Raw genomic sequence first — 98162 nt, 5'->3', positions numbered from 1 at the left:
AATTCCAGAACCCCTGTTTGCTGACGCAGACAGGGGTTTTGTTTATGTAGAAGTCCATGAATTTCACCGGGACGTTGTTAACACAACGGGCTGGTATACAGAATTTCTTGACGACCATAGAGCATTGGAACCACCTGATCCCATCCCGAACTCAGCAGTGAAACGATGCATCGCCGATGGTAGTGTGGGGTTTCCCCATGTGAGAGTAGGTCATCGTCAAGATTGAATTCCGAAACCCCTGTCTGCTAACGCAGACAGGGGTTTTGTCGTTTAAGGACGCGAATTGTCCAAGCCCTTAAACGACGAGGGCAGCCCCCAATCGGCAAACACAAAAAAGCCAGCATCTGAAATCAGACGCTGGCTTTTTAGTCACTCATGGTTCAGAACTGATAGCTTACCGTCGCACTCACATTACGTTCCTCGCCCAGGTAACAGAAGTTCAGGCTCGCACACGAAGCAACATAGGTCTCGTTAGTCAGGTTATTGGCATTGAGCCGCACATCCACACCTTTCAACCCTACCTTACTCAAGTCATAACCCACCGAAGCATCAAACAACGTATAGGCAGGCACCTTCATGGTGTTTTCTGCATCCGCCCAACTGTATCCGACGTACCGCACCCCACCCCCAAGGCGCAAGCCATCCAAGGCGCCGCTATTGAACTTATAGTCGGCCCAAACCGAGGCCATGTGACGAGGTGCTTGGGTCGGCGAGTTGCCCTTGTTCTCAATCAGATTGTCAGCCGTGCTCAACGTACTCACCATCGACTTGGAGTACTTGATATCCGTAAAGGTATAGCTGCCCAAAAGCTTCAGGTTATCGGTCAGTTGCATATGAGCCTCCAACTCAAGCCCCTGGGAGCGAACAGCGCCTACAGCCCGATAGAAGTTCTCCTGCGGCAGTTTGGTTGCCAGGTTCTCCTGGTCGATGCGAAACCAGGACGCCGTAAACAGGTTATCCGTGCCTGGCGGTTGGTACTTCAAACCGGCCTCCCACTGCGTCCCATCTGTCGGAGCCAAGGGGTTACCGGCGCTATCGGAATAGGAGTTCGGGTTGAAGGACTCTGAATAGCTGACATAGGGCGCCAAGCCGTTATCAAACAGATACAGCGCCCCTGCACGCCCCGTGAGTTTGGTCCGTTTGTCACTGATCTCAGTACCCACAGGGCGGTTTGCTTCTGCGATGCGGTTTTCATCCGACGTCTGCACCCAATCCTGGCGCAGCCCGAGAGAGAAGCGCCATTTGTCCATTTCGATCAGATCTTGCAGGTAGACGCCAGTCTGTTCCAGCCGCCGTAGGTAGCTGGTTGGGCTGTAGTAGCTGATAGCGGAATTGCCGTAGACCGGATTAAACGCATTGATCGGCTGCAGCGACCCACTGGTCCAGTCCACCACGGTCTTGCGGCGTTGATAATCCGCCCCCATCAGCAGGGTATGCTTAGTCGCACCGGTAAAAAATTCTGCCTGCAGCATGTTGTCGATGATGAACGCATGCAGCTTTTCATCACCTCCCGAGTAATAGCGGTTCAGCTCATTACTGGTCGGCGTGGTCCAGCCGTAGGCGTACACCTGATCCAGCTGCACCTTGGAATCCAGGTAGCGGAAATTCTGTCGGGCGGTAAATACATCGTTGAAGCGATGTTCAAACTGATAACCAAACGATTGCTGGTCACGTTTATAGCCATCGACCCCTGGCTCACCTTCAAAAAAGTGGCTGGAAATCCGCTGCCCATTGCGTTGATGCAATGCGCCATCCGCCGGCATCCCACCGTGATAACCGCCATCAGGGTCATGTTGCAGGTATGCCTGGAGCGTCAGCGAAGTGTCCTCAGTGAAATCGATACTCAGCGTAGGCGCCAACGCAAAGCGTTTTTCCTTGGCATGGTCGAATTGAGTGTCGGACTTGTCCGCTAACCCGGTAAGTCGGTAGGCAACACGCTTGTCGTCATCTACCGGCCCGCTGAAATCAAAACCCATGCCTCGTTGCCCGCGGCTACCGACTGTCGCCTGAACCTGATGATAAGACTCGAACAGTGGTTTCTTGCTGGTCAGCGCCACCAGGCCACCCGGTGAGCTGCGCCCGTACAGCACGGACGACGGTCCTTTAAGAATGTCGACCCGTTCGAGAAAATACGGATCCACCTGCATCGTACTGTAGGTGCCGCTGTCTCCCATGGACTTCAAGCCATCCAGGTAAATGTTGTCGACCGATCCGTCATTGAAACCGCGCATGGCCACGTAGTCATAACGATGGGTTGCGCCATAAGGGTTGGTCAGCACGCCAGGCGTATAACGCATGGCTTGCGCGACGGTTTGGGAGCCTTGGTCGTCCATCTGTTCACGCGTCACCACTGAAACGGTTTGAGAGGTTTCAAGCAGCGCGGTGCTGGTCTTGGTTGCGATTTGGCTATGGGTCGCGTTGTAACCGTCCATGCTGCCCAAGGCATTACCCAGGGCGAAGCCTCTGATGTCCGTGGTAGGCAACGTCAGCGTGCTACTTTCCGGCTGCGCCTGCAGAACAAAGCTGACACCGTCCTGTGAATCTGCCTGCAACCCCGAGCCAATAAGCACGTGATTCAAACCTTGCTCGGCCGAATAGTCACCCTGTAGGCCGCTCGATTGTTTGCCCTGAGTCTGTAACGGCGTGCTGGATAGGGTAATACCCGCCTCACGGGCAAACTGATTAAGTACCTCACTCAAAGGACCGGCAGGAATGTCGTAGTGCCGGTTGATCTGCTCGGTACCTGGTTGCGCGGCGAAGCCGACAGTCGGCAGCGTACCCATACCCAACGCCGTCGAAAACAAAGCGGCGCGGATGGCTTTGGCTAGCAAAGGGTGGGGAAAGACAAAGGAGTCGTTTTGAAAACGTACAGTCATGTTCAAGGTCCGTAGAGGCCGGTGAGGGCAGTTTGAGAGGCTTACTGTCTAAGCCGGACTCACGGAAAAAAACCGCCAAAAAAACTGGATGCAGCCCATAACAATTCAGACCGCCCGTTCCAGGCTCACCCACCAACGTGTGCGATAGCGCACCTGAACCGGCAGCGTCTTCGGCAATATCGCCAGCAGCTGGTCGGTGTCTTCCAGGCGGAATACGCCCGACAGCCTTAAATCGGCAATATCGGCCGAACAACCCAGATGCCCCGGTCGGTAACGACTCACTTCTGCCAGGAAATCCTCAAGCCGCATGCCTCGTGTGATGATCAGCCCGTCAGCCCATGCCCCTGCATCCAAGTCCAGAGGTGGAGCAACGACGACTTGCGTCTGGTTCACAAGGTAGTCCTGCCCTGAGTGGGCCTGGGTGGATAACCCATCGACCGTGTGCGGAGAGTGAATGGCGACGTTTCCACTGACCACACTCAGCCGTGTGCAGTCGCGCTCCTGGCGCAGGGTAAAGCGCCCGTCGATACCTTCGAACAGGCCGTGGCGGGTTTTCACCAACAAAGGCGTTGGCGCTGCTGCGCCGCAGTTGACCAGGATTTCCCCGCGCAAGAGTGTGATCAGGCGTTGCTGAGGGTCAAAGCTCAGGTCCACCGCACTGTCGGTATTGAGTTGCAGACGCGTGCCATCCGGCAATTGAATACTGCGCCGTTCACCCGTGGCGGTGGCGAAGTCGGCCGTCCAGCGTTGCCAACCCACCAGGTCTCTGCTGATCCAGCCTGCCGAACCCACCAATACAATGCCGGACAACACCTTCAGCGCCTGCCGGCGATCGAGCCCCTGCGCGCTGTTTTCCAACGCCACATGTGCGCCGGGGATCGCCGTCAGTCGACTGTTCAATTCCTGCTGCAGCGCCTGCACCCGTTGCCAGGCCAACTCGTGATCAGTATGGGCCTCACGCCAGTGTTCACATTGCGCACGCAGGCGCACATTGGCGCGATTGTTACGCAGGCGCAGCGCCCAGTTGATGGCTTGTTTGACGACCTGGGAGTCAGGGTCGTGCCGGGAAGCATTCATGCGCCATACCGCAGGACGTAACAGTGATAGAGCCCTTGCGCGACATAGCGCTCCACGGATCGCAGCGATACGCCCATTTGCTGCGCAATTTGTGCATACGCCAACCCATCGCACTGAGCCAATAGAAACGCCTTACGCACTTTAGGCTTCAGACCTTCCAGAAGCAGGGCGATTTCCTCCAGCAACTCCAGCACCAGCGCACGGGCTTCAGCGCTCGGTGCCAATGCCTCCGGTAGATGTGCGATGGACTCAAGATAAGCACGTTCTATTTCTTCACGGCGCCAGTGATCAATCACCAAGCCCCGGGCGATGGTGCGTAGAAATGCGCGAGGTGCCTTCAGTTCGAAGCGTTCGGTTTTCTGCAGCAGGCGCACAAAGGTGTCCTGCGCCAGGTCTGCGGCATCGGCGGCATTTCCCAGGCGGCTGCGCAACCAGGTGTTGAGCCAATTGTGGTGGGTGCTGTACAGCGTCTGCACAACACTTTCACACGGGATGTATTCAGAAGACGGCATTCACGCAGGCCCGGCCAAACGTCACAAATGATAATTAGTCGCATTGTCTGGAAGGCTGAAAGATTTTGCAATCTCTGAAGCGTGCAGCGCTACCGCTTGTCGGTTTCCTACGCCAAAAGAGGATGCCTCTCACAAATTTCTAAGATTTGCCGACGCTTGGCCGAAAGCCTGATGAGCCATGCGTGCACCGAAATAGAGCGGCCCGAGAGTCCGCCTATACCGTTACATGGAATGTTCCACTCGGCACGCTCACCCCCCTTTGGCAAAAGAAGTCGATGAAATGAATCTCAAGTTCAGTCATAAAATTCTGTTGGCCGCGTCAGGCGTCGTGGTTCTAGCCTTCGCGTTATTCACGCTCTACAACGACTACCTGCAACGCAGCACCATCAAGCAAAACCTGGAATCGTCCATCCAGCAATCCGGTGAACTCACCGCCAGCAGCGTGCAGAACTGGCTCAGCGGCCGGATCCTTGTGCTCGAAAGCCTGGCGCAGAACGTTGCCCACCAAGGCAGTGGTGCTGACCTCCCCGGGTTGGTCGATCAGCCTGCATTTACCTCGAACTTCCAGTTCACCTACGTCGGTCAAACCAATGGCGTGTTCACACAGCGCCCTGACGCCAAGATGCCCGATGGTTACGACCCTCGTCAGCGCCCCTGGTACAAACAAGCCGTAGCGGCTGATAAAACCATGCTCACTCCGCCTTACATGGCCGCAGTGGGCGGGCAGATCGTCACCATCGCCATGCCGGTGAAAAAGAACGGTGAATTGTTGGGTGTGGTGGGTGGCGACCTCAGCCTGCAGACCTTGGTGAAGATCATCAACTCGGTCGACTTCGGTGGTATCGGCCATGCGTTCCTGGTCAGCGCGGACGGCCAAGTCATCGTCAGCCCTGACCAGGATCAGGTGATGAAAAATCTCAAGGACATCTACCCGGGCACCAGCCTGCGAATCGAGAAGGTCAACCAGGACGTCGTCCTCAACGGCCAGGATCGCATCCTGTCGTTCACCCCCATCAGCGGTTTGCCGGGTGCAGATTGGTACATCGGTCTGTCGATCGACAAAGACAAAGCCTACGCGCCACTAGGCAAATTCCGTACTTCTGCATTGATTGCCATGTTGATCGCTGTGGTGGTGATTGCCGTGCTCTTGAGCCTGCTGATTCAAGTGTTGCTGCGGCCGTTGACCACTATGGGCGTGGCCATGCAAGACATTGCCCAGGGCGAAGGCGACCTCACCCGCCGCCTGGATGTCACCAGCAAGGACGAGTTCGGCGAAGTGGGCAGTGCGTTCAACCAATTCGTCGAGCGTATTCACGCCTCCATCTCTGAAGTGTCCTCGGCAACCCGTCAAGTGCACGACCTGTCCCAGCGCGTCATGGCTTCGTCCAATGCCTCGATCATTGGCTCCGACGAGCAGAGTGCGCGTACCAACAGCGTGGCTGCGGCCATCAACGAGCTGGGTGCAGCCACCCAGGAGATCGCCCGCAACGCCGCCGATGCTTCCCAGCATGCCAGCGGTGCCAGCGAACAGGCTGACGATGGGCGCAAAGTCGTCGAGCAAACCATCCTGGCGATGTCGGAACTGTCGCAGAAGATCAGTCTGTCCTGCACTCAGATCGAAACACTCAATGCCAGCACCGATAACATCGGCCACATCCTGGATGTGATCAAAGGCATTTCCCAGCAAACCAACTTGCTGGCCCTGAACGCGGCGATCGAAGCGGCCCGCGCCGGTGAGGCCGGGCGTGGTTTTGCCGTGGTGGCTGACGAAGTGCGCAACCTGGCTCACCGTACCCAGGAGTCTGCCGAGGAGATCCACAAAATGATCACCTCGCTGCAAGTGGGCTCACGTGAAGCGGTGACCACCATGAACGCCAGCCAGTCTTCCAGCGAAGAAAGCGTAGAAGTGGCCAACCAGGCCGGTGCCCGCCTGGTCAGCGTGACGCAGCGAATCGTCGAGATCGACGGCATGAACCAATCGGTGGCCGCCGCGACCGAGGAGCAGACTGCGGTGGTGGAGACCCTCAACGTCGACATCAACCAGATCAACCTGCTGAACCAGCAGGGCGTGGCCAACCTCAACGAGACCCTGAAAGATTGCGATGCACTGTCGCAACAGGCGAGCCGCCTGAAGCAACTGGTCGACAGCTTCAAGATCTGACGCATTGATTGAACGGGTAGGAGCGAGCGGCCTCGCTCCTACTGTTCAGCTGAATAACCGGCGCACATTCTCCAGGGCGCTGTCGGCAAACTCCTGCACAAATTGCTCAAAGCCCGCCTGTGCGGTCTCGACGGGCTCGGCAATAATCGTCCACACGACCTTCGAGCATTCAGCGCCCGCGGCTTGAACGCTGATCGCGGCCCAGAGCCTGGCGATCCCAAGGGTGTTGTAAAGGGTGGTCCAGGTCATGTGCATGGCATGCTCATCCCGGCTATTGAGTTGCTCCACGACGCAATGGCCGTCCTTGAAAAACTTCGTTCGCAGTGCACCCACGCCGGCGCCTGTCATTTCGATGCGGGTCAGCGCTGGGATGAACCTGTCAAAGCGCGCGAATTGGCCCACCATGCCCCAAACGTGGTTGGCATTGCTGGCGACAACGACAGAGGCCACTATCGGTCGCCCTCGTGGGTTGCGAATTAATGTATCGGGTTGCAGCGGTTTCATGAGGTTGTCCTGAATCTATTTACAAAAAGCCTATGGCTCTGAGGTAGTTGCACCCTCTGCTCAGCAGCGACGGGTCTTTTTCCGGGTACTGTTCGCCCATCCGATGAACACCTCGTCGTGCATTGTCATGGCGAATCATCGACGTGTCGCTGATGTCCTCTTCCAGGTTATCCAGGTAGAACCCAAGCACGCCGAATAACGCGTTGTCCTGGCTCACCTTTCGCAACGCATGTTGCCAATCTGCAAGGCTGACGCGCTCGAACATGCAACCCATGCGGCCGAATGCGTCCAGGTAGTGTGCCCAGCTCAACGGTTGTGGGTTATGCAGGTTGAATACGTTGGCTGCCGCGTGAAATTCGCCACTGTGGAAGGCAATGAAACGGGCGAAGAAATCAACGGGCACCAAGTCAAAGTTCATGTCCAACTCAGGCACCAGGCCCAGTTGCAGCGAGCCCTTGAGCATCAGCATCAGGCGGTTTTTATGGGGTTGGCAGACGCCGTTAGAGGCGTTGAAGCTGATGTTGCCGGGGCGATGGATGTTCACCCATGCGCCTTGCTCGACCGCCCGGCGCAACTGCCGCTCGGCCACCCATTTGGACAGGTTGTAACCATTTTTGATGAACACTGGCAGAGTGGGCTCGGCGTGTGCTTCGAGTACGTATCCCTGCACGTCGAGGCTGCTGGAGGCGGACAGTGTCGAGACAAAATTGAAGACTTTCTTGCAGTGGGTTTCGCATAGCCGCAAACACTCGGCTATCGGCGCGACGTTATCCCGGGCCAGGGAGGCGTAGTCCATCACATGGTTGACGTGCGCGGCGTTGTGCACCAACACCCCGTAATCCTGTGCAAGGCCGTTGTATTGCGCGTAGGTCAGGCCCAACCGAGGCAAGCTGACATCGGCGGCGTACACCTGAACCCGGCTGATGTCCAAGTGGTCCAGCTGGTATTCGCGCAACGCGTCGGCAAACCGTGCGGCAGCCGTTCGATCGGGCGACTCACGTACAAGACATGCAACTTTTTCAGCGCCACCTGCCAACAGTGCCTGGACAACATGCACGCCGACAAAGCTGTTGGCGCCCGTGACGATGACGTGGCGCGGGTTACCGGCACGCTCGCCGGGCAGTGCGTCAACAGCCCATTCCCGTTGAGCATCACATGCCGCTTGGCCTGTCAGTACGTCGGGTGCCGAGCCGTTCTCCATGAGCGCCGCAAGCGTACGAATCGTCGGGACTTCAATGAAGTGGCTCAGGGAAAAGCTGCGGCCAAAATGCTCGCGGGCCCGCAGCAGCAGAGTCGACAGCAACAGGGAGTGGCCCCCCAAGTTGAAGAAACTCTCATCGACAGACAGCGCCTTGGCAGGCAGCCCCAGCAACTCGCCCCACAGGTCAGCCAGGCGCACCTGAAGCGGCGTCTGTGCGGGGGTGGAAGTGGCATTTACGCGGCGAGCAACGGGCGATGCGAGCAACGCCTTGCGATCGATTTTGCCGCTGTCGGAACAGGGCAGGCAGGGCAGCTCGGTCCACTCCTGGGGGCGCATATGGTCGGGCAACCATTGCTGCGCGTACTCGGCCAGGCAAGCGACCGTGACTCCCGTTTCGGGCTGGGCGGCAAACCCCAGGATCCTGTGATCGCCATCAATCACCACGGCCACTTGGCGATACAGGCGGCTGTTTCGCAAGCACTGCTCAATCTCTTGGGGTTCCACTCTAAAGCCGCGGATTTTTACCTGGTCATCGCGACGTCCACCCAGCTCGATGCCCTCTGCTGTCCATTTCGCCAGATCGCCGCTGCGGTAGGCGCGAAGGGGTTGTGTGCCGAACACTTGCAGCTCGACGAACGGGCTGTCTGACTGTTGAGGCAGGCCCACATAGCCCAGGCTTACACCTGGGCCGGCGATATACAGTTCGCCCATGACGTTTTCATCCACTGGCTGCAGGTCGTCATCCAGTATCAGCACCTGGCTGTTGGCGATGGGGCGGCCCAGGCTTCGATTACCGTCACCGGGGCGCAGTGTTCGGTGGGTGACGAGCACTGCGGTTTCGGTGGGGCCGTAGAGATTGTGCAATTGGCACTGTGCCGCCAATCGATCGATCACATAGGGCTCGCAGGCCTCACCCCCCGTATACAGGTGTGCCAGGCCCAGTGGTTGATCCAATGGCAGGATGCTGAGCAACGCCGGTGGCAGGAAGGCGTGAGTGACGTGCTGTTGGCGAATCAGATCGAGTAATTGTTGTGGGTCACGGTGTTGGTGTTCGCTTGGGACGATCAGTGTGGCGCCGGCGATCAGGCTGGGGAAAATATCGATCAGCGAGGAATCAAAACTCAATGGCGAAAACTGCAGGACCTGGCTCTTTTCGTTGACCGCCATGCAGCGACCAAACCACGCGCAGAAGTGCGCCAGGTTACCCTGGCTCAACAGCACGCCCTTGGGTTGGCCGGTCGTCCCTGACGTATAGAGCACCATGCACGGCATCGCCGCCGAAGGGCGCACGAGCATCAGCGACGGCATTGCCATTGCATCGAGTTGGCTGACTGCGCTGACATCCAGAGACGCCACCTCACTGCGTAGTGGATGCGTACCTCCGTGCAGCAACAGGCAGGCCCCTGCGTTTTCCAACATCACCCGTTGGCGGCGAGCAGGTTGGTCGGGTGCCAGTGGCAGGTAAACGGCGCCGCAGCCCATTACGGCCAGGATGCTGGCGTACAGATCAACGGACTTTCTCAGGCAGACCCCAATCACCGGTAACGTTCCCGCGGTCTCCAACATCGGGCGCAGTTGCAGTTGGATCGCCAGGGCGCGCGCCTGCAGTTGGCGATAGGTCACCGTGCTACCTGCAACCTTCAGGGCCGTTCGCGAGGCAAATACTTGGAGACTGGCTTGCAGCTGTTCGATCACCGGGGTTCCGGCCTGGTGCAGCAGCGCTGGGTCGGCCGTGCGATTGAAACGATGCACGAAGGCCAGCGCTTCCAATGCCTGCAAACCTTCTTCAGGCCAATCATTGGCCTGCGCTTCTGCGCGAAAATACGCGGGGTCGCGTGAAAAACCGCTGACTTGCAATGCCACCCATTCGGTCAATGCAAGCGTCGTTTGTTGGCGCAGACGCTGGCCGTTGCCGCTGGGTTCCTCAACCGGTCCTAACGTCGAGAGCAGGCGTTGGGTACGGTCATAGCAACGCAGCTGCACGGCAGGCAACCCGCACTCAGTCACGGGGCTGATGCCCAGGCGCAGGCTTATCCCCATCACTTCGCCGTCGTGTGTGGACAAGGGCTGGGTACCGTCCTCGATCAAGAGGTCGACCGCCTCGCTACCGGTCACATGCCCGTATTGCTCCAGCTCCCGCCGCACCGCTTCCAGCGCCTTGCTGATGCCAACGTAGGTGATGGTCAGGCGCCTCATGCTGGCCTCCCCTCCACCGGCAGGTAGTCACAGAGCGCCTGCGCCACAGAGGGTGTTTGCAGCAGTCCGCTGTGGTGCAGAAAGCCCATGATATTGCCAAGCAACGGGTGCTGGCGCGTGATGGGGAAATCCATCGCCGCCACCTCAGCCCGCAGTGCAGTGCGCACGTGAGCGCTGACATCGATGTGGTCGATCAACTGCAGGTTGAACTGCTTCTGCAGGTCGTTGGTCAGGTAATGCGACAGAAAGGCCGGCAGGACCTGAGCGATACCCTCGCGATGATCCGGACTGGCCGCCTGCCAATACCGGCGCACAAGGTGCGTCCAGAACCGCGCATGACGGCCTTCATCAAACAGGTGGTCGGCCATCAGCCCGCGCACGGACGCCTTGAGGCTGGTGTCCTTGGAAAACGCCGCCACGTCGTGGGTCACGGTGTTCTCGGCAATCGCCACACAGACCAACTCCACGGCGTCGCGCAGGTGTGCAGGCACCTGCGCCTGGGCTGCCGGCAAGGCGCGGCTCAGCTCGATCTGCTCGGGCATGTCGATGGGCGCAATACCGGTCAACGCCACGGTCTGTTGGAGGAAGTCCAGTGCGACCAATGCGTGATAGTCCTCGTCGACAACGACGGTCATCGCGTCGTATCGACAGGCGAGGGGGAAGGGCTGCGGGAAACGGTTCTTGGCAATGCTGCGGGCGGTCTTGTCGACGATCTCGGTCTCGAAAATCACCACGTCGTTGAGGAACTTGTAGAAACTCTGCACCAGCACAAAATCGCGCCACTGTGGGCAGTGCTCCAGAAATGTCGCGCAGAGCACCAAAGGCTGTCGACACAGCGGGTAGATCAGTTTGTCATCGTCTTCCAACAACCGGCGAGGGCGGGTGCGAATGGTTGCGCGGCGCTCCCAGTCATCGGCGATGGAGCGGTAGTCGTCGATGTTCATGGTTGCACCTCATGCAGCGAGGTGCGCACTGCGTCCCAGAGCATGATGCGGCTTTCTACGGCGGCGAGCGCCATTTCATCGGCTTGCCGACGGTCGTTCGGATTGGCCGCCACCAGGCGTTCCAGCATCTGTGCTGCGGCGGGCCCGTGGTCATGGGCGTCCAGCTCGATATGCCGCTCAAGGTAGTTGCGCAGAGCGGGCGCTTGGCCAGGGAGGAGCGCTTGCTGTTGCAAGAGGCGTTCAAACATCCCGGGAATGACACACTCACGCCCATGAAAGAAGACCGCTGCCACACAATGGGGCGGCGCGTTCAAGGCGAGGTGCAGTGTGCTGCCGACGAAACCCGCAAGCTCGGGAAGCACGCCGATCATGGTCAGGGCAGCGCTGGCGTCCGTGCCTTGACGTTGTAGTGCGATAAAGCGATGGATATTCGACGTGTCGGCACCCACCTCGGCCATTGCCTCCAGGTAAAGCTCGAAGTGGCTGCAATGGCCACGGGTTGGGTGGGTGTCGGATTCTTCGCCCAATACGATTTCATTGATCAGGCGAGCAGACTGCGGGTCGGTTGGGGGAAGCCAGGGCAATCGTACGCACGTGAGGTCTCGTTGCAGGCGTTTGGCGAGCGTCATGAAATCCCAAACGGCGAATACATGGTTTTCCATGAACCGTTGCAACTTTGGGCGGGAGGTTATTTCAATAAAGAGCGGGTGGTTGCACAGATGGATTTTTTTTTGTTCAAGTAAAGATTGATACATGGTTGATGCCTATAAGTTGCTGCGCTCGCTGTGAGAACAGCGGTTGGCTTTAAGGGCCGAATATTAGGTAGGGCAGGCCAGGCCTTGCGCACTTTGTTGTGCGAGGTAGTAGAAGTGTCTGGCCTGGTAAGAAAAGATGATAAGCCGGTTAGTTACGGCTCTGTGCATACGAATTTATTAGAAGTTTTTCTAAATGATTTGATTTGTAAGTTGCGCTGTAACTACGGGTGGGAAGTTTCTTGGAACCGAGCGGGATCCATTATCGTAAGTTGTTTAAGTTGGAATCGCTGTTTGAGAAGTTATTTCTTTCGGGGGTCTTTCTGCGTGAAAGAACCCCACTATGGCTTACTTGCCGGCGGCTTCCAGGCCTTTGAGATAAGTCGTGATCACCTCCATCCCGCGCATCAAGTGGTTGCGCAGCGTCAGGATGCTTTCTTCGGTTTTCTTCTGTGCCACCAGGTTCAGCAGCTCGCGGTGGTCTTCCTGGGACGTCTCACCCAGGCCCATCGCTTCCAGGTTGAAACGCAGAAAACGTTCCTCCTCGTTCAAGCCGTGTTCCACCAATTTGAGCAGTCGCTGGTTCGGTGCCTTACCGTACAGGGCCATGTGAAACAATCGATTCAGACGCCCGATTTCTGTGTAGTCCTTTTCTTGCTCCAAAGCGATGATGCAGGCGTCTGCTTCGGCGATATCGTCGGCTGTCAGCAGCGGGATCGACAGGCGCAGCGCCTCGGACTCCAGCAACATGCGCAGGGCGTAGGTTTCCGCCGAGTTGTCTTCGATCAATGGCGCAACTACGGCACCCTTGTGTGTCACCACGTGCAGCAATGACTGTGCTTCAAGCTGGCGCAAGGCTTCCCGCACGGGCATGCGGCTGACGCCGAACAGGCTGGCCAGTTCCTGTTGGCGCATGGCCGTGCCACAGGGCAAACGGCCATCGAGGATGGCATTGCGCAGGGTTTCTTCAATCACGGCGCGAGCAAGGTGCGCGGGAATAGGCCCGCTGATCTTGATGCTGTTCAAAGGGTTCGGCTTCTGCGTCACGGTTACGCTATCCTCCTTTTTCAAAAGGGTGTGGCTAATTGGATCCAAAGCACACTAGAGACTGCCCCTAAGCTTGTCAAACAGGCACGGTTTCGGCTTGTAAGCGGTTCAACACGCCGCTCCGCACGCCCACATCAAGCCTTTATCGTGTCTTACGTTGCCAGGCTCAACCGGCGTCCTGCTAAGTGTTTACAGCCATTTTTTGCCTTATAAGTGTTAAACGTTTCGCCGCAGCCGTTTATTCCCTCATGGCCGAGCGCCCAGTGCTTTTGCCAGCACATTCCCGTCTATAGATATTCACTAACGGTATTTAAATTGCTGTTCTTATATCTATAAAGTCAGCCTCCTGTCTGATCGGGAGTGAACTCATGTCCGCCGCCTCTACTGTTCCAACAGCGAACCCATCCACCCAAACCTTCGAGATTCTCCCACTGGCCGGCAGTGTCGGCGCCGAGGTCATCGGCCTGGATTTGTCCCGACCGGTCAACGACCAGGATTTCGCCCGCATCCACCGTGCGCACCTGGACCATCACGTCGTCGTTTTCCGTGACCAACGCATCACCCCCGAACAACAGATCGCTTTCAGCCGCCGCTTCGGTGTGCTGCAGATCCACGTGCTCAAACAGTTCCTGCTGGCCAACCATCCGGAGATCCTGATCGTCTCCAACATCATCGAAAACGGCCAATCCATCGGCTTGGGTGATGCAGGAAAATTCTGGCATTCGGACCTCTCCTATAAGGAACTACCAAGCTTGGGCTCGATGCTGCACGCCCAGGAACTGCCTTCCGAGGGCGGCGACACCTTGTTTGCCGACATGCACAAGGCCTGGGACCAATTGCCCGAGCACCTGCGCACAGCGGTCGAAGGCCGAAGCGCCGCGCACTCCTACACCGCGCGCTACAGCGAGACCAAATTCGAAGGCAACTGGCGCCCGACCCTCACTCCGGAACAGCTTGCCCAAGTCGCCGAAGTGGTGCACCCGATCGTGCGCACCCACCCGGAAAACGGGCGTAAGGCGCTCTTTGTGAGTGAAGGTTTCACCACCCGTATTGTCGGCCTGCCGGAGGACGAAAGCCGCGACCTCCTCGCCCAGCTCTACGCCCACAGCGTGTTGCCAGAAAACATCTACCGCCATCAGTGGCAGCCCCACGACATGGTGTTCTGGGACAACCGCTCGCTGATCCATCTGGCGGCCGGCTGCCCGAGCCACCTGCGACGCAAGCTGTTTCGCACCACCATCCAGGGCGACGCGCCTTTCTGATCCCCACTTCCCGGCTAGAGAGTTGAAATGAACGCGCCCCTGCAAGGCCACGCGGCCAGCACGTTGAATACCCCCCAGCCTTTGTTGGCGGTGGACAAAGTCAGCCTTGAATACCGCACCCCCGAGCGCGTGGTGCGAGCCACTCACCAAGTCAGTTTCGAGATCGACCCGGCCGACCGCTATGTGCTCCTCGGCCCCTCGGGTTGCGGCAAATCCACACTGCTCAAATCCATCGCCGGCTTTATCAAACCGTGCGAAGGCGAGATCCGCTTGCAGGGGCAAAAAGTCGAACAGCCGGGCCCTGACCGCATCGTGGTGTTCCAGGAATTCGACCAGTTGCCGCCTTGGAAGACCGTCAAGCAGAACGTGATGTTTCCGTTGCTGGCGTCCAAGACCCTCAAGCGCCGCGAGGCCGAAGAGCGCGCCCTGCACTACCTCGACAAGGTCGGCCTCAGCGCCTTCGCCGACGCGTACCCCCATACTCTTTCTGGTGGCATGAAAGCCCGCGTCGCCATCGCCCGCGCGTTGGCCATGCAACCGAAAATCCTGTTGATGGACGAGCCCTTCGCCGCCCTCGACGCCCTGACCCGACGCAAGATGCAAGAAGAGTTGCTGCTGCTCTGGGAAGAGGTGCGTTTCACCCTGCTGTTCGTCACCCACTCCATCGAAGAGGCGTTGGTGGTGGGCAATCGTATCCTGTTGCTGTCGCCCCACCCGGGCCGGGTGCGTGCGGAAATCCACAGCCATCAGTACGACCTGCACAGCCTCGGCGGCGTTGAGTTCCAGGCCTCGGCGCGGCGCATCCATCGCCTGCTGTTCGACGAAGCGCCCGAGGCCGAGCAAGAGCTGGGTTTTGCTGATATCCGCATCGCTTATTGAAGGGGCCGCTCATGCGCCAGGAATACGAAATCACCCTCGAACCGCTGCTCAGCGTTCCCGTTGAACGCGAGTTGCCCCTGCGCCAGCGCCTGTGGCAACAAGGCTGGCTGCGCAAGGGCTTGATCCTGATCGTGCTGGCCATCCTGTGGGAAGCCGTCGCGCGGTATCAGAACAACGACCTGCTGCTGCCGAGCTTTTTGCAGACGTCCCAGGCGCTGTTCGACGGCCTGCTCAGCGGCGAATTGCTCAGCAAGGTGAGCATCTCGCTGGCGGTGCTGATCAAGGGTTACTTGATTGGCATCGTGCTGGCGTTTGCCCTCACCACGCTGGCGGTCTCGACCCAGTTGGGCCGCGACCTGCTCAGTACCCTGACCTCGATGTTCAACCCGTTGCCGGCCATTGCGCTGCTACCGTTGGCCCTGCTGTGGTTCGGCCTGGGGCAGAACAGCCTGATCTTCGTACTGGTGCATTCGGTGTTGTGGGCGCTCGCGCTCAATACCTATTCGGGGTTCCTCGGCGTGTCCGAAACCCTGCGCATGGCCGGCCGCAACTATGGCCTCAAAGGCATGCGCTTCGTGCTGTTCATCCTGATCCCGGCCGCGCTGCCGTCGATTCTTTCGGGTCTCAAGATCGGCTGGGCATTTGCCTGGCGCACGCTGATCGCTGCCGAGTTGGTGTTCGGCGCCACCAGCGGTAAGGGCGGGCTGGGCTGGTACATCTTCCAGAACCGCAACGAGCTGTACACCGACAAGGTGTTTGCCGGTTTGGCCGTGGTGATCCTGATCGGCCTGCTCGTGGAAAACCTGGTGTTTGACACCTTCGAGCGGCTCACCGTAAAGCGCTGGGGCATGCAGCGTTAAATAGGAATGATTGCTCTTTGCCAGGCGTGCGCCCGATAATGCCGGCCGAACCTGACGTCGTCTTGACGTCAGGCATACCCGGTAGAAGGATTTGCGGCGATGCGGTGTTTTGTCTTGGCGGCGGCTTTGTTTTTGTCCACTTCGGTGTTTGCCCAGTTCACGCCGCAAGCGGTATCCATGCCCAAGCCGCTCTACCCCTCAACCCAGGCTGGCACCCAGGGGCATGCACGCATCAGCCTGAAGATTCACAACGACGGCACGGTCAGCGACGTCAAGGCGCTCACCGCCACACAGCCTGATTTCGGCGAGGCGGCGGTGAACGCGGCCAGGCAATGGCGCTTCAAACCTTGGGCGGCGAGTGCCGACCAACCCGCAGTGGTCGAGGCGCAGAACGACATGATCTTCACGCCCACTGCGCCCAGCAAAGAATCCGTCCAACTGACCTTCACGCAAACCACCTATCAACCTTGCAGCGCGTTGAACGAAGAGGTCAGCCAGTTCCGGCGTGAACATCCCACTCGCCCGTTGATTGCCATGAAGAGCTTCGCCATTACCCGCGTCGCGGTGATGTTTCCGGCATTAAGCGGCAAAAGCGATTACAACGATGGCCTGTCCCGGTCTGATGAGCTGGAAAACGCCCTGCCGGAAATCGTGCGTCAGTGCCAGGCTCACCCCCAAGCGGCTTTTGCCGATTACCTGCCGCGTGCTTTCAAGCGCTACCTGTAAAGCCTGCTAGGATTGCGTACGCTGTAACCCCCACTGAAAACGAGTGCTTGGCATGCAACTACCGGACATGAACCTGCTGGTCGCCCTCGACGCCTTGCTCGACGAAGGCAGTGTGGTGGGCGCGGCGCGGCGGATGAACCTGAGCCCTGCGGCCATGAGCCGAACCCTCACGCGCATTCGCGAAGCGGTGGGCGACCCGATCCTGGTACGGGCCGGGCGCGGCCTGGTGCCGACACCCAAGGCGCTGCAGTTGCAAGGCCAGGTGCGCAATGTGGTGGAGCAGGCGGCGGTGCTGTTTCGTTCCGCCGAGCAGGTCGACTTGAGCACGTTGCGCCGCCGCTTCAGTGTGCGGGCCAATGACTTTTTTATCGGGGTGTATGGCGGTCGTCTGTTTGACACCATGGAGCGTGTCGCCCCGCTGTGCGAGCTGTGCTTCGTGCCCGAAGGCGATACCGACGATGATGCCCTGCGTGAAGGGCGCCTGGACTTGCGAGTGAGCAATACCCTGCCAGCCAGCCCCGAAGTGAAAGTGCAGAACCTGTTTTCCACCACCTTTGTCGGCCTCGCCCGCGAAGATCACCCGTTGTTTGACGAAGAGATCACCGCCGCACGCTTCGCCAGTTATTCGCACATCAGTATCTCGCGGCGTGGCAAGGCCCGCGGGCCGATCGACACCGCGCTGAATGCCCAGGGCCTGGAGCGTCGTGTCGCGATGATCGCTCCAGGCTTCCACGGTGCGATGTTCATGCTGCCCGACTCCGATCTGCTCCTGCCGGTGCCCAAGGAAGCGTTGCTGAGCGCCAATCGCCTGAAACTGCCGCTGCGCGCCTTCCCGCTGCCGATCTCCTTGCCCACCCTGGTCCTGGCCCAATCCTGGCACCCGCGCTTCGACAAAGACCCGGCCCACAAATGGCTGCGCGAAACCATGCGCGAGAGCTGCCACGCCACCTGGCTCGAAGCCCAACCCGCCTGACACAAACCTCATCTCACACCCCACACCCCTCGTAGGAGCCCGGCTTGCCGGCGATGGCGATCTTGAATACGCCATCGCCGGCAAGCCGGGCTCTTACGAGGGGTGTGTGCAGATCAATGGATTGCGTTTCACGCACTTATAAGCTTCCGATAAGTAACTTTTTGTCATGTATGGGGCTGATTAAACTGCTCGGGTATTTTTAATGTCGAGCTCTCCGTTCATGACTTCCCTCGCTGCCCCCACCCTCGCGGCCGCAGCCAAACCCACCGCGATGAGCCCACCCGTGTTCGGCCCGCGCATCATCATCGGCCTGGTCGGCGTGTTGCTGGCGGTGCTGATCTCCGGCCTCAACGAGACGGTCACCAAAGTGGCCCTCGCGGATATCCGTGGTGCGCTGTACATCGGTTTTGACGAAGGCACCTGGCTGGTCGCGGCCTACACCGCCACGTCAGTCGCGGCCATGGCTTTCGCGCCCTGGTGTTCGGTGACGTTTTCCCTGCGCCGCTTCACCCTGTGCGCGATCGGCCTGTTCACCGTGCTGGGCATCCTGTGCCCGTTTGCGCCGAACTACGAAAGCCTGTTGGTACTGCGCACCGTGCAAGGCCTGGCGGGTGGGGCGCTGCCGCCGATGCTGATGACCGTGGCGCTGCGTTTCCTGCCCGCCAACGTCAAGCTGTATGGCCTGGCCGGCTACGCGCTGACCGCCACTTTCGGCCCGAGCCTCGGCACGCCGCTGGCGGCGCTGTGGACCGAATACGTCGGCTGGCAGTGGGCGTTCTGGCAGATCGTCGCGCCTTGCTTGCTGGCGATGGCCGCCGTCGCCTACGGCCTGCCCCAAGACCCGTTGCGCCTGGAACGCTTCAAGCAATTCAACTGGCGCGGCCTGCTGCTGGGGTTCCCGGCGATCTGCATGTTGGTGATCGGCCTGCTGCAAGGCAATCGCCTGGACTGGTTCGAGTCGGGCCTGATCACCTGCTTGCTGTGCGGCGGCACGCTGTTGCTGGTGCTGTTCATGCTCAACGAATGGTCGCAACCGATCCCGTTTTTCAAGTTGCAGATGCTCGGCCTGCGCAACCTGTCGTTTGCATTGATCGTGTTGGCCGGTGTGCTGATGGTGCTGACCTCGGTGATCCTCATCCCGTCGAGCTTCCTCGCGCAGGTCCAGGGTTATCGCCCGCTGCAAACCGCGCCGGTGATGTTGCTGATGGCGGTGCCGCAGCTCATCGCACTGCCGTTGGTGGCGGCGTTGTGCAACCTGCGCTGGGTTGATTGCCGCTGGGTGCTGGGCATTGGCCTGGGCATGTTGGTGCTGTGCTGCGTGGGCAGTGCACACCTGACCTCGGCGTGGATCCGCGACGACTTCTATGGCCTGTACCTGCTGCAAATCTTCGGTCAGCCCATGGCCGTGCTGCCGCTGCTGATGCTGTCCACCGGCAGCATCCAACCGATGGATGGGCCGTTCGCCTCGGCCTGGTTCAACACCATCAAAGGCCTGGCCGCCGTGATCGCGACCGCCGTGCTGGATGTGCTGACCACTCGGCGCCTGCACTTCCACTCGAACATGTTGGTGGACGGCCTGGGCAACGCCCCACTGGCCGACGCCGATGCGCCGGGCCTTGCGCACCGCCTGCACGAACAGGCTGTGGTGCTCACGTCGTCGGATCTTTATTACGTCATGGCCGCCGTCGCGGTGGCGTTGATTCTGCTGATTTTCTGGATGCCGACGCGGATTTTTCCACCGCGCGCACCGACCTAGCCAAAAGGATTGCTCATGAAACGCAAAGACAAAATTGCCGTCTCCGTTATCGCGGTGTTCGCCGTGGGCGTGCTGGTATACCTGGTTGCGCCGGCCGTGCTGGGCAGCAAGCGCCAAACCACCAACGACGCCTTCGTCGCCGCCGACTTCACCCTGGTTGCGCCGCGTGTGGCGGGCTTCATCAAAGAAGTGCTGGTGGAAGACAACCAGCGGGTCAAGGCCGGCCAGTTGCTGGCGCTGATTGACGACCGCGATTTTCGCGCCGCCGCCCAGGCGGCTGACGCCGATACCCTCGTCGCCCAGGCCCAACTGAAAAACGCCACGGCCACCCTGGAGCGGCAAAGCTCGGTCATCGCCCAGGCCCAGGCCACCGTCGCGGCAGACCGCGCCGAAATGGCCTTTGCCGAGCACGAACTGAACCGCTACAACCACCTCGCGGGCGTAGGCGCGGGCACCGTGCAAAATGCTCAGCAAGCCAAGACGCGCATCGACCAAGCCACCGCACGCCTGGCCAATGCCACTGCCGTACTCGCGGCCGAACGCAAGCAGGTAGAGATCCTCACCGCCCGGCGTGATGCGGCCGAAGGCGGGCTCAAACGTGCCCAGGCGGCCTTGGAACTGGCCAGTTTTCAGCTGTCCTACACGCGCATTGTGGCGCCGGTGGACGGCATGGTCGGCGAGCGTGCCGTGCGCGTCGGTGCCTACGTGACACCGGGCAGCAAGATCCTCGCCGTGGTGCCGTTGGCCGATGCCTACGTGGTGGCCAATTTCCAGGAAACCCAACTGTCCCACATGCACGCGGGCCAGGCGGTTCAGGTGCGTGTCGACAGCCTGGATGGCGAGCTGCTCAACGGCCATCTCGAAAGCCTGGCGCCAGCCACCGGGGTGACGTTCGCGTCGGTCAAACCAGATAACGCCACCGGCAATTTCACCAAGGTGGTGCAGCGCATTCCGGTGAAGATCGTGCTGGAGCCTGGCCAGGCCCACGCCGAGCGCCTGCGGGTTGGTATGTCGGTGGAAGCCAGCGTCGATACCCAGCCGGTGGCAAAAAACCGTGAGGTGGCCCAGCAATGAAGCACATCGCCTGGCTCACCCTGAGCCTCGTCAGCCTGAGCGCCTGCACGGTCGGCCCGGATTTCCACACGCCGCAAAGCCCGCAAGTGACGCAATGGAGTGAACCCCAGGGCCGCCAGGCCGACAGCCGGTCGACCAGCGACCCCCTACAAGAACGCTGGTGGGACGTGTTCCACGATGAGCAACTCTCAGCCCTCACGCGTCGCGCGCTCACCGACAACCTCGACCTGAAACTCGCCAGTAGCCGCCTGCAACAGAGCCGTGCCGTGCGCCAGGTGACCACCGCCGAGCGTTACCCCAACGTCAACGCCACCGGTGACTACCTGCGCCAGCGCAACAGCGCCAAGGGCTTGAGCGACCCGTCCGGCGAAAATGGCCGGTCGGCCTACAACCAGTGGGACATGGGCTTCTCCGCCGCGTGGGAGCTGGATTTCTGGGGCCGGGTCAAACGCGAAACCGAAGCCGCCGACGCCACCCTGCAAGTGGCCGAGAATGACCGTCGCGCCGTGCTGCTGTCAGTGCTCGCCGAGACCGCTCAGGACTACATCCAACTGCGCGGCGTACAAAATACCCGCGCCGTCACCGAGCAGAACCTCGACGTCGCCCGCCACAGCCTCAAGCTCTCGCAACTGCGCCTGGCCGACGGCGTGGCCACCGATCTGGACGTTGCCGAAGCCGCTGCCCAAGTGGCGGCCATCGAAGCGCGCCTGCCGGATTTGCAGCAACGCCAGGACCAGTTGATCAACGCCCTGAGCCTGTTGATGGGCGAGCCGCCACAAGCCCTGCATGCGCAGTTGTCCAAGGACGCCGCCGTGCCACAAACCCAGCGCCAGGTCGCCATCGGCCTGCCTTCGGAGCTGGCCGAGCGTCGCCCGGATATCCGCCAGGCCGAAGCGCGGTTGCATGCCGCCACCGCCAACATCGGCGTGGCCAAGGGTGACTTCTACCCGCGTATCACGCTGTCCGGCAGCCTTGGCTCCCAGGCGATGCAGCTGTCGGACTTTGGCTCATGGGGCTCGCGCGCCTTTGCCTTCGGCCCGCAGTTCAGCCTGCCGCTGTTCAATGGCGGGCGCCTGCAGGGCATGTTGAACCTGCGCGAAGCCCAGCAGCAGGAAGCGGCGCTGGCCTACCAGCAAACCGTGTTGCGCGCCTGGCATGAGATCGACGACCAACTGACTCGCTACAACGCCAGCCAACTGCGCCGCGACAGCCTTGCCGAAGCCGTGCGCCAGAACCAGATCGCCCTGGCCACCGCGCAGCACCAATACGTGGAAGGCGTGGTGGATTTCGTCAACGTGCTCACCGTGCAAAGCGCGCTGCTGGCCACCCAGGAGCAGTGGGTGGAAAGCTCCACGGGTGTTTCGCTGGCGATGGTCGGGTTGTACAAGGCGTTGGGTGGCGGCTGGGAATCGGTGTACCCACTGCAAACGGCTGCACGCTGATCTGCAAAGAGTTTTTGTCAGTCGCGAAATAAGGTGTAATGATAATTGCTCTCAATAATGTATCTGAGCTTTTCATGGACACCGCGACTGACGGCCAGCAACAGCTTCATCTCCTGTACCGCGACCATCACGGCTGGCTGCAAGGCTGGTTGCGCCAACGCCTGGGCGATCGCGAGCACGCTGCCGATGTGGCGCAGGACACGTTCCTGCGCCTGCTGGTGTCCGGGCGTTTTCCCGGCGACAAGGAAAGCCGCAGCTACCTGGCGCAGATCGCTCGCAACCTGGTGATCGACCAATGGCGGCGCTTGCGCATCGAACGCGCCTACCTGGAAAGCATCGCGCACTTACCGGAACCGGAATCACCGTCCCTGGAAACCCGTGCGCTGATCCTCGAAACCCTGATGCAGATCGATGCCATGCTCGACCGCATGCCCGACAACGTGCGCCGCGCATTCCTGCTGTCGCAGTTCGAAGGCCTGAGCTACGCGCAGATTGCCGAACGCCTGGGCGTCACCGTCAGCTCGGTGCAGAAGTACATGACCCGCGCCATTGTCGCCTGCTACCAGGTGGCCTACGCCGAATGAAACACGATGCGCCCATCGCCCCGGCCATTGTCGAGCAGGCCAGCGAGTGGCTGATGCTGCAATGGGGCGATGAACTGCGTGATGAACAGCGCGAAGCTTTCGCCCAATGGCAGGCCGCCGACCCGGAGCATCGCCGCGCTTGGCAGCGCCTTCAGCACTTGCAACACACCCTCAGTGGCGTGCCGGCCGACAGTGCCCGTGCCGTGCTGCGTGACACCCCGGATCCCCATCGCCGGGCGGCCCTCAAGTTGCTCGGCGTGTTGCTGGTGGCGGGCGGCAGCGGTTATCTGGTGCAGCGCAGCGAACCCTGGCAAGCGGCGTTTGCCGAGTACCACACCGCCACGGGCGAGATCCGTCAGTTCACCCTCAGCGACGGCACGCGCCTGGACCTCAACAGCGACAGTGCCGTGGACTTGCGTTTCAGCGCCAGTGAGCGACGCATCCGCCTGATCCGTGGCGAAATCCTGCTGACCAGCGGCCACGACCCGTTGCGCCCGCTGATCGTCGAGACGCCGGCCGGCGATGTGCAGGCGCTGGGTACGCGTTTTTCCGTGCGTGAATTGCCTGACGGTAGCCGTGTCGATCTGTATGAAGGCCGCGTGCGCGTCACCCCGGCACAGGGCACCGCGGTGCAGATGAACGCGGGGGACAGCCTGTGGTTCAACCAACGCCAAAGCTCGGCGCTGCCTGCGGTCAACGCCAATGCCAGCAGTTGGACCGAGCACCGTCTGATCGCCGAGCGCCAGCCACTGGGCGAGTTTGTGACGCAACTGGGCCGCTATCGTCCTGGCGTGTTGCGCTGCGATCCCGCCGTGGCCGGCCTGCTGCTCACCGGCGTGTTTCCGCTGACGGACACCGACGCCATCCTCGCCGCCCTGGCGCATTCGCTGCCCATCCACATACACAGCGTCACGCGCTATTGGGTCACCCTCAAAGCGCGAGCCTGAACCCAACCCTACAAAAATAATGTTGCGGCGCCTTGTCGGTTTTCCGTGTTCGTCCGGGATACCTCTTGAAAGCCAATCAAGAAGCGATCTCACGGGGAGTCCTGCAATGCCGCACCACCCAATCCAACCCTTGGCCCGCGCCCTGCGCCGTGGCGTGTTAGTCAGCCTGCTGGCTGCTGTGCCGATGGTGCCGACCCAGGTTTACGCCGAACAAAGCGCTGAAGCGCTACGCACCTACAGCATTGCGGCGGGCAACCTCGACCAGGCGTTGAACCAGTTCGCCAGCGCCTCGGGCATCTTGTTGTCGGTGGATGCAACACTCACCGAAGGCAAGCGCAGCGCTGGCCTGCAAGGGCGTTACGCCGTTGGGAGCGGCCTGGAGCGGTTGCTGGCGGGCACTGGCTTGGTGGCCGTGCAGTCGCCGGGCGGTTGGTCGGTGCAGGCACTGGTTGGTGACGGCCCGGTGCAGCTTGGCGCCACCCAGATCAGCGGCCAGCAAGCGCAGGAAAGCGCATGGGGGCCGGTGGATGGCATCGTCGCCACGCGCAGCGCCTCCGGTAGCAAGACGGATTCGGCACTGGTGGAAATTCCCCAGACCATCAACGTGATCAGCGCCGCCGAGATCAAGGCGCGTGGTGCCCAGAGCGTCACCCAGGCCTTGCTCTACACGCCGGGTATGACGGCGGGCGGCTTCTCCGACCGGGTCAAATTATTCGATGAACCGACCTCGCGTGGCTTCTCGCCCACGCCGCTGTACCTCGACGGCCTGCACCTGCCTTACGGCGGCGGCAGCACCGGTGGCGCGTTGCAGATCGAGCCGTACTCCCTGGAGCGCATCGAAGTGCTCAAAGGGCCCGCGTCGGTGTTGTACGGGCAGAACCAGCCAGGTGGCATCGTCAACATGGTCAGCAAGCGCCCCACCGAAACCCCGTTGCACCAGGTGGTGCTGGAAGCCGGCACCTATGAACACAAAAGCGCCGCCATCGACCTCGGCGGCCCGCTGGACGAGCAGGGGCAATTTCTCTACCGCCTCACCGGCCTCGCCAATGACGGGCAGGACGAGATCAACTATGTAAAGAACAAGCGCCAGTTCATTGCCCCCAGCTTCACCTGGCGGCCGAACGACGATACCCACCTGACCCTGTTCGCCCAGTACCAGAAAGACAAAGGCGTGCCCGAGGCCCAAGGCCTGCCCGCGTCCGGCACGTTGTGGAACAACCCCAACGGCAAGATCAAGCGCGACCTGTTTATCGGCGAGCCGGGCGTGAACCAGTACAACCGCGAGCAATACGTACTCGGCTACGAAGTGTCCCACCGCCTGAACGAGACTTGGACCCTCAAGCAAAACGCACGCTATGCCGAGGTCGACGACCGCTACACCGCGCCGTTGCACGGCTACGCCTTTGTCGCCAACCCGGTCACCGGCGTGCAGGATCAGCGCTACCTGCAACGCTATGCCGTGGACTGGTCACAGAACAACAAGGTGTTCGGCGTGGACAGCATTGCCCAGGCCGAATTTGATACCGGCGCACTGTCGCACACGATGATTTTTGGCCTGGATTACTACCATTCCGGCTCTTTGTTCCATGGCCTGTACGACCGCAACCCACCGGTGATCGACCTGTTCAAGCCGGTCTATGGTCAGCGGATCAACTACGGCCAACCTTACCGCTGGGACCGTACCCTGAGCCAGACTGGCCTGTACGTGCAGGACCAGATCAAATGGGATAAGTGGGCGCTGGTCCTTGGTGGCCGCTATGACTGGGCCAGCGTGGTGAACAAGGAGCCAATCCAGGACACCCGTTTTGCCAGCAAGGACGAAGCCTTCACCGGGCGCGCAGGCTTGGTGTACCTGTTCGATAACGGCTTCGCGCCCTTTGTCAGCTATTCCGAATCCTTCCTGCCGTTGACCGGCACCAATGCCGACCACAAGCCGTTCGACCCATCGACCGGCAAGCAATATGAAGTGGGCGTGAAGTACCAACCACCGGGCCAGAAGAGTTTTGTGCAAGCGTCGGTTTACCAGCTCGACCAGGAAAACGTGCTCACCACCGAACCCGACGCCACCTTCAGTACCCAGAGCGGTGCCATGCGCTCACGGGGCGTGGAACTGGAAGCCAAGGCCGTCCTCAACGATGCTTGGGACATCATCGCCTCGGCGGCGCGCAACGACATCAAGTACACCAAGGACGAAGAGGGTCGCCAGGGCCGCCACCCGGCAGGCATCTCGCCGCTCACCGCCTCGATGTGGGTCAACTACACCGTGCTCGGCGACACCCCGCTGGCCGGCCTCGGCGCAGGCCTGGGTGTGCGCTACGCCCGCCAGAGCCTGGGTGATTACTATGCCGGTGCTTTCACGGTGCCGTCCTACAGCGTCTACGACGCCAGCCTGAGCTACGACCTGAGCCGCTCGCCGCTCAAACTCAAGGGCGTGAAACTGGCGCTGAACGTGCAGAACCTCACCAACAAGACCTATGTGTCGCAATGCACCAGCGACCTGGATTGCTACTACGGGGAAGGGCGCACCGCCGTATCAAGCCTGACCTACGACTGGTGAGGGAAGCTTTACGTGCGCAGCAGCATGATGGTGGCGTCGTCATCTGTGGCATATCCGTGAAGGGTTTGCTCTCTGATGGCGCCAGCCTGGTGCTCGGCCGAGAGTTCGGCCCAGAAACCGTCAGTGGCCAGGACCCATGTTCTTTCTATGCTCGCCTGCAATGGCTGAACATGAGGCTCGTGGGGGCGACGACCGCTCATGCAGTTGAGCAGTCGTTTACGGGCGGGGCTATTGGCTATAAATGAGTGGCTCAGGTCGCCTTTCCAATTTGGCCCACAGTGGGGCGCGCTTAGCCAGATCGTTCGTTGGTCTTTATCCAGGTATCCCAGGCAGCAGTCACCGGCGTGAATAGAAACCATCGATTGACCCACCACCAGCAATGCCAGGTAGCTGGTGGAGGCAAAAGGGAAGTCCGGGCAAAGGTTTGAATGTACTGCGTTGAGTGAGCCGAGCGTCAGTTTCAAGGCATTGTCGGGACAAGAAGCAACAGAGGGTTCTGCACGGGAAAAACACTCAAGCACGTGGTGAATCAGTGCCCGCGCGAGGTCTCCGCTTCCTGGTTTTGAGGTGCCGTCGGCGATCACATACAGGCACGCGCCTGAATTGTGTGCCGAACCGCTCGCATCGCGGTTTTCTGTTCTGCCAACCCCTTGTCTGCTGAGGTTCAAGAGCAGAGTCAAACGGACACTCCGAATCCGATCAGCGCCCTCAATCGCTCGTGAATCAGCGTCTCACGGTCTGAGCCCTGGGCCGTGCTTTGAATGACGTCTCGAAACGCTGATAGCTTCAGCAGTGCCGAGAATTGCTCACTTACGAAGTGTCGCAATGGAATGGGGGCCCGTTTTACTTCTTCGATAAGTTCCTCTCTGCCGTCCAGCAAAGCGATGATGTCCTCAATGTCATTGGACATCAGGACGTCACCACATCCTCGACCCTGATAAGCCTGAAGCTTTGCGGCAAGAAACCAGGGCGCGGCGAATACCTTGATCGCTGTTCCGTTGGGGAGTGTGTAGTCGATGGCATTTTCCAGTCCGCCGACGAACCAGGTATTAGAGAACCCCAAGACCTTTTCATCGGTGGGCATGAAGTCGACCTTTAATGCGCCGAGCCTTAGGCGACAGGTGACTGAATCCTGACCGGTATTTTTGAAGCCTCTGGGTTTAAGGCTTTCTTCCAGTCGGTACCAGTCCGTGGTCCCCGTCAAATGAATGACCAAGTCCACATCGTCTGTGCCGCGAATCGACTCCAGCGTGTATTCGTCGGTGATGAGCAAAACAGTGGTGCAGCCGCCGACAAAGGCAATTTGCTTTCGCAGTGTCTCACCTAGCGCCTCGGCAACCTCCTCAAGCATCTGCAGCATCATTGTTCTGTTGGAGGTCACAAGATCCACTCCCGAAGCATTGCGTCAGCAATTTTTGTTTCGCGCGGGCCGCCAATGCGGATGGCGTCGACGAGAGCGAGGAAGTGGTAGAGAAGCTCGTCTTTTTTCACGGCGCCGGGAACGGTTCTGTAGAGAGGCGTGATTTCCTGTCCTTTGCTTTTTCCGTAGGCGTCTGGCCAGACGGGAATGAGATCGCCGCCACTTATGACCTTGCCTGCCAGGATCGGCGCGGCGAAAGCCGTCGGAATACCCCGCACGATAGGGCCTGGTTTAACCGGGAAAATATAGCGAATGCTGTAGGTGACCAGGTCAAGCAGCGCTTTGTTTCTTACCAGAGGTAGGCCGTCAGTGTGATTCGTGTAAATCAATCCAATGTCCCTGCAGCGATTCAGGGATGAAGAAACTTCGGTTTTGCTAAGACCCAGTGCAGAAGACAAAGCCCTCACCGAGTAATTGTGTTGGCTGCTTTTTTCGGAGTCTTCATCAACGTCATCCCAGCCCCGCCAGTCATCAAATGAAGAAAGTAGAATGGTCTCGAAATCTTGAATGTATTCCGGAAGACTTTGAAACCCGAGGGACGCGTTCTCTTTTTCCACAGAGAACTTTCGCTTTTTCACGCGCTCCCCTTTGGCTTGGAACTCCAGGCTTATTAATTTGAATAGGACCACAATGTCTTGACTTTTCATGGGGCTCCAAAGGTATGTGTCCTCTGTCCGCGGACAGAGGACACTTTCTTGCATGGAGTTGCCATAAATGTCAACGATTCTGCAAAAAAACCACATACCCCCGAAACCATTCACTTCCCTTCAGGTACCCCGGCTCCTTCCAAACCCCGCCCTGAATCAACCCGATCTTGAACGGCACCCCCAAGCGGTTCATCCGTGGCAAATACGCCGCGTAGTCCGGAATGCTGTGCCGCCCTTGATAAGTCTGCACAACCACCTCATCCACCACGCCTTTGAGCTGGGCGATGGCGGCGGGGTCGGCGTTGCTGCTCCAGTCCATCAGGCCGGTGATGCTCAGGCGCAGGTCGGCCGGCAGGCGTTGGCGCAAGTCGCGCAGGAAGTCGGCGTATTCGTGCAGGTATTGGGTACGGGCGTCGAAGTCGATCTGGATGCCGACCACCGGGTTGCCCGCGTCACGCCAGCGTTGCACCTGGCCGAGCAGTTGGGTGTAGACCCGCTCGGGCCAGTGCAGGGTATGGGCGCGGTACACCACCCAGACCTCGCCACGGGTGAGGCGCGGCACGCTCATGCCTTGGGCGATAAGCTGCACGCCGCGCGCCGGCGCCCGGCGCGTTGAGTTGATCTGGCCCTGGAGGATGTACAGGGTGTTGGCCTGCTTGAGCACCGGCTGGGGCGTCACGCCGCTCCACAGCCAGAAGGCGTCATAGTCGCTGGCAACGACGGCGCCGAACACCGGGCTTGCCAACAGGAGCAAGCCCAGCCACAGGTGCTTCACCAGTAGTACTGCAGCGATTTGCCCCACTGGGTGTCGGCGAAACCGCTCTTGAGCTGGCGGAACCAGGCTTTACGCACGGCCGGCTCTACATCAACGCCGCCGCAACTGTTGTAGCCGGCCGGCGCGTAGCAATTGATGGCGCGGAACAGCGCGTAGGCCTTATCGTTCTTCGACGCCTTGGCGTTGCCGATCACTTGCTTGTAGCCGTCGAGCCGCGAAAAGGTTTCGCCTTTGAACTGCGACGCGGTGCTGCCCAGGCTGCCCGCTGCACGGGCTTGTTCCAGTGGCATGCCGTCGAGGTTGTTGCGCAGGATGAACTCACCCAGGCAGTTCAGCGCCTGTGGGCTCTTGCCGTCGGCCTGCAAGGTGGCGGCGGTTTGCGCAATGCTCGGGCAGGCGTAGCCCGACTCGGCCTTGTCGCCGTTCCACTGGAACAGCTTCAAGGTCTGGCTGGCGCTGTAGATGTAACCCAGGCTGGTGCCCAACTTGTCCTCGGGGGCCGAGGCGGGCAGTTGCTTGAGGTCGTCGGCGAATGTCGCGTACTGGCCGCGCAGCAAGTCTTTATAGAGCAGCACGAACTGGGCGGTCTCGCGCTCTAGCGGGTCGCTGGCCTTGGCGATCTGCTGGCGCAGCAGGTCGGGGCCTGCGATGTTGCGCAGCAGGATGTAACGCACCTGCTTGGCGCCTATCGGCGAGTTGGCGGCAAACACCTTGGCCAACTGGCCGCTGCGTTCGTAGTTCATCGCCAGGGCCAATTCCAGCTGGTCGCGTTGCAGTGGCAGTGTTGCCAGCGGCAGCAGTTGCAGCCACAAGGCCTCGGCGCCTTTCCAGTCTTGTTTGGCTTCCAGGGCCAGGGCGCGCAGGGTCTGCTGGCTGAAGGCGAAGTAATTCAGGCTCGACGGCACGTTCTGCGGCAACAGCTTGAGGGCGGCGTCGGGCTGCTGCTCGGTGTACAGTGCATTCACCGCCAACAGGTAGTCGTAGAGTTCCGGCTCGCTGGCAAACACCGCTTTTTGCTGCTCGATGTCTGCACGGCTGAGGCTCGGCTGGTTGCCGCCGCGCATCACCATCAGGTCGCTGACCAGCTGGATCATCGGCGTCTTGACGGTCTCGCTGTTGACCATCAGCAGCTTGAGGTCAGCCTCTTCCACCAACTCATCCACCGACACGTTGCGCTGCGCGTCGGTCGCCTGGGTCATTTGCCAGGCAAACGCGTCGGCCAGCTTGCTGTTGTCGTTGGCCAACCAGTACACCCGGCGCAACAGGCCCCGTGCGGAGGTGCTGTAGGTGCCCTGTGGATAAGCCTTCAGGTAGCTGTCGAAACCCTGCTCGGCCTCGGCCAGGGCGGACTTATCCACACGGTCCAGGTGCGGCATGCCGTCTTCGTCGTAGGCGTTGGCCTGGGCGCTGTTAAGCGCAGTGCGCGCAGTCATGTACTGCGCGGCTTCCTTCAGCCACGGCAACGCGCTTTTGCCGGCCGCCGTGAAGCCGCTGGACGCCTCGGCGAAGCGGCCGCTGTAGAAGTCGGCGGCGGCTTGCAGGTAGTCGCGCAGCACTTGGCCGTCGGCGGACTGGATCTGTTGCGGGTCTGCCACCACCGGGCCGTCCCAGTCGCAGGTGGTCAGCAGTTGCAGGCGGGCCTTGACCAGCAATTCGCGTTCGGGCGCAGGCATGTCGGCTTTGACCACCTGGCTGATGAACGCGGTGGCGCTGTCATCGTCGTTGCTGCGGCAGCGGCTGCCTTCGCCATTGAGGAAGGCTTCGCCGGCGGTTTTGTACTCGTCGCGCTTGATGCCCAGCGGGCCGAGCAAGGTGTCGAGTTCAGCGGTGCGCGAATCGTCCGGGCCGTCGTCGGGCTCGGTGCTGTTGTCTGCATGGTGCGCCAGGCGGTACACCGGGAACGGCACCGGGCCGAAGCCTTGGGCCAGGTCATCGTCATTCAGGGCATTCGGCGTCAAGGGTGCGGTTTTCTTATCGGCCAGCAACAAACGCAGGTTCACCCGGCTGTCATTGCCCGGGCTCAGGAAGGGCAGGTTGCTGCAGGTGTCCAGGCTGCTGCGCGACACCCGCCAATCCGGGTAGCACGAGTCGTCGGAACTGGCCTGGGCCTGCAGGGAAGTGCCGGCCAGCAGGGCCAGCGCCAGGGGTGACAGAAAACCGATGCGCATGACGTGTCCTTGATCCTGAGTCCTTGGAGGGGCCGCAATCATAGCTTGATCCGACAGCCTCTTCGGTGAATGCCCACACAAAATGCTGATTTGTCCGATTTTTAGTAGTGGCAATTTAACCTCTCTGCCCTAGACTGCGGACATCGTCAGGGAGGTCGATCGTATGAAGCCGTTACGTGGATGGGTGTTCGGATTTTCCTGCTGGATGGGCATTGCACCGTTGGCCCTGGCCCAGGACCCATTACTGGATCAGCCGGCCGCCGCCGCAGCCAGCGCCAGCAGCGAGGCCCGTGGCGTATTGCGCGCCCGCGACCAGGCGATGCTGGCCAGCGAGCTGTCGGGGCGTATCGTCGAGCTGCCGTTCAGCGAGGGCGAATCGTTCAAGAAAGGCGACACCCTGGCGCGTTTTGACTGCTCGGCCTACCAGGCCCAGCTCAACGCCGCCCAAGCCGCCAGCCGTGGCGCCGGTGAAGAACTGGCCCACAACAAGCAATTGGCGGCGCTCAATTCCGTCGGGCGTTTTGAAGTGGCCCGCGCCGAAGCCAAGCTCACCGAAACTCAAGCTCAGTCCCAGGTGTACCAGGTGCAGGTCAAGCGCTGCAGCGTGCTGGCGCCGTATGACGGCCAAGTGGTGCAGCGCAAGGTCCAGCGCTACGAGAGCGTGTCGGCGGGCGCGCCGCTGCTGGAAATCGTCGACAACCGCAGCCTGGAAATTCACCTGTTGGTGCCGTCAAGCTGGATGGCCAAACTCAAGCCCGGCCAGACCTTCAACTTCACCCCCGACGAAACCGGCCAGGCGTTCAGCGCCACGGTCAAGCGCCTCGGCGCGCGTATCGATGAGGGCAGCCAGACGCTGCTGTTGGTCGCCACTCTGCCCAATGCCACAGGCTTGATGGCCGGCATGAGCGGCACCGCGCACTTCGCCCAACTGCAATGAACGCACCGATCCCGGGCAACACCGAGCGGGTGTTCGCGCAGTTCCTCGACCTTGAGCGCCAGACCCGCGCCGCGCGTACCACCGAGCAACTGGCCTACAGCCTGGTCAACGATGGGCAGCCGCTGTTCGGTTATCGCCATGCCGCCTTGCTGATCGCCGGCAAAGTGCAGGCGGTGACGGCGGTGAGCAGTGTCGATCCGAATGCGCCGTTCGTGGCATTTGTCGAGCAGGCGGTGGCGCAGTTGCACGCCCAGGGTTTGGGCGCGACGGCGCGGGTGGTGCCTGCCGAGCCATTGAGCGATGCGGTGCAAGCCGACTGGCAGAGCTTATCGGCCGCCCATGTGTTCTGGTTGCCGTTGATCGACCCTCAAAACCAAGTGTTCGGCGGCCTGTGGTTGGCACGGGATACGCCGTGGAACCCGGCCGAGCAAGTATTGCTTTCGCAATTGGGCGGCACCTACAGCCATGCCTGGCATGCGCTGCAACCGCGCCGGCCGTGGCGCCTGCGCCTGACGCGCAAACGCCAGGTGCTGGTGGTGGTCGCGTTGCTGTTGATGCTGCTGATTCCGGTGCGCCAGTCGGTATTGGCGCCAGCCGAAGTGGTGCCACTGGCCGGTCAGGTCGTAGCAGCACCCCTGGATGGGGTGATCGCTGAATTCCTGGTCAAGCCCAACCAGACGGTGAAAACCGGCGACCTGCTGCTGCGCTTTGAAAGCACCACCCTCACCGCCCAGGCCGATGTGGCCGCGCGCGCCCTGGGCGTGGCGGAAGCCGAACTCAAGGCCAACGCCCAGCGCGCGTTCGCCGATGCCGAATCCAGCTCGCGCATTGATCTGCTGGCCGCTCGCGTCGAACAAAAACGCGCCGAACGCGACTACGCCCGTGAGCTGCTCAAGCGCAGCGAAGTGCGCGCCGAGCGCGACGGTATTGCGGTCTTTGCCGACGCCGAGCGTTGGACCGGCAAACCCGTGCAAACCGGTGAACGCTTGCTGCAGATCGCCGACCCCGGTCAGGCCGAGCTGCGCATCGAACTGGCCGTGGGCGATGCGATTGCCCTGGCGCCCAACGCCCAAATCGCGCTGTTTCTCGACAGCGACCCATTGCAACGCTACCTGGCCACCCTGCAACGCGCGGCCTACGAAGCGCAGCCCACGCCGGGCGGCCAATTGGCCTATCGCCTGGATGCGCAGTTCGATGCCGCGCCGCCGCGTATCGGCCTGCGCGGCACGGCGAAGATCTATGGTGAGCGCGCGCCGCTGGCGCTGTACCTGTTGCGCCGGCCGCTGGCGGGTCTACGCCAGAGCGTTGGCCTCTGATGAACCTGCCTCAACTGCGCGACGACCTGCAACTGTCCAGCAGTGGGCCGGCGCTGGATGGTTCGCCCCGCTGGACCCTGGCCGACCCGGTGCGCGGGCGCTATTTCAAATTGGGCGCTACGGCCATTCGCCTGCTGCGCCATTGGTCGCTGGGTGATCCGGACAAAGTCTTGCAAGCCGCCAACCGCGAGCCGGGCTTGCCGCTGGGCGATTCCGAGGTGGAAGAGCTGCTGGGTTTCTTGCGCGCCCACGACCTGATCGCCGCTCTCGACCCGGAACAACGCGCCAGCTACCTCTATAAAGCCGCTGCCCAGAAGCAAAGCCTGTGGCAGGTGCTGCTGCATCAATACCTGTTTTTCCGCATCCCGCTGTGGCGGCCGGATGCGTTTCTCAATCGTGCCTGGCCATGGCTGGCGCGCTTCGGCCCGGGGTTGTTGCGCTACGGTTTGCCCATCGTGCTGGGCCTGGGCATATTTTTGGTTGCGCGCGATTGGCAGCGCTTCCTGGCGACGTTCCCGCACCTGTTCAGCCTGGGCGGCGCCCTCGCATTTGGTGTGGCGCTGTTCTTTGCCAAGTTATGCCATGAGTTCGGCCACGCGTTTATGGCCAAGCGCGCCGGTTGTCGCGTGCAGAGCATGGGCGTGGCGTTCATGGTGTTGCTGCCGATGTTCTACACCGACGTGAGTGACGCCTGGCGGGTCAATGATCGCCGGGCACGGTTGATGATCGGTGCCGGTGGCGTGATGGCTGAACTGCTGCTGGCGTGTGTGGCCTTGCTGGCCTGGTCACTGTTGCCGGACGGTCCGGCGCGCACCGCCGCATTCATGCTGGCCAGCGCCACGTGGTTGACGACGCTGGCGATCAACCTCAACCCGTTCATGCGTTTTGATGGTTACTTTTTGATCAGCGACTTATGGGGCGTCGACAATTTGCAAGGCCGCGCCTTTGCCCTGTGCCGCTGGCGCCTGCGCGAGGCGCTGTTCGGCTACGGCGAGCCGGCGCCGGAACCATGGTCGCCGGTGATGCAACGGCGGTTGCTGTGGTGGGGCTACCTGTCGTGGCTGTGGCGGGCGGCGTTGTTCCTGGGGATTGCGCTGGCGGTGTATCACCTGTTCTTCAAGCTGCTGGGGATCTTCCTGATGCTGGTGGAACTGGTGTGGTTCATCTTCCTGCCGATTTGCAAGGAGTGGCGCGAATGGTGGGGCCGTCGCAGCCAGGCCCACGCGCCCCGCGTGCTGCTCAGCGGCTTGGGCCTGGCGTTGATCGTGCTGGTGCTGGTGGTGCCGTGGCGCAGTGCGGTGGAGTTGCCCGCCATGCTTGAAGCCGGGCGGGCCAGCGCGTTGCATGCGCCGGTGGCGGCGCGGGTCAAGCAATTGCGCGTGGTGGATGGCCAAGTGGTGACCCAGGGCCAGGTGCTGGTGGAGCTGGAGTCGCCGGACCTGGACGCCCGGCAAAGCATCGTGCGCCGTGAAGTGGAGATTTTGCAGCTGCAAATGCGCCGCCAGGCCGGGCGCAGCGAAACGGCGGCAGACGCCGGCATCAACGATCAACGCCTGTCACAGGCCCTCGCCGAATACCGTGGGTTGGCTGCCCAGCGTGAGCGTCTGCTGTTGCGCGCCCCCCACGCGGGCACCGTACGCGATGTGTTGCCGCAATTGAGCGTGGGTCGCTGGCTGTCGCCCAAAGACGTGCTGGCGCGAGTGGTGGAAGACGGCGCGCGCCTGCGCGGTTACCTGGCTGAAGCCGAACTGTGGCGGGTTGCACCAGGATCGACCGGGCGGTTTATCGCCGATGACCCGATGCACGCCGCCATCGCAGTGGAATTGACCGATATCGACGCCAACGGCGTGGCCTATCTGGACCAGGAGGCACTGACGTCCGATCACCACGGGCCGATTGCCGTGCGCCGCGATGAAAACCAGCGTCCGGAGCCGGTGCAGGCCCAGTACGGCGCGCGGTTGAAAAGTGTGCAAACGATCGAAACCCCACACCAACCGTTGCGCGGCGTGGTGGTGCTGCAAGGGCGCAGCGAGTCAGTGCTGGGCGTGGCCTGGCGACGGGCAGCGGCGTTGGGGGTTCGGGAAAGCGGGTTCTGACAGGAGTTGAACGCGATGATGAACAAGGAGGGCGCGTTGGCGCTGGGGCTGGAAATGCGCCCGTCTCGGGCGAGTGATCAGCCGTTTTTGCACAGCCTGTACCGCTCGGCGCGGGCGGATTTGCAGTGGATCGACGGCGAGCAAGGCCTGGTAGAAGAAGTGATCAGCCAGCAATTCCAAGTCCAGGAAACCGGCATGGACACGCATTTTCCTGGCGCCCTGCATTACGTGATCGAAAAGCTCGGCACGCCCATCGGCGCCTTGAGTGCAGACTTCGGGCCCAATGAAATTCGCGTGCTGTATTTGGCGTTTATCCCCGCGGCACGCGGCCAGGGGTTTGGTCGTGCGGTGCTCAAAGGGGTGCAGCAAGCTGCCACGCAGGTGTTCTGCCCGGTGGCCACGGTGGTGTGGGCCAGCAACCCCCAGGCGCGCCAGCATTACCTGGCGCTGGGGTTTAGGGTCGAGGAGCAGACGCCCGCCGCGCAGCGGTTGGTGTGGTACCCGTCTCAGTTGAATACGATGCAGAAGTAACCGCGCTCGCTGTCACGGCCCATGGCGGGCTCCCGGGACACAAACACCTGTTCCAGGGTGGCGCCGGGCAGTGGCAAGCGGCATAAGCCATCGACGAAGTCCGTCGGGCCGAGGCTGTTGAGTTGCACACTGAACGCTCCACGAGTGGCGCCGGGCATAGTGGCGTCCGGCGTTTCGCGCAGGCTTTGCACCTGGATCGGCAGCGCCGAACCGTCCGGCAGGTACAACACGCTGGTGCGCGCCAGCAACGGTCGAAAGTGTTCGAGAGTGACCAGGTTCAGCATAGGAAGGCTCCACGTCAGAAGTGCCGAGGCCCGCGAGCCTCGGCCAAGGCAGTGCGTCAGCCGCGTGACGGAAAGATGCCGTTCAGGGCAATGCTGAAATTGATCGCCAGGAAGGGGTTCATGGTCGCCATGGGTTGGCCCTGGCCGGCCGGGCCGATCGTCGGGCTGGTCACCGTGGTGCTCACACCCTGGAGGGGCACCGGGTTGGCGCCCTGTTGGTCCGAGTAGATCGACGCGCTGCCTGGTCCGCCGCCGGAGGCGCCGATAAATGAGTTGGTGGCGGTGGGTGTTGTCACCGGGTTGCTGGTCAGGCTCGTCAGTTGGATCGCCGTGGTGGCGGTGATCGCGGTGGCGGTGTGGGTATGGACCGGCAGGTTGACCAGCGTGGCCGTCACGGATTCAGTGCCGGAAAATTCGCCGATGACGCGCGTGGTCAGGCCCGCGCCGCTGCCTTGGCCGACGGGCAGCCGGCCTTGCAGGTCTGGCAACTTGAAGGTTTGCACGCCATCGCCGCCATAGGTGGTAGTGATCAGGGCGAACAATGCCTGGTTCTGGTTGATGGAGAGGGTCTGGCCGGCGCACAAGGCCCAGCCTTGTGGGGCAAAGTTAAACGCAAAGGGTTGAATGGTGCCGATGAATACTTCCATGAATCGCTCATCCTTGTATGGGCTATACGGGGTGTGACGCCAATCGATCTGGTGTCATCGCAGAGCGTAGACGCAGCTGTTGCGCGCCGCCTGTCGGCAGCGAAACAGCGAGCGAAACCGGGGCTTTTGTCCTAGAGTGGCGCTTGTTTGCACGTGTGCAGGTTTTGCCCGGCCAACGGGCAGTTTCAGGGGAATTGAGGTGCGACGGTCTGTGGTAGAACAAGACGACAAGGTTGGGGTATTTCCCGCAGTCAATCGCCTCGAAGGCGCCTGGGAAGGTGCTGGTTGGCTCAGCCGTTTATGGTGGGTGCCGATCCTGGCGCTGGCCATGGGCGTGCGTTTTTATTGCCTGACCGCCTCGGCGATCTGGGGTGACGAAGGCTCCAGCCTGCTGCTCAGCGAATACGCCATGGCCGACCTGTGGTTTCACGCGGCCCATGACGTACACCCGCCGTTGTATTTTTTCATGCTGCGGGGATGGATCGAGCTGTTCGGTGACGGCATCTGGTCAATTCGCGGCATGAGTGCCATTCCTGGCGTGGTCGCGGTGGGCCTGGGTATCTGGCTGACGCGGCAGGTGTCCACTCGTCGCGCCGCCGTGCTGGCGGGAGTGCTGCTGGCGTTATTTCCTACCGCCGTACGCTACAGCCAGGAAGTGCGCATGTACTCGCTGCTGGCTGTGTGGCTTTTGGGGGCGACGCTGGCATTGGTCTACTGGATTCGCCAGCCTCAGCGCACGCGCTACCTGGCGGCCTACGTGCTGCTGATGACGGCCGGCTTTTACACCCATTACTTCACCGCACTGTGTGTGCTGGTGCACTGGGCTTACCTGGGGGTGTTGTGCCGCGGCCAGCCGGCTGGCCAACGCCTCATCCTGCGCCCGTCCTGGTGGTGCGCCAACGCTGTGATCGTCGCGCTGTACTTGCCGTGGCTGCCGAATTTGCTGGACCTGATCCAGCACGTCGAACAGCTCAAGGTTGGCGGTGATATTGGCTGGGAAGACCCGGTCACGTTGATCTCCGTACCGTCGATGATCTGGCAGTTCATGCTTCAGGACGAAGGCATCGGGTTCTGGAAACCGCTGTTCTGGTTGTTTCCGCTGCTGCTGATCGCCGTGGTGGGTGTCACCGCCTGGCGAGACCGTGAACACCAACGGCCCGCCTGTCTGCTGGCGTTGTTCTTCCTGCTGCCGTTGCTGCTGGTGTACGGCGTGTCTTTTATCTCGCCGGTGTTTATCGAGCGCTACCTCACCGTGTACGCGTTGGGCTTGCCGATCCTGGTCGCGCTGGCCATCGACCGTTTGCCCGCACGCCGGTCTTGGCTGGGGGCCGCGCTGTTCGTGCTGTTTGTGGGCGTGGAGTTGCTGGGCCTGAAGAACAACTTCACCGTGGATGAACATGACCAGTTCAACGTGCCGGTGGAGTTCGTCAACCGTAACTACCAGGAAGACGACCGCATCGTCCTCAGCGACATGATGTGGTACCTCAGCTACGTGTATTACGACCAGACCGATGCCCAATTGCAGCTCTACACGCCGCCCAAACCCGATGGCACCCCGACCCGGCCGAATGCCTATGGCTTCGGCACCCTGGTGGACCAGGACGGCGGGCGCATTTACCTCGACCGTTTGTCGGCATTACCCGCCGATACCCGGCGCGTGTGGCTGATCAGCAGCACCGACATACCGGACGATTTCGCGCCGATTCCCGAAGGCTGGAAACAACTTTTGCAGCAGGACGGCGGCGGGGCGCGGGCGCGGTTGTTTGTGCTGTGCCGCGGGCCAGAGCCTTCGCAGCCCGAGGGCTGCCGTTAATATCCATTCGGTATTAGGGGAATACCAAAATAGTGGCAATTGACCACTAGTTGATCGCGCAATCCTGAACTACTCTACGGCCACAAATGGATTTTTGTCTGACAAAGTGGTGAAGGGATTGCAGTATCACTTTATCTCCGGATTGCCCCGTTCAGGGTCCACCCTGCTCTCGGCGATTTTGCTGCAGAACCCGCGTTTTCACGCGGGCATGAGCAGCCCCGTAGGGACCTTGTTCAACGGTGTGTTGGCGCAGTGCAGCGCTGGCAGCGAGTTTGGCGCGGTGATTGACGCCAATACCCGTCGCCGCCTGTTGCGCGGCCTGTTCGATTCCTACTACGCCGACAAGGCCTCCACGCCGGTGGTGTTCGACACCAACCGCCAGTGGTGCGCGCGCATGCCCGCGCTGCATGACCTGTTTCCCCAATCCAAAGTCATTGCCTGCGTGCGCAACGTCGCCTGGATCATGGACAGCCTGGAACGGCTGTACCGCGCCAATCCTTTCGAAAACACCAAGCTGTTTGGCGACGATGTCGAGCGCAACACGGTGTACAGCCGCTGTGAAACCCTGGCGCAGCGCAACCGGTTGGTGGGCTTCTCGTGGGCGGCGCTCAAGGAAGCCTATTACGGCGAACACGCCGACTCATTGCTGATCGTCGATTACGACCTGCTCAGTCAGGCCCCGGAGCGGGTACTGCGGCTGGTGTACGACTTTATCGGCGAGCCGTGGTTTGAGCATGACTTCGACAACCTCGTCTACGACGCGCCCGAGTTTGACCAGGCGCTGGGTGTGTCCGGCTTGCACAAGGTCCAGCCCAAGGTGCGCCTGCAGGCGCGGCGCACGATTTTGCCGCCGGACCTGTTCCAGCAGTACACCGAGTTGTCGTTTTGGCAGGACGGCTCAGCCAGTGCCGCCAATGTGATTCGTATGAAGGCCAACGCCGCGATCAATTGATCGCGGCGTTTTTATTTTCTCTCAAAGAACGTTCGACGCCGGGTGAGCAGCATGTGGTGGAGCAATCGCAAGTCGCGGGTTAGCGAAGTAGCACGGGCGCGGGTCTCGCCCATGATCATGCCCCTTGAACCGCGCATGCTGTTCGATGGCGCCGTCGCCGCCACCGTAGCCGACGTGGCGCAGCCCGACAGCCACCCCACCGCTGACGCGGCCAAGGCGCCGACCGGCGACCACCCGGTCGCAAGCAAGGACACCCATGGCCAGGCCGATGCGCCAGCCGCTGCACCCGTGGCGGTGCCGGGGCAAACCGTGGTGTTTGTCGACGCCCGGGTAAAAGACTCCGCCAGCTTGCTGCAGGGCGTGGCGCCCGGAACCCAGGTGGTACAGCTGGACGGCAGCAAGGACGGCCTGCAGCAAATTGCTGATTACCTCGATACGCATCAGGGCGTCAGCTCGGTGCAAATCATCGCCCACGGCAACGCGGGCGATCTGTGGCTCGGCACCACGTACTTGTCGGCGGATAACGTGGCTGCCCGCAGCGCGGTGCTGGGGCAAATCGGCAAGGACATGAATGTCGGCGGCGACATCCTGATCTACGGCTGCTACACCGCCGAAGGCGAGCGCGGGCTGAATTTCGTTGATTCCCTGGCGCAACTGACCGGCCGTGACGTGGCGGCGTCGACCAACCGCACCGGCGTGGGCGGTGACTGGGACCTGGAGATCGCCACCGGCACCATCGAAAGCGCCAACGTGCTGTCGACCAAAGCCATGAACGACTACCAGTGGGGTCTGGCCACGTGGACCGCGACCAACAACGCGAACACCGGGGTGGGCTCGCTGCGCGCGGCTCTGGCTTCGGCGCAGAACGGCGATATTGTGACGTTCAGCAGCAGTATGACGGTGCAGCTCACCTCTGAATTGCTGATCAACAAGAACATCACCGTGGACGGTGACCTGAATAACGACGGCGTCGCTGACGTTACCCTTGATGGTCAATACAAGACGCGGGTGGTGGAAATCACCTCCGGCAGTACGGTGACGCTGGACGGTCTGGTCATCACTCGTGGTCTGGTTTCCGGCAATGGCGGCAATGGCGGCTACGGGGCAACCGGCGCCATGGGCGGCGGGATTTTCAACGCCGGTATCCTGACCTTGAATAACGTTTCAGTCACCGGCAACGCAGCGGCGGGCGGCGGCGGTGGCGGCGGTGTCACGGGCGCCAACTACGGCGGCGGCGGTGGCGGTGGTGGCGGCCTGGGCGGTCAGGGCGGCGGGCACGGCGGGACCGCCGGGCCGGGCACCGGCACGCTGGGCGGGCAGGCTGGCAGCGGTGGCGCCGGCGGCTATGGCGGCGGCTATGACGCGACGCACATGGGCGGGCGCGGCGGTTCCACAACCGGCGGGGCCGGCGGGGTTGGCGTGTCTTATTACAGCAACGGCGGCAATGGCGGTACGGCCAGCAACGGCACTATTTCCATCGGCGGCGGCGGCGGCGGGTCCGGTTGGGACAAGGTCGGCGGCGTCGGCGGCAATGCGGCCGGCGGCATTTACAACGCCTCGACCGGCACCCTGAAAATCATCGGCACCTCGGTCATCAGCAATAACATCGGCGCGGGTGGCGGCGGCGGCGGCGGCAGCGGCCAGGGCAGCAACAACCTGAACGGTGGCGACGGCGGTCGCGGTGTCGGCGCAATCTGGAACCAGGGCGGCACAGTGCTGATTACGTCGTCCAACTTCAGTGCCATCAGCGGCAACGCGGCCGGCAGTGGCTCGGGCGGTGCAGAGTTGGGCGGCGGCGTGACGGGGAGTGTTCCGTTGGCCTTCGCGGCGATCTACAACAACGGCGGCACGCTCAACACCGCCTATGTGGAACCGCCGACCGCGACCATTGTGATGTCGGACACGGCCCTGAAAATCGGCGAAACCTCGCTGGTGACCATCACCTTCAGCCGGGCAGTCGCCGGGTTTACCAACGCCGACCTGACCATCGCCAACGGCACGCTGACATCGGTCAGCAGCAGCGACGGCGGCCTGACCTGGACCGCGACTTTCACGCCTACCAACAACATTACCGACAGCACCAACCTGATCACCCTCGACAACACCGGGGTGACCGCCATCAGCGACGGCGTGGCGGGCGTCGGCACGACCAGTTCGGTCAATTACGCGATCGACACCGCACGGCCGACCGTGACTATCGTGATGTCCGACACGGCGTTGAAGATCGGCGATACCTCGGTGGTGACCTTTACCTTCAGCGAGGCGGTGACCGGCTTCACTAACGCCGACCTGACCATCGCCAACGGCACGCTGAGCGCAGTGAGTAGCAGCGACGGCGGCATCACCTGGACCGGAACGTTCACCCCGACGGCCAGCATCACTGACACCACCAACCTGATCTCCCTGGACAATACCGGTATCGCTGACCTGGCCGGCAACGCCGGCAGCGGCACGACTGATTCGGCCAATTACGTGATCGATACCGTGCGGCCGACCGCGTCCATTGTGGTTGCCGACACCAGTCTGGCGGCGGGTGAAACGTCGCTGGTGACCATCACCTTCAGCGAAGCGGTCAGCGGCTTCACCACCGCCGACATGACAGTGGCCAACGGCACCCTGACCGGCCTGAGCAGCAGCGACGGCGGCATCACCTGGACCGCCACGCTGACGCCGACCAGCAACATTACCGACACCACCAACCTGGTCACCCTGGACAACACCGGGGTCGTCGATCTGGCCGGCAACGCCGGCAGTGGCACCACCAATTCCAACAATTACGCGATCGACACTGCGCGGCCGACCGCAACCATCGTGGTGGCGGACAACGCGCTGAAAATCGGCGAAACCTCACTGGTGACCATCACCTTCAGCGAAGCGGTGACCGGTTTCACCAACGCCGATCTAACGATTGCCAACGGTACGTTGACGGCGGTGAGCAGCAGCGACGGCGGCATTACCTGGACGGCGACGTTAACGCCGACCGCCAGCATCACCGACGCGACCAACCTGATCACGCTGAACAATACCGGCATCGCAGATCTGAACGGCAACGCCGGCAGTGGCACTACCGACTCCAACAACTACGCCATCGATACCGTGCGCCCGACCGCGACCATCGTGGTGGCCGACAATAACCTGCGGATCGGTGAAACCTCACTGGTGACCATCACCTTCAGCGAAGCGGTCAGCGGTTTCACCAACGCCGACTTGACGGTCGCCAACGGCACGTTGAGCGCGGTCAGCAGCAGTGATGGCGGCATCACCTGGACCGCGACGTTCACCCCGAGCGCCAGCGTCACCGATACCACCAACCTGATTACCCTGGACAACACCGGCATCGTCGACCTGTCGGGCAACGCCGGCAGCGGCACCACCGACTCCAACAACTACGCCATCGATACGGTGCGGCCAACCGCGACCATTGTGGTCGCCGACAGCAACCTCACGGTCGGTGAAACCTCGCTGGTGACCATCACCTTCAGCGAAGCGGTGAGCGGCTTCACCAACGCCGACCTGATAATTGCCAACGGTACGCTGACCGCCGTGAGCAGCAGCGACGGTGGCATCACCTGGACGGCGACCTTCACCCCGAACGTGGGCGTCAACGACGCGAGCAACCTGATCGTGCTGGCCAATACCGGCATCGTGGATCTTGCGGGCAACGCCGGCAGCGGCACGACCAACTCCAACAACTACACCATCGACACCGTGGCACCGACCGCAACCATCATCATTGCCGACAATGCGCTGAAAATCGGCGAAACCTCGCTGGTGACCATCACCTTCAGCGAGGCGGTGACCGGTTTCACCAACGCTGACCTGACCATTGCCAACGGCACGTTGAGCGCGATCAGCAGCAGCGACGGCGGCATCACCTGGACGGCGACCTTTACGCCGACCACCAACATCACCGACGCCACCAACCTGATCACGCTGGACAACAGCGGCGTGCAGAACCTGAGCGGAAACGCCGGCAGCGGCACCACCGACTCGAACAATTATTCAATCGATACCGTGCGCCCGACCGCCACCATTGTGGTCGCCGATACGGCGCTCGGCGTCGGCCAGACCAGCCTGGTGACCATCACCTTCAGTGAAGCGGTGACCGGTTTCACCAATGCCGACCTGACGGTCGCCAACGGCACACTGAGTGCTGTGAGCAGCAGTGATGGCGGGATCACCTGGACGGCCACCTATACGCCGGCCGCAGGTATCACCGATACCTCCAACCTGATCACGCTGGACAACACCGGCATCACGGACCTTGCGGGTAACGCAGGCAGCGGGACTACCGACTCCAACACCTATGCCGTCGACAGCCAGCGCCCGACCGCGACCATCGTCATGAGCGATTCCAACCTGCGGCCAGGTGAAACCTCGCTGGTAACCATCACGTTCAGCGAAGCTGTGACCGGTTTCGACAACGCTGACCTGAGCATCGCCAATGGCACGCTGAGCAACGTCAGTAGCAGCGACGGCGGCGTCACCTGGACGGCTACATTCACGCCGAACATCGGGGTTACCGACATCACTAACCTGATTGTGCTGAACAACACCGGTATTTCCGACCTGGCTGGCAACACCGGTACCGGAACTACCAGCTCGGCAAATTACCAGGTGCAAACTGCGGTGCCGACCGCGACCATTGTCATCGCCGACACCTCGCTCAAGGCCGGGGAAACTTCCTCTGTCACCATCACGTTCAGCGAAGCGGTGAGCGGTTTCGACAACGCCGACTTGAGCATCGCCAATGGCACATTGAGCGCTGTGAGCAGCAGCGACGGTGGCATCACCTGGACCGCCACTTTCACGCCTGGCAGCAATGTCACCGACGCCACCAATCTCATCACCCTGAATAACAGCGGCGTGACGAATGGCTCGGGCAACGCGGGCGTGGGGGTCACCGATTCCAATAACTTCAGCATTGACACCCAACTCCCGACCGCAACCATTACCGTGGCCAACAACCACCTTGGTATTGGCCAGACGACGACCGTTACCATCGCTTTCAGTGAAGTGGTGAGCGGTTTTGACCTGTCTGACCTGAGTGTCGCCAACGGTGTGTTGTCCAACTTGATGAGCGCCGACGGTGGAAAAACCTGGACTGCAACCCTGACGCCGACCGCGGCGGTTACCGACGCCACCAACCTGATCGTGCTGGATACCAGCCAGGTGAATGACATGGCGGGCAACGCAGGGGCCAGCATTGCCATATCCAACAACTATGGCGTGGATGGCGACCGGCCCACCGCGACCATCTCGGTCTCCAACCCGAACCTGACCGTGGGCCAGACCAGCACCGTGACCTTCACCTTCAGCGAGAAAGTCACCGGCTTTGATTTGTCGGACCTGAGCGTGGCCAATGGCGTGTTGTCCAACCTGGCCAGCAGCGACGGCGGCAAGACCTGGACAGCCACCCTGACGCCGACGGCGAATATCACCGACCCGAGCAACTTCATCACCCTCGACACCAGCCTGGTCACCGACTTGTCGGGGAACGCCGGCAGCGGGTACGCCAACTCCAACAACTATGGGATCAACACCATCGCACTGACGGGCGACCCGTTGTTCCGCACCACCGACCCCGCCCCACCACAAGGTGCGCCCGACGCGCCGTTGCAGCCGATCATCTATGGCCAGCCGACCGGCAACCTGGGTTCACCCCTCGGCTTCCCGCCGTTGTTCGAGCAGCGTGAATTGGGCGGCGGGTTGCCTCCGGTGGGCAGTATTTTCATCAACCACGGTGCATTGGCTCCCAGTTTCATCGCCCAGGTGTTCAATACCGACGGCGGCGGGGATGGCGCCGGCAAGGGCTTCCTTGGTTTTGGTGGTGGGGATGGCGGGATCTTCGGGGCCAGTACCCTGTCGACCCTGTTCATCCGCGACAGCGCTGATGACAGCGGCTTCAAGGCGTTCGAGAGCAAATCGATCAAGGGTGTGAGCGACCCGGCTCACGGAATGCGCAGCGTGGTTGGCGCGCCAACCCTTGGTCAGCAATTGCAGCAGATCAAGGACACGGAACAACGCCAGGTGGTTGACCTGGCGCATGCACTGCAACAGGTCGGCATCAGCGAAATGCAGGCCTGAACACACTTAACTCAAGGCGCAGTAACAGGGGCAGAACAAGGATGAAGACAGGTCATAAGGTGTTCGGCATCAGCTTGCTGGTGCTGGCGATCAGTGGTTGTGCGGTCACCAGCGAGCCGATTGAACGCAGTGTCAGTGAGCAGCGAGCCCGCAGCGACCTGCAAGGCATGTACAAGGATCAAGAGCCGCTGAACGGCCCGCTGACGCTGCACCAGGCCATGGCCCGGGCGGTGAAATACAACCTCGAAGGCCGCCTGAAAGTCATGGAAGAGGCCTTGGCCAAGCGCCAATCGGACCTCTCCAGTTTCGACATGCTGCCGCGCATGGCGCTGTCGGCAGGCTACGCCGGGCGCAACAATACCAACGCCTCCAGCAGCCAGAGCGTGCTCACCGGCACCCAATCCCTGGAACCGTCGACCTCCCAGGACCGCGACCGTCGCGTGGCGGACCTGACCATGGTGTGGAACGTGCTCGACTTCGGCGTCAGCTACATCAGTGCCAAGCAGCAAGGCGACCAGCGCCTGATCATTCAGGAGCGCCGGCGCAAGGTGATCAATACCATCGTGCAGGACGTGCGCTCCGCCTACTGGCGTGCCGTGGCGGCCGAGCGTTTGCTGACCCAGATCGACAGCCTGATGGCGCGGGTCGACCAGGCCCAGAGCAACAGCCAAAGCATGAGCGAGCAACGCATCGGCGATCCGGTGCAAGCCCTGGGCTACCAGCGCTCGCTGATCGAAGCCACGCGCCAATTGCAGGAGCAGCGCCGTGCGTTGTCCCTGGCCAAGACAGAACTGGCCACCTTGATCAACCTGCCAATGGGCACCGACCTCAAGCTGGCTACGCCTGACGATTACAACGTGCCTCAGCTCAAGGTCAACCTGGCCAGCCTGGAACAGGAAGCCCTGGCCAACCGCCCCGAGTTGCGTGAGCAGGACTACCAGACCCGCATCAGCGCTGCCGAAACGCGCAAGGCCATGCTGCGCCTGCTACCGGGCCTGGAATTTTCGGCCGGTGGGCATTACGACAGCAACTCGTTCCTGGTGGACAACCGCTGGGCCGACTATGGCGCCAAGGTCACCTGGAACCTGTTCAACGTGATCTCTGCACCGGCGGCCATCGATGTCGCCAAGGCCGGTGAAGAAGTCGCCACCGCACGGCGCCAGGCGATGTCCATTGCGGTGCTGGCGCAGGTCTACGTGGCCAACGCCAACTATCAGGACGCGGTGCGCCAGTTCAAGACCAACGACCAGTTGGCCAATATCGACGGGCAAATCCTCACGCAACTGCGCAACCGCCACGAAGCGGCAGGCCTGGGCGAGCTGGACCTGATCCAGGGCGAGCTCAACACCCTGCAAGCCGACCTGCGCCGAGACCTGGCCTACGCTGACCTGCGTAACGCCTATGGCCAGATCTTCGCCAGCGCCGGCCTCGACCCGCTGCCGGAACAGCTGGACTCGGACCGCGTGCAGACCATCGCCACGGCGCTCGCCAGCCGAGAATCGGCGTGGGCCGCTGGCAACATCGCAACGCCGGCGCCGCGTCCCGTTGCCCAGTAACCTGGTGGCGCCGACGGCGAGCATCAGCCGCCGTCAGCGCGAGGCGCGCAATGGGCATCGCGGTGTGGCGATCCTGCTCACCGGGTTGCCCGCGTCCGGCAAATCCACCTTGGCCCAGGGGCTGCAAGCGGCCTTGTTCGAACAAGGCTGGCACAGCATCGTGCTCGACGGCGATGCCCTGCGCGGTGGCCTTAACAAAGACCTCGGCTTTGCCGACAGCGACCGCCTGGAAAACATCCGCCGCGCCAGTGAACTCGCGGCGTTGCTGGTGGAAAACGGGCAAATCGTGATCCTGGCGATGATCGCGCCGTTGGTGGAGTTGCGCGCGGTTTTTGCCGAGCGCCTGGGTGCCGACTATCGGGAAGTCTGGTGCAGCGCCTCGTTGGCGGTGTGCGAGGGGCGTGACCCCAAAGGTCACTACGCCCGCGCCCGCAAAGGCGAATTGCCCGGGTTTACCGGCATTGGCTCACCCTACGAACCGCCCCCGCACGCCTCGCTGGAACTGGACACCGGTGTGCTCTCGGCACAGCAATGCGTCGAGCGGTTGCTGAGCTGGTTGGCGCCTGGACTAGACTCTGGGGAGCCGTCTTTCTAGGAGCCTCCCATGGAATCGCCTGTGCACAGCTTGCCGTCTCTGTTCAAGCAGCTTGGGCTGCCGGATGACCCGGTAAGTATCGAGAAGTTTGTGGCAGTGCATTCGCCGCTCAAGCCTGAGTTGCATCTGGCAGATGCGTTTTTCTGGACGGAGAACCAGAAGAAGTTTTTGCGTAATGAAATTCTGGAAGATGCGGATTGGGCCGAGGTGGTGGACGAGCTGAATCTTCTGCTGCACAGCGGAAGAGGGGTGCAAAAAACTTAGCGAATACGCAGAAAGTTGAAAAAATCTGGTGTTGGTTGAAAAAATCTGGGCTTTAATCGCGCAAGTGAACTTTTTCTGAGGTTGCGCGATGTCTCTGGTTGGTTACGCCCATCTTCATCAATTGCTCGGGTTAAAAGCGACTGCTCCTGCTCGTGCCGCGATGATCAAGCCCGTTACGCGGATCTCGATGATTGGTGACTGTCTGGCGGTTCCTCATACCGTTGCGCCTTCAGCCGACGCGATACTCGACCACATTCTTTTCGCACTCAAACATGAAGGCATCAACCTCGGCATCCTGGCTCAGGCGCTCGAGGCGGTTAGCCCGGGCCAACTGTTGCAAGAGCTGGAAAAAGCCCCCAACGGCGTGTTCATTCGCAAGGTCTGCTACCTCTGGGAAGGCTTGACTCTTCAACGGCTGGACTACGACAAGCCAATCAACAGCCGCGTTTCACCCTTGTTTGATCCCCAGCGCTACGTGACTGGACCCTCAACACGTAATTCGCGTTGGCGTATCGATTTCAATGGTCTGGGCTCTTTGGCGTATTGCGCGACAGTTGAACGCACGCCTGAAATCGAAGCCTTGTTGGATCTGGACATCTTGGGCCGTGCCAAGTCCTTTATGGCTACCCTTCCATCGGAAATGATGGACCGCGCCATCCAATGGGCCTATCTCCATGAAACCCGCGACTCGTTCGCCATCGAAAAAGAACAACCCAGCGAGGAAAAGTCGCGCCGTTTCGTCCAACTGTTACGCCAAGCCCATGAAGGCCGGCTGCTCACTGAAGACTATTTGGTAGAGCTGCAAAACAGCACTGTTTCCAATCCTTTCGACAAAGCCGTTGCATTCCGCCACGAACAAAATTATCTGCACAATGGTTTGCGCGGCTCCGCGGGCGTCAGCTATGTACCACCAGCACCTGAGCTGTGCCAGGAACTGATGGAAGAGTTGATGGCCTTTGCCAGTCAGCCAGTGCGTGAGGTTGACCCGCTTGTGGCTGCGGCCGTCACCGCCTTCGGCTTTGTGTTCCTGCATCCGTTCATGGATGGTAACGGACGTCTGTCGCGATTCCTGATCCACCAGACACTCTGCCACTTCGGTGCACTGGAAAACGGCCTGTTGCTGCCTGTTTCCGTTGCGATGAAACACGAAGAGCAAGCCTACCTGGAGACCCTCAAGGCATTTTCCCAGCCGACTCGAGACTTCTGGAATGTTACCTGGCTGGACGGTGAGCAAATGGCTTTCGAGTTCATTGGCCACTCCTCTATCTACCGCTACTGGGACGCCACCCGCTGCGTCGAATTCACCCTGCAGATGGCCAGGCGTGCGCTGGAAGTGGAATTGCGCGAAGAGACCGAGTTCCTCGACCGCTACGACCGTGTGATCAAGGCCGTGAACCAGCGCTATGACGTGCGCGGGAGTGATTTGTCCAAGCTGGTGATGATGTGCCTGGATAACGACGGCAAGGTGTCCAGGCATCGGCGCAAGCAGTTTCAATACAACGTGCCGGAGGAGGTATTTGAGTTTATTGAGGAGGAGGCAGGGCGGGCTCTGCGAGACCGCTTGGAGAGGGTGGACGACCAGGCCGAACAGCAGTCTTGAAACCTGCACTGATCCAAATGTGGGAGCTGGCTTGCCTGCGATGACTTGGGTCCGGTCGAGAGAGATGTCGACTGACACTTCGCTATCGCAGGCAAGCCAGCTCCCACAGGTGTTTTGCAGTGTCAGAAAATTCTGCGCCCACGCTTAAACCCGCTTTACTTACCTCTATCCCCAGCCGCCCATCCATAAATTGTTTCAAAACTTGACGGCATTGGATCCATCCACCATATTGATAGTTAGCAAACTAACTGTATGCGAACTATCCAGTGTCCCAGACCCTCGAACAACTCCAGATGAACCTCAGCAGCAGCATGGTGGTGGGCGCCCGCAACTGGCGCAAAATCTGCCAGACCACGCTGGTGAGCTACGGTATTTCCGAAGCCTGCGCCGTGCCGCTCTTGATGATCGGGCGTCTGGGCGACGGTGTGCATCAGGTCAAGGTGGCCCAGGCGTCCGGGATGGAAAGCCCGTCGCTGGTGCGCCTGCTCGACCAACTGTGTGCGGGCGGCTACGTGTGCCGGACCGAAGACGTGCATGACCGCCGCGCCAAGGCCTTGAGCCTCACCGAGCGAGGCCGCGAGCTGGTGCAAGCGGTGGAGGTGCAGCTGGTGCGCCTGCGCAAGGAAGTCCTGGCCGACATCGCGTCCACCGATCTGGAGGCTGCGCTGCGGGTGTTGCGCGCCTTTGAGGCGGCCTCGCTTTGAACGGATTCTTTACCGGTTTTCCGCCAGCACGCGACTGGTTCTACGGGGTACGCACGTTCGCCGCGTCGATGATCGCGTTGTACATCGCCATGCTCATGCAAATGCCACGGCCGTACTGGGCGATGGCCACGGTGTACATCGTTTCCAGCCCCTTTGTCGGGCCTACCAGTTCCAAAGCCTTGTACCGCGCCATCGGTACGTTCATGGGCGCGGCGGCGGCGGTGTTTTTTGTGCCGATGTTCGTGCAGTCGCCCTATGTGCTGGTGGTGGTGATTGCCTTGTGGACGGGCATCCTGTTGTTCCTCTCCATGCACCTGCGCACCGCGAACAACTACGCGCTAATGCTGGCCGGCTACACTTTGCCGCTGATCGCCTTGCCGGTGGTGGATAACCCCCTCGCCGTGTGGGACGTGGCTGAAGCGCGCACCGAAGAAATCTTCCTCGGCATCGCCGTGGCCGCGGTGGTGGGCGCAATGTTTTGGCCGCGGCGCCTGGCGCCGGTGTTCGACGGTTCGGTGAGCAAGTGGTTTGCTGATGCGCAGGTCTACAGCCAGCGCTTTCTGACGCGCAACGTGGAGCCCGAGGAAGTCAGCAACCTGCGCGGCGGCATGGTCGCCACCTTCAATACCCTTGAACTGATGATCGGCCAACTGCCCCACGAAGGCGCGCGGCCGCAGACGGTGCGCAATACCAAGGAACTGCGTGGGCGCATGATCCACCTGCTGCCCGTGGTGGAAGAACTCGACGACGCGCTGTACGCCATCGAGCACCGTGCGCCGGAGTTTCTCGACCGCCTCACGCCGTTGCTGGAAGCAGCGAATCAGTGGCTGGAAAGCACCACCGAAAACGCCACGCTGGACAGCTGGCGCACTCTGCGTGATCAGATCGACGCCCAGCAACCGACCGGTGAAGCGTTGGACGATCGCCACACCCTGCTGTTCTCCAACGCGCTGTATCGCCTCGCCGAATGGGTTGATCTGTGGCAAGACTGCCGCAGCCTGCAAGCCGCCATCCAGTGCGAAAGCCAGGACACGTGGCGCGCCGTGTACCGCCACTGGCGCCTGGGCCGACTCACGCCGTTCCTCGACCGTGGCTTGATGTTTTACTCGGCGTTTTCCACCGTCAGCGCGATCATCGTGGCCTCGGTGCTGTGGATCCTGCTGGGCTGGACCGACGGCGGCAGCGCGGTGATCCTGGCCGCCGTAGCCTGCAGCTTCTTCGCCTCAATGGACGACCCCGCGCCGCAGATCTACCGGTTCTTTTTCTGGACCGCAATGTCGGTGTTGTTCGCCAGCCTCTACCTGTTCCTGGTGCTACCCAACCTGCACGACTTCCCGATGCTGGTGCTGGCGTTTGCCGTGCCCTTTATTTGCATCGGCACACTCACCGTACAACCGCGTTTCTACCTGGGCATGCTGCTGACGCTGGTGAACACCTCGTCGTTCATCAGCATCCAGGGCGCCTATGACGCCGACTTTCTCAACTTCGCCAACGTCAACCTGGCCGGGCCTGTGGGGCTGCTGTTCGCCTTTGTGTGGACGTTGATCGCACGGCCCTTTGGCGCCGAGCTGGCGGCCAAGCGCCTGACCCGTTTCAGCTGGCGCGACATTGTCGGCATGACCGAGCCTGCGACCCTGGCCGAACACCGCCACATGGCCGCGCAAATGCTCGACCGGCTGATGCAGCACCTGCCGCGCCTGGCCCTGACCAACCAGGACACCGGTATCGCCCTGCGTGACCTGCGTGTGGCGCTGAACCTGCTCGACCTGCTGGCCTATTCGCCGCGCATCCTCGGCGTGCCACGGGTGCTGCTCAACCAAGTGGTTGAAGGTGTGGGCGGCTATTTCAAGGCGTGCCTGAAAGCCGGTGAACGCCTGCCTGCGCCCAGCGGTCTGCTGATGACCCTGGACCGCACGCGCCGCGCCCTCAACGGCCAGGGCCTGCAAGACGAAGACGACACCCGCGTGCACTTGCTGCATGCGCTGGCCGGCCTGCGCCTGGCGTTGTTGCCGGGGGTGGAATTCATTGGCGGCACCGAGATGGAAGCGCCGCTACCTGATGGAGCGCCTTTATGATCGGTGATCTGGATATCAGCGGGGTGTTCCTGCCCACGCTGCTGGTGCTGATGGGCATTACGTATGTGTTGTTCCTGGTGGTGCACGGGTTGTTGACCCGCGTCCACTTCTATCGCCTGGTCTGGCACCGGGCATTGTTCAATGTGGGGCTCTACGCGCTGTTGCTGGGCGCCGTGGACTCACTCAGTCGATACCTGATGACATGAAAAAACCTTTTTTAACCATCGGCCGTGTAGTCCTGACGTTGTTGATCGTGACCTTTGCGGTCGTCGTCGTGTGGCGCATGGTGATGTACTACATGTTTGCGCCGTGGACCCGTGACGGGCACATCCGTGCCGACATCGTGCAGATCGCCCCGGACGTGTCCGGGTTGATCCAGCAGGTGCAAGTGCGCGACAACCAACTGGTGACCAAGGGCCAGGTGCTGTTTGCCGTGGACCAGGACCGCTTCAAACTCGCCCTGCGCCAGGCCCAGGCCGCCGTGGCCGACCGCCAGGAAACCCTGGCCCAGGCCCAGCGCGAGTACAAGCGTAACCGTGGCCTGGGCAACCTGGTGCCGAGCGAGCAACTGGAAGAAAGCCAGTCCCGCGTGGCGCGCGCTCAATCGGCCCTGGCCGAAGCGCAAGTGACGGTGGACGCCGCCCAGCTCAACCTCGACCGCTCGGTGATCCGCAGCCCGGTGGACGGCTACGTCAACGACCGCGCACCACGTACACAAGAGTTCGTTACAGCCGGGCGCCCGGTGCTGTCCGTGGTGGACAGTAACTCCTTCCACATCGATGGTTACTTCGAAGAGACCAAGCTCGACGGCATCCACGTCGGCATGGGCGTGGATATCCGCGTGATCGGCGACAACGCCCGCCTGCGTGGCCACGTGCAGAGCATCGTCGCCGGCATCGAAGACCGCGACCGCACCAGCGGCTCCAACCTGCTGCCCAACGTCAACCCGGCGTTCAGCTGGGTGCGCCTGGCCCAGCGGATTCCGGTGCGCATCGCCTTTGATGATGTGCCCGCGGACTTTCGCATGATCGCCGGGCGCACGGCGACCGTGTCGATCATCGCCGACACGGCCAAAGACGGAGACAAGCCATGAAGCAGCTCCTGGCAACCGCTGCCTTAGGGTTGTTGCTGTCGGCCTGCCAAATGGTAGGGCCGGATTACAAGCTGCCGGACACAGCCGCCGTCAACCGGGGCGACCTGCAAGGGCAGATCGCGGGCGAAGGGCACAACGTGGTGTCGGCGCCGGTGCCGGCCGACTGGTGGAAGCTCTACAACGACCCGCGCCTGGATGAGCTGGTGCGCCAGGCCATGGCGTCCAACACAGACCTGCGCGTGGCCGCCGCCAACCTGCAACGCTCGCGTTACCAAGTGCAGCAGGCTGAATCCGCTGGCGGCTGGAATGCGGGTGTGAAAGCCGAAGCGCAACGCCTGCAGGAATCCGGCGAAGCGTTCTTGCTGACAGAAAAAGTCCCGGTGGCCAACATCGGCAGTGTCGGGATCAGCACCTCGTATCAGTTCGACCTGTGGGGCACCTTGCAGCGCGGTATCGAAAGCGCCCAGGCCAGCGCCGACGCCGCCCAGGCCGCCGCCGATATCGCACGCATCACGCTGGTGGCGGATGTGGTGCGCTCCTACACCCAGGTGTGCGCGGCCAATGAAGAACTGGCGATCGCCAACGAATCCCTGGACCTGCAAGCCCAGAGCACCAAGCTGACCCAGCGCCTGCGCGACGCCGGGCGCGGTGATGAAACCCAGGTGACCCGCTCGCAGACCCAATACAAATCCTTGCGCGCCGATATGCCGCGCTACGAAGCCGCGCGCCAGGCCGGGCTGTTCCGCCTGTCGATGCTGCTGGCCAAGCCGGTGGACCAACTGCCGGCTGGCACCGGCACATGCGCCGAGCTGCCGCACATCGCCCAGTTGTTGCCGGTGGGCGATGGCGCCGCGCTGCTCAAGCGCCGTCCTGATGTGCGCCAGGCGGAGCGCCAACTGGCGGCCGCCACCGCACGTATCGGCGTGGCCACGGGGGCGTTGTATCCGGATATCAGCATCGGCGCCACCGTCGGTACGGTCGGTATCCTCGATGACCTGGGCACTGCGCCCACCAACCGTTGGGGGTTTGGCCCGCTGATCAGTTGGTCGGTGCCGACCAACGGCGCGCGGGCGCGCATTCATGAAGCGGAGGCCGCCACCCAGGGCGCCCTGGCGCACTTCGACGGCGTGGTGCTCAACGCCATCCGCGAAACCCAGACAGGCCTGGCGCAGTACACCGCACAGCTGCAACGCCGTGACGCCCTGGCCGATGCCGGCGAGTCGGCCAAGGAAGCGTCGGAGCAGACGCACCGCTTCTTCCAGGCGGGCCGCGCATCGTTCCTGGCCGACCTGCAAGCCACTCGCACCTACACCGATGTACGGGCGCAGTTGGCGGCGGCAAACACCCAGGTTGCCATGAGCCAGATCGATCTGTTCCTGGCCCTCGGCGGCGGCTGGGAAAGCGGACGAACGCAAGCGTCACAGCCCGGCAAACCCTGAACGAAACGCTATGCTTTGTCAGGTGAGGCGCCGTGACGCTTCACCTGACACTGCTCGCGTTTGCTCATGGGGATTCCAATAATGAAAAACCCTTATGCTCCCGCTTTCTGGTGCGTGTTCTTCGCACTGGTGTTGTTATCGGCTGCCTATTTCTACGGCGTCATGCTGGCCCACCAAATCGACAAGGCCATGGTGTTTCTCGACAGCGCCTGCGCGGTGATCGGCACCTTGTCCATCGGCGTGGTGGCGTGGGCGTCGTATCAGAACCAACGCGTGAAGAAAAAACTCCTCGAGCAAGGCAAGACCCGCGTGGCGATCTGGGACACCAAAGTCGCCCTGCGCCGGGTCGAAACCGTGTTCGATCGCTATTTCTGGGGCAGCTATTGGCAACCTGGGCGCACCTTCCAGGAAGTCATGGGCGAACTCACTGGCACTCCCCTGGAAAAAAGCCTCGAAGCGCTGAAGAAGCAATGTGTGGTGCTCGACCAGCAGGTCGCCGATGGCCGGCATTGGCTGAACAATGCGCGGGAATTGTCCGATGTGGCCAACCAGATGGCGCGCGAACGCTACCAACTGGACTTCTGTGATCCCAAGGCCGACACCCCAGGCAATGCGGTGATCCACCGCGAGTTTGAGGTGCTGGTGTACACCTGGACCGCCCGCTTGAAGAGTTTTGACCACCAACTCGATGAAATCGATTTGGAGTATTCCTGAACCAAGTGCCGACTTGATCGCTCTGAGAAAACTGGGCCGTGCGCGGCCGCCAGTGCTAATCTTCCCCCGTTTTCGGCGGGCTTGAGCCAACCCCTCGGGGTTCAAGGAAGACAGCCCACTTCTCACAGGATTTGATCAGGTCACTTCATGAATAAGCCAGCCGTTGTTTTCTTGGGTTTTGTTGTCGCCGTTGGCGCCGTCAGTGCAGGCGGTGCCTGGTACACCGGCAAGCAACTGGAGCCCGTGCTGCAAACCGCCATCCAGAACGCCAACAAGGAAATCCAGACGTCCCTGGCCGGCGTCGACGGCACGGCGACCCTTGAGCTGGTCTCCCTGGACCGTGGCGTATTCAGCAGCACCGCCCACTACCGCCTCAAGGGCCAAGGTTCGGTATTTGGTGAAGACAACCCGAACCCTGAACTGTTGTTCGTCGACCACATCGAACACGGCCCGCTGCCGTTTTCGCGCCTGGTGACCCTGAAGTGGTTGCCGGTCATGGCCACCAGTCACTACGAGCTGGAAAAGAACGCCACCACCGAGAAATGGTTCGCCGCCAGCAAAGACGTGTCGCCGCTCAAGGGCGTGGCCAGCATCGGCTACAACCGTTCGGTCACCGGCAACGTCGAGCTGCTGCCTCTGGAGCTCAAGGACGACAAGTCTTCGGTGAGCTTCTCTGGCGCCAACATGGACTTCGACAGCACCGCCGAAGGCCAGAAGGTCAAGGCCAGCGGCTACATGAACAGCCTCAAGGTGGCCGTGGTCGACGCCAACGGCGAACCGCTTGAAGCCGAACTGGCGGGTTTGACCGTGGCCAGCAACCTGGAGAAATCCACCTTCGGTTTCTACACCGGGCAGAACACCGTCGAGCTGACCGACACCAAGGTCACCTTCGGTCCTCAGAAAGCCGTGCTGACCCTCAAGGGCTTCGAGCAGAAAGACTCCAGCGAAACCAAAGACAACAACCTGGCTGGCCGCGTCGACTACAAGATCGACGAAATCGGTTACCAGGGTAAGCCTGTGGGCTCGGCCGCCATGGCCTTGAGCATGAAGAACGTCGACATCCCGGCGATGCTGGTACTGACCAAGCTCTACCAGGAAAAAATGCAGCCGGTGCAAGCCGCTGCCGCAGCGGGTGAACCGGTGCCTGAGCTGCAACTGAGCGAAGCCGAACAGACCCTGGCCGAGGCCAACGTCAACCAGGTGCTGGCCGCCAAGCCGCAGCTGGCGGTGGAAAACCTGTCGCTGAAAACCACCCATGGCGAAAGCAAGTTCAACCTGCTGGTCGACCTGACCAAACCAACGTCCATGGAGTTGCCACCGGTTGAGCTGGGCAAGCAGATGGTGGCGTTGCTGGACGCCAACCTGACCCTGTCCAAGCCGATGATTGCTGACGTTTCCGCCCTGCAGGCACAGGCCGGTGGCGTGACCGATCCGAAAGCCATCGAGCAGCAATCCCAGATGGCGGCCGAAATGGTCAGCGGTGTGGCGGTGGGTACTCAACTGGCAACCCTGGTCGGCACCGATGTGGTGTCCAAGCTGCACTACGCCAACAATGAAGTGACCTTCAATGGCCAGAAGATGACCGTCGAGCAGTTCATTGGTTTTGTGATGGCCAAGGTCGGTGCGGTCAGCGGCGCGCAGTAAACATTTCTACATCAAGCAGAAATAAATAGTGTGGGAGCGGGCTTGCTCGCGATAAGGGTCAAACAGTCGACACTCGTGTCGGCTGGCACCCCGTTATCGTAGGCAAGTGCGCTCCCACACTGGTTTTTTCGCAACAAAGACAATTCTGAACAATTGTTCTGAATTGGACTTTTCCCTACTTTCCTAATGGATAGTTCCTACAGGAAAGCTAGGTCGGGTCACTAGACGCCGACACCCTGATGCAAATTGCTCAGGACCACCTATCGTTACAGCTTTCCGTGTGTAAGGAAGCTCACGATATGCTGCGAAACCTACCACTCAGTGCTTCAGGCCGGTTGCGACTGCTCATCGGGGCAGCCCTGTGCAGCCAACTGCTGATGCCTGCTTTCGCCGTGGCCGACCCCGCTTATGACGCGCTGATCATTCAGGCGCGCAACGGCAACTTCACCCCCGCCCTCACTCAATTGCGCCAACTGCCTGCCGAACGCCAGACGCCGGGGCAGATCAGCGATCACCTGGTGATTGCCGGCTGGGCCGGGCAGGACGCCGAAGTGCTGAAGGTGTACGAGGCCCAGGGCAAGAATCGCAACTTGAGCACCCAGGCGCTCGCCACGGTTGCGCGCACCTATCGCAACCAGAAGCAGTGGGCCCAGGCGACGGCGGTCTACAATCAGGCGCTGTTGCGTGAACCCAATAACGTCGATCTGCAGTTGGGCCTGGCGCTCACCCAGGCCGATGGTGGCCAGGTCGACGAAGCCGTGCGGCGCACTCGCGCGCTGGTGGCGGCCAACCCGAACGATCCCAACCGGCGCATGGCGCTGGGCTACGCGTTGACGCGTGCGGGCCTGAACTACGATGCACTGGCCGAATTCGACCACGCCTTCGTGTTGGCCGGTGACAAGCCCGAAGTGATCCGCGAATACAGCGTGGCCCTGCAAAAGGCTCGCCTGCCAGAGCCAGCGCTGCGGCTGTCAGCCAAACACCCGGGCGTCCTCGACCCTGTGACCCAACGTCGCCTGGAAGGCGACCTGGCCGCCGAGCGCGTGCGCATGGCCGAGTTCGCCACGCGCAGCGAGCAAGAACGCTACGTGGTCGCCGACCGCGCCCTCAAGGACTACGACCAACTGCTCGCCCGCTGGACCCCGGACCCCAGCGCCCATGACGACGTGGTGCGCTGGCGCATCGACCGCCTGGGCGCACTCAAGGCACGGGCGCGCATGGCCGAAGTGATCCGCGAATACGAAACCCTCAAAGGCGAAGGCGTGCAATTGCCTACCTACGCCATCCGTTGGGTCGCCGCCGCTTACCTCGACCAGCGCGAGCCCGAAAAATCCGAGCCGCTGTACCGCCAGGCCCTGACCGCCCCGGACGCCGACCCGGCCGACCATGTCGAAGACAGCACTGCGCTGTTTTACGCGCTACTGGAAAGCGACAGGGTGGAAGACGCGCGTGAGGTCGCCAACAACCTGGCCAACAGCCAGAACCCGCGTGTGGAACTCAAGGGCCTGCCCATCGGCAACCCGAATGACAGTTGGATGGACGCGCAACAACTGGCCGCCCAGGCCGGCACCTATGGCGGTGACCTGCCGGGCAGTGAGACCGGGCTCGAAGCCCTGGTACAAAAAGCCCCGGGCAACGTTGGCTTGCGTCTGGCCCAGGCTGACATGTACCGCGCCCGCGACTGGCCGCGCCGCGCCGAAGGCAGCCTGAAGGAAACCGAAGCCCAGTCGCCACGTGACATTGGCCTGGAAGTGTCCCAGGCCTACACCGCCATGGACCTGCAGGAGTGGCGCCAGATGGACGCGCTCACCGATGACGTGCTGGCGCGCAACCCCGACAACCGTCAGGTGCAGCGCCTGAGCCGTCTGCGCGATGTGCACGACATGGCCGAGCTGCGTGTCGAGGCCTACACCGGCAAAAGCTTCGGCGGTGGCAACAACGGCGATGCCGGGGCCGTCTCGGGCAGCCGCGACTGGGGCATTGAAAGCCGGCTCTACACGCCGCCCATCGACGAAGACTGGCGCCTGTTCGCCGGTGCCGGCTATGCCCGTGCCGATTTTACCGAGGGCACCGGCCAGCATCGTTGGCAGACGGTAGGGGTGGAGCGGCGTACCCGTGACATGACCCTTGAAGCCGAGGTGTCCAACCACTCCTATGGTGATGGCTCCAAACAAGGCGCTGCGGTGTCGATTGCCCGCGACATCAACGACAACTGGCAATACGGCGGCAGCCTCGGCTACCTCCTGTCGACCACACCGCTGCGGGCGCTGAATGACGGCGTCACGGCCAATGGCGGCAGCGGTTTCATTCGCTGGCGCGCCAATGAAAGCCGCGAGTGGAAACTGTCCCTGAGCCCGTCCCACTTCAGCGACGGCAACAACCGGCTCGAAGCCTTGCTCAACGGTCGCGAGGGCATCTACAGCTCGTCCCATGTGCAAGTCGACCTGGGCCTGGAAGTGGGTGCCAGCCGCAACACCAAGGACGACACGGTGTACTTCAATCCCAAGTCGGACTTCACCGTGTTGCCTTCCGTCACGGTCAACCACGTGCTCTATCACCGCTATGAAACGCAGTGGAGCCAGCAGTTCCAGATCGGTGCAGGCACCTATACCCAGCGCGATTATTCCACCGGCGGCATTGGTTTGATTGGCTACGGCCAACGCTTTCGCTGGAACGACGTGCTGGACGTGGGCGCCAACCTCAGCCTGATCAGCCGACCTTACGACGGTGATCGCGAACGCGATCTGCGCCTGCTCGTCGACCTCAATTACCGTTTCTAGAAGAGCCTGACCATGACCGTCCTCAGCCGTTGCTTGTTGGTCCTGGGTGTATTGCTGGCCGGTGCCTGCGCCCAGCAACCCGCGCCCTATACTCCACCCGCCGAGCGCCCGGTGCCGCCGACCGAAGCGCCGTGGCCGAAAAACCATTTTCTGGGCATTGCCTACCATGACGTTGAAGACCGCGACCCCGACCAGGCGGTCGTGGCGGTGCGCACCGAGCGCCTGATTGACCAGTTGGCCTGGCTGCGCGAGAACGGTTACCAGCCGGTGTCGGTCGACCAGATCCTGGCCGCACGCAGCGGTGGCCCGGCATTGCCGCCCAAAGCCATCATGCTCAGCTTCGACGACGGTTACTCCAGCTTCTACACCCGGGTGATGCCGATCCTGCGGGCTTATCACTGGCCGGCCATCCTGGCCCCGGTGGGGTATTGGATCGACACGCCGCTGAACAAACCGGTGGATTTCGCCGGCACCCCACGGGCGCGCTCCGACTTCCTCACTTGGCAGCAGGTGAAGGAAATCTCCCAGTCGGGCCTGGTTGAAATCGCGGCCCACACCGACGCCAGCCACACCGGTATCCTGGCCAACCCCCAGGGCAACCTGGAGCCGGCCGCTGCCACGCGTCGCTATGATGCCGCCACCGGCAAGTACGAGACCGAAGCTCAGTTCCAGGCGCGGATGCGTGCCGACGTCACCGCGATCTCCAACAAATTGCGCGCGGTCACCGGCAAGGCGCCGCGTGTGTGGGTATGGCCTTACGGCGCGGCCGATGGCACTTCGTTGGCGGTAGTGGGCGAGCACGGTTACCAGATGGCCCTGACCCTGGATGACGGCCTCGACGACCTCGCCAACCTCAAGAGCAGCCCACGCTTCCTGGTGGCTTCCGACCCGGATGGCGAGCACTACGCCAATGCCATCGTCGGTGCCGAGACCAAGGCTTCGATGCGTGTGCTGCATGTGGACCTGGACAACGTCTACGACCCCGACCCGGCTCAGCAGGCCCGCAACCTCGACGCGTTGATCCAGCGCGTGGTGGACATGGGCGTCAGCACCGTGTTCCTGCAAGCCTTCGCCGACCCGAAAGGCGATGGCCTGGTGCATTCGCTGTATTTCCCCAACCGTCACCTGCCGGTGCGCCAGGACCTGTTCAACCGTGTGACCTGGCAACTGCGCACCCGTGGCCACGTCAACATCTATGCGTGGATGCCGGTGCTCAGTTTTGCCCTCGACCCTGCGCTGCCGCGTGTGACCCGGTGGGACCCGCAGACCGGCCAGGTCGGCCTCGACCCAGACCAGTACAAGCGCCTGTCACCGTTTGATCCGGCAGTGCGCCAGCAGATCGGCGAGATCTACGAAGACCTGGCCCGCAACACCGCGATCGACGGCATCCTGTTCCACGATGACGCGCTGTTCTCCGACTTCGAAGACGCCAGCCCTGCCGCGCTCAAGGCCTATGCGGCCAACGGCCTGCCGGGCAGCATTGCCGCGCTGCGCGCAGACCCGGCGGTGATGCAACGCTGGACGCGCTTCAAGAGCCGCTACCTGATCGACTTCACCCAGGAGCTGACCGGCAAGGTCCGCGCCATCCGTGGGCCGCAGGTGCAGACCGCGCGCAATATCTTCGCCGAGCCGATGCTCAACCCTGGCAGCGAAACCTGGTTCGCGCAGAACCTCGATGACTTCCTCCAGACCTACGACTGGACTGCGCCGATGGCCATGCCGTTGATGGAAGGCGAGAGCCTGAAAAACTCCAACGCCTGGCTGGAAAAACTGGTGGCCACGGTCAAGGCGCGTCCCGGCGCGTTGCAACGCACCGTATTTGAACTGCAAGCCAAAGACTGGCGGACCAAGGAAGCGCCAGACATCGACGCCGCACAGATGGCGGAATGGATGGGGGTACTCAAACGCCAGGGGGTCAGGAGTTTTGGCTACTACCCGGATAACTTCCTGGAAAATTCCCCGGACTTGAAGACAGTGCGTCCGGCCCTTTCCAATCAATGGAACCCTTGACCATGTTCGACAGAATCCTGGCTTTATTCGTGTTGGCGCTGGTGTTGGGCGTGCCCCTGGGCCTGATTTTCCTGGTCACCGGCCAGTTCCTGATGGACTTCGTGTTTTTCTACCCGTTGTTCATGTCGGCGCTGTGGATCGCTGGCGGCCTGTATTTCTGGCTGCACTGGGAACGTCACTGGCCGTGGAAAGAGGACACCCCGGCGCCGACCCTGGCTGGTGACCCGCTGATCTCGATCATCATCCCTTGCTACAACGAGGGCGATAACGCGGCGGAGACCATCCACGCCGCGCTGGACCAGCTGTACCCGAACATCGAGGTGATCGCGGTCAACGACGGCTCCAAGGACAACACCGCCGCCGTGCTCGATGCCCTCGCGCTGGAAAACCCGCGCCTGCGTGTGCTGCACCTGGCGCAGAACCAGGGCAAGGCCGTGGCCCTGCGCATGGGTGCCGTGGCGGCGCGCAGTGAGTACCTGGTGTGCATCGACGGTGATGCGTTGCTGGATAAAAACGCGGCGGCCTACATGGTGGCGCCGATGCTCGACAACCCGCGCCTGGGCGCCGTGACCGGTAACCCACGGATCCGCACACGTTCGACCTTGATCGGCCGGGTGCAGGTGGGCGAGTTCTCTTCGATCATTGGTTTGATCAAGCGTACCCAGCGGGTGTTCGGCCGGATCTTCACGGTGTCGGGTGTGGTGGTGGCGTTTCGCAAGAAGGCGCTGGACCGCATCGACTACTGGAGCACCGACATGATCACCGAGGACATCGATGTCAGTTGGAAGCTGCAGCTCGATCACTGGGCCATCTTCTATGAGCCGCGTGCCCTGTGCTGGATCCTGATGCCCGAGACCGTCGGCGGCCTGTGGAAACAGCGCTTGCGTTGGGCCCAGGGCGGCGCCGAAGTGCTGTTCAAGAACATCCGCGGTATCTGGCAATGGCGCCACCGCTACCTGTGGCCGCTGCTGTTCGAATACTGCCTGTCCACCGGCTGGGCGTTTACCTTCCTGCTGTCGGTGATCTTCTGGGCGGTGGGCAAATTCGTGGTGCTGCCACCGGCGATCGCCGTGGACTCCCTGGTGCCTCCGGCCTTCACCGGCCTGGTGCTGGCCATGGTGTGCCTGGTGCAGTTTGCGGTGAGCATCATGATTGACCGTCGCTACGAAAAGGATCTGTGGAAAACCCTGTTCTGGACCGTGTGGTACCCGATGGTGTTCTGGCTGGTCAGCTTGTTCACCACCCTGGTCAGTTTTCCCAAGGTGCTGTTCAACCAACACCAGAAACGTGCGCGCTGGGTCAGCCCGGATCGCGGTATTAAACCTGCCGAAGAGGAGGCCTGATCATGAAACTGGTCAGAACTCGCCAGAATCGATTGATGTGGCTGGTTGACGTCGTGTTGACCCTGCTCGCCTGGGCCGGGTTGATCTGGCTGCTGGCGCGCGGGATCACCGCCATGCTGGAAACTCACGGTGGCCCGCGCATCGAGGCGCCGATCTTTGCGGCGCTCAATACCCTGCAGGTCTACCTGTGGATTGCCTTGCTCAACGCACTGATCCTGATCACCTGGGCACGTTATCAACAGCGCCGTGGCCGCAAGTTCGCCCAGCGACGCGCCGAAGCCAACGCGCTCACCGACAAGACCCTGAGCGAGAGCTTCAAGCTGGGCGAGGGCGACCTCGAACAACTGCGCAGGCCGGGTGTGCTGGTGATCCACAACGACGAAGACGGCGGTGTGGAGGAAGTGAAGTCCCATGTGTCACGTGATGTGGAGCGGCCCGGGTTGACCCTGGTGCCGGGCCAGCAGAAAGACAAAGACATCGGCTGAACCCGCGCAAAGGGCTGTGGCGAACGGGGCAATCCCGCTCGCCACGCGAGTTCCCTGCCTATTCCCGATCAGATTTTGGAATTCCGATAAATGGGATCCAATTCACAAAACCTTCGCGAACTTTTCGCACTTTCCCGGTACTAACTTATCTCGGTGACAACTTGATGGCCAACTAATGGCCATTAACAGATTGTTTTCCGTATCGCTATCAAAACAGTCGCCGCTTGTCGGAATTAAAACTCCAGTTACAGGCGTCCTGTCTTTTTGATAAATTTTATTTGTTATTAATCAATGGCTTGAAGGTTTAATTAGTACGAATGTCCAACTAATCCGTTTTCTTGGATTCGTTGAAGTTCGATGTTAGTTTGCCGGCCCTTGATTTTCGATGGATCGAACATGTCTTTGTTACTGCCACGGACTCGGTATCTTCTGTGCACTTTCCTGCTCGCTTACATGAGTGTGAACAGCGCTGGGGCTGCGCCTACGCCGGGTGATCAGGACCTGATTCGTGAGCGGCAGAATCGCCTGCTCGAAGAGCAACGCCGGCGCCTCGAAGAGCTGCAGGACCTGCCCGGCAAGGACACCCGCTCCCAAGCCCCGGCGCTGCCTGCCGACACCCGTTGCTTCCCCATCAAAGACATCGAACTGCAAGGCGCCGACAGCCTGTCGGCCGCGGCCAAAGCGAGCCTGGTCAAACCCTACATCGGCCAATGCCTGGGCGTTTCGCAGCTCAATGAATTGCTCAAGGTCGTCACCGACTACTACATCGACAAGGGCCGCGTCACCAGCCGCGCCTATTTGCCCCAGCAGGACCTCTCCACCGGCCACCTGCGCGTGCTGGTGGTGGAGGGCAAGCTCGAAGGCATCAAGGGCGCCCAGGGCAGCAACGTGACCGACCGTGAGCTGGCGATGGCCTTTCCCGGCAAGGTCGGCGAGGCGCTGAACCTGCGTGAGGTCGAGCAACTGGTGGACCAGCTCAGCCGCTTGCCCTCCAAGCAGGCGCAGATGGAGCTGACCCCTGGCAGCCAGATCGGCGGCAGTGAAGTGCTGGTCAAGAGCGTGCCGCAAAAGCCTTGGCGCGCTAGCCTGTCGCGCAACAACGACGGCCAGCGCAGTACTGGCGAACAGCAATGGGGCGCGGGCCTGGAGTGGGACAGCCCGCTGGGCTTGGCGGATCAGTTGGTGCTGCGTGGCGGCCATGACGCCATCAGCGACCACCAGAAAACCTCGAAGAACAGCATGCTCTACTACAACCTGCCGTGGGGGTGGTGGAACTTCAGCTACGCCTACAGCGAGAGCGAATACCGCACGCCGGGCGCGGTCGATGACTTCAAGTACAAGCAATGGGGCGAAAGCCAGAACCACCAATTGCGCGCCGAACGCGTGGTGCACCGTGACGACGTGAGCAAGACCTCGGTCAACGTCGGCCTGACCCATCTGCGCACCAACAACTACATCAATGACACGCGCCTGGACGTGAGCAGCAACCGCCTCAGTGAGTTCCAGGTGGGCGTCAGCCACGGGCGCCGCATCGCCAGCGCGTTCGTCAACCTCGATGTGGGCATGCAGAACGGTATTGGCGCTTTCGATGCCCAGAGCAACACGCAGTTTCGCGATGGTTTCGGCAACCTCACGCCCACCACGCACTACCGCAAATACACCGCCACCGTCAGTTACCTGCAACCGTTCGCCTTGTGGGGCGAGTCGTTCACCTTCACCAGCCTGGCCACCGGGCAACGCAGTGAAGACGTGTTGTACGCGCCGCAACGCATGAGCCTCGGCGGTTCGTATTCGGTGCGCGGGTTCAAGGACCAGCAACTGACCGGTGACAGCGGCGGCTACTGGCGCAACGACCTGCGCTGGACCCGCCCAGTGAACGTCGCCTGGCTGCGCCCGGCGTTCCTCGAATACGGCGCCGGCGTCGGCTACGACCAGGGCGTGATCCGCAACGACCGTTACAACGACACCCAGCATGGCCGGGTGTCGAGCAACTCCGTGGAGTTGTTTGCGCGGGGCAAATACGTCAGCACCAGCGTGACGTTTGCCCATTCCCTGGAGCGACCTGGCGTGATGACCGAGCGCGAAGCGCCGATCTATTTGCGCCTGGATGTCTTCCTGTAATTCAACGCCCGCCGCCTTGAGATTTAAGAATATGGATGTTCGCCCCGCTTCTGCCCTGAAAAGCCTGTCCCAACGCGGCCTGGCTCTGATCCTGGCCAATGCGCTGTTCTGGCAGCCACTGCTGGCCCAGGCCGACGGCATCGTGGTCAGCGGCCCTGGTACCACCGTGGGCCAGGCGGGCAACGGCGTGCCGGTGGTGAACATCGCCACGCCCAATGGCAGTGGCTTGTCCCACAACCAGTTCAAGGACTACAACGTCGGCCCCAATGGCGTGATCCTCAACAACGCCACCGGCATGGTGCAAAGCACGCAGCTGGGCGGGATCATTGTGGGCAACCCGAACCTCAAGGGTGGTGCTGCGAACGTCATCCTCAACGAAGTCAATGGCGGCAGCCCCAGCCAACTGCGCGGCTACACTGAAGTGGCGGGCCAGTCGGCCAAGGTCATTGTCGCCAACCCCTACGGCATCACGTGCAACGGCTGCGGTTTCATCAACACCCCCAACGTCACCCTGACCACCGGCAAGCCGATCATCGACAAGGCCGGCCGCCTGGACCATTACCAGGTGGACGGTGGCGCAGTGACCATCGACGGCAAGGGCTTGAACGCGAGCAACGTCGACCGCTTCGAGATCATCACCCGTTCGGCCAAGATCAATGCGCAGATCAACGCACGTCAGCTCACGGTGATCGCCGGGCGCAATGACGTCGATGCCCAAAGCCTGAAAACCACCACCCGTGCCGATGACGGCAGCGCCAAGCCGGAACTGGCCATCGACTCGTCGGCCCTGGGCGGCATGTACGCGGGCGCGATCAAGCTGGTGGGCACCGAAGCCGGTGTGGGCGTGAAACTCGATGGCACGCTCGCCGCCAGTGGCGGCGACATCCAGCTCGACGCCAACGGTCACCTGAGCATGGCCCAGGCCGCCTCCAGCGGCGCAGTGGACATCAAGGCCGCCAGCCTCGACGCCCAAGGCCCGATCTACGCCGGCACCACGCTCAAGGCACAGACCAAGGGCGAGCTGAAAAACCGCAAGACCCTCGCTGCACGCGACAGCATCACCCTGGCCAGCAACGGCCAATTGACCAACAACGGCATCATCGAGGCTGGCGTCAACGCCGATAACACCCGCAACGCCGGTGGCGACGTGAAGCTCGACAGCCAGCACCTCACCAACACCGGCACGGTGATCGCCAACCGCAACCTCACCGCCAACGCCGCGCAAACTCTAACCAACCAAGGCGGTACCTTGAGTGCCAAGCAGGCCTTGAAGGCCACCGCCGATACGGTCGACAACCAGAACAAAGGTCGACTGCTCAGTGACAACACCCTGAGCGTCACCAGTGCGCAGCTCAACAACAGCCATGAAGGCGTGATTTCCAGCGACGGCGCGCAAACACTCACCGTCAGCGGTGTGCTGGACAACAGCCAGGGCGGCTCCATCGACAGCACCGGCGCCTTCGAACTGCACGGCAATACCCTGGACAACAGCGCCGGCAGCCTCACTGGCGCCAGCACCATCACCCTGGATCTGCTCGGCAACCTGATCAACCAGAACGCCAAGCTGGCAAGTGCCGGCGCATTGCTGATCAAGCACGCCGATCACATCGACAATCAGGGCGGCAAGCTCACCAGCCAGGGCCTGCTGACCCTGTTCGCCAACAGCGTCGATAACAGCAACAACGGCACCCTGGCCGCCAACGATGGCTTGGCCCTGACGGTGGGCGGCCTGTTGCAAAACGGTGGCAATGGCCTGATCCACAGTGAAAAGGCTGGCGTCAACTTGACCGTCGGCACGTTGGAAAACGACGGCGGACGGATCACCGCCAAAGCCGGGGATGCTGTGGTTGATGCCACCGCGTTCAACAACGGCGGCGGCTATCTGTTTGCCCGCGACCGCGTGCGCCTGGGCGGCATGAATGTCGATAACGGTGGCGAGATCGCCGGCAATCAGATCGACGTCAGCCTGCACGGCGCCCTGACCAACCGTGGTTTGATCGAAAGCGCCACGACCCTCGACGTCGACGCCACCAGCCTGGACAACAGTGGCCAGATGCGCGCGCTGGGCGCCACGGGCAAGACCCGCTACGCCATCGGCGGCTTGCTGGCCAACAGCGGCAAACTCGAAACCGCCAACAACGAGTTGAGCCTCGCCGCGGGCACGTTCAACAACGTCGGCGGCAGCGTGCTGCACGTGGGTAAGGGCACGCTCGACCTTAGCGGCATCAGCCTCGACGACGTGGGCGGCAGCCTGGTGACCCAGGGTGACCTGACCCTCGACAAAGCCAGCTGGACCAACAGCACTGCGATCCAGGCCGGGCAGTTGACCGTCAACGTCGGCAACCTGCAGCAGACCGCTACCGGCAAATTGCTCGGCACCCGCGCGTTGGTCGGCAACGGCCAGGACTGGACCCTGGCAGGCACCGTGGCCAGCCAGGGCACACTCGACCTGAACGTTGGCAGCCTGCTCAATGACCATGGCCTGGTCTTCAGCGGGGGTGACATGAGCCTGCGCGTTGACCGCCTGAAAAACATCGCCGCCGATATCTACGCCATGGGCAACCTGCGCATTGACCGCGACGGTCAGGGTGGATTGGCCAGCAGCATCATCAACAGCTCCTCCACGATCCAGGCCGACGGTAATCTGAGCCTGGCCGCCGGTTCGATCCAGAACATCCGTACCGTGCTCACCACCGAGTCCGGTATCTACAGCGCTTCGATCACCCCTACGCCTTGCATCGAAGGCGTGACCGGTGGCGACTGCGACGGCGGCAAGCAGAACCGTCCGTTCCTGATTACTCAGCGCGATCGCTTCATCGTCAGCGATGCGACGGCGGGCTCCGCCATCACCTCGGGCGGCAACCTGTTGCTCACCGGCGGCGAGTTGCTCAACAGCAGCAGTAGCATTGCGGCGGGGGGCAACCTGACGGCCGCGGTCAACCAACTGACCAACGTCGGCGTCGTGACCCATGACACCGAATACCAACGCATCTTCACCTCTGAACGTGAGCGCAACCCAGACGGCTGGTACCGCGCAGCGGCGGCCTTTACCCAGCAATATTCGGCAGGCGGCGCGAAGTACGATCCGAAGAACCTTGGCGGCCTGGAGGCGGCCATGGCGTCGTTCATTGGCCAGATGGAAAGCGAACAGACCGGGCTGCGCAAAACCACCGAGTTGAGCACGCCTGACCAACGTTACGGCGCAGTGATCCAGGCCGGTGGTGCGGTGGATGTGAAGGCCCAGGCCGGCATCGACAACAGCGTGGTCCACGGTGGCTACACCTACGTCGGCAGCGGTGCGACGACCGGCGGCGCGGCGGGCTACTCGACGCAGATCAACCTCAACGCGCAATTACCGGCTGACGTGGCCCAGCAGCAGGTCAATCCGCTTGGCCTGCCAGGATTCAACCTGCCCACCGGGCAAAACGGTTTGTTCCACCTCAACGATGGCAACGGCGTGAGTGGCCTGCCCACCAGCCAGTTCGCGGCCAACCCGCACAAATACCTGATCGAAACCAACCCGCTGCTCACCGACATGCGTCAGTTCATGAGTTCGGATTACATGCTGGCCAAGCTCGGCTATGACCCCGACACGGCGCAACGTCGCCTGGGCGATGGTTTCTACGAGCAACGCCTGATCCAGCAGGCGGTGCTCGCCCGTACCGGCCAGCGTTTCATCGACGGCCAGACCAGCGACGCCGACCTGTTCAAGCACCTGATGGACAACGCCATCAGCAGCAAGGACGCCCTTAACCTGTCGGTGGGCGTGAGCCTCACCGCCGAGCAAGTGGCGGCGCTGACCCACGATATCGTGTGGATGGAAAACGCCACGGTTGCCGGCCAGCAGGTCCTGGTACCGGTGCTCTACCTGGCCCAGGCCAACAACCGTCTGGCCCCCAACGGCGCGCTGATTACCGGCAATGACATCAGCCTGCTGGCGGGCAGCGACCTGACCAACGTCGGCACCCTGCGCGCCACGGGCAGCCTGTTGGCGAGTGCCGGGCGCGACATGAGCAACGCCGGCTTGATGGAAGCCGGTGGCCGCCTCGACCTGCTGGCTGGCAATACCTTGAGCAACCGGGCCGGTGGTGTGATCGCCGGGCATGAGGTCACTCTGGCCGCACGCGGCGACCTGCTCAACGAGCGCACGGTCACTACTCACCAGAGCGCCAGTGCTTACCGTGCCGAGCGTTCGGATTTCGCCGACAACGCCGCACGTATCGAATCGGCCAGTGCCCTGACCCTGCAAGCCGGCCGCAACATCAACAACGTCGGTGGCGCGCTCAGCAGCGGCACCGATACCACCACCCAGGCGGTGGGCGACGTAAATATCGTCGCCGCGCAAACCCAGAACAGCAGCGTGATCGGTACTCGCTCGCGCCAGGCCAGCATTACCCAGCAGGGGTCGGTCATCCAGGCTGGGCAGGACATGAAGGTGACGTCCGGGCAGGACGTGAATATCGCCGCCAGCCAGCTTGAAGCCAAGCGCGACGTGGCCGTCGTGGCCACCGGCAACCTCAATGTCATCAGCGCCGCCAACGAACAGCACTCGGCGTACAACTCGAAGAAGGTCAAGAGCATTGAGGACCACGTGCAGCAGGTGTCTTCCGTGCTCAAGGCCGGCGGTAACGCCAACCTGAGTGCCGGGCAAGACCTGCAACTGGTCGCGAGCCAAGTAAATGCTGGCAACGAAGCCTACCTGGTGGCGGGCAAGAACCTCAGCCTGCAGACCGCCGAAGATCACGACTACAGCTTCTTCAGCAAGACCAAGAAGACGTCCCAGGGCAAGTCATTCCGCCTCGACGAAACCGACGCGGTAAACAACGTCGGCAGCCTCGTCAGCGCGGGTACGCACAGCACTGTGGTAGCCGGTGAGAACCTGTTGCTGGCAGGCAGTGCCGTCACCGCTGAAAAAGGCACAACGCAATTGGTGGCCGGTGGGGATGTGAACATCCTGGCGGTGAGCAATTCCGACAGCGCCCGCCATGAACGCAAGGACAGTAAAAGCAGCTGGGGCGGGCTGAAATCAAGCAAGGTCGAGGACCAGGTCAACGAAAAACGCACCACCGCGATGGGCAGCATGGTCTCGGGTGAAACGGTCACTGTGGCCGCCCAGCGTGATGCGACCGTCACCGGTTCCTCCCTGGTCAGCACCGGCGACCTCGCTGTGCAAGCAGGCCGCGACCTGACCATCGATGCGGCGCAAAACACCTTTGCTCGCACCGATATGCACAAGGAAAAAAACCGCGACCTCACCGGTGTGTTGACCGGCAACAAGCTCGGTCTGGATGACCTTACCGGCAATCAGAAGCTGTACATCAACAGCTCGAAACACAACGGCACCGCCAATGAAATGACCTTGACCGGCAGCACCATTGGCTCAAGCGCAGGCAATGTGTCGCTGACGGCGGGGCGTGAGTTGTCGGTGGTGGCCAGTGACTTGGTGAGTACCAAGAGCATGGCGCTGACGGGCTCCAATGTGAACATTGTGGCGGGGGCTGAAACTGCTCGGAAAACGTCGCAGGACAGTTCCAGGAGCCTGGCGGTCGGCCGGGTGATCGGTGGCGCGGTGGTGGACACGGCGCGCAGCATTCGGGATGCGACCGAGGCGGCGAAGAGTGCCGATGACCCACGCCTCAAAGCGGTGAAAATCGCCCAGGCCGCCCTCGCCGCCTATAACCTCGGCGGCCAGGCCTCGGACGCCAATGACCAGAGCACTGGCTTCAAAGACAAGCAGGGCGGCAGCCCGAGCAATGGTTCGCTGATCAAGATCGGCACGGAACTGGCCAATAACCGCAGCAAGAACAGCAGCGAGTTCAACAGCGTCACGGCCAAGCAAAGCACGCTCAACGCAGGGGAAGAGCTGTCGGTGGTTGCCACGGGCACGGCTGCGGGGACTCAAGGCGATATCCAGATCACCGGCAGCGCCTTGAAAGCCGCCAATACGCTGTTGCTGGCGAAAAACACTGTGCTGATGCAGAGCGCGCAAAATACCGTGGATCGCAAGAACGAAGGGTCGAGCAACAAAACCGCGATTGGTGCCAGTTTCAACATTGGCGAGCAAAACGGTTTCACCCTGGACCTTGGGGCCCAAGGTGCCAAGAACAATGGCAACGGTAATTCCATCACCCAGGTCAACAGCACCCTCGACACCGGAAGTCTGCTGTTGCAAAGCGGTGGTGATACCACCCTCAAAGGTGCCCAGGTTCGTGCCGACAGCATCAAGGCGGATATTGGCGGCAACCTGAATATCATCTCGTTGCAGGACACCGAGTCCTCACGCAGCAAGCAAAGCAGTGGCGGCTTCGGTGCGAGTATTTGTATTCCACCGTTCTGCTATGGCTCCACCGTTGCGGGTTCTGTGAACCTTGCCGCCGCCAAGACGAACAGCGATTACAAGGGCGTGACCGATCAGAGTGGGCTGTTTGCGGGTGCAGGCGGCTACGACATCAATGTCGGCAAGACCACCACCTTGCAAGGTGCTGTCATTGCCAGTGAGGCGTCCGCTGATAAGAACCGGCTCAGCACTGATCGTCTGATCGTCAGCGATATCAAAAATGTCAGCGAGATCAAGAGCCAGTCAGCCGGTATTTCGGTGTCTTCAAGCAGTGCCGGTGGCGCCTCGATGGGCGGCAGTATTCCGCTGGCCCTCAAAGATGAAGAGCGTAGTCATACCCGCAGCGCAGTCAGCGAAGGCACGATTGTGGTTCGCAATCCGGAAGGCGCAAATGACCTGGTGGGCCTCAACCGCGATACCGCCAATGCCAATCAGAAACTCGACAGGCCGGATGAAAAGGCCATGCAGGAGCGCATTGACCTGATTCAAAGCTCGGCGCAATTGGCCAGCGGTGTGATCAGTGCAGTGGGCAAGGCGAAAGCGGATGAGGCCAAAGCCCTGGCCGATCGGGCGAAAGTCCAGACCGAGGCTGGCTCTGCGGATGCAGCGGCGACGACGCAAGCGGCCAACGCTGCTTACACCGAGGCACAACGCTGGCAGGTGGGAGGCGACAAGCGTCTGATGGCGGACATCGCGTCTGGCCTGATCGCCGCAGGCCTGGGTGGGGCGCCCGTGGGGACCAGCGTGGGTATCGTGGCCAACACCGCCTCCAGCGACATCTTCAACAAAATTGGCGATTACGCTCAGTCGCGTGCCAATGATCCCAAGTTGGATGCCGCCACCCGAGCGGCTTGGGCAGAAGGTGGTGCGGCGCGTGTGATGTTGCACGCGTTGGCCGGTGCCGCTATCGGGCTGTCCAGTGGCAACGTGCAAAGTGGCGCGCTGGGTGCGGGCGCCTCGGCGGCCTTGATGCCAAGCATTGCGGCGGCATTGGGCAAAAATGGCATCAAAGGGGCAGACCAGGATGCGTTGGCTGCGCTGGTGGCAGTGGGTGTGGGAGCAACGGTCGGCGGCGGTCGTGGATCGACGGGAGCGTTGGTTGCAGGAACTACGGCAGGTGCCGTCGACCAATACAATCGACAAGCACACCCCACCGAAGCGCGCCTCATACAAAAAGAGGCCGATAATCTGGCGGCGCAGGCCGGAATATCCCCGGCCGAAGCGGAACGGCGCATGGCCGCAGCGTTGGCGTTCTATACCGACAAAGGATGGGGCGCGACGATTGATAAAGCCGGTGAAAGCCAGTTCGATCCGCTGACCCTGAAGCATCTGGGCGAAGCGTTGGCACCGCTGGCGGCGATCTACGACAACAGTGCTTTGTACCCCGAAGGAACGCGCCGATCCTACAGCGGCGACGAAACCGTCAACCTGCTGAAGAACTTCAGTACCACGCATGCCAGCGAGTACAGAAACGGCAACATCAACATCAGCTACCTGGGCGACCCCGACACTTACAACAGCGCCGGGTTGGTGGACTATTACAAAGCCAATCTGGATTACCGGGACAAAGTCTCTGGAGGCAGCGCCCAAGGCAGTTCCGCGGGCATCGGGCGTAGCGTGCTGGAGGTGGCCCAAGGCATGAGCTCGCTGTTCAAGCTTGCCCTGGGCGGTAATTCGTTGGAGGAAGCCAACAAACTGATCAGTCCTTTTGTGGACCCGTCCACCGATATCATTAATGACTGGAGGACTCAGTACGGCGGCCAAGGTCTGGTGTTTGGTCTGCAGGGCAATGACTACGAGCAGTACGCAAGGAACACCAAGATCGGTGCCGATGTATTGCTGATGGGGTTGCCTGGCCCTGCAGGCAAGACAAGACAGTTGGAAAAGGTCGCGGAAGCGGCGAAGGCAGAAGGTAAACTGGCGCAACAGGTCCATGACCTTGAGCTGGCGTTGCCTCCGGAAAAGCCGACGGGCTACAGCGTTGCGTTTGAAACGGCCCTGGACCCGGCTGACTTCGGTCGCAGTCGAAATGTGCATTTCAACAGGTCCAATGCTGCGCTGGACAATGCAATGAAAATGGATTCGGCGTTTGCAGAAATGATGGAAACATTGATCCCTAACGTTCAGTCCTCGGTTGCGAAGGTCGGCGGCCGCGCGACGCCAGCGGGATGGACATGGGAGCATGCGTCGTCGTCGGTTGCTTTCAATCAGGAAGGCATCATGCGATTAGTCCCGAGCGCGCAGCACACGCCAGGCTCTCCCTGGTGGCGGGTTCTTCACCCTGATCCCGGCGCGGCGGGCGGCTATTCTGAATGGGCCATTCCACGGGGCGCCCCAAAAAATTAGGTAAAAACATGAATATTGCTGAACTGAATATCAATGTCGGGGGGCATGCGAGCCTGGGATTCAACGGCGAAGAGTCCTGCGTGCGTGCGGTTGAGAAGCGGCTTGGCCACTCGCTCCCACAAAGCTATCTTCACTTGATCCGCAGTGCCAACGGCGGACACCCCGAAGTCGGGACCTTTTTCCTGGATACTTCGACGGATTCCAGCGTCAGCGTCGATTGGTTTTATCCATTGGGGGCAGGCGGCGCCGAGAGTCTGGAAAAGGCGCTTGAGGATTGGTCTGAAGTGCTGGGTTCCTCGATGTTGCCATTCGGTCGTGATGGCGGGGGGAACGTGTTTTATATTTCGCTGGCTTCGCCGTCGGGCGCCGTTTGGTACTACTCACATGAAGGTACGGAGCGAATCTTACTGGCAGAGAGTTTCGAGGCGTTTTTGCAGCAATTGATCGTTCACCCGGATTTTATTTGAGAAGCGCTATGAATCGATACGAGGGCAAACCCTTTCTACGCCTGTTGGAGTGCTATGTGCTATCGGCCATTGATGAGCTGACAGACGAGCAAAAAACAGCCTTGAGTGCATTGGAACCCAAGCTGCACGAGCTGTATGGGGTGCAAGGCAACTGGTCTGAAGTGGTTGCGGCTCAAATGGATTTTCCTGAGTCGCTGGCGGGCAAGATCCGCGAAATATGGCGTGTGAACTCAGAGAAATTTGCCGCGGCGGGGGCACACATCAACGCTGAAGATTTTGCGAAAAACTTTGTGGACACCAATTTTCCTCCAGCGCCCTGATGGGCGTTGACCTGTCGATTATTGGAAGGCATGTGGCAAGCGGACGTAGCTGCCTGCCACACGTGTAGCGTTACAGCAACTTGCGTTGGACGGCTTCGTCCAGCGTGCTGCGTGTCAGCGCTTCGACCACTTCCCGGGTGTCGGCCTGGAATGGAATCGTCACGATCAATACCAGATGCATCCAGGTACGCACCGACTCGCTCTTCTTGACCCGGCCCAGCTCTTTGCCGTCCTTGTCCTTGAACACCGTTTCCAGGGTGAAGGTGTTCTTCGCCGTGGACGGGATGATGAAGAACGTCGCGCCGGTGATGATCGCCGAGGCCATGCTGAACTGTTCGTTGTTGTACAGGGTGGCTTCGGCGTAGATGTCCGAGTCCACCTTGTCGGTGCTCACCCGCGAAAAGCGGTTGGACTGGCGAAACGCGTCAGCCACAGCCTTTTCCCACAGAACAGTGTTCGCGCCAGCGGTCGCATTGCCCGGACCACCGTTGATCTGGTTCAGCGCTGTAGTGCGCACGAACGCGGTGGGTTTTTGTGCCGGTGCGTTGGCGGTTGGCGGCCAGGTCTGGACCGCAGGCAGTTCGTGTTGCGAGTAGGACACGCAACCGCTCAGCAATACGGCGGCGAGCACCAGGCTGTGCTTGATCAATCCTTTCATGGGTTATTCCTTGGGCAGCTTGGCGGTGGCGGAGTCGAGCAGTTGTGAGACCAGCTCATTGAGCTGTTTGGCACCCATGGTCGGTGCCCAGTATTCGCGACCATACAGGCCCACGTTGCGCTCGAACTTGACCTCTTCCTTGGCGCTCGCCAGCTCTTTGCCGTTGCGGTCGACGATCACCAGGTCGCCGGCCACGTCGAAGGTGTCGACGTAGATCGGGCCATTGACCCAGATCCATACGGTCAATGTCAGCAACGCTCCGGGGAAGTATCCAGGGTGCGGCCCTCGGTGGCCCTTGAGGGAGGTCATGTTGAACTTCAGCAGGACATCGTCTTCACCCAGGCGCGTAGGGTATTCGGTGACTTGCTTGAAATAGCCCGCCGTGCGCACGTACTGATTCAACTGTACGGTGAGTGAGCGGCTGATGGCCGTCTTGTTGGCGTCGTTGATGTCGGCGGCGGTGACGGCGACGTCGGCGATTTGCGCGCTGCGTGGGCTGCTGGTGGATGCCGGATGGAGCGGGGCGCCGACGGGGCCTGTGACGTTGTAGGACACGCAGCCGGTCATCGACAGCGCGGCGATCAGGGCGGTCGCCCGCAAGAAGGTTTTCAACACGCAATTTCCCTATTAATGAACGAGCCAAGTCATTGTCTCGACCTGCTCGTAGATAACTTGAGCGGGTATTTTTTATTTCTCAGAGGGGGCCTCCCACAGGTTTCGGACGGCCTGTTGGAAGCGTACAGTCGCCGCCCATAGTGTGTGCCTCCCCTCGCATTTACTGCATGGAAACCCTTTCAATGGACCTGAAAACCCTCGCCCTGTGCAGCACGCTGGTGCTGTTGTCTGCCTGTAATCGCCACCCGTGGGTGCCTTATGTGGCACCGCCTGCCGATACCGACACGGCGCAGTTGCGCGTCATCACCAACGGTGAAGTGCGTGGCGGCAGTTACGCCGGCTGCGTGGGCACTGAGCAAGGCCTGGCGAAGGCGGGGCGCTTTTATGACGGTGACAAGCCGAGCATCAACTACCCGCAGTCGCCCCTGGTGCCTCCGGTATTGGGCATGCCGCCGCGCGCACTGCCAAAAATGGCCGAGTACCTGGGCATGATCAGCATGGCTGAGGGCTCGTACAGCGAGATCGTTGCTGAGTACCCAGTGCCAGCGGGCAGGCCGTTCCTGCTGTCCCGTGACGAGCTGGTGGTGGGCAGCTACGGCAGCACCTACAGCAAATGCCCGGCCCTCTCGGCGGTGTTCACCTTTGAAAAGGGCAAGCAGTACGAGGCCTATATCGGGATGGTCTACGGCGGCGATATCAACGGAAAGCGGGGCGTACGTTGCCCGTTTTTTGTGTATGAGTTGCACGCGCAGAAGCAAGCCATGCCGAAGATGCTGGACGCGATGCCAGCCACCGACCGTCCCTGCCGTTAAGCCCTTTTTACCCTATTGCCAAGCCTGCCCCCGCCATTCTTGATGGCGAGGCGGGCTGTCGTCCATGGAGCTACAGATGCAGTACAAGGGAATTCACAAGACCGTATTGGCAATCATGGTGGGGGCGGCCGTCGCACCCGCAAATGCCGCTGATACCGACATTGGCAGCGGTCAGAACACTTGGGCCAACCAGACCCTCAACTCATCGTTGACCCTGGCCGGCACCCGTTCGGTGACGGCTACGCAGAACCTCACTTATGGGGTGAGTATCAGCGACACCACGATCAACGGCTCGTTGATCAACCGCGCCACTGTTTCCATGGACGGCACCGCTCGTTCAGTGGGCGGGATGGCCATCGACGGCGCCTTCACCAGCGGTGGCATGCCCGCAGGTGGCACGATTTCCGGAGATGTGATCCAGGCCGGCACGATACGCATGACCGGGTTGCCCAGCGCCGAAGGGTTTGAGATCGGCGCCACGACCATCGGTGGCAGTGTCATCAACTCCGGCAACATCATCATCGACGCGTCGGGCGTATCTTTTGGTGAAGGGGAGGGCCTGTACCTCAACGGCACCAGCATCGACGGTGACGTGTCGAATACCGGGTTGATCGATGTTACTGCCCACGATGGGACGGGACTGGTCATTGATCGGCACAACAACCTGGTGGTGAAAATCGGCGGCAAGCTCCTCAATTCGGGCACGATCCGTGTCACCGGTGAGGAAGCGGTTGCCCTTGATTTCGAGGCCCCGACCAGTGACTTGAGGGTGGAGAACAGTGGGCTGATATCCGCCAAGGGTGACCAGGCCTTCGGCATCAAAATTTACGAGGGCAATTTCGATTATTTGCTCAACACCGGCACCGTCGAAGCCAAGGGCAGCAATGCCACAGCCTTCAGCCTGCGCGGCGCGACCTTCACCACCCATTTGGCATCAGGTGCCCGGGGCATCATCAACCGCGGCACCATCAATGCGGGTGGCACGGCCATTCAAGTTGACGCGGTCGACCAGACTTCGCCTTTTGAAATCAACCAGCAGGCCGGTGAAATTCGCAGCGCCTCGGGCGTTGCCATTGATGGGGCGCACCTGGTGACGTTGAACTGGAGCGGCGGCAGCATTGTGGGGGACGTGCGCAACGTCTCAGCCGTGAATGTCACGGGCAACGCCGACTTTTTTGGCAGCCGCCTAGACGGGCCGGTATCGATCAGCGCAGGCTCGCTCAACCTGTCGGCCCCTGGCACCACCGTGAATGGCGGCCTCACCGTCGGCTCTGGCGCGGGGGTTGATATGCGTCTGGGCAGCGGCGTCGTACCCACATCGCCTTACCTGAGCGTGAACGGCGTGGCGAGTTTCGCCCCTGACTCCAGGTTGACCGTGAGCGCCAAGCCCGGTGACTTCAACGCAGTGTCCAGTGGTACGGAGTACACCCTGCTGCAAGCCACCAGCGTGGTGGACAATAACCTGATGGTGGTGAGTCATTCGGCACTTTTGGACGTGTTGAGCTATTCGACGGATGCACAGACGGTCAAGGCGCTGGTAGCGGTCAAAAGCAACCCGCAAGTCGACGACGAGCTGACACGTGCCGGTGCCAGCCGCGCCGCCATCAGCGCCGTCAATGAACTGAAAAACAGTGTGCTCGCACGGTTGGGTCAGGACGACCCGGTGTTCCAGGCATCAGCCAATGCCAGCGCGCAGCAACTGGCGCAACTGGGTGAGCAGCTCAAGCCCGAGGTGAGCCGGGGTGCGCTGGACGTTTCGTTGTCCGGGCAGGCAGCCGTCAACGGCGTGATCTCCAACCGTTTGACGGCACAACGGTTTAGCCGCGAGGCGACAGGCGTGTGGGTGCAAGGCCTGAGCAACAACCTGGACCAGGACCAGCGCCAGGGCGTCGACGGTTATTCTGCCAACACCAGCGGCATGGCAGTCGGCGTGGACGGCCGGCTGAATGACACCACCACCCTGGGCGTGGCCTACAGCTACTTGAATGCCAATGTGCGCTCTGACCAAGGCAACAAGACTCAGATACAGGGCAACGCGTTGTCGTTGTATGGCAACTGGGTGCAGGACTACGCGTTCGTCGAGGCCGCATTAGGTTACGGGCACAACGACAACGACAGCCGTCGCCACATCGCCGGCACCACCGCCAAAGGCAATTACGGCAGTGACGTCTATTCCGCCAGTGTGTTGGGTGGCTACCGCCTCAACGTATCGCAGGCGCTGCTGCTTGAGCCTCGTGTCGCGGCGCGTTATTCCCATGTGCGCATGGACGGGTTCAGTGAAAAAGGCTCCTCGGCCGCACTGCGCACCGGCGCCCAGCGCTATGAAGTGGGTGAGCTGGGGGCGGGCTTGCGCGTGGCGGTCGACTTTCCGTTGAGCGCAGGCCACCTTCAACCGGAAGCAACCCTGATGGCGTATCACGACCTGATGGGCGACCGCGTGGCGCAGACCTCTGCCTTTGTACTGGGAGGATCGACCTTCACTGTCACGGGGGCATCGGTTGCTCGTGACAGTGTCGAGGCCTGCCTGGGCCTGACCTATCAGCTATCGGCCTTCAGTGTTGGGGCGAGCTACACCCGCCAGGCCCGCAGTGGGTTCGACGCGGATGGCCTGTTGCTCAAGGCGCGGTATGCCTTTTGAGCCTGTGGCCATCAACGTGTTCGTAACCACGGCCTTCTGAGGCGATAACTGCTCTGCGGTAATGGCGGGCGAAGCTTGGCCTGGACGAAGTCTTCGGGGTTGACCCGCCCGTGGGTGTTGATCAGCAGGTCGGCGCGACCGTTGCCCGAGAGGTCGATGGAAACGCTGCCGCGCCCGGTTTTTTCGTCATACGCAAGAACGCTTTCACCGGCCTTGCCACTGAAGGTTTGGGTAAAGACCAATGCTGGCGTATTGGCTTGTTGCATGGCAGCGCTGATATCGATCTTGTCGGTGCCGGTAGTGAAGTCCATCAAGGTGTCGGGCTGATCGGGCGTAGAGTCGCTGGCGTGGTTGTAGACAAACGTATCAGCACCGTCGCCACCGCGTAGTTGGTCCGAACCGCCGTTGCCAGTGAGCCGGTTATCGGCCGTATTACCAATCAACGCGTCGTGGCCGGAGCCACCTAGGGCGTTTTCGATCGTGCAGCCTCTGGCAATCGAAAGGTTGCCTTGCAGGCCGCCTACGTCGGAAAACGAACCCTCCTTAAGGTTGAGGGTCTGGTTGGAGCGGTAGCCGGAAAAGTCCAGGGTGTCGTTGCCCGCCCCGTCCCATATGCAGGCGACGAAGCGGTCCTGCGCGGATTTCAACGTGTAATAGTCCCTTCGCGTGTTTGAATTGAAGCCGTAGGTATTGTCTTCCTTGCGGGTTCGATGGTTGGCACCGTAATGCTTCTGGATGGCCGCGATATCATCCATCATGGGCGCCTTGGGTTTGGCGCCCAGGGTCTTGCCACTGCTGCGATCATAGAAGTAGCTCATGACCGTGTGGGCCGTGGAGTCTTGCGCATAGACGCGCTGGTTTTCGGTTGCGTGGCCGTCATAGTCGCCGGGGTGACGGAGCCCGAGGGCATGACCTATTTCATGGGTCATGATGATGCGACTGACCCTGAACGGGTTATAGACGGTGTCGCCACCTCCATGTCCGTTGGGCGTTGGGAAGGTAGCGTTTGCGGTGGGGATAAAAGGCGAGATGCCAAATGTCAGCCGGCCTTCGGCTGCGCCTCCATTTTCGGTGAATGCCAGGTTGGCCACGTCGCTCCAGGACTCTATCGAACGCCGTGCCTCGCGTTTCTGTGTTTCGTTGAATCCGACGTTATTGAATGAATAGGCAATTTCAGTGACGTTGTTTTTATTTCGATCTTGCCATTTTGGGATACCCCGGATGAGTTGTGTGACGCGTTGTTGTTCGTTGAAGGCGCGCTTGTTTACCTTGGAGACATAAGGGTCGTCCGGGCGCCGGGTCGGGTCCTGCCCATCCCGGGTGCGTTCCGTAGGCTTATCCAAATTTAGGGCGTGGTCGGCGTAATCACGTGTCAGGGGCTGGTGATCTGGACTGAGCATTGGGCGAAAAAGGGGTTGGATGAAAGGCCTCAGGAATGGATGGCTGATGAAGGGTTGTATAAACGGGCGAAAAATCATGGGCAAATTGAAGGGTTGGAAGAAGTGCTGTGGTCTCGAAGGGCGGACGAACGGCATAACGAATCCGGCGGATCCAGGCGGTATTCTCATGTGAAGAATGTTCCAAGTGGTGCTTGTTTTTATCCTTGCTAATTGACTTCGAGCAATCTCCTATTGCAAAGGCTAAGTTGGCAGCGCTAAGCCCGTGGGCCAATCATTTATATGTTTCTGAAAGGCTGCTGCGGAGCGGGGTCGCATGTTGTTGCAAATGTGCTGTTTAAAAGTAAATACGGTGGCGTGTCGTAGGTTCCGGATTGGAACGGGTTCCCTATATTTGTATTCGCGGGCTTTTCGAAAGTTGGTCCCTGGAAAATAAATTACATATACATAGGCTTACAGAATCGCCCTGATTCATCCCTGCACTGGTAGAGCGCCAATGTACTGAATGGAAAATGCCGAGGCGTAACCCGAACCGAAGGTACCTTGCGTCTGATGCTGTGTAGGCATCATTTATCCGCGAGGTCCTGTCGCCATGTTTTCTCTTCCCAAACTGTACCTGCGCCCTTTCTTCCAGGGCTTTGCCGTCGTCTCGTTGCTCGCCCTTGCCGGGTGCGGGCTCTCTTCTTCCCGCGAGGAGGCCAAGCCTGAATTAGCCACCGTCGCAGCGCCCCTTTCCGAGTTGAACAGCGAGCCTGCGCAGGGCGCACTGGTCAAACGCATGGCGCTGCCAGCCCCGATAACTGCGCGGTTGATGGAGCAAGACTCGACGGCAATGGCGTACCGCAGCGAACCCCGTGAGCAATACGCCAACCTGCCGGACAACCCGGTGCACCGCGTGGTCGAGACACCGGTCTCGACCTTCAGTGTCGACGTCGACACCGGCAGCTACGCCAACGTGCGACGATTCCTCAACGGAGGCCGTTTGCCGCCTGACGGTGCCGTGCGATTGGAAGAAATGGTCAACTACTTCCCCTACAGCTACGCGTTGCCCACGGATGGCTCACCCTTTGGCGTGACCACCGAGGTGGTGGCCACGCCGTGGAATCCAGACACGCAATTGCTGCGCATCGGCATCAAGGCGTCCGACCGCGCCGTGGCGCAGCTGGCGCCGGCCAACCTGGTGTTCCTGGTGGACGTGTCCGGTTCCATGGACCGCCCGGAAGGCCTGCCGCTGGTGAAAAGCACCTTGAAGTTGCTGGTGGATCAACTGCGTGAGCAAGACCATGTGTCGCTGGTGGTGTACGCCGGTGAGTCGCGCGTGGTGCTCAAGCCTACTTCCGGCCGCGACAAGGCGAAAATCCGCAATGTCATCGACCAGCTCACCGCAGGCGGCTCCACCGCAGGGGCCTCGGGTATTGAACTGGCCTACCAGATGGCCCGCGAAGGCTTTATCGACAAGGGTATCAACCGCATTCTGCTGGCGACCGACGGTGACTTCAATGTGGGTGTCAGCGACTTCGACAGCCTCAAGCAGATGGCCGTGGACCAGCGCAAAAGTGGTGTCTCCCTCACCACCCTGGGGTTTGGTGTGGATAACTACAACGAGCACCTGATGGAACAGCTGGCCGATGCAGGCGATGGCAACTATGCGTATATCGACAACCTGCGCGAAGCCCGCAAGGTGCTGGTGGACCAGCTCAGCTCGACCCTGGCGATCGTCGCGCGGGACGTGAAGTTGCAGGTGGAGTTCAACCCGGCCCAGGTCAGCGAGTACCGTTTGCTCGGCTATGAAAACCGTGCGCTCAAGCGTGAGGATTTCAACAACGACAAGGTCGACGCCGGTGAAATCGGCGCAGGGCATACGGTAACTGCGCTGTACGAAATCGTGCCGAAGGGCAAGAGAGGCTGGATAGAACCATTGCGCTACGCCAGTGAGCCCTCGTTGGCAGGCAACTCCGCTGAACTGGCCATGTTGCGCGTGCGCTACAAGCCCGCTGCGGGGGGCGAGAGCCGCTTGATCAAGCGCCCGATCAGCAACGCATCAAACAAGGCCAGCGACGACCTGCGCTTCTCGGCGGCCGTGGCCGCCTTTGCCCAACAGCTCAAGGGCGATGGCCGCTACACTGGGTCCATGAGTTTGAGTGACACGGCCGCACTGGCACGCTCGGCCCGGGGCGATGACCCCTTTGGCCTGCGCAACGAATTCGTGCAACTGGTCGAAATGGCCCTGGCCCTCAAACACTGATTTCCACCACACCGCCCACCTGTAGGAGCCGGCTTGCCGGCGATAGCGGACTCTCTGTGGCGCATGCGTCACCCGACACACCGCAATCGCCGGCAAGCCGGCTCCTAGAAGGAATACCGAAAGGAGTTCGCCACCCGCATGGCCGTCCCAGACGATTCACCCAGCGATGAAGCGCTGCTGGCCCGCTACCGAACCGGTGAGGGGGCCGCGTTCGAGGTTCTGTACGCGCGGCATCGCCAGAGCTTGTACCGGTTCCTGGTGTCCCTGAGCAACAAAGCCGAACTGGCCGAGGAAATCTACCAGGAGACCTGGCTCAGCCTGATCCGCAGCAATACCCAGCCACAGGGCAGGGCGAGCTTTCGCACCTGGTTGTTCCAGATTGCCCGCAACCGCCTGATCGACTACTGGCGCAAGCACGGCATTCACAATCCTTTGCACGACAGCTACGACGAGCAACTGCATGCCCAGGCCGACGACAGTGCCGGCCCCGAGCAGCAACTCAGCTTGAGTCGCGACCAGGCGCGCCTCAACGCTGCCCTGCAAGACTTGCCCGAAGACCAGCGAGAAGTCTTCCTGCTGCGCCTGCACGGCGACCTCGAAGTGCCGCAAATCGCCGCGCTCACCAATGCCCCGCTGGAAACCGTAAAAAGCCGCCTGCGTTACGCCCAGCAGAAACTGCGCCGCCTGCTGGCCGAGGAGATATCCGCATGACCGACTCCCGACACACCCCGGACCCCGACGACGTGCTGCTCCAGCACTATCGTCAACACAGCACCGGCGAACCGCCTGCGTCCCTCGACGCCTTCATCCTCGCCACCGCCCGCCGCGAAGCCCCGGCCCCACAGCCGAACCTGTGGCAGCGCTGGCTGCAGGCTTGCCAACGCCCGCGCTGGCAGATGGCATTCGCCACTGTGGCGGGCTTGGCGCTGATGATCGGCGTGGTGATGCGCTCGCCCGTGCCACAGCCGGAAATCTCCACGGCGACCTTCTCTGCGCTCCACGAAGAAGCCGCCCGCCCGGCGCCGCCCCCGATGTCCGCCCCTGCGCCCGTGGCACGCCTTGCCGTTGCACCCAAGGCCGACAGTGCACAAGTCATGGGCTCGATGGCGGATGAGTCCAGCGCCAGGCTTAGCAAACGCGCGCCGGTGGCGTTGCCTTCGTTGGAGGAGGGTTTGCGGGAAATTATGAGACTGCGTGAAGCAGGGCAGGCGAGGGCGGCGGATGAGAAGCTGCTGGCGCTGCATGAGCGCTTCCCTGGGGAGGATTTGCCGGCAAGGTTGGAGGCATTGCAGAAGCGGTGAATCAGCACCCACAAAAAAGCCCCAGGTCTTTCGGCCTGGGGCTTTTTCGTTTGTATCTGGTGCACCCGGCGGGATTCGAACCCACGACCCCTGCCTTCGGAGGGCAGTACTCTATCCAGCTGAGCTACGGATGCTTGTGCGGGCGACATCATACCCATGTCGGTTCAAGGCGTCCACGCCGGTGTTTTTTGTCGCCAATGCTGGCGTTTTCCATGCATTCACAAGTCCGCCGGCCGGACGTCCCTTTGTTTGCTTTGCCCCGTTGGCTTTAAAGCACCTCTCTGCGCCGTGCGCGCAGCATTTTCCCGTCAGACCAGGTGAACGCATGCATTCCAAAGGAACCGTGATGCTCGATCTCCCGTTGCGACAAGCCCTGCTGGCCCGTTCCGATTTGTTTCGGGGTATGCCGGAACACCTGTTGCACCACGTCGCGACCCATATGGTGGAGCGCACGCTGGATGATCGCGAAGTGCTCTATTTCAAGGACGACACCCTCGAATTCATCGCGTTGGTGGTGGAGGGGCGGATTTATTCGGTGATGCAGGGCCCTGATGGTCGGGAGCAGATCATCGGCAGCGTCGGTGCCGGGCAGGTCGTGGGGGAGACCGCCTTGATCAAGGGACATGGGCGCGAATCGTCGACCTTCGCCAGTGGCCAGACGCGCATGTTGCAATTGGGCAGCCGGCATTTTGCTGTGCTGTTCGAGGAACCGGTATTTCTGCGGCGCCTGCTGATGTTGATGATGATGCGGCTGCTGCATGTCATCGAGTTGCTGGAGCTGGTGAGCCTGCATCGGCTGGAGTCGCGGCTGGCGCGCTTTCTGCTGGCGAACATGGATGACATCGACCTGGCCCTGGCCATGCCCAGCGTGTCCTTGCCGGCCAACCAAGGAGTGCTGGCGTCCATGCTTAACACCAGTCGCCCCAAACTGAACGTGCAACTGCAGCTTTGGCGCCGCAGTGGCCTGATCAGCGGCAACTTGGAGCGAATGGTGATTAATGACCTCGACCACCTGCGGCGCAAGGCTTTTTCGTTGAATTAGTCGGTGCTGTGTTCCCCAGGTAACAGCGTTGCTTCGTTGAATCCTCTCAGACTGATCCTTCATCAAAAATGCAAGGGAGTGCGCGTGATGGGGATGACTTTTGAGTTGAACAAAGCAGCCGTGGCTGACGACCGGTTGTTCGAAGCGAGTTGGCGTTCGGTACAGGGGGAACTCAAGCGCCGGGCCTTGCGCCGGGCTAAAGGCAATCAGGATCAGGGCCAGGAATGGCTGTCAGCGACGGCCATCAAGGCCTTGCTGTTTTTTCGGCGTTCACCGGAGCGTATTCGCGATCCCCAGGGGTTTCTGTTCCTGGTGCTCGACCACGTGTTCTTTGACAGCCTGCGGCGCAGTAAGCGTGAGGGGCGAGTGTTCGATGATTCGGTGGTGCTTGAACACGATCACCTGGCCGAACTCGCCGCCCCCTGTGCCTCGGTGCTAGAGCGCGTGGAATGTTACGAACGCCTGGAACGGATCGAGGCGCACCTGGCGCAGTTACCGGTTTCACAGCAGCGCCTGTTCGAAATGCGTTTCGTGGATGAGTTGCCTTACCCGCAAATCGCTGCCGAGTTGCAGGTGAAACTGCCGCTGGTCCGCAAGCGTGTGCAACTGCTGCGGATTGCCTTGCGCTGAACTTTATTCACAACGGTCGGCGGGGGGCGTTCAAGTTCTATGAGCACACCACGCCGCCATTCAATACGCCCATGTCCGGGTGCATTTCATCAAGGAGAGATGTATGACAGAGGTCAACAGTCAGATCACCGACGCGGTCACCCAAACCAACGTCAAGGTGGTTGCGGAGGCGCCAGCCCAAGCCATCGCGTCGCTGTACCAGGTTGCCAGCAGCGCGGCGGGCTTGTCCTTGCAGAATGCGGTCAACAGCCAGCAGGCCATGAACCAGATCTCCAATGCGGTGGTCTCCAAGGCGGTCGCGCTGATCATGCAGATTGGCGAGAAGGGTTAAGCCCTGGGGAGTCAGATCATGTCATGGTTCAGCAAGAAGAAACCTGCTGCCGCACCTGCAACACCCGCCGCCGAAACCCCTGCACCCGCTCCAGCGGCATCGCCTTCGCGCTCGGTCATGGCGCGCATGAACGAACATTTGCTCAACCAAGCCAGCACGCCTTCCACGGACAGCACTGCGGCGCTCAATAGTCAGATTGTGCAGGCCGTGCAGTTCACCAATGCGCAGAACGTGGCCTATGCCCCGGCGCAGATCGCCGTCCCCGCCGACATGATGATCAGCCAGGCCGCCGGGTTGGTGGCGCAGTCGGCGGCGGGGTATTTCGACGGCGTCAGCAAGATCGCGTTGGCGGCCCAGGCCGTGCTGCTCCAGCAAATGACCGAAAACATCGTCAAGGAAAACCTGCCGGCCGCTGCCGAGGATGCGCTGGGTGCGCTGGCGACCGATCTGCTGGTGGGCGCCGCCGCCGCTGTGGCTGCCGCTGCCGGGGCGATGGAGGCCGAGGCCGCCAGTGTGGCCATCGACAAGATCGACCAGAGCATCGCCAAGTACGCCGACACCTTGGCCAACCGGGCTGCGCCAGCGGCCTGAACCGAGCACGACGTTCCAGAGCCCTTCTGGAACGCGGCAACAGCAACCTGAACGTAACTTTTCTTGAGTGAGGAGCGACATCATGCAGCCTGGAGATATCATTTTCTCGGTGAAACAAGACGACGACAGCGCCACACGTGCATTTATCAAAGCTGGCCAACTGGTCAAGGCCACGGTGTTTTCCCAAGACACGTGCTACTTGAATGTCGTCCATCCTGCGATTGCGGTGAGTGACACACTGGTGATTGAAAGTGTCGGCAGTGGTCTGACTTTGACCGATTTGAGCCTGGAAAAACCTCCGCGTTCGGCCATGGTTTTTTCCTGTGTGGACGAAGCATTGGGCGAAGCCGCCGCGTTGGCCGCCAAGCAGTTCTACTTCGACAAGATCGGCGGCGATATTCGCGGTCGCTATAGCGTGTGGACGGCCATGATCTCGGCTTTTCGGCGCTGGAGTTCCGATACCAATCTGGTGACGCGAATCAACGAGTCGGTCGACATTGGCAGTAGCTCGTTTTGCTCACAATTCGCAGCCAACTGCTATGAAGTGGGCAATCTTTACAACGCTGCCAATCTAGTCCCACCGCCGTCGGCTATCTTCAATCAGCAGCCTTCAGCCATCACGCCAGCAGAATTGGCGACGTTCTGCGATGCCTCATCACTGTTCTACTTCGCCGGCTTCTGGCAAGACAACGTCGAGGTGCGGCTTTAGCGGCCCCGTTGCCGGTAAAGCATCGAACCAGGAGGTTCACATGGCTCCCCCTATGCAACCACCGGTACTGTCCGCTGCCGATCGGCAGCGGCTAGAAGCGTTGATTCGCAACCCGCAAACCTTCGCCGGCGCACCCCAGGCCGTCGTGGATGAAACGCTCAAGCGTGCAGCCCTGGTGCTTGAGCAGTCCAAGGCCAACGAGCAAGCGTTAAGGGTGGCCGCCGAGCAACGTGAAGCGGCGGTGCGCCAGGTGCTTGATGGCGCGGTGGCGGACAGTGAGACACAGATCGCGCGCAAGCGTCAGGAAGTGCAGACGCTGATCCAGGGGCTGATCGTGCAGATCGAGGCGATCCTGGACCCTGCGACGAAACCCTAGCCTGCAAGGCTTCACAGCGATTGTTTTACAACGTTCATTCATGAACACGGAATGCGCCGTGTATTAAATAAGGAAATTGACCATGTCATTCGTCAACGAGCAAATTACCGACGCCGTTACCCAGACCAACGTCAAAGTGGTGGCCGAATCGCCAGCGATGGCGATGAGCACCATCTACCAGTCGATGGGCCAGGCCACCGCGATCCTGTTCCAGAACGCCGTTTCAGCGCAGCAGCAGCAAAATACCCTGGCCCAGGCCGCGACCAACCAGGGCGTGATGCAGATCTACAGCGTCGACACCACTGCCGGCGCCGCCGCTACCGAGAAAGTCGCCCAGGGCGGTGTCTCGGACAACCTCACCAGCCTGCTGACGGTGCTCAAGTCATTCCAGTCTTGATCCCTGAGCACTAACGGATGTTGTTCTTTCTCAACCCAGGAGTTCCAACCATGAGTGCAGTCAGTCAGCAAATCACCGATGCCGTCACCCAGACCAACGTCAAGGTCGTCGCCGAATCGCCAGCGATGGCCATGAGCACGATTTATCAGTCCATGGGCCAGGCCACGGCGATTCTGTTCCAGAACGCGGTGTCGGCCCAGCAACAGCAAAATACCCTGGCCCAGGCCGCGACCAACCAGGGCGTGATGCAGATCTACAGCGTCGACACCACCGCGGGTGCCGCCGCTACCGAGAAAGTCGCCCAGGGCGGCGTGGCCGACAACCTCACCAGCCTGTTGACCATCCTCAAATCGTTCCAGTCGTAATCCGCAGGTCCCCCAGCACCCCCGTCGCCCACCCGGCGCCGGGGGTGTTGTCGTTTGTACGTTGATCCGAAAGCTTGGACAAATGCGCCGTTTTCGTTCTTTTTTTCGAACAGACTATTGCCCTGCACCCCCATTGATCCTAGGATTCGTTTGAGATTTCAAACGCTCTGTCTCCCGTGCGCCTTTCACTTTTTCGCGTGCTGGGGCTGATTTCCCTGACGGCAGCCCACAAGGCGCCTTTCAACAACTCTAATTCGCTCCGCGTGCGCGCGGTGCTGTTAAGGAAAGCCGACATGCAGCTTAAAGATGCCCAGTTGTTCCGCCAGCAAGCCTTTATCGATGGCGCTTGGGTCGATGCGGACAATGGCCAGACCATCAAGGTCAACAACCCTGCCACAGGTGAGATTCTCGGCACCGTGCCGAAGATGGGCGCCGCTGAAACCCGCCGCGCCATCGAAGCCGCCGACAAGGCCCTGCCGGCCTGGCGTGCACTGACCGCCAAGGAGCGCGCCAACAAGCTGCGCCGTTGGTTCGAACTGCTGATCGAAAACCAGGATGACCTCGGTCGCCTGATGACCCTCGAACAAGGTAAGCCGCTGGCCGAAGCCAAGGGCGAAATTGCCTACGCTGCCTCTTTCATCGAGTGGTTCGCCGAAGAAGCCAAGCGCATCTACGGCGACGTGATCCCCGGCCACCAGCCCGACAAGCGTCTGATCGTGATCAAGCAGCCGATCGGCGTGACCGCGGCCATCACCCCATGGAACTTCCCGGCTGCGATGATCACCCGTAAAGCCGGCCCGGCCCTGGCCGCCGGTTGCACCATGGTCATCAAGCCGGCTTCGCAAACCCCGTTCTCGGCGCTGGCCCTGGTTGAACTGGCGCACCGTGCCGGTATCCCGAAAGGCGTGCTGAGCGTGGTGACCGGCAGCGCCGGCGACATCGGCGGTGAGCTGACAGGCAACCCGATCGTGCGTAAGTTGTCCTTCACCGGCTCGACCGAAATCGGCCGCCAGCTGATGGCCGAATGTGCCAAGGACATCAAGAAAGTCTCCCTGGAACTGGGCGGCAACGCGCCGTTCATCGTGTTCGACGACGCCGACCTGGATAAGGCTGTCGAGGGCGCAATCATTTCCAAGTACCGCAACAACGGCCAGACCTGCGTCTGCGCCAACCGTCTGTACATCCAGGATTCGGTGTACGACGCCTTCGCTGAAAAGCTCAAGGTTGCGGTGGCCAAGCTCAAGATCGGCAACGGTCTGGAAGAAGGCACCACCACTGGCCCGCTGATCGACGAAAAAGCCGTGGCCAAGGTGCAGGAGCACATCGCCGACGCGCTGAAAAAAGGCGCCACGCTGCTGGCCGGTGGCAAGGTGATGGAAGGCAATTTCTTCGAGCCGACCATCCTCACCAACGTGCCGAAAGATGCCGCTGTCGCGAAGGAAGAAACCTTCGGCCCACTGGCACCGCTGTTCCGTTTCAAAGACGAAGCCGAAGTGATCGCGATGTCCAACGACACCGAGTTTGGCCTGGCTTCCTACTTCTATGCCCGCGACCTGGGCCGTGTGTTCCGTGTGGCGGAAGCCCTGGAATACGGCATGGTCGGCGTGAATACCGGGTTGATCTCCAACGAAGTGGCGCCGTTCGGCGGCATCAAGGCTTCGGGCCTGGGCCGTGAAGGGTCCAAGTACGGGATCGAGGACTACCTGGAAATCAAATACCTCTGCCTGGGCATCTAATCGGCCCGGCAAGAGCTTGCAGTAAACGCAGAGGGCACGAGAGCGCTGACCCTTTGCGTGTTTCACCCCGTTATTCGTAGTGGCCGGGAAAGCTGTGGCAGTCGATCATCGCATGCTGCCGTAGTTGCCTCCCCGCCACGTATTCCTTGGACCACGCCACCCGATGAGTGGCGAATGAGGACTTTATGAGCAAGACCAACGCATCCCTGATGAAACGCCGCGAATCCGCTGTACCACGCGGTGTTGGCCAGATTCACCCGATCTTCGCCGAATCCGCGAAGAACGCCACCGTGACCGACGTTGAAGGTCGCGAGTTCATCGACTTCGCCGGCGGCATCGCCGTGCTGAACACCGGCCACGTGCACCCGAAAATCATCGCGGCTGTGACCGAGCAACTGAACAAGCTGACTCACACCTGCTTCCAGGTACTGGCCTACGAGCCTTACGTGGAACTGTGCGAAAAAGTGAACGCCAAGGTCCCAGGTGATTTCGCCAAGAAAACCCTGCTGGTCACCACCGGTTCCGAAGCCGTTGAAAACGCCGTGAAAATCGCCCGTGCCGCCACCGGCCGTGCTGGCGTGATTGCGTTCACCGGCGCGTACCACGGCCGCACCATGATGACCCTGGGCCTCACCGGTAAAGTCGTGCCGTACTCGGCCGGCATGGGCCTGATGCCGGGCGGCGTGTTCCGCGCGCTGTACCCGAACGAGCTGCACGGTGTGAGCGACGACGACGCTATCGCCAGCATCGAACGCATCTTCAAGAACGATGCCGAGCCGCGCGATATCGCTGCCATCATCATCGAGCCCGTGCAGGGTGAAGGCGGTTTCTACGTCGCGCCAAAGTCCTTCATGAAGCGCCTGCGTGAACTGTGCGACAAGCACGGCATCCTGCTGATCGCCGACGAAGTGCAAACCGGCGCTGGCCGCACTGGCACCTTCTTCGCCATGGAACAGATGGGCGTTGCTGCCGACCTGACCACCTTCGCCAAATCCATCGCCGGCGGCTTCCCGTTGGCCGGTGTGTGCGGCAAGGCTGAATACATGGACGCCATCGCACCAGGCGGCCTGGGCGGCACCTACGCCGGTAGCCCGATCGCTTGCGCCGCGGCCCTGGCCGTGATGGAAGTATTCGAAGAAGAGCACCTGCTGGACCGCTGCAAGGCTGTCGGCGAGCGCCTGGTCACCGGTCTGAAAGCGATCCAGGCCAAGTACCCGGTCATCGGCGAAGTGCGTGCCCTGGGCGCGATGATCGCGGTCGAGCTGTTCGACGACGGCGACACCCACAAGCCAAACGCTGCTGCCGTTGCCTCGGTGGTGGCCAAGGCGCGTGACAAGGGCCTGATCCTGCTGAGCTGCGGCACCTACGGCAACGTGTTGCGCGTACTGGTTCCGCTGACCTCGCCGGACGAGCAACTGGACAAAGGCTTGGCGATCATCGAAGAGTGCTTCTCCGAGCTGTAAGCCGAAGTTGACCTGATCGACAGAAAAAACCCGCTTCGGCGGGTTTTTTTATGCCCATTGCCGCACATTCAGGCCGTGTTCATTGTACGTAGGCGCCTTGATTGTCTAAGGTGCAAGCATTGCCGATGGAGCGTGCGGATGACTGCTGTTGATTTGCCAGCTGTACCCCGAGTGTTGATTGCCGAGGCGGACCCTTGGTCGCGGGATCTGCTCAAGCAAGTGTTATTGAATGTGCGCTGTGACGCGCGGCTGGATGTGTGTGCCGATGGGCACGAGGCCGCCACGTTGTTGCGAGACAAACCCTACGACCTGATCCTGGCGGATTGGGAGTTGCCGGGCATCGACGGCCTGAGCCTGCTGCGCAACGTGCGCCAGAAGCGCCGCTCGCCCCTGCTGCCGTTCATTCTGCTGAGCAGTCGCAATGACAGTGCCAGCGTGCGTGAAGCCCTGCCCCTGGCGCCGACTGCCTACCTGACCAAACCCCTGAACATGGAAGGCCTGACCCAGCGCCTGCAGGACCTGCTGCTCAATGAAGGCGAGAGCGTGTACTGCGAGATCCCCCCGCTGGCGCCGGGCATGACCTTGCCAGTGTTCCTGGAGCGCCGCCGCGAAACCTGCGACGGCGCGCCACTGCGGGTCGATGTGAAAGCCGCCGTGCAGCACAGCCTGGGCGCTGATGGCCTGGACCTCAAGCGCCTGGAAGACCGAGTGCGCATGGACCCGCAGATCACCGCCGTGTTGATCGCCGCCGCTAACAGCGCCGGCCATCACGGCACACCGGTGCAGACCCTGCCCGCCGCCCTGCACAAGCTGGTGGCTGGGCAGAGCATGAACCTGATCCTGGGCCTTGCGTTCAAGCACAACGTGGTGCTGGGCGATCCGGCTTTGGTGGCCTACGCCGAGCGTCACTGGCAATTGTCCCAGGACACCGCCGACTACGCCCGTCGCCTGGCGCGCATGCTGGAGCTGGACCACGAGCGCTGCTACAGCGCGGGAATCCTGCATCGGCTGGGTGACTTGGCGCTGCTGCGCTGCCTGGAAGACTGGCGCCAGGGTGGGGGGGCGCTGGATGACGAGACGATTGGCGAGTCTCTCTACACCTTCGGTGCAGCCTACGGTTCGGCGCTGCGAGCGCGTTGGCGCCTGCCGCTGGAGTTGCGTCAGCTGATCGCGGCGATTTACTCATTGGAAGGCGGCGTGTACGCCCGGGATGCGCTGGTGGTGAACCTGGCGGCGCAGATGGCGCGCTTGACCGAGCACGAGGGGCTGGAAGAGCTGGCCAAGAGCAAGACCGCGCGGTTGCTCAAGGTGGGCTTGTCGGAACTCACCCGCGTACGCAACGCCTGAAAAACAAACAGCCCCCTGTAGGAGCTGGCTTGCCAGCGATCGCAATCGATCAGACAAAACATTTGGCACTGACCCACCGCTATCGCCGGCAAGCCGGCTCCTACAGGGAAGCCTGCGATGGCGCAGCATCGTCATCGCCGCTCCCACAGTGGTTTTTAGTGTGGCCGATGAATGTGCTCGGCTTTAGCCAGCGATCACGCGGTTCTTGCCCAGGCGCTTGGCCTCGTACATGGCCGCATCGGCTCGTGCGAACAGGCTGTCGAGGGTCGAGTCCTCTTCGCTGAGGCTGGCCAGGCCCTGGCTGACGGTCACGGTAAACGCCTGGCCTTCGTAGCTGAAACTCAGCGCCTGGATCTCGTTGCCCAACCGCTCGGCCACCTGCAATGCCATGTCCGGCGCACAACCGGGCAGCACCGCAGCGAATTCTTCGCCGCCAATACGCCCGAACAGGTCACCACGGCGCAACACACTTCGGCCGCTCTCGGCGATACGGCGCAGTACCTGATCGCCTTCCAGATGGCCGTAGGAGTCGTTGACGTCCTTGAAGTCATCAATGTCCAGCAGCAAAAAGGCCAGCGGGGCGCCCTGGGCACAGGCACTGTCGAACGCCTGGTTGGCACATTCGAAGAAGTGTCGACGGTTACTGCTTTGGGTCAGCACATCGGTGGTGGCCAGGCGGTGCAGCTCAAGTTCGAGCTGTTTCTTTTCGGTGATGTCTTCGGCCATCCCGACCACGATCACCGCCTCGCCGGGCTCTACTTGCTGGTTGATGTAGCACTTGTCACTCAGCCAGCGGATCTGCCCGTCGGCGGTGATGATACGGTATTCGCGGTCTTCCACGGCGCCGTGCTCCAGCACGCGGGCCAGGCTGTGTTCGGCGTAGTCGAGGTCTTCGGGGTGAATGCTGTTGCGCCATTCCCGATGGTCGGCCAGCAGCAAACCCGCCGAACGGCCAAACACCCGTTCATAGGCCGGGCTCACATACAGCACGCGACGCGTCTCCCAATCGATGGCCCACAGCACCGCGTTTACGCTAACCAGCAGAGAGCTGAGCAGTTGCTCGCGCTCGCTCAGGCGCTCGACCTCGCCTTGGGCATGCATCAAGGCCAGCAGGGTCGCCGCCGCGGCCGGGCGCGGGTGCTCGGCGGTGGGGGTGTCGGGCAGGTAGGGCTTTTCGGGGACCATCGGCACAACTCTCTCTGGGCGCGCCGCAGGATTGAACAGCGGTCACTACAAGGGGCCACCATGATGGCGAAGTGTTCTTTGAGAGAGGGGAATTGCGGTGAAGTTCCGTGATTGGCATGGATTGCCCGTGCCCGGAAAATGACGCCAAAAAGAGGAGGTGTGGGAGGGCGAGCCCTCCCACATCGCGCTTACACCGCTGCTGGACGCAGGGAGTAGGTCTTCAACTGGTGAGCGAAATCGCGCAACGACTGGATACCGCTGGCCTCGGCCTCGTGTACCCATTCCTTCATCGCCGCCAGCATATCGTGGCCATTGGAGCTGGTCTTGAGCCAGATCTGCTGCAGCGCCAGGCGCTTCTCGTAGATCACTTTCAGGGCCTGGCTGTGTTCCAGCATGCTCTGGATGCGCACGTGATGGCGGTCATCCAGCAAGCTGGTTTCACGCGACAGCAACCGCTTGGCCCGGTGGAACTGGTGGCGTACCGAATGATCGACCTTCTCCAGCTCCTGCTTGACCAGCGGGCCGATCACCAGCTTGCGGTACTGGGCCATGATCTGGAAGCGGTTGTTGAGGATCGCCATGGCAGTGTCCATGTCCAGGTGACCCTTGCCTTCCACGCGGTGGGCAATGGGCGCAACACGTTGCACCTTGGCCAAACGCAGGAAGCTGAACACCTTGATCCACGCCCAACCCAGGTCGAACTCCCACTTCTTCACCGACAGCTTGGCGGAGTTGGGATAAGTGTGGTGGTTGTTATGCAGCTCTTCGCCGCCGACGATGATGCCCCATGGCACCAGGTTGGTGGCGGCGTCACGGCATTCGAAGTTGCGGTAGCCCACGGCATGGCCGAGGCCGTTGATCACGCCGGCGGCCCAGAACGGGATCCACATCATCTGGATCGCCCAGATGGTGATGCCGATGGTGCCGAACAGCAGCAGGTCGATCACGCCCATGATCGCCACGCCCAGCAACGGGTAAGGCGTGTAGATTTTGCGTTCGATCCAGTCATCCGGGCAGTTCTTGCCGTAGATGCGCAGGGTCTCGGGGTTCTCGGCTTCGGCGCGGTACAGCTCGGCGCCTTTGCGCAACACCGTGGACAGGCCCTTGATGACCGGGCTGTGCGGGTCATCGACGGTTTCGCATTTGGCGTGGTGCTTGCGGTGGATGGCGGTCCACTCGCGGGTGTTCTGCGCCGTGGTCAGCCACAGCCAGAAGCGGAAGAAGTGTTTCAGGCCACCATTGAGCTCCAGGGAGCGGTGCGCTGAATAACGGTGCAGATAGACCGTGACCCCAACAATGGTCACGTGGGTCATCAACAGCGTGACTGCCACCAGTTGCCAGGCTGACAGGTCAAGAAAACCGTTGTACCACATAGGCTGTATGGCCCTCAGATAAAGAAAAAAACAGCTCACGCATTATCACTAAGCCTACAGAGAAAACCAGCCGCCCTTTCAGATAGGAGTGACTGGATGTTTCTTATTCTATAATCCGCAGCCTTTGTAGGGCGATTCTGTTTTTTTGGTAAGGATTACTGACCATATGCTGTTTTCATACCGAGGTGCCCTGCGTGCGGGGCTGGTATACCTGTTGGTGTCCATTGCGTGGCTCCAGCTCAGCAACCATCTATTGATCAACTTTCTCGATGAGCCTGGGGAGTTGGGGCGCTGGCTGCAGGTGCGCGGCTATGTGTGGGTGGCCTTCAGCGCGCTGGCTATCTACCTGATTTGCGTGCGATTTGCCCGTACCCACCAACTGCAGCAGCCCTTGAAAGAGAACCGCGAGCGCCTGCGCCAGGCCGCCGCCGTGTTCGACTGCACCCGCGAAGGTGTGCTGGTCACCGACGCCAAGGGACAGATCGTGCACGTCAACCGGGCGTTCATGGAGATCACCGGCTACAGCCGCGAAGACGTCATGGGCCAGCAACCGAGCCTCTTCAAGTCGGGGCGCCATTCGTCGAATTTTTATCAACAGATGTTCCAGACCCTGGCGCGCAACGGTGAATGGAGCGGTGAAATCTGGAACCGGCGCAAAAGCGGCGAGATTTATCCACAGTGGCAGACCATCCGCGTGATCCACGATGACCTGGGCCAGGTCAGCCATTATGTCGCGGTGTTTTCCGACATCAGCGCCATCAAGGACTCCGAGCACGAACTGGCTCACCTGGCCCACCACGATCCACTCACCGACCTGCCCAACCGCCTGCTGTTCACCGACCGCGCCGAACAGGCGCTGGCCTCCGCCCAGGCTCACAAACGCGGCTGCGCCCTGTTGTTGCTGGACCTGGACCACTTCAAGATCATCAACGACAGCCTTGGCCACAATGTCGGCGACCAGTTGCTCAAGGTGGTCGGTGAGCGCCTCAAGGGGCTGTTCGGCCCCGGCGTGACCCTGGCGCGCCTGGGCGGTGACGAGTTCGCGGTGCTCGCCG

Annotated in this window: 75 protein-coding genes, 1 tRNA gene and 1 rRNA gene (1 of these 77 only partly in view); 56 read left to right on the top strand and 21 right to left on the bottom strand. The window is 61.3% G+C overall.

What is annotated here, in order from left to right; translation table 11 throughout:
• Positions 1-106 precede the first annotated feature (106 nt).
• Positions 107-222, top strand: a 5S ribosomal RNA gene (gene rrf / locus HX792_RS18790).
• Between the two features lie 158 nt (positions 223-380).
• Here rrf and HX792_RS18785 read toward each other — a convergent pair.
• The 3 genes from HX792_RS18785 to HX792_RS18775 all read right to left on the bottom strand — a co-directional run bounded on the left by HX792_RS18785 (position 381) and on the right by HX792_RS18775 (position 4465).
• On the bottom strand, positions 381-2876 hold the full coding sequence (locus HX792_RS18785) for a TonB-dependent siderophore receptor (protein WP_176997467.1): 2496 nt from the start codon (positions 2874-2876) through the stop codon (positions 381-383).
• A gap of 105 nt (positions 2877-2981) precedes the next feature.
• Positions 2982-3953, bottom strand: a complete 972-nt coding sequence (locus HX792_RS18780) for a FecR domain-containing protein (protein WP_176997466.1) — start codon at positions 3951-3953, stop codon at positions 2982-2984.
• Positions 3950-4465: a sigma-70 family RNA polymerase sigma factor gene (locus HX792_RS18775; RefSeq protein WP_176997465.1), complete on the bottom strand. Its 516-nt coding sequence runs from the start codon at positions 4463-4465 to the stop codon at positions 3950-3952. Before HX792_RS18775 ends, HX792_RS18780 begins: the two co-directional genes overlap by 4 nt.
• Before the next feature lie 280 nt (positions 4466-4745).
• On the opposite strand from HX792_RS18775, the gene HX792_RS18770 reads away from it, so the two are divergent.
• Positions 4746-6626 carry a methyl-accepting chemotaxis protein gene (locus tag HX792_RS18770; protein WP_176997464.1) on the top strand — a complete coding sequence of 627 codons (1881 nt, stop codon included), beginning with the start codon at positions 4746-4748 and terminating at the stop codon, positions 6624-6626.
• 45 nt (positions 6627-6671) lie between these two features.
• Here HX792_RS18770 and HX792_RS18765 read toward each other — a convergent pair whose 3' ends face one another.
• The 5 genes from HX792_RS18765 to HX792_RS18745 form a co-directional block, all read right to left on the bottom strand.
• Entirely contained in the window at positions 6672-7130 is a 459-nt protein-coding gene (locus HX792_RS18765; protein ID WP_176997463.1) for an SRPBCC family protein, read from the bottom strand.
• Between the two features lie 19 nt (positions 7131-7149).
• The gene (locus HX792_RS18760) at positions 7150-10527 is read right to left on the bottom strand and encodes an amino acid adenylation domain-containing protein (RefSeq protein WP_176997462.1); all 3378 of its coding nucleotides are present in this window, start codon (positions 10525-10527) and stop codon (positions 7150-7152) included.
• Positions 10524-11471 (bottom strand): diiron oxygenase, encoded by a 948-nt coding sequence (locus HX792_RS18755; RefSeq protein ID WP_176997461.1) that lies wholly within the window; start codon positions 11469-11471, stop codon positions 10524-10526. Before HX792_RS18755 ends, HX792_RS18760 begins: the two co-directional genes overlap by 4 nt.
• Positions 11468-12226 (bottom strand): DUF3050 domain-containing protein, encoded by a 759-nt coding sequence (locus tag HX792_RS18750; protein WP_176997460.1) that lies wholly within the window; start codon positions 12224-12226, stop codon positions 11468-11470. Before HX792_RS18750 ends, HX792_RS18755 begins: the two co-directional genes overlap by 4 nt.
• A 345-nt stretch (positions 12227-12571) precedes the next feature.
• Positions 12572-13270 (bottom strand): GntR family transcriptional regulator, encoded by a 699-nt coding sequence (locus HX792_RS18745; protein ID WP_176997459.1) that lies wholly within the window; start codon positions 13268-13270, stop codon positions 12572-12574.
• 368 nt (positions 13271-13638) lie between these two features.
• On the opposite strand from HX792_RS18745, the gene HX792_RS18740 reads away from it, so the two are divergent.
• The 11 genes from HX792_RS18740 to HX792_RS18690 all read left to right on the top strand — a co-directional run bounded on the left by HX792_RS18740 (position 13639) and on the right by HX792_RS18690 (position 26330).
• Positions 13639-14532 (top strand): TauD/TfdA family dioxygenase, encoded by an 894-nt coding sequence (locus tag HX792_RS18740; protein ID WP_176997458.1) that lies wholly within the window; start codon positions 13639-13641, stop codon positions 14530-14532.
• Between the two features lie 27 nt (positions 14533-14559).
• Positions 14560-15411, top strand: coding sequence for an ABC transporter ATP-binding protein (locus HX792_RS18735; protein WP_176997457.1), 852 nt, complete (start codon positions 14560-14562; stop codon positions 15409-15411).
• 11 nt (positions 15412-15422) lie between these two features.
• Positions 15423-16271 carry an ABC transporter permease gene (locus HX792_RS18730; protein WP_176997456.1) on the top strand — a complete coding sequence of 283 codons (849 nt, stop codon included), beginning with the start codon at positions 15423-15425 and terminating at the stop codon, positions 16269-16271.
• A gap of 99 nt (positions 16272-16370) precedes the next feature.
• The gene (locus HX792_RS18725; RefSeq protein ID WP_176997455.1) at positions 16371-16997 is read left to right on the top strand and encodes a TonB family protein; all 627 of its coding nucleotides are present in this window, start codon (positions 16371-16373) and stop codon (positions 16995-16997) included.
• Positions 16998-17049: 52 nt separating this feature from the next.
• Positions 17050-17970, top strand: a complete 921-nt coding sequence (locus HX792_RS18720) for a LysR family transcriptional regulator (RefSeq protein WP_176997454.1) — start codon at positions 17050-17052, stop codon at positions 17968-17970.
• A 220-nt stretch (positions 17971-18190) separates the two neighbouring features.
• A complete protein-coding gene (locus tag HX792_RS18715; RefSeq protein ID WP_176997453.1) occupies positions 18191-19726 on the top strand; it encodes an MFS transporter in 1536 nt (511 codons plus the stop codon).
• 15 nt (positions 19727-19741) lie between these two features.
• Positions 19742-20800, top strand: coding sequence for an HlyD family secretion protein (locus HX792_RS18710; RefSeq protein WP_176997452.1), 1059 nt, complete (start codon positions 19742-19744; stop codon positions 20798-20800).
• Positions 20797-22242 carry an efflux transporter outer membrane subunit gene (locus HX792_RS18705; RefSeq protein ID WP_176997451.1) on the top strand — a complete coding sequence of 482 codons (1446 nt, stop codon included), beginning with the start codon at positions 20797-20799 and terminating at the stop codon, positions 22240-22242. The genes HX792_RS18710 and HX792_RS18705 overlap by 4 nt, the downstream gene beginning before the upstream one ends.
• Before the next feature lie 74 nt (positions 22243-22316).
• On the top strand, positions 22317-22826 hold the full coding sequence (locus tag HX792_RS18700; RefSeq protein WP_176997450.1) for a sigma-70 family RNA polymerase sigma factor: 510 nt from the start codon (positions 22317-22319) through the stop codon (positions 22824-22826).
• Positions 22823-23773, top strand: a complete 951-nt coding sequence (locus tag HX792_RS18695) for a FecR domain-containing protein (RefSeq protein WP_176997449.1) — start codon at positions 22823-22825, stop codon at positions 23771-23773. The genes HX792_RS18700 and HX792_RS18695 overlap by 4 nt, the downstream gene beginning before the upstream one ends.
• A gap of 106 nt (positions 23774-23879) precedes the next feature.
• Positions 23880-26330, top strand: a complete 2451-nt coding sequence (locus HX792_RS18690; protein WP_176997448.1) for a TonB-dependent siderophore receptor — start codon at positions 23880-23882, stop codon at positions 26328-26330.
• Between the two features lie 8 nt (positions 26331-26338).
• Here HX792_RS18690 and HX792_RS18685 read toward each other — a convergent pair whose 3' ends face one another.
• The 5 genes from HX792_RS18685 to HX792_RS18665 form a co-directional block, all read right to left on the bottom strand.
• Positions 26339-27010 (bottom strand): protein phosphatase 2C family protein, encoded by a 672-nt coding sequence (locus HX792_RS18685; protein ID WP_176997447.1) that lies wholly within the window; start codon positions 27008-27010, stop codon positions 26339-26341.
• The gene (locus HX792_RS18680; RefSeq protein ID WP_176997484.1) at positions 27007-27693 is read right to left on the bottom strand and encodes a hypothetical protein; all 687 of its coding nucleotides are present in this window, start codon (positions 27691-27693) and stop codon (positions 27007-27009) included. Before HX792_RS18680 ends, HX792_RS18685 begins: the two co-directional genes overlap by 4 nt.
• Positions 27694-27707: 14 nt before the next feature.
• The gene (locus HX792_RS18675) at positions 27708-28397 is read right to left on the bottom strand and encodes a hypothetical protein (protein ID WP_176997446.1); all 690 of its coding nucleotides are present in this window, start codon (positions 28395-28397) and stop codon (positions 27708-27710) included.
• A gap of 70 nt (positions 28398-28467) precedes the next feature.
• Positions 28468-29172, bottom strand: coding sequence for a DUF3142 domain-containing protein (locus HX792_RS18670; RefSeq protein ID WP_176997445.1), 705 nt, complete (start codon positions 29170-29172; stop codon positions 28468-28470).
• Positions 29169-31340 (bottom strand): outer membrane assembly lipoprotein YfiO, encoded by a 2172-nt coding sequence (locus tag HX792_RS18665; RefSeq protein ID WP_176997444.1) that lies wholly within the window; start codon positions 31338-31340, stop codon positions 29169-29171. Before HX792_RS18665 ends, HX792_RS18670 begins: the two co-directional genes overlap by 4 nt.
• Before the next feature lie 163 nt (positions 31341-31503).
• On the opposite strand from HX792_RS18665, the gene HX792_RS18660 reads away from it, so the two are divergent.
• Genes HX792_RS18660 through HX792_RS18645 form a run of 4 tightly spaced genes read left to right on the top strand, consistent with a single transcriptional unit; the run spans position 31504 to position 36220 of the window.
• A complete protein-coding gene (locus HX792_RS18660) occupies positions 31504-32277 on the top strand; it encodes an efflux RND transporter periplasmic adaptor subunit (protein ID WP_176997443.1) in 774 nt (257 codons plus the stop codon).
• Positions 32274-33593 (top strand): efflux RND transporter periplasmic adaptor subunit, encoded by a 1320-nt coding sequence (locus HX792_RS18655; RefSeq protein WP_176997442.1) that lies wholly within the window; start codon positions 32274-32276, stop codon positions 33591-33593. Before HX792_RS18660 ends, HX792_RS18655 begins: the two co-directional genes overlap by 4 nt.
• A complete protein-coding gene (locus tag HX792_RS18650) occupies positions 33593-35689 on the top strand; it encodes a biotin/lipoyl-binding protein (protein WP_176997441.1) in 2097 nt (698 codons plus the stop codon). Before HX792_RS18655 ends, HX792_RS18650 begins: the two co-directional genes overlap by 1 nt.
• Before the next feature lie 15 nt (positions 35690-35704).
• Positions 35705-36220 carry a GNAT family N-acetyltransferase gene (locus HX792_RS18645; RefSeq protein WP_176997440.1) on the top strand — a complete coding sequence of 172 codons (516 nt, stop codon included), beginning with the start codon at positions 35705-35707 and terminating at the stop codon, positions 36218-36220.
• Here HX792_RS18645 and HX792_RS18640 read toward each other — a convergent pair.
• Together HX792_RS18640 and HX792_RS18635 are read right to left on the bottom strand one after the other, a co-directional pair.
• Positions 36196-36504, bottom strand: coding sequence for a hypothetical protein (locus HX792_RS18640; RefSeq protein ID WP_176997439.1), 309 nt, complete (start codon positions 36502-36504; stop codon positions 36196-36198). The two genes, HX792_RS18645 and HX792_RS18640, sit on opposite strands and share 25 nt — an antisense overlap.
• Before the next feature lie 56 nt (positions 36505-36560).
• Complete coding sequence (locus HX792_RS18635; RefSeq protein WP_176997438.1) at positions 36561-37151, bottom strand: phage tail protein; 591 nt, start codon at positions 37149-37151, stop codon at positions 36561-36563.
• 199 nt (positions 37152-37350) lie between these two features.
• On the opposite strand from HX792_RS18635, the gene HX792_RS18630 reads away from it, so the two are divergent.
• From HX792_RS18630 to HX792_RS18530, 22 genes are all read left to right on the top strand, one after another.
• Entirely contained in the window at positions 37351-38964 is a 1614-nt protein-coding gene (locus HX792_RS18630) for a glycosyltransferase family 39 protein (protein WP_176997437.1), read from the top strand.
• A gap of 109 nt (positions 38965-39073) precedes the next feature.
• On the top strand, positions 39074-39916 hold the full coding sequence (locus tag HX792_RS18625; RefSeq protein WP_176997483.1) for a sulfotransferase: 843 nt from the start codon (positions 39074-39076) through the stop codon (positions 39914-39916).
• A 51-nt stretch (positions 39917-39967) separates the two neighbouring features.
• Positions 39968-46003, top strand: coding sequence for an Ig-like domain-containing protein (locus HX792_RS18620; protein WP_176997436.1), 6036 nt, complete (start codon positions 39968-39970; stop codon positions 46001-46003).
• Positions 46004-46044: 41 nt separating this feature from the next.
• The gene (locus HX792_RS30385; protein ID WP_256349859.1) at positions 46045-47559 is read left to right on the top strand and encodes a TolC family protein; all 1515 of its coding nucleotides are present in this window, start codon (positions 46045-46047) and stop codon (positions 47557-47559) included.
• Positions 47549-48154, top strand: coding sequence for an adenylyl-sulfate kinase (cysC, locus tag HX792_RS18615; protein ID WP_256349858.1), 606 nt, complete (start codon positions 47549-47551; stop codon positions 48152-48154). Before HX792_RS30385 ends, cysC begins: the two co-directional genes overlap by 11 nt.
• 9 nt (positions 48155-48163) lie before the next feature.
• Positions 48164-48418 (top strand): DUF2789 domain-containing protein, encoded by a 255-nt coding sequence (locus tag HX792_RS18610; RefSeq protein WP_176997434.1) that lies wholly within the window; start codon positions 48164-48166, stop codon positions 48416-48418.
• 88 nt (positions 48419-48506) lie between these two features.
• Positions 48507-50018, top strand: a complete 1512-nt coding sequence (locus HX792_RS18605) for a Fic family protein (protein WP_176997433.1) — start codon at positions 48507-48509, stop codon at positions 50016-50018.
• A gap of 293 nt (positions 50019-50311) precedes the next feature.
• A complete protein-coding gene (locus tag HX792_RS18600; protein WP_176997482.1) occupies positions 50312-50722 on the top strand; it encodes a MarR family winged helix-turn-helix transcriptional regulator in 411 nt (136 codons plus the stop codon).
• The gene (locus HX792_RS18595) at positions 50719-52797 is read left to right on the top strand and encodes an FUSC family protein (RefSeq protein WP_176997432.1); all 2079 of its coding nucleotides are present in this window, start codon (positions 50719-50721) and stop codon (positions 52795-52797) included. The genes HX792_RS18600 and HX792_RS18595 overlap by 4 nt, the downstream gene beginning before the upstream one ends.
• Complete coding sequence (locus HX792_RS18590; protein ID WP_012721577.1) at positions 52794-53003, top strand: DUF1656 domain-containing protein; 210 nt, start codon at positions 52794-52796, stop codon at positions 53001-53003. Before HX792_RS18595 ends, HX792_RS18590 begins: the two co-directional genes overlap by 4 nt.
• A complete protein-coding gene (locus HX792_RS18585; RefSeq protein ID WP_176997431.1) occupies positions 53000-53890 on the top strand; it encodes an efflux RND transporter periplasmic adaptor subunit in 891 nt (296 codons plus the stop codon). Before HX792_RS18590 ends, HX792_RS18585 begins: the two co-directional genes overlap by 4 nt.
• The gene (locus tag HX792_RS18580; protein ID WP_176997430.1) at positions 53887-55329 is read left to right on the top strand and encodes an efflux transporter outer membrane subunit; all 1443 of its coding nucleotides are present in this window, start codon (positions 53887-53889) and stop codon (positions 55327-55329) included. The genes HX792_RS18585 and HX792_RS18580 overlap by 4 nt, the downstream gene beginning before the upstream one ends.
• Before the next feature lie 81 nt (positions 55330-55410).
• On the top strand, positions 55411-56043 hold the full coding sequence (locus HX792_RS18575) for an NADH:ubiquinone oxidoreductase subunit N (RefSeq protein ID WP_176997429.1): 633 nt from the start codon (positions 55411-55413) through the stop codon (positions 56041-56043).
• A 147-nt stretch (positions 56044-56190) separates the two neighbouring features.
• Complete coding sequence (locus HX792_RS18570) at positions 56191-57687, top strand: YdgA family protein (protein WP_176997428.1); 1497 nt, start codon at positions 56191-56193, stop codon at positions 57685-57687.
• Between the two features lie 299 nt (positions 57688-57986).
• Complete coding sequence (pgaA, locus tag HX792_RS18565) at positions 57987-60467, top strand: poly-beta-1,6 N-acetyl-D-glucosamine export porin PgaA (protein WP_176997427.1); 2481 nt, start codon at positions 57987-57989, stop codon at positions 60465-60467.
• Positions 60468-60479: 12 nt separating this feature from the next.
• A complete protein-coding gene (gene pgaB, locus HX792_RS18560) occupies positions 60480-62477 on the top strand; it encodes a poly-beta-1,6-N-acetyl-D-glucosamine N-deacetylase PgaB (protein WP_176997426.1) in 1998 nt (665 codons plus the stop codon).
• A gap of 2 nt (positions 62478-62479) precedes the next feature.
• Positions 62480-63820, top strand: coding sequence for a poly-beta-1,6-N-acetyl-D-glucosamine synthase (gene pgaC, locus HX792_RS18555; RefSeq protein ID WP_176997425.1), 1341 nt, complete (start codon positions 62480-62482; stop codon positions 63818-63820).
• A 2-nt stretch (positions 63821-63822) separates the two neighbouring features.
• Positions 63823-64305 carry a poly-beta-1,6-N-acetyl-D-glucosamine biosynthesis protein PgaD gene (gene pgaD, locus HX792_RS18550; protein WP_176997424.1) on the top strand — a complete coding sequence of 161 codons (483 nt, stop codon included), beginning with the start codon at positions 63823-63825 and terminating at the stop codon, positions 64303-64305.
• A gap of 396 nt (positions 64306-64701) precedes the next feature.
• A complete protein-coding gene (locus tag HX792_RS18545; RefSeq protein WP_176997423.1) occupies positions 64702-66426 on the top strand; it encodes a ShlB/FhaC/HecB family hemolysin secretion/activation protein in 1725 nt (574 codons plus the stop codon).
• A gap of 31 nt (positions 66427-66457) precedes the next feature.
• On the top strand, positions 66458-75109 hold the full coding sequence (locus HX792_RS18540) for a hemagglutinin repeat-containing protein (protein WP_176997422.1): 8652 nt from the start codon (positions 66458-66460) through the stop codon (positions 75107-75109).
• 8 nt (positions 75110-75117) lie between these two features.
• Positions 75118-75576: an SMI1/KNR4 family protein gene (locus tag HX792_RS18535; protein ID WP_176997421.1), complete on the top strand. Its 459-nt coding sequence runs from the start codon at positions 75118-75120 to the stop codon at positions 75574-75576.
• A gap of 8 nt (positions 75577-75584) precedes the next feature.
• Positions 75585-75896, top strand: a complete 312-nt coding sequence (locus HX792_RS18530) for a hypothetical protein (protein WP_176997420.1) — start codon at positions 75585-75587, stop codon at positions 75894-75896.
• 70 nt (positions 75897-75966) lie between these two features.
• Here HX792_RS18530 and HX792_RS18525 read toward each other — a convergent pair whose 3' ends face one another.
• Positions 75967-76554 carry a hypothetical protein gene (locus HX792_RS18525; protein ID WP_176997419.1) on the bottom strand — a complete coding sequence of 196 codons (588 nt, stop codon included), beginning with the start codon at positions 76552-76554 and terminating at the stop codon, positions 75967-75969.
• A gap of 3 nt (positions 76555-76557) precedes the next feature.
• The gene (locus HX792_RS18520) at positions 76558-77169 is read right to left on the bottom strand and encodes a hypothetical protein (protein WP_176997418.1); all 612 of its coding nucleotides are present in this window, start codon (positions 77167-77169) and stop codon (positions 76558-76560) included.
• A gap of 182 nt (positions 77170-77351) precedes the next feature.
• On the opposite strand from HX792_RS18520, the gene HX792_RS18515 reads away from it, so the two are divergent.
• Positions 77352-77981 (top strand): amidase, encoded by a 630-nt coding sequence (locus HX792_RS18515; protein ID WP_176997417.1) that lies wholly within the window; start codon positions 77352-77354, stop codon positions 77979-77981.
• 76 nt (positions 77982-78057) lie between these two features.
• Positions 78058-80619 (top strand): autotransporter outer membrane beta-barrel domain-containing protein, encoded by a 2562-nt coding sequence (locus tag HX792_RS18510; protein ID WP_176997416.1) that lies wholly within the window; start codon positions 78058-78060, stop codon positions 80617-80619.
• Positions 80620-80630: 11 nt separating this feature from the next.
• Here HX792_RS18510 and HX792_RS18505 read toward each other — a convergent pair whose 3' ends face one another.
• Positions 80631-82154, bottom strand: a complete 1524-nt coding sequence (locus HX792_RS18505; protein WP_256349857.1) for a M10 family metallopeptidase C-terminal domain-containing protein — start codon at positions 82152-82154, stop codon at positions 80631-80633.
• 454 nt (positions 82155-82608) lie between these two features.
• Here HX792_RS18505 and HX792_RS18500 point away from each other — a divergent pair, with 454 nt between their 5' ends.
• The 3 genes from HX792_RS18500 to HX792_RS18490 all read left to right on the top strand — a co-directional run bounded on the left by HX792_RS18500 (position 82609) and on the right by HX792_RS18490 (position 85562).
• Positions 82609-84261: a VWA domain-containing protein gene (locus tag HX792_RS18500; RefSeq protein ID WP_176997415.1), complete on the top strand. Its 1653-nt coding sequence runs from the start codon at positions 82609-82611 to the stop codon at positions 84259-84261.
• A gap of 138 nt (positions 84262-84399) precedes the next feature.
• Complete coding sequence (locus HX792_RS18495) at positions 84400-84972, top strand: RNA polymerase sigma factor (protein ID WP_176997414.1); 573 nt, start codon at positions 84400-84402, stop codon at positions 84970-84972.
• The gene (locus HX792_RS18490) at positions 84969-85562 is read left to right on the top strand and encodes a hypothetical protein (RefSeq protein ID WP_176997413.1); all 594 of its coding nucleotides are present in this window, start codon (positions 84969-84971) and stop codon (positions 85560-85562) included. The genes HX792_RS18495 and HX792_RS18490 overlap by 4 nt, the downstream gene beginning before the upstream one ends.
• A 57-nt stretch (positions 85563-85619) precedes the next feature.
• On the opposite strand, the gene HX792_RS18485 is transcribed toward HX792_RS18490, so the two are convergent.
• A tRNA-Arg gene (locus HX792_RS18485) sits at positions 85620-85696 on the bottom strand.
• Positions 85697-85887: 191 nt separating this feature from the next.
• Here HX792_RS18485 and HX792_RS18480 point away from each other — a divergent pair.
• The 11 genes from HX792_RS18480 to HX792_RS18430 all read left to right on the top strand — a co-directional run bounded on the left by HX792_RS18480 (position 85888) and on the right by HX792_RS18430 (position 94549).
• Positions 85888-86604, top strand: a complete 717-nt coding sequence (locus HX792_RS18480; RefSeq protein ID WP_176997412.1) for a Crp/Fnr family transcriptional regulator — start codon at positions 85888-85890, stop codon at positions 86602-86604.
• A gap of 87 nt (positions 86605-86691) precedes the next feature.
• Positions 86692-87234, top strand: a complete 543-nt coding sequence (locus tag HX792_RS18475; protein ID WP_176997411.1) for an RNA polymerase sigma factor — start codon at positions 86692-86694, stop codon at positions 87232-87234.
• A gap of 103 nt (positions 87235-87337) precedes the next feature.
• Positions 87338-87565 (top strand): RebB family R body protein, encoded by a 228-nt coding sequence (locus tag HX792_RS18470; RefSeq protein WP_176997410.1) that lies wholly within the window; start codon positions 87338-87340, stop codon positions 87563-87565.
• Positions 87566-87583: 18 nt separating this feature from the next.
• The gene (locus tag HX792_RS18465; RefSeq protein WP_176997409.1) at positions 87584-88156 is read left to right on the top strand and encodes a hypothetical protein; all 573 of its coding nucleotides are present in this window, start codon (positions 87584-87586) and stop codon (positions 88154-88156) included.
• Between the two features lie 82 nt (positions 88157-88238).
• The gene (locus HX792_RS18460; protein ID WP_176997408.1) at positions 88239-88865 is read left to right on the top strand and encodes a hypothetical protein; all 627 of its coding nucleotides are present in this window, start codon (positions 88239-88241) and stop codon (positions 88863-88865) included.
• 40 nt (positions 88866-88905) lie between these two features.
• Positions 88906-89241: a hypothetical protein gene (locus HX792_RS18455; RefSeq protein WP_256349856.1), complete on the top strand. Its 336-nt coding sequence runs from the start codon at positions 88906-88908 to the stop codon at positions 89239-89241.
• A gap of 82 nt (positions 89242-89323) precedes the next feature.
• On the top strand, positions 89324-89638 hold the full coding sequence (locus HX792_RS18450; protein ID WP_176997407.1) for a RebB family R body protein: 315 nt from the start codon (positions 89324-89326) through the stop codon (positions 89636-89638).
• A gap of 50 nt (positions 89639-89688) precedes the next feature.
• Positions 89689-90003, top strand: a complete 315-nt coding sequence (locus HX792_RS18445; RefSeq protein ID WP_176997406.1) for a RebB family R body protein — start codon at positions 89689-89691, stop codon at positions 90001-90003.
• A gap of 293 nt (positions 90004-90296) precedes the next feature.
• Positions 90297-91739 carry an NADP-dependent succinate-semialdehyde dehydrogenase gene (gabD, locus tag HX792_RS18440; RefSeq protein ID WP_176997405.1) on the top strand — a complete coding sequence of 481 codons (1443 nt, stop codon included), beginning with the start codon at positions 90297-90299 and terminating at the stop codon, positions 91737-91739.
• Positions 91740-91924: 185 nt separating this feature from the next.
• Positions 91925-93202, top strand: a complete 1278-nt coding sequence (gene gabT / locus HX792_RS18435) for a 4-aminobutyrate--2-oxoglutarate transaminase (protein WP_176997404.1) — start codon at positions 91925-91927, stop codon at positions 93200-93202.
• Between the two features lie 138 nt (positions 93203-93340).
• On the top strand, positions 93341-94549 hold the full coding sequence (locus HX792_RS18430; RefSeq protein WP_176997403.1) for an HDOD domain-containing protein: 1209 nt from the start codon (positions 93341-93343) through the stop codon (positions 94547-94549).
• A gap of 183 nt (positions 94550-94732) precedes the next feature.
• On the opposite strand, the gene HX792_RS18425 is transcribed toward HX792_RS18430, so the two are convergent.
• Together HX792_RS18425 and desA are read right to left on the bottom strand one after the other, a co-directional pair.
• Positions 94733-95734 (bottom strand): sensor domain-containing diguanylate cyclase, encoded by a 1002-nt coding sequence (locus HX792_RS18425; RefSeq protein ID WP_176997402.1) that lies wholly within the window; start codon positions 95732-95734, stop codon positions 94733-94735.
• 188 nt (positions 95735-95922) lie between these two features.
• Entirely contained in the window at positions 95923-97107 is a 1185-nt protein-coding gene (desA, locus tag HX792_RS18420) for a delta-9 fatty acid desaturase DesA (protein ID WP_176997401.1), read from the bottom strand.
• A 166-nt stretch (positions 97108-97273) separates the two neighbouring features.
• On the opposite strand from desA, the gene dibA reads away from it, so the two are divergent.
• On the top strand, positions 97274-98162 hold the start of the coding sequence (gene dibA, locus HX792_RS18415; protein WP_176997400.1) for a phosphodiesterase DibA. It continues 1028 nt past the right edge of the window; 889 of the gene's 1917 nt are visible here — the first part of the coding sequence; it begins with the start codon at positions 97274-97276; the stop codon falls past the right edge of the window.

The organism is Pseudomonas sp. B6002 (genome assembly GCF_013385985.1).
Lineage (GTDB): Bacteria > Pseudomonadota > Gammaproteobacteria > Pseudomonadales > Pseudomonadaceae > Aquipseudomonas.
The sequence above is the reverse complement of the archived record's forward strand: the minus strand, read 5'-3'. Positions and strand labels throughout refer to the sequence as shown.

Coding starts and splice junctions, on each gene's coding strand:
- HX792_RS18650 (WP_176997441.1), top strand. CDS start 33,593: ATGAACCTGCCTCAACTGCGCGACGACCTGCAACTGTCCAGCAGTGGG.
- desA (WP_176997401.1), bottom strand. CDS start 97,107: ATGTGGTACAACGGTTTTCTTGACCTGTCAGCCTGGCAACTGGTGGCA.
- HX792_RS18680 (WP_176997484.1), bottom strand. CDS start 27,693: ATGATGCTGCAGATGCTTGAGGAGGTTGCCGAGGCGCTAGGTGAGACA.
- HX792_RS18540 (WP_176997422.1), top strand. CDS start 66,458: ATGGATGTTCGCCCCGCTTCTGCCCTGAAAAGCCTGTCCCAACGCGGC.
- HX792_RS18445 (WP_176997406.1), top strand. CDS start 89,689: ATGAGTGCAGTCAGTCAGCAAATCACCGATGCCGTCACCCAGACCAAC.
- HX792_RS18750 (WP_176997460.1), bottom strand. CDS start 12,226: ATGTATCAATCTTTACTTGAACAAAAAAAAATCCATCTGTGCAACCAC.
- HX792_RS18710 (WP_176997452.1), top strand. CDS start 19,742: ATGAAACGCAAAGACAAAATTGCCGTCTCCGTTATCGCGGTGTTCGCC.
- HX792_RS18620 (WP_176997436.1), top strand. CDS start 39,968: ATGTGGTGGAGCAATCGCAAGTCGCGGGTTAGCGAAGTAGCACGGGCG.
- HX792_RS18715 (WP_176997453.1), top strand. CDS start 18,191: ATGACTTCCCTCGCTGCCCCCACCCTCGCGGCCGCAGCCAAACCCACC.
- HX792_RS18605 (WP_176997433.1), top strand. CDS start 48,507: ATGTCTCTGGTTGGTTACGCCCATCTTCATCAATTGCTCGGGTTAAAA.
- HX792_RS18480 (WP_176997412.1), top strand. CDS start 85,888: ATGCATTCCAAAGGAACCGTGATGCTCGATCTCCCGTTGCGACAAGCC.
- HX792_RS18510 (WP_176997416.1), top strand. CDS start 78,058: ATGCAGTACAAGGGAATTCACAAGACCGTATTGGCAATCATGGTGGGG.
- HX792_RS18730 (WP_176997456.1), top strand. CDS start 15,423: ATGCGCCAGGAATACGAAATCACCCTCGAACCGCTGCTCAGCGTTCCC.
- HX792_RS18600 (WP_176997482.1), top strand. CDS start 50,312: ATGAACCTCAGCAGCAGCATGGTGGTGGGCGCCCGCAACTGGCGCAAA.
- HX792_RS18470 (WP_176997410.1), top strand. CDS start 87,338: ATGACAGAGGTCAACAGTCAGATCACCGACGCGGTCACCCAAACCAAC.
- HX792_RS18665 (WP_176997444.1), bottom strand. CDS start 31,340: ATGCGCATCGGTTTTCTGTCACCCCTGGCGCTGGCCCTGCTGGCCGGC.
- HX792_RS18785 (WP_176997467.1), bottom strand. CDS start 2,876: ATGACTGTACGTTTTCAAAACGACTCCTTTGTCTTTCCCCACCCTTTG.
- HX792_RS18675 (WP_176997446.1), bottom strand. CDS start 28,397: ATGAAAAGTCAAGACATTGTGGTCCTATTCAAATTAATAAGCCTGGAG.
- HX792_RS18465 (WP_176997409.1), top strand. CDS start 87,584: ATGTCATGGTTCAGCAAGAAGAAACCTGCTGCCGCACCTGCAACACCC.
- HX792_RS18655 (WP_176997442.1), top strand. CDS start 32,274: ATGAACGCACCGATCCCGGGCAACACCGAGCGGGTGTTCGCGCAGTTC.
- HX792_RS18770 (WP_176997464.1), top strand. CDS start 4,746: ATGAATCTCAAGTTCAGTCATAAAATTCTGTTGGCCGCGTCAGGCGTC.
- pgaA (WP_176997427.1), top strand. CDS start 57,987: ATGCTGCGAAACCTACCACTCAGTGCTTCAGGCCGGTTGCGACTGCTC.
- HX792_RS18700 (WP_176997450.1), top strand. CDS start 22,317: ATGGACACCGCGACTGACGGCCAGCAACAGCTTCATCTCCTGTACCGC.
- HX792_RS18505 (WP_256349857.1), bottom strand. CDS start 82,154: ATGCCGTTCGTCCGCCCTTCGAGACCACAGCACTTCTTCCAACCCTTC.
- pgaB (WP_176997426.1), top strand. CDS start 60,480: ATGACCGTCCTCAGCCGTTGCTTGTTGGTCCTGGGTGTATTGCTGGCC.
- HX792_RS18705 (WP_176997451.1), top strand. CDS start 20,797: ATGAAGCACATCGCCTGGCTCACCCTGAGCCTCGTCAGCCTGAGCGCC.
- HX792_RS18610 (WP_176997434.1), top strand. CDS start 48,164: ATGGAATCGCCTGTGCACAGCTTGCCGTCTCTGTTCAAGCAGCTTGGG.
- gabT (WP_176997404.1), top strand. CDS start 91,925: ATGAGCAAGACCAACGCATCCCTGATGAAACGCCGCGAATCCGCTGTA.
- HX792_RS18645 (WP_176997440.1), top strand. CDS start 35,705: ATGATGAACAAGGAGGGCGCGTTGGCGCTGGGGCTGGAAATGCGCCCG.
- HX792_RS18425 (WP_176997402.1), bottom strand. CDS start 95,734: ATGGTCCCCGAAAAGCCCTACCTGCCCGACACCCCCACCGCCGAGCAC.
- HX792_RS18475 (WP_176997411.1), top strand. CDS start 86,692: ATGGGGATGACTTTTGAGTTGAACAAAGCAGCCGTGGCTGACGACCGG.
- HX792_RS18660 (WP_176997443.1), top strand. CDS start 31,504: ATGAAGCCGTTACGTGGATGGGTGTTCGGATTTTCCTGCTGGATGGGC.
- HX792_RS30385 (WP_256349859.1), top strand. CDS start 46,045: ATGAAGACAGGTCATAAGGTGTTCGGCATCAGCTTGCTGGTGCTGGCG.
- HX792_RS18585 (WP_176997431.1), top strand. CDS start 53,000: ATGAAAAAACCTTTTTTAACCATCGGCCGTGTAGTCCTGACGTTGTTG.
- HX792_RS18760 (WP_176997462.1), bottom strand. CDS start 10,527: ATGAGGCGCCTGACCATCACCTACGTTGGCATCAGCAAGGCGCTGGAA.
- HX792_RS18735 (WP_176997457.1), top strand. CDS start 14,560: ATGAACGCGCCCCTGCAAGGCCACGCGGCCAGCACGTTGAATACCCCC.
- HX792_RS18765 (WP_176997463.1), bottom strand. CDS start 7,130: ATGAAACCGCTGCAACCCGATACATTAATTCGCAACCCACGAGGGCGA.
- HX792_RS18500 (WP_176997415.1), top strand. CDS start 82,609: ATGTTTTCTCTTCCCAAACTGTACCTGCGCCCTTTCTTCCAGGGCTTT.
- HX792_RS18590 (WP_012721577.1), top strand. CDS start 52,794: ATGATCGGTGATCTGGATATCAGCGGGGTGTTCCTGCCCACGCTGCTG.
- HX792_RS18460 (WP_176997408.1), top strand. CDS start 88,239: ATGCAGCCTGGAGATATCATTTTCTCGGTGAAACAAGACGACGACAGC.
- HX792_RS18720 (WP_176997454.1), top strand. CDS start 17,050: ATGCAACTACCGGACATGAACCTGCTGGTCGCCCTCGACGCCTTGCTC.
- HX792_RS18635 (WP_176997438.1), bottom strand. CDS start 37,151: ATGGAAGTATTCATCGGCACCATTCAACCCTTTGCGTTTAACTTTGCC.
- HX792_RS18545 (WP_176997423.1), top strand. CDS start 64,702: ATGTCTTTGTTACTGCCACGGACTCGGTATCTTCTGTGCACTTTCCTG.
- HX792_RS18430 (WP_176997403.1), top strand. CDS start 93,341: ATGACTGCTGTTGATTTGCCAGCTGTACCCCGAGTGTTGATTGCCGAG.
- HX792_RS18530 (WP_176997420.1), top strand. CDS start 75,585: ATGAATCGATACGAGGGCAAACCCTTTCTACGCCTGTTGGAGTGCTAT.
- HX792_RS18725 (WP_176997455.1), top strand. CDS start 16,371: ATGCGGTGTTTTGTCTTGGCGGCGGCTTTGTTTTTGTCCACTTCGGTG.
- HX792_RS18455 (WP_256349856.1), top strand. CDS start 88,906: ATGGCTCCCCCTATGCAACCACCGGTACTGTCCGCTGCCGATCGGCAG.
- HX792_RS18515 (WP_176997417.1), top strand. CDS start 77,352: ATGGACCTGAAAACCCTCGCCCTGTGCAGCACGCTGGTGCTGTTGTCT.
- HX792_RS18695 (WP_176997449.1), top strand. CDS start 22,823: ATGAAACACGATGCGCCCATCGCCCCGGCCATTGTCGAGCAGGCCAGC.
- HX792_RS18525 (WP_176997419.1), bottom strand. CDS start 76,554: ATGAAAGGATTGATCAAGCACAGCCTGGTGCTCGCCGCCGTATTGCTG.
- gabD (WP_176997405.1), top strand. CDS start 90,297: ATGCAGCTTAAAGATGCCCAGTTGTTCCGCCAGCAAGCCTTTATCGAT.
- HX792_RS18775 (WP_176997465.1), bottom strand. CDS start 4,465: ATGCCGTCTTCTGAATACATCCCGTGTGAAAGTGTTGTGCAGACGCTG.
- HX792_RS18740 (WP_176997458.1), top strand. CDS start 13,639: ATGTCCGCCGCCTCTACTGTTCCAACAGCGAACCCATCCACCCAAACC.
- HX792_RS18450 (WP_176997407.1), top strand. CDS start 89,324: ATGTCATTCGTCAACGAGCAAATTACCGACGCCGTTACCCAGACCAAC.
- HX792_RS18490 (WP_176997413.1), top strand. CDS start 84,969: ATGACCGACTCCCGACACACCCCGGACCCCGACGACGTGCTGCTCCAG.
- HX792_RS18640 (WP_176997439.1), bottom strand. CDS start 36,504: ATGCTGAACCTGGTCACTCTCGAACACTTTCGACCGTTGCTGGCGCGC.
- pgaD (WP_176997424.1), top strand. CDS start 63,823: ATGAAACTGGTCAGAACTCGCCAGAATCGATTGATGTGGCTGGTTGAC.
- HX792_RS18580 (WP_176997430.1), top strand. CDS start 53,887: ATGAAGCAGCTCCTGGCAACCGCTGCCTTAGGGTTGTTGCTGTCGGCC.
- HX792_RS18690 (WP_176997448.1), top strand. CDS start 23,880: ATGCCGCACCACCCAATCCAACCCTTGGCCCGCGCCCTGCGCCGTGGC.
- HX792_RS18495 (WP_176997414.1), top strand. CDS start 84,400: ATGGCCGTCCCAGACGATTCACCCAGCGATGAAGCGCTGCTGGCCCGC.
- HX792_RS18780 (WP_176997466.1), bottom strand. CDS start 3,953: ATGAATGCTTCCCGGCACGACCCTGACTCCCAGGTCGTCAAACAAGCC.
- HX792_RS18570 (WP_176997428.1), top strand. CDS start 56,191: ATGAATAAGCCAGCCGTTGTTTTCTTGGGTTTTGTTGTCGCCGTTGGC.
- HX792_RS18575 (WP_176997429.1), top strand. CDS start 55,411: ATGAAAAACCCTTATGCTCCCGCTTTCTGGTGCGTGTTCTTCGCACTG.
- HX792_RS18535 (WP_176997421.1), top strand. CDS start 75,118: ATGAATATTGCTGAACTGAATATCAATGTCGGGGGGCATGCGAGCCTG.
- HX792_RS18755 (WP_176997461.1), bottom strand. CDS start 11,471: ATGAACATCGACGACTACCGCTCCATCGCCGATGACTGGGAGCGCCGC.
- pgaC (WP_176997425.1), top strand. CDS start 62,480: ATGTTCGACAGAATCCTGGCTTTATTCGTGTTGGCGCTGGTGTTGGGC.